The organism is Streptomyces sp. NPDC058371 (assembly GCF_042723265.1).
GTDB lineage: Bacteria > Actinomycetota > Actinomycetes > Streptomycetales > Streptomycetaceae > Streptomyces.
This window is the reverse complement of sequence record NZ_JBHXJC010000017.1, coordinates 57672-170312: the sequence shown is the minus strand read 5'-3', so window position 1 is coordinate 170312 and position 112641 is coordinate 57672. Positions and strand designations below refer to the sequence as shown.

Genomic DNA, 112641 nt, shown 5'->3' with positions numbered 1-112641 from the left:
TAACAGCGGCTGCCGGCCCGGTCTCACTTCAGCTGCCGGCCGAGGAACCGGTCCCCGTCCTCCCGCTCGAACCACGGGGTGCCGAGGTGACCGCCCAGATTGGCGTGCAGCGTCTTCTCCTTGCTGCCGAAGGCGTCGAACAGGTCCAGGGCCCGTTACCTGGGGTTCCCTTCGTCGTCCCACTGCAGCAGAAGCAGCAGGGGAATGGTGACCTGCCGGGCCTCATCACGCTGGGCGCGGGGCACGTAACCCCCGGCGAAGAAGCCGGCTGCCGCGATGCGCGGCTCGGCCACCGCCAGCCGAATGCCGAGGGCGGTCCACCCCGAGTACCCGACCGGCCCGCCGATCTCGGGCAGCGCAAGAAGGGCGTCCAGAGTGGTCCGCCATTCCGGGACCGCATTATCGACTAGCGGGCCGATGAAGGACTCGAAGATCTCATCGACCGGCTCGCCGGCCTGCATTGCCCGGCGGAGGTCCGCGCGAGCCTGCTCGTCGACGGCGGAACGGGGCCGGTCACCGCACCCGGCGGCGTCGATGGAGGCCACCGCGTAGCCGTACGCCGCGGACAGCCGGGCCCGGGCCACCAGCCGGGATTCTCCCTTGGGCAGGCCGTTGTTGTGGGCCATCAGGATCAGCGGAGCCAACGGGCTTTTTGCGGGGCTGAGGTCTCGCAGGCCGGTTCGGTCCTCCTGGTCGAAACTCTCCGCAAGGCCGGCCTTTACCAGGCCATATCCGCAGCCCTGATCCCGTGGTGGAACCTGACCCGGTGGCGGAAGCCTCCGGCCGTCCACGACCCCGGCAAGATACTCGTGGACCTCGCACTGGCGGTCGCGCTGGTGGGGCATGCCTCGCCGATGTCGCCCTGCTGCGGTCCGAGTCGGCTGCGTTCGGGGCGGCTGTGTTCGGGGCTGTCGCCTCCGACCCTGCGTTCTCCCGGCTGATCGACACCCGTGCCGCCTCCGGCGAGAAGGCGCGCTGACCGCCATCCGCCGCCGCACGTTCCGAAGTGCGCCGACGACTCTCGGAGTTGGCCGGCAACCGGGCTCCGGACGCCGGCGGACGGGTGACCGTGGACCTGGACGGGGTTTTGGTTCGCCGCGCACTCGGACAAACAGGACGCGGCCCCGACCTGGAAGAAGTCCTGCGGAAATACCGGGGCTAGATAGGCGCATTGGCAGCGGGTGTGCTCCCGCCGTAAGCACGGCCTGCAAATGTAAAACGTTTCGATCCTCGTCGAAATGATTGACGCTTCCGGGCGCCTCAGCAAACGCTTTCTCTTCAGGTGGACCCGAAGCGCGCAAGAGTGCTGAACGGCGCGCTACGGATCGGCTGCAAACTCACACCGGACCGGCGCCACGGGACGGGTTGTCACATCAACGTGGGGAGAAACTTGTGACCGAGTGGATTTTGGCATTCGACGCCGACTGTCGATTCTGCGCAGAAGTGGTGGATCGGGTTCGCGTCTCCGTCGACGGCAAGTTGACGACAGCGGGCCTCACGGAACCTCGTATTCGCGGTCTACGCGTGCGCGCCCTGGGAGAAGGGGCCGAGTGGGCCCCGACCTTGTTGGCGGTCAACGGGGACCAGGTGCGGGCCTGGACCGGAACCGCGCTGTCCCTCCGCCTGGCGCGGCTGTTGGGGCCGGCGGACTCGCTGCGGGTGGTGCGTGCGCTGCGCGACGTCGATGTGCTGCGGTCCCCGAGCCGTCGCGGAATCCTCAAAGCCGTGCCGGGACTGGCCCTGGGAACGTTTCTGGTCACCGGCGGCCTGGCAGCCTCACCCGCGCAGGCTGTGACCCGCGCCAAGGGCAGCAAGGCGTCGCGATGGGTGAAGGCCAACGCCGACCGGCTGCCCTCCGGCTACTCCGAGTTCGTCTCCTACCCCGCGGACTATCGGCGCGCCATTTACGGCGCGCTGTCCGCTTCGGCTCGCAGTGATCTGTGGGTGGCGCACTTCGCGAACTACCGCAAGACACACCCCGGTCTGACGGCCGAGCAGTCCGCCGTCCTGGACGACGCGACGCGCCTGGCACCGCAGATCATCACGGGGCGCCATCAGGAAGCAGCCGCCGAAGGGCTGCAGACGGCGGCTGTGGAGGCGTTCGGCGAGAGCGAGGCGCGGGCGATTCTCATGGTGCTGGGCCCTGCCGACACGCAGGGCGCGGCGCCTCAAAGCGATCAGGGCACCCAGGTCATGGACTGCAACTCCCAGTGCGCGGGGAGCGGAAGCTGCGACATGATGTGCTACGCCTCACCGTGGTGGTGCAACTGGACCGACTACGGCTGCGGTCCACTGTGGCTGGGACCGTGCAGCGGGGTCTGCGCCCCCTGAAGCCACCCCTGCTCGGCGCACGCGAGCCGACCGCACCGCCCCCCGGATGAACGAGGCCGCGTGGCGCGCCCTCGACCTGACGCGCGCCCACGTCGCACGCGACCGCACCGCGATCGTCGAGCACCTCGCGGACCTGGAGGAGGACCAGCTGACGTTCACCGGAGGCGTGCTCATCACGATGTGCAACGACACCCGCGAGGTCCTGCGGAACACCGAGCGCCCGCACAATCCGGCGACCGTGTTGCGCGAGGTGGACGCGGTGGCCCGGTTCGCGCCGACCGAACACGATTTCGCAGTCACCACGGCCGCCCGGCGCAATGTCTTCGGCCTCGCGACCGCAGGCGTCCGTCTCGCTTGACCTCTTGCGCGTCAGTCCGGCAGCCAGTGCAGCTCGTGCGCCAGGGTTTTGGCGACGGCACGGATGCGGCGGTGTAGCGGCGACTGCTCGCGTGGGAGGACCAGGTGGATCGTCAGGCTGGGCGCGCCCCGCAGCGGTCGCCAGGTGAGACCGGCCGGTGCTGCCGTGATCGCGGCTTCTCCGGCCGGGGCGAGGGTGACCCCGTCGCGCAGGTCGCGCTGAGACATGTCGAAAGAGACTGCGGGCGTGTGGAATCGGGGGTGTGGTCGGGTGTCTCGGAACAGTGCGGACAGCTGATCGTGGATCACGGGGTTGGCCGCACGGTCCGGGAGCCGCAGCGGATACGCGGCCGCGTCGGCGATCTCGATCTCCGGGTGTTCGGCCAGCGGATGGTACTGCGCCAATTGGACGCCGATCCGCGCACGCCGCAGCAGGTACCGCCGCACGCCACGGCCCGGCTGTTCACCGCGGGTGATCCCGGCATCGATGCGGCCGTCGGCGACCGCGGGGGAGATCTCCGGTGTCGCCATCGGGACCGCGCCGACCTCGAGTCCGGGACTGCTGCGAATCAGCTTGTCCACCAGGGCCGGTGCCGTCTCGGCCCCGGCGCTGAGGCTGTATCCGATGCGCAGCGTGCCCAGTTCACCGGCCGCCGCGCTCCGGGCGGTGTCCCATGCCCGGTCCAGCGCCGCCAGCGCGGGCGGCGCGGACTCCGCCAAAGCCGCACCGGCCGTGGTCAATACGACGCTACGCGTGTCGCGGACCAGCAGGGCCGTACCGAGTTCCGCCTCCAATCGGCGCATCCGGGCGCTGAGTGCGGGCTGTGCGATACCGATCCGTGCGGCCGCGCGGGTGAAGTTCAACTCCTGCGCCAGCACCAGGAAGTACCGCAGGCTCACCGTATCCGGCGCCACGTGCCCTCCCTGCCGATTGATAACGAACCGTTCTGAGCCTATCCCGTACCGGTCTTTCCCCCGACCCCACACCAAGCCCTAACCTGCGCATATGACGATTCAACTCACCGCGGTTCTGGACATCGCACTCACGCAGCCCGCCGACCCTGATCTGGACGGAGGCCGTCATGCATAAGTTGGTGGTCCTGTATTCCAAGCCCGCCAACCCTGACCACTTCCGCGACTACTACGTGACCAACCACCTTCCACTGGTCATGAATTGGCCCGGCCTGCTCGCGTGGCGCTACAGCTTCGACGTGGCGGCGACCAAGGGAGAAGCGCCGTATTTCGCGGTCTTCGAAGGCGACTTCGCTGACGCCGCCGCCATGGCCGCGGCGCGGGCGTCGCCGCAAGGCCAGCGGCTGGCCGCCGATGTCCCCAACTACGCCACCGGCGGTGCAGTCGTCATCCACTATCCGGTGCAGGACGGCACCGGCTGAGGCAGGACGGTACGCTCCGGGACGCGGTCGGTCGGCCGTTGCGGCCAGGTCCGGCTGTCGGCGGACGCCGTTCGCGGTTGCCGGTTCGTTGAGCGCCAAAGGTGGGCCGATGTCCTGGCCGGATGTCACGGTGGTTGATGCGTGCGTGCGGCGCGACGGCCGGGGCGGCAGCCCCACGTCCGTCACCGACGACGACCCGGCGGCGACGGACGCGGACCGGCGTGCGGTCGCTGCTGCGGCCGGCACCTCGCACGCGGCGTTCCTCGGCCCGGGGCGGACGCCGGACGGTGGCTGGCCGGTCCGGTTCTTCACCGCCACCGCCGAACTGCCCGGCTGCGGCCACGGCACCGTTGCCGCGCAGGCCGTCCGGTTGACCCGCACCGCGCTGGGCGAGCTGAACGACCGCCAACACACTGGCGGGCGCACGTTCGACACCGTCGCGATCCGCCGCCCCGCCGGCATCGAGGTGTGGTTCGACCAGGGCCTCGTCGCGCTGCGTCACCCGGCACCGGACGAGCGCGCCACGATCGTCGCCGCGCTCGGGCTCACCGCGGCCGACCCGCACCCGACCGACGCGCCACGGATCGCAGCGCCCGGCGCACCACGCATGCTGGTACCGGTCCACGACCGGTCGGCGCTGCTCCGAGTCCGCCCACACCTCGGCAGGCTGACAGCGGCGTGCCGGCGGTACGGCCTCCTCGGCTGTTTCGTGTACGTACCGCCGGTGGGCGACCGACCGGGTGCGGCGCGGATGTTCGCGCCGGCGATCGGTGTCGACGAGGACGTCGCCAACGCCAACAGCACCGGCTGCCTGGCCGCCCACCTGCTCGACACGACAGGCGCGCAGACGGTCGCGATCGAGGTGGAGCAGGGCGACACCCTCGGTCGACCGGCCAGCGTGCTCGCTTCGGCCCGACGCGGGCCGGCGGGCATCACGACCCGGGTCGGCGGGTTAGCGGTGGTCCGCGACGGACTCTGAGGCGACGACTGGACCGTCCTCTTCTGCGATCCGCGCATGGGGCTGGGGCTGTCCGCTGCGGTCAAGCGTTGGCACCCGGTGGCGGGCGTCACCGACCACGACCGCCCTGCGCCTGCGTGACGAGGAGTTGAGCCTGCGCGACATCGCGGCCCGGCTCGTCAACTCCAAGGGCGCGAAGAAGGGTCAGCACCCCTCGCCCGCCACCGTCCTGCGCATGCTGCGCGAACATGATGAACAAGTCGCCACGGCCGAGAATGCCTGAGGCGCCAAAGCTACCGGCGGGTTACTTGTTCCCCGGTGTCTGAGCTAGGACTTCGGGGCCAAGTCCAAGGCACGTCAATCGTCGCTGTCCGCAGCCAGATTCGCGGACATGCGCTGTTCCTCGGCAGAGCGCCGCTGATCACGGTAGAGGCTCCGTGCATTCGTCCACGCCACACGCGCGCCGTCCCGGTCGCCGCGCTGGGCGCGGACGTCTCCGAGCTTGGACCACGTGTCGGCTTCCCGGTTGGCGTTGCCGATGGCCTGGAAGTGAGTGAGCGCCTGGTCGTAGGCGTGGAGGGCGCGTTGGGTTCGACCGGTTCGCCACGCGATGTGGGCCAGGGTGTCCCAGGTGGCGGCCTGGCCCTCCCCGTCCTGGTGTTGTTGGAGGAGAGGCAGCGCTTGGAGGCAGTGCTCCTCGCCGCTCGCGTAGCGTCCCAGGCGGGCCAGGGCCCACCCCGTCCCGTTCAGGGTGTTGGCCTCACCTACCTGGTCGCCGAGCCGCCGGTAGCCGTTGAGCGCTTCTTCGAAGTGGGGAAGGGCCCTCTCGAAGGCGTCGATCCGGACCTGAACTTCGGCGAGCGCATGGTGAGTTCGCGTGAGGCCGGCGGTGTCGCCGTGGTCACTGAAATGGGCACGAGCCCCCTCCAGGTGCGGCAGTGCATCCTCGTACCGGCCCGCTTGGGCCAGTGCTACCGCAAGGCGCAGACGGGTGTGCGCCGCGAGGGAGGCATCGTCCAGCGCGGCTGCCGCGTCCAGCGCTGCGAACCACGCCTCGATGCTCTCCGTGAAGAGCCCGCGCCGCCAGCGGAACGTGTGCAGGGACCACGTCAGGTGGCACACCTCGGAGTGGAAACTCCGGCGCTGGGCAAGGGCGGTGATCTCCTGCAGGCAGAGGTGTTCTGCTTCGAACCAGCCCAGGGCGCTCTCGGCGTCGTCGAACGTCAGGGGCGCGGTCTTCGGCCGGTGCGCGGGCAGAGGATCCTCCGTGGCGCGGTGGGGATCGAGGGCCCGTTGCGCGGCGTGCGCGTTGCTGACGTAGAAGTCGACCAGACGGTGGATCAGTTGATCGCTCAGTTCGGCGGGCAGCGTGGCTGCCTGCTCCTCGGCATACAGCCGGACCAGGTCGTGCATGTGATACCGCCCAGGCCGGTGCCGTCGCACGAGGCAGGCTTCCTCCAGGAGCCGCAGGGCCCGGCGTGCCTGGGCCGGCGTGCGGTCGGCGAGATGAGCGAGCGCCGCGAGGTCGATGTCCAGATGCGGCGTCAGCCCCATCAGCCGGAAGAACCGTCCCGCCTCCGGATCCAGCGCGCGATGGGACGAGGAGAACAGGATGCGCAGATTGGTGGACACCTCGCCTGCGTCCAGCGCGTCGAGACGCGTGTGAGGGTCCCGCAGCTCCTGGGCAAGCTGGTCGAGTGAGTCCCCCGGCAGGCCGACCGCGTGTGCGGCCGCGATGTCCAGTGCGAGCGGTAGCCCGGCGCACGAGTGGACGATGTCGCGCAGCGCGGGTTCCGTCGCGGTGCGCACGCTGCCCACGCGCCGGGCGAAGAGCTGGGCCGATTCCAGGTCGGGCAGCACGGCCAGGTCCACCGAGTCGGCACCGCCGCGCACTTTGAGACTGCTCAGCCTGTTCCTGCTGGTGACCAGGGTCAGGCAGCCGGGAGTGGCGGGCAGTAGCGGCAGGACCTGGTCGCTGTCCCTGGCGTTGTCGAGGAACACGAGCATCCGGCGCTCGGCCATGAGGGTGCGGTAGAGCGCCGCACGTCCCTCGGTGTCCGGCGGCATTTCGCGGTCGACGGCGCCCAGGGCCACGAGGAACGCACGGAGAACGTCGCTGGGAAGCGTGGGCTCCGCTCCCGGACTGAACCCGTTCAACTGGGCATACAGCTGGCCGTCGGGAAACTCATCGAGATGCTCGTACGCCCAGTGAAGGGCCAGCCACGTCTTGCCCACCCCGCCCATGCCACCGACGACGGAGACTCCCGGCGCGTTCTGTCGGGTGCGCACAGTGCTCTGCCGGCCGAGCAGTGTCAGCGCGTCGTCGCGTCCCATGAACCCCGTGGGACGCGCCGGCAGTTGACGTGGGATACGTGCGGGCGGTTTCGCCTCCGTGGACAGTGCGTCGGCAGAACGTCGGGGAGAGTCGACCAGCAAGCCGTCGTCGGAGACCAGCATCCGCTGGTGGAGCGCTTGCAGTCGGGGGCTGGGATCGACTCCCATGCTCTCCGCGAGTTGACCGCGCAGCTGCTCGTACGCCGTGAGGGCCGCGGCGGCCTGCCCGCTGCGGTACAGGGCCAGGATGTGCTGATGCGCTACGCGTTCGTCCAGCGGGTGCTCGGCGGCGAGTGCGGTGAGCGAGGGGACGAGATCGGCGTGCCGGCCTTCAGCGAGCAGCAGTTCATGATGCTCGAGACGGACGCGCAGGTGCTCGGTGTCCAAGGTGAGCCGGTACGCGTCCAGCCAGTCGGATGTGAGACCGGCGAAGGGCCGGCCACGCCACAGGGTCAGCGCCTCCTCGTAGTACCGCTTCGCCTCCTCGGTTGTCGCGGTGCGCGCACGGTCGGCCAAGGACCGGAAGCGGGCGAGGTCCACAGCGGTCTCGTCGGCCCGCAGTGCGTACCCGGCGGGCGTGCGGACGATGTCCCATTCCCGCTGGTCGGAGGGGGTCACTCGCAGAGCCCGAAGCCGGGAGATGTAGCTGTACAGCGTGGCGGAGGCCCGAGGCGGAGGCGCGGTGCCCCAGACGCGGTCGACCAACGTGTCCAGTGACACAGGCCGATTGACGTCGATCATCAGGAGCGCCAGGACACATCTCTGGCGAGGGGATCCGGGAACGATTTCGGACTCGCCGGAGCGGATGACCACATCGCCCAGGAGCGCGAACCGGATACTCATGCAGCTCCTTCTTCCCGTGCTGCCTCGCCGAACGGTATCTGGTCGTCGGCTCATGCCGTGGGCTGCGGGTTTTCCCCTTGCAAGAAAGTATCAAGGTCGCTGCACGACGTGTGCGCGAGTGTGGTGACGCAGGACGTACTTCCGGGGGAAGGGAAGACTCATGAACCGTCATATCGTGCGTCGGGCGCTCGTAGGCCTGGTCGGCGCCGGAACGCTGCTGGCGACCGCCGGCAGCGTCGCAACAGCGCAGGAGGCCGGCCCGAGGGCGGCAATGCCACAGCGCGGGGTGATGGGGGCCGCGTACTCCGCGCAGTCCCAGGCCGGTCGCTACCTCACGGACGGCGCCCGGATCCACACACAGCCCAGCACGGGCTCGACCGTGGTCGGATACGGCTACCAGACCCATGTCGTGACCGTCCACTGCCGTCGCGTGGTCGCGGGCGCGGAGTGGTTCTACCACACCGACAACGCCACGAACGTGACCGGTTGGGGACGGTACGACGTCGTCGTTCCGTACGTCGCCGTCGGCAACTGCTGACTCGACTCCAAGGCGTGACCGGTTGGTCCGGCTGGGACGTCTTCCGCCCGTCCGCCGGCGTGCCGCACTGTCGGCCGCAGGGCACTGCCGGTGCTGTTTCCGGCTCCCCGCCCACGGGGGTGGCGGGGAGCCGGCCGGCGGCACGGTCCGTTGTCACACCGTCGCGCCCACGAGGGCCCGTCAAACGAAGAAACACACAGGGGGACACATGCGCGCGATCCATCGCAGTGCCGTCACGATCGCTGCCGCGATGCTGGCTGTCGTGACCATGAGCGGCGCGGCGCAGGCGAAGCCCGCCGACGGCGCCTGGCAGGGGTGTCCGTACGGTGCCGTCTGCATCTACGGCCAGAACGTCAATCCGTGGGCCAACCCGCATCCGACCAACGTGTACTGGAGCTATGGCGCTCACAACCTGAGCAACCAGTACGGTGACCACTTCATCATCAACAACCAGTCCGGCATCGCCAGTGTGAGCCTGTGCACGGGCTACAACGCCGTCAACTGCCACTTCTTCCTTGACGCGCAGTACGCCGAATCCGTGAACCTGACGCCGTACAACTCCATCACCTTGAACAACCGGTAGTTCCCACGCGGCACCGGTGCACGGCCTGGTCCGCAAGCCAGCGACCGGTGACCCGCTGTACCTGTCGCTCCCCCGATGCGGTGCATGCGTCGTCCGGACGGCCGCATTTGGAACCGCCTGCTGACCGGCGACGCCGCTGCGTCCTCGGTCAGCGGGCGGCGAGGAGTTCGAGGGTGTCGATCACGCGGTTCGAGAAGCCCCACTCGTTGTCGTACCAGGCGACCACCTTGATGTGGCGGCCGTCGACGCGGGTAAGGGCCGAGTCGAAGATCGCCGAGGCCGGATTGCCCGTGATGTCGGACGACACGAGCGCGTCGTCGGAGTACTCGAGGATGCCGGCAAGCGGCCCCTCCGCAGCGGTGCGGTACGCCGCAAGGACGTCGTCGCGCGTCACGTCGCGGGCGACCGTCGTGTTGAGCTCGACGATCGAGCCCACCGGAACCGGTACGCGGATCGAGTCGCCCGACAGCTTGCCGTCGAGGTTCGGCAGCACGTGGCCGATCGCCTTGGCGGCGCCCGTCGTGGTCGGCACGATGTTGACAGCGGCGGCGCGGGCGCGGCGGGCGTCGCGGTGCGGACCGTCCTGCAGGTTCTGCTCCTGCGTGTACGCGTGCACCGTCGTCATGAAGCCGTGCTCGATGCCGGCGAGCTCGTCCAGCACCGCGGCGAGCGGCGCGAGCGCGTTGGTCGTGCAGGAAGCGTTCGAGATGACCGTGTGCGTGGCCGGGTCGTAGGCGTCGGTGTTGACCCCGTACGCGAGCGTGACGTCGGCGCCGTCCGCCGGCGCACTGACGAGGACCTTCTTCGCGCCCGCGTCCAGGTGGGCGCGCGCAGCCGTGGCCGACGTGAAGCGGCCGGTCGCCTCGAGCACGAGGTCGACGCCGAGCTCGGCCCACGGCAGCTTCCCCGGCTCCCGCTCGGCGAGCACCGTGATGCGACGGCCGTCCACGACGAGGGTGTCCCCCTCCGCGGTCACCGGGCGACCGAGCCGGCCGGACGTCGTGTCGAAGGCGAGCAGCCGCGCGAGGGTGGCGGGCTCCGTGAGGTCGTTGACGGCAACGACCTCCAGAGCGCTGTCGCGTTCCAGCAGTGCGCGCAGCACATTGCGTCCGATGCGGCCGAATCCGTTGATGGCGATGCGAGTCATGAGAAGTGTCCCTTCGGTAGGTTCCAGGTTCGCGCGCAGGATCCGCTCGTGGCAGCGGCGTGAGTGCCATGATCCGAAAGGATCGCGCCACGGGTCTGCGGGCTACTCGCCCTGGGCGAAGGTGCGCCGGTATTCGCTCGGCGTGGTGTCGAGGATGCGCTGGAAATGCAGCCGCAGATTCACGCCGGTGCCCAGACCGACGTCGGCGGCGATCTGCTCGACGCTCCGCTGGGAGCGTTCGAGCAGCTCACGGGCCACGTCGATGCGGGCGCGCATGACCCACTGCATCGGGGTGTACCCGGTGTCTTCGACGAAGCGCCGCGAGAACGTGCGCGGCGACACCCCCGCCTGCCGCGCGAGCACCGCGAGAGTGAGGGGCTCGCCCAGCCGGTGCAGCGCCCACTCGCGGGTGGCGGCGAACCGCTCGCCGAGCGGCTCGGGCACGCTGCGGGGCACGTACTGCGCCTGACCTCCGCTGCGGTACGGGGCCGCGACCACCCGCCGCGCCGCGTGATTCGACGCGGCCACCCCGAGGTCGCCACGGAGGATGTGCAGACACAGGTCGATGCCCGAGGCGGCCCCGGCAGACGTCAACACACTGCCCTCGTCGACGAACAGCACGTTCTCGTCGACCTGAACGAGCGGACGCCTCGCTGCAAGAGCCCGCGTGTAGTGCCAGTGGGTCGTGGCGCGTTTGCCGTCGAGCAAGCCCGTGGCAGCGAGCGCGAAGGCGCCCGTCGAGATGGCGGCGAGCCGCGCGCCCCGGTCGTGGGCGGCGATCAGAGCGTCGACAACGGCCTGCGGCGGGTCGTCGTGGTCGGGGAACCGGTAGCCGGGGACGAAGACGATGTCAGCCCACGCCAGCGCGTCGAGGCCGTGGCCCACGTAGTACGACAGGCCGTCGCCGCCGGTCACGAGACCGGCGGCCGCGCCACACACCCGCACCTCGTACGGCATGCTCGCGCGCGTCGTGAACACCTGTGCAGGAATGCCGACATCGAGCGGCTTCGCACCCTCCAGGACAAGGACGGCGACACGTTGCAGGCGGGAGTCGGACACGGGAAAAGAGTACGTGGGGTGCGGGGCCGGCCCATTCGTCCGTCGCCTCTGGCGCCGGGCACCGTCGGGTCTCCGGGGACGGGGGTTAACCCGAGGAATGAAGGGGCGTCAGCAGGAGTGCGACAGGTGACACCCGGTTCCTAGATTTGTGGGCGGGGACGCAGTGCTTTCCGACCAAGGGGGAAACGTGAGGGGACACCGGCGGCGCGGGCTGCGACTCACCGTGGCAGGTACAGCGCTGCTATCGGTATTGGCCGTTACGGCACCGGGAGCTCCGGCCCGGACCGGAGCGAGGCCGGGAGACTGCGGCGCACATACGGCCGTGCAGCGGGCGCTTCGTCAGCTGACCGGCGCGGACGGCGTCGTCGGCGCGGCCATCGAGGTGGACACCCCGGGGTGCGGGAAGTGGGTCGGCACCAGCGGGCAAGCCGACGTCCGCACCGGAAAGCCCATGTCCAGTAGGGACCGCATCCGCATCGGCAGCAACACGAAGACCTTCACCGCGACCGTACTTCTCCAACTGGTGGCCGAACACCGGGTCGACCTGGAGGGGACGGTGGAGCACTACTTGCCCGGGCTCATCGACACCCACGGCTACGACGGTCGGAAGATCACCGTAGGCCAACTCCTTCAGCACACGAGCGGGTTGGCCGACCACGTGGACGGCCTGGACTGGGATCACCCGGAGAACTGGCAGTCGCACGACTTCACCCCGCGGGAACTGGTCGCGCTGGCGCTCTCACAGCCCCGTCCCCAGCAGGCCTGGTCGTACTCGACGACCAACTACATCGTCCTGGGGATGATCATCCAAAAGGTCACCGGCCACTCCCCCACCAGCGAGATCACACGTCGGATCATCCGGCCCCTGGGCCTGGACGACACCTACTGGCCCGGCACCGACGCGACGATCCAAGGCCCGCATCCGCAGGCCTACCAGCACATCGAGAAGGACGGCAGGACCCTGCTGGCGGACGTGACCGATTTCAACATGGCCTACGGCGGAGTCGGCGGCGCGCTGGTGTCCACACTCTCCGACGAGAACCGGTTCTTCACCGCGCTGCTCAGCGGCCGGCTGCTCCGCCCCGCTCAACTGGCACAGATGAAGAGCACCGTGGTCACCGACCCGGACAGGACCTGGCCGGGCGCCCGCTACGGGCTCGGGCTGATCTCCACCCCGCTCGACTGCGGCGGCCGCTACTGGGGCCACGGGGGCACCACGCCAGGGTTTGAGACCAACGGCGGAGTCGCCCCGGACGGCCGCCGAGTGCAATTGGTCCTCAACCAGACCCTCGACACCCAGCAGGGCATCGACGACAAACTCGCCACGATCCAGACCGCGCTGTGCGAGAACCGCTGAGCGCACCGTGGGCGCGGAATGGACGGGACCGGACACCTCCCGCTCCACCGGCCTGCCCGAACAGTCAGGAATGACATGACGAACATGAGGCGCGTGCCGGTAAGAGGCTTGGCTCCCTTGGCGACCGCCGCCGTATTCGCCGTCCTCGCGGCGACGCCCGCAGCACCCGCGGGCCGACAGTCCGCGGGGATGACCGCAACGACAGCACCCCTCGCCCGCTACGAAGACCAGAGGGTCACCTGGACAGGCTGCCGGCAGGGGCCGTCGGACACCGTCGGCGAGACACTGGACCAGGCCGGTGCCCAGTGCGCAACGCTCAAGGTGCCGCTCGACTACGGCCACCCCGCCGGCCGCGCCATCAGTGTTGCCATCTCCCGACTGAAGGCCACCGAAAGCGGCCACCGCCTCGGCGCGATGCTGCTCAACGGCGGTGGTCCGGGCGGCGGTTCCATCGACCTGCCGCCGGACATCAGCTCCCTGATGAACGGCGTCGGAGCGCGCTACGACCTGATCGGCATGGACCCCAGGTCCAGCGGCCGCAGCACCCCGGTGGACTGCAACTGGCCGATCAGCACCTGGATGCGCTCACCCGGCACGAACCGCAGGGACTTCGACGGCGTGGTCGCCCTGCAGCGCGACCTGGCCGGCCGCTGCGAGAAGACCAACGGCGACCTCCTGCCGTACGTCAGCACCCGGAACACCGCCCGCGACATGGACATCGTCCGGGCCGCGCTCGGCGAGCCGCGGCTCTCCTACTACGGTGCCTCGTACGGCACTTACCTCGGTGCCGTCTACGCCCAGATGTTCCCGGGCAGGGTGGGCCGCATGGTGCTGGACAGCGCGGTCGACCCTGGCAACTACGGCGCCGAGGACATGCTGGCCGATGCCGCGCCGGCCAACGAGACCGCACTGCACGACTGGGCCGACTGGACCGCCGGCCACAACAGCGAGTACCACCTGGGCGCCACCCGGGACTCCGTACTCACCACGGTCGACGGCATCATCGCCACCGCAGCCGAACAGCCGCTGAAAGTCGGCGACTACCGGGTGGATGACCAATCCCTGCCCTTCGTTCTCATGAACGGCCTCGACAGCGACCAGGACGAGTCAAGCGCGTCGCTGGCAGCCTCGGTCCAGGCACTCCACCAGGCAGCCGAAGGGCAGGCTGCCGAGCCCACCGCGGACCTCAAGGACACGCTTGACTTCCTCTTCACCGGCATGGAGTCCGCGGCGGGCAGCTCTCAGGTCGCCGTACTGTGCGGCGACAAGTCCGTCGACCGCGACCCGCAGGCGTACTGGCGGAGAATCCAGCAGGTGAAGGTCGGCCAGCCCGTCCTCGGACCGCTGCTGAGCAACATCAGCCCCTGCGCCTTCTGGCCCACCGCGCCCCGGGAAAGGCCCACCCGTATCGACAATGGCGTCCCCGCCCTGATCGTGAACTCCACCGGAGACACCCGGACCACCTACCAGAACGCTCGGGCCCTGCACGCCAAGCTGACCGGTTCCCGCTTGGTCACCCTGCAAGGAGCCCGCATCCACGCGGTCTTCCCTCGCTACGCGAACAGGTGCGTCAACGACACGATCAACGACTACTTCCGGACCGGCGTCCTGCCCACCACCGATCTGACCTGCACCTCCGCTGCTCCCGTCCCGTTGCTCTCGAAGACGCCCTGACGGCTTCCGCTACGTCCATTCCCTGCCGGAGCTGTTCGGAGCAGCCGGCCCGCTCTCCTGTGCCGGCGGCCTCGCCGTGACGTGCGCCGAGCCGGACCCCGTAGTTGAACATGTTCAAAACGGGGGACTACGCTGGTGCCGAGCGAAGCCGAGGGGGGCTCGATGAAGGTAGTGCTGCCCGGGGGAACCGGACAGGTGGGCACGATTCTCGACCGTGCGCTGACGGCGGCCGGCCATGAGGTCACGGTAGTGACCCGGCGCCCGGTGCGGGCGCATGACATCGGCTGGGACGGGGCGACGCTGGGCCGTTGGGCCGCGGCCATCGACGGCTGCGATGTCGTGATCAACCTGGCCGGGCGCAGCGTCTCCTGTCGCTACACCGCCGAGAACCTGCGGGCCATGATGGATTCGAGGGTGGATTCGGCGCGGGTGGTCGGCGAGGCGATCGCCGCCGCCGCGCGGCCACCGCGTGTCTGGCTGCAGATGAGTACGGCGACGGTCTACGCCCACCGCTTCGACGCGGCACACGACGAGGCGACCGGTGTGATCGGCGGCTCGGAGGCCGGGGTGCCGGACTACTGGGCGTACAGCGTCGAGATCGCGGAGAACTGGGAGCGGGCGCAGGCCGAGGCGCCGACTCCCGCGACCCGCAAGGTGGCACTGCGTTCGGCGATGGTCATGAGCCCGGATCGCGGCGGTGTGTTCGACGTACTGTCGCGGCTGGCGCGACTGGGGCTGGGCGGTCCGGTGGCCGGGGGCGCGCAGTACGTCTCCTGGATCCATGACGAGGACTTCGTACGCGCCGTGGAGTTCCTGATCGCCCGGGACGACCTCGAAGGACCGGTGAACCTCGCCTCGCCCGAACCCCTTCCGCAGCGCGATTTCATGCGGGCACTGCGCACGGCCTGGGGCGTCCCGGTGGGGTTGCCGGCGACGCGCTGGATGGCCGAGTTGGGGGCGTTCGCGCTGCGCTCGGACACGGAGCTGCTGCTCAAGAGCCGTCGGGTGGTGCCGGGCCGGCTGCGCGCGGCCGGGTTCACCTTCGCGCATCCCGAGTGGGAGGGGGCCGCCACGTCCCTCGTACAGCGGGCCAGGCTGCTTCGTGCGGCATCGGGTCGGGCCCGTCCGGCGAGCAGCCACGCCGCGTAGGCCGGCCACGCTGCGCAGACGACCACACGAAGTGCACCAGAGCCGTCACCGGCTGAGGCCGGACCACGCGCGCATGCCCATGGAATGCGTAGTTGCTCCTGTCTTCGGCTGACCAGGATCGGGCGGTCGGGTCGGGCGAAATGAGCGGGCATCGACGACGCGGATCATGTCAGGATGCTCGGCATGTCTGATCGCGCACGGAGTTTCGGAGCAATGGCGGAAGCGTACGAACGGTTCCGGCCGGGGTATCCCGCGGCGCTTTTCGACATGGTGACGGCGTACGCGGGTCAGCCGATTCGGACTGCTCTCGAGATTGGCGCCGGGACAGGCAAAGCGACCCGCCTGTTCGCCGAACGGGGAGTTGCGGTCACGGCGACCGAGCCGGACGGGGCCATGCTCGCCGAGCTGCGCAAGCACGTACCTGCAAGCGTCAGGACGGTGCAAGCCGCGTTCGAGGACTTGCGACCGGGCGAGAGGTACGGGCTGGTCTACGCGGCAGCGGCGCTGCACTGGACGAACCCGGAGAGCCGTTGGTCCCGTATGGCCGCGCTGGTCGAACCCGGTGGCGTGTTCGCCTCGTTCGGCGGCCCGCTCCGACTGGCCGACCCGGCTGTGCGGGAAGCTGTCCGCGCGGCCCGAGCGGCGTTCATGGAGAGTGACGAGATTCCGTCCCCGGACGGGACGCCTGAGGGGCATCACATGCAGTGGCCGGGAACGGAGCTCCAACGGTCCGAGTGGTTCACCGGCGTCCAACAGTCGGTGATCGAGCGGCGCTTGACGATGAGCGCTCGCGACTACGTCGGCCAGTTGTCGACCATCTCGGCCTATCTCGTCTTGCCGACCTCGGAGCAAGAGCAGGTGTTCGACCAGATCATGCGCGTTCTGCCCACGACGGTCGAGGTCGAGGCCGACCTCACCGTCCATCTCGCGCATCGGCGCTACGAGTAGGAGCACCTGGCGGGAGCAGCGGCTGTCAGCGAAGTTGCCCTGGCCCCCGGTGTCGGCCGACGCAGGTCAAGGGACGAGGTGCAGGAGTTCCATCAGGTTTCCGCCCAGCACTCGATCGCGGATCTCGCCCGGCGATGTGACCCGCTCCACCGTGGCACGGGCGAGGAGGGGGTCGCCGTACGGGGCGTCCGAGCCGAAGAGGGTGCGGGTGGGCAGTTCACGGATGGCGAGTCGTACGGCGAAGATGATGTTCGCCGTGGACAGTTCCAGGTAGAGATTCGGTGTGATGCGGGCCAGTTCGATCGCCTCCATCCAGTGGTCTCCGGCCAGTTGGCTGATCACCAGTGGGACCCTTGGATAGCGGGCCGCAAGGGCGGCCAGAGTACGCAGGTCCGCTGCCGTCGTGGGGGCGTACCCATGGACGACGACCGGAAGGTTGGCGTGGTCGCGCGCCGCTTGAAGCACCGGCTCGACCAGGGCCGCCTGGTTCGGGGGCGGAGTGAGTTCCCCGATGCCGTACAGTTCGCGGCCGGCCACCTCGTTCGCCACCCAGGCCGCGGTCTCGGCAGCCGGGCGTCCCAGCGGGACGGAGCCGAAACCCAGGAAACGACCGGGATGGGCAGCCAGGGCCTCGTCCAACTCCCGCCACGCGAGGGCGTATCCATCGTCCGCGGCTGGGTCCACCGGGCCATCGCTCCCGGCCGCCAGCGCACGGCCCAGCACACTCATCTCATGACGGAGAGAAGCCAGGTCCGTCGCCCGTTCCGGATGAGGGCGGGTGGGGAACAGGACCGTACGGTCCACCCCCGCGTCATCCAGCGCTGACAGATGGACGTCGACCGGGTCGTGGACGTGGCTGTGGGCATCAATGATCACGTGAGCCTCCAATGGCGCCGCCGCCGAAGGAATTCGGGCGGCGAGAAGCAGTGTTGAGCCCTGACACCGTTGGAAGGTCAAGTGAGAGGGGTACGCCCGTGTTGATCGGCGAGCTGGCCAAGCGGACCGGGACCAGTGAGCGGCTGCTGCGCTACTACGAGCGAACGGGACTGCTCCGGCCGGAACGGCTGTCCAACGGCTATCGCTCCTACGCCGACTCCGACGTCACCGCCGTGGGACGCGTCCGCGCCCTTCTCGCGGCCGGACTGCCCACCCGCGTCATCCGCCAGGTGCTCCCTTGTACCGTCGGCACGGCCGTCGTACGACCGTGCCCCGGCATACTCGACGCACTGCGCCACCAGCAACGCGCCCTCGACCAGCGGGCCGCCGATCTCGAGATGGCCCGTCAGGCGCTGCAGGAGACCATCGCCGAGGCGGAGGCGCGGCAGTCACTCGCAGGCGTGGAGAGCGGCGTACGCGCCGCATCACCTCCGAGAGGAGAGGCGGCGGGCACGACGGCCCGGTAACGGGCCTACGCCGGAGGACAGCGAGCCGAGAACGAAGGGGCCGGCCGGCCTGCGGCTGTCCGCGGCGGGACGGGCCCGCCGCGGACCTCAGGTCTCGGCGGGCGACCATCGCGCGCCGCGTCGCATCAGCAGGTGAGGTTCGCGCCGGGCGCGGTGTGCAGGATGCGGGTGAACGCGAGGTAAAGGTCCACCCGGTGCTGCATCTGGTCGGGGCGGCCGCCGTTGCACTCGGTGGAGCCGTTGAGGCTCCAGATCGTCTGTCCGAAGCCGTGCCTGCCGATGATCGCGTCGTGCCCGGTCATCGTCCCGGGACCGGTCTGGGTGTTCCAGTACCACAGCGCGGTCATCCAGGCCACGGCCGGATCGGTCTCCACCAGCCACGGGTTGTTGAGCAGGTCGAGGCCCAACGCGTCGCCGGCGGCCTTGTAGTTGAAGTTCCAGCTCAGCATGATGGCCCCGCGCCCGTAGTACGCGGAGGTCCCGGCCGGACAGCCGTAGGGCTGGGTGGCGTCGCAGAAGATCGGGTAGGTCTCCTCGTTCTGCGCGCGGACGTAGAACAGACCGCCGGTCTCGTGGCTTATGTTGGCGAGGAAGGCTGCGGCCTCCTGCTTGCGGACGGTCCGACTGCCGGTATGAGCGAAGGCGGGGTACGCCTCGGTGGCTTCGAGCAGCCCGTCGTACGTGTAGAAGGAGTTCCGGTCCGGGAACATGCGCTCGAACTGGGCTTCGCTCACAACGAATCGGGAACCGTGCCGGCCGGGGGTAGCAGCCTGAACGGGGGCGGCGGCCGTGAAGAGCAGTCCGCACAACGCCGCCAAGGCGGCCAGCATAGTCCTGCTTCTGGACCTGACCATGAGTCATCTCTCCTGAATGCCACGGGAGTTGGTGGCGATGGGGGGGTGATCGATCGACAGGGCTACCCCTTCCCAGCCCCGGACCGTCCTAGGCACGGTTCCCGGTGTACGTCCCGCTCGGCGGCGTCCGCCTTCAGCTACCGGAGGAGTCCGTCCTCGGCGCACTTGCGCTGGTCCGGCGCGGGAAGCCAGAGCGGGGGGGCCATGTCCTTCGGGAAGCGAGAGCACCGTCGCTCCAGGCAAGAACCGGGCGATCGACGGCACCTGGGAGCGTGTCTTCACCGCATTGCTTGCCCAGGCCGATGCCGAGGAGGACTTGGACTGGGTGGTCGCGGTGAAGGCCACACTCGTCCGCGCACACCGGCACGCCGCCAGGGCCCGCAGAAAGGGGGCAAGGCGCGTGAGCCGGACGATCACGGAATCAGACGCTCCCGCGGAGGACTGACCACCAAAGTCCATCTTGCTGCCGACAGTGAGTGTCGGCCGTTGGCCTTCGTCCTCACCCCGGGACAGTCCGGGGACGCACCCGCCTTCGAGACCGTGATGAGAGCACTGCGAGTGCCCCGGCCAGTGGGGCGCCCCCGCATCCGGCCGGTGACGGTCCTCGCAGGCGAGGCGTACTCCTCCCGCGCAATCCGCGCCCACTTGCGAAGGCGAGGGATCAGGGCAGTTATCCCGATCCCCGCCGACCAGAGAGCTCGCCGCAAACGGCGCGGCCGCCAAGGCGGCAGACCGCCCGCCTTCGACCGCGAGGCGTACAAGCAGCGCAATGCAGTCGAACGGTGCATCAACCGTCTGAAGCAATGGCGAGGCATCGCCACGCGCTACGAGGAGACCGCCACGGTCTACCTCGCCGGGCTTCACCTCGCAGGCATCTTCCTCTGGTCCGCACGCTGATCAGATCGGCGCGGCCTAGCATCACCTGCCATGAACACTGTGATCGTGACCGTCGGGCTGGCACTCGTTGGCTACTTGGCTACTTACCTCAATGGTGTGCGACTGGCCCAGCGACAGGCTCGTCTGGCGCGCGTCAACCTGCAGCTGAGCGACTTCTACGGGCCTTTGTTCGCGATCATGGAAGCCAACAGCAGGACCTACGACTCCTTCGCTGAGAGGTACGCCCGACCCGACGGCCGCGATCCCTTCGACCACGACGAACCCCCCACGGAGCATGAGCTCGCCGAGTGGCGCACATGGGCCACCACCGTCTTCATCCCCAACATTCAGGCGATGCGCGACGTGGTGGTCACCAAGGCCGATCTCCTCATAGAGCAAGAGATGCCTCCCGCCCTCCTCCAGCTCTGCGCACACGTGTCCGGCTACGAGATCACCGCTGCACGATGGGCACAGGGCCACTACGAAGAGCACCTGTCGGGCATACCCTTCCCCGGCCGAGAGTTGAGGGAATACACCCGCAAAGGATTCACGCACCTCAAGAACGAACAGGCGCTTCTGCTCGGCCACACCGCCAGCGCGGGGCACCTGCCCAGGCTGCTCGGCCGGCGGCGATGAAACCAGGCCAGCGGTCGCGAGCCGTCACTGCACTGGCCATCATCCATGCCAGGCGCCAGCTCGATGATCCTCAAGAAACGCCCTAGCCTCGGCCATTCTTCCGGGGTCATCTGCCTGTGGGTTCGGCGAGGCATCGCCATCCGCTGTTTGACGCCCGCACCAATCTACGTGGCTGAACTCCGCGTGGCCGGCAACCCCGAGGCAGGGCGATGACAAAGCCTTGGTGATCTTGTAGGTGTGCAGGTCAAGGATGTGCGGTAGGCGGGTCAGCTCAGTTGAGGAGTTTCGCGAGCCGGGCCATCTCGGTGAGCGGGTCGATCACCGGCTGGATGAGGAGTTCGTCGACGCCGGCCTGTTCCAGGGTGGTGATGCGGCCGAGGACGTCGTCGCGGGTGCCGACCAGGGCCAGGGAGTTCATCAGCGAGGGCAGAACCAGGTCCCGGTCCTGCGGTGCGATGCGTCCGAGGTAGTTGGGGTAGAGCTTGGTGTGCCGGTCCGGCGCGGTGGCGGTAGTGCCGCGCCGGTCGAGGAGCCGCCGCACCGCCTCGCGTTCCTCGGGGCCGAGTTGCTCGGCGAAGGCGGGTGTGTCGGCGGCTGTGTCGGCGGCGAAGGCCAGCAGCGACAGGACGAGGTGGCCTGTCGCGTCCCGAGCCGCGTCGCCGTGGGGGTCCTCGTCCTCGTCGAGTAGATGGAGCGAGGTGACCACGTAGGAGCCCGCGTAGGAGTCGGTGGCACGGGGTGCGCCCTGGGAGGCGTGGCGGCGGGTGTCGTGCAGCGCGTGCCAGGCGGTGGGGTCCAGCAGGCCGAAGGAGATGAGGCCGGTGCCGCGGCGGCCGGCGACGGCGGCCGCCTTCGGTCCGAGCAGCGCGGCCACGACGAACTCGATCGGGTCGGCGGTGTTCACGTGCGCCCCGGCGTGCAGGAACCGGATGTCCCGGACCCGGTCACCTTCGCGGTGCTCGGTCGAACGTCCGGCGCACAGGTCCTGCAGTGCGACGATGAAGTTCTCCAGCCTGGCCGCCGCGGTCGGCCGCATGCCCAGGGCGCGCCGGGCGGTGTTTCCTGTGCCGACTCCGCAGATGATCCGGCCCGGTGCCAGGGCGTTGAGGCTGGCGAGCCCGCTCGCGGCGGCTGGGGCCGAGCGCAGCGCCGGTGAGGTCACGCCGATGCCGAGCCTGATGCGGCTGGTGGCCTTCGCACACAGGCTCAAAGCGACGAAGGGGTCGCCGTGGACCATTGGGGTGTCGTTGACCCAGAAACTGTGCAAGCCCAACTCTTCGGCCCGCACGGCGAGGTCCTCCACACCGGGCTGCGCGGCGACAACGACGCCTGCACGCATCGAGACCTCCAAGGTGTGAGGATCGAATCGAACCTGCTCAGCATGGCAGGTCCCGGCGCAGGGGCGGAGGAGTCGTGTGATCTTGTAGCGCCGCAGGGCGGGGTGTCCGTGCTTGACGCAATGAAACCCCGTTCATGCAGGTGACCTTCCCAATTCGTCTGCCTGCAACGGAGCTTGGATGAGCCGCAAGCCTGCCATGCCGTGACTCGTCAAGGCCCTGCCGCCGCACCGGGTGGCGGCATGACCCTGACGGAACAGCTGGCGAGGTTGCCAGACCCACGCCGTAGGCGGGGAGCACGTTCTCCGTTCGTGAGTGTGGTGCTGATTGCGGCGTCCGGGGTAGTGGCCGTCGCCCGCTCATACACGGCGATCGGGCAATGGGCCGCTGCGGCCCCTCAGACCACCCTGACCCGGCTGGATACTCGGGTCGTCGAGTCTATGAAAAACGATCTGGCCGTCGACAACCGCATGGAGAAAATCAAGATTACAAGCCTTTGCCGATAGACCCTCAAGCCATTCATCTCCGGAGGTCCAATTGATCGGAAGTCGCGACTTGGGCCACTTCCCCAGTAGTTCCTGTGCGAGCTGGAGGCCCTCCACGGCAATATCAACTGAGCCACTTGCCGCAGGGATGAGGACGCTATCCTCAACTTCATTTACCGCAGGCGGGCCACCTTGGAGCTGCTGAGAGACCGCAAAGCCACGGTCGGGAAGTATGCATCGCCCGAGGTGGATCGGTCGAGCGTGACCCCTTGAAGCACAGGGCCAGTACGCCTAAGCAGTCTCAGAGGCCGCCAGACATCGAAACCCGGGTACAGAGCCGCCCAGTCGTTAGTAACCCGCTTAACGGTCGCTGTATCCACCTTGCTCACGGGTTTCACCTCCACTGCCAGATTCACGCCTGGGAAGTTTAGGACATTCTTGTCCGCCTGCCGCTTCCCGACCCCTTGACCGGGATTCTTGTACGGCGGCGAGGGTGTGCGGGTGTCGCACGTCCATAGCGGGCAGGCGGAGTTGGGTGTCGACGCGTGCGGCCGGGGCACCGACCAGGTAGCCCCAGGCACCGCCGACGGAAGCGGATCCGGTGCCGACGGGGAGCGACAGACGCCCGGCCGCGACTGGAGCTGACCGCTCAGCTCAACCAGGGCATCTCCGATGGGCCAGACCCAAGCCGACACGAACGAGTCTCTCCGATCGGTCACATTTCTCCGTCGCGGTCCGTCAGAGCAGTGACGGCACAGCAACATGAAAGCCCTGAGGAGATGGCGATGGAGACACGTTCGATCACGGCCGAGGTCAGTATGGTTCCCCGGATGGCCGAGGACCCTGCGGAGCTCGTACCCGAACTGGCGGCCGTGTCGGCGGCGCTGTTCAAGGTCACCGGCAACGGTTCGGTACCGCGTTCCACGATCAGCCTGGTACAGCTGCGTGCCGGTCAGATCGTCGCCAGTACCTACCTGACCGTTCTGCACACGGGCTTCTTGCGCAAGGCCGGGGAGTCTGAGGAGCGCATCACGTCGGTGGCTTCCTGGCAGGACTCGCCGTACTTCACCGGTGCGGAGCGTGCCGCGCTGGCACTGGTGGAAGCCGTGCTTCAAACGCCTGCGAACGGCGAGCGGGTCTCTGACGAGCTGTACGCCCAGGCAGCAGAGCACTATGAGGCCAAGGCACTTGCCACCCTGATGTTCGCGATCGGCCAGGTCAACTTCTTCATCGCCGTGGCGCTCATCGCCAAGCCGGTGCCCGGCCGGTCGTTCACCGACCCGTGGAAGTGAGACCGCTCGGGTAGGGATCGACGTTCGGATCCCGGGCGGGATCCGAACGGGCCGGCCCGCGGCCCCATCGGCCGAGCCAGGGATACGCCGCTGCGCCTGACACCGTTGGCGTCAGGCGCAGCGAGCACCAACTCGGCCTGCTTCAGAGGCGTAACCGGGCCTACTTCAGTGGCGGCCCGAGCCGGACGATGGTGTCGCAGTCCAGGCCCTGTTGGTACTGCGTCGAGCCTTTTGCCGGGACGAGTAGCGAAACAGCCGGAGAGGCTGTCGTGTATCGGGCCGGTGACCTTGACCCGGGCCACGTAGTACACGTGGGAACCGGTCTTCGCCTTGATGGTCACCGGGTGGCCGGCGTAGGTCCGCACCTTGAACAGATCGCCCATACTGCTGTCGTCGTCGGTGCGGGCGAAGACGACGTTGCCCTCGGTCTCGTCGCCGTCGAAGGCCCGGTACTCCATTACCTTCAGCCCCTTGGGAATGTGGGTGAACTCCGCCCGGGTGAGCTGGATGTCCTCACTGGACCTGTTCCACGGCAGCGGCAGTCCCGCCCAGTACTCGTCACCGACCTGGGCATGTTCGTAGCCGACGTTCCCGGCGGACTGCATGCCTCCGTCCGGGGCATGGCCCTCACGGGCTCCGCCCATGGGCCCGTCAGCTGTGGCCGGCCAGGAGGTAGGCGGTTCCCAGGGCCAGCAGGACCGCGGCGATCAGAGCGGCGTTCCTGCGCCTAGTTGGAGTAGAAGACGCCAGGATGTTCATCAAGTGCCCCCGTTCTTGCCCCGGATCAGATGTGTGGCGTTCCGCCGGGGCCCAGCCGCTACTTGTACTCGCGGCGCTCAATCCCGTATCTCGTATCTCGTATCCCGTATGAGCGAGACGCTCCCCCGCCCGTCGGTCACCGGCTGTGGCGGCGGACTGCATCGAGGAGCTGGTCGATGTCGTCCGCACTGTGGGAGAACGCGGTGACGAACCGGACGATCCCCGGTTCCCAGCGGTCGTGGTAGAAGGCGTAGCCCTCGGCGAGGAGTCCCTCGGTGACCTGCTGGGGCAGGCGACAGAAGAGGATGTTGGCCTGCGGCGTGGCCAGCAGACCGGTGCCGGGGATGGCCTTGAGGCCGTCGCCGAGCCGGGTGGCCATCGCGTTGGCCTGGCGGGCGTTGTGCAGCCAGAGGCCGTCGGTGAGGTACGCGTCGATCTGGGCGGTGTTGAAGCGCATCTTGGAGGCGAACTGGCCTGCGCGCTTGGCGCGGAAGGCGAGTTCGGTGGCGAGTGCGGGGTCGAAGGAGACGATGGCGTCGGCGGTCATCGCGCCGTTCTTGGTGGCACCGAAGGACAGGACGTCGATGCCGGCCCGCCAGGTCATCTCGGCCGGAGTGGCGCCGAGATGGTCCAGGGCGTTGGCAAAGCGAGCGCCGTCCATGTGGACGCGCAGTCCCGCGTCCTTCGCGATGGCGGACAGCCGGCGGATCTCCTCCAGGGTGTAGACGCTGCCGCTCTCGGTGGCCTGGCTGATGCTCACCACGGACGGCTGCACGCTGTGCACGTCACCGGCCCGGCGGCGCACCGCCGTCTGCAGCGCTTCGGGGTCGATCTTGCTGTCGGGGCCGGGCACACCGACGAGCTTGGCGCCGTTGGTGAAGAACTCCGGAGCGCCGCATTCGTCGGTGTTGATGTGGCTGTCGGGGTGCGAGAGCACGCTGCCCCAGGGCGGGGTGAGGGCGGCCAGGCTCAGGCCGTTGGCGGCAGACCCGGTGGAGACCGGGAAGACATCGACGTCCCGCTCGAAGATCTCGCCGAGCCTGCGGCGGGCGCTGTCGGTGAAGGGGTCGTTGCCGTACGGCAGGACCTGCCCGGCGGCCGCGTCGGCGACGGCCTGGGCTAGCTGCGGGGATGCTCCGGCCATGTTGTCGCTGATGAAGGCACGGCTGGAGGGGGTGGTGGCGATGGTGGTGGTGCTCATGCGGGGTCTTCCTTGGTCTCAGGTGCCGGCTCTCAGGTGCTGGGGCTCAGATGCCGGATCTCAGCGCCGGGTCCCAGGCGCCGGACCTCAGGCGCCGGATGTCAGACGCGGGGGCCCAGATGCCGGATGTCAGGCGCCTGGCCCTCGGTGCTGGGTCCCAGGTGCTGGATCTCAGGTGCCGGATCTGACGCGCCGGATCTCAAGTGCTGATCGGGGAAGCGAACACGACGGTGATGTCCACTTCCTCGGCACCGGTGCGGTAGAAGTGAGGGGCGTCCCCGGCGAAGGCGAGCATGTCGCCGGGGCCGAGATCCTGCGGGGCTTCCACAGGGCCCGCGGTGACGTGCCCGGTGGCGATGAGCAGGTGCTCGATCGTGCCGGTGGCGTGCGGAACGCCGGGCAGCTCCGTCTCGGGCGGAATGCGCAGCCGCCAGATCTCCAGACTGTTCCCGCTGCTGATGCGGCGCAGCAGTTCCCGCGAGACCTCGCCGGGCTCGATGTCCGTGCCGGGCCGGAAGACCGGCCCGGTGTCGGCCTCGCGCGCCAGCAGGTCGGCGATCGGGATGCGCAGTGCGATCGCGATCGCGTCCAGTGTGTCGATCGTCGGGTTGCCGTTGCCGGCTTCCAGCTGCGACAGCGTGGCCTTGCTCAGCCCGGCCCGCCGGGCCATCTCCGCGGCACTCATGCCGCGTTGCTGGCGGCGCAGGCGGATCTTCGCGCCGACCGCGGCTGCGGTACTGCTCACCGGCTGGCGGCCGGACGGTGGGGGCGTCATCAACGGCTCCTGTGCGTTGCAGTGTAGGACACGCGAATACGGCCCTTCTTGACCTTCAGAGTCGGCAGCACCACTTCGGCCAGGTCGCCGAGGTCGATCCGGGCTCGCACCCTCTGTCCCTCGACGAGAGGCGCATGACTTCCGCCCTGGGGTGCCGTCGCCACGACCAGCCCCGATTCGCGGTACCGAACCGGGGTGATCTCCGTGTCCTCCAGCCACCCTCGGTCGGCGGGCTGGCCCCCGCCCTGCGGATGGAACAGGCAGTGCTCGACGGCCGCCCATGGCCTCCCGTCCCGTTCGCCGACAGCGATCACCCGCGTATCGACCTGCTCCAGGTAGGTGTCATCGAGGTAGGTGCCGACCTGCGCGCCTATCCGAAGGGCCTCAATCGCAGAATAGTGAACCTCCCGTTCGTTTTACTGAACGCACCCAACATGCGGGGAGGCGATTGCCCACGCTGTGAGGCCCTGCGCGCGGACCGCACCCAGGATCGGTACACGCGCCCAGCCACGCAGGGGCCTTGATGACGTCCACGCCGTCCATGCCCGGCAAGCCATGGTCGAGTACGACGATATCGGGCCGGCCGGACGCACGTACGTAGCGGACCCTGCGCCCGACGGAGCCTCCACCACCAGTACCCGTGTCATCGGTGAGCGCCTTTCCTGCACCGGGGGCCGGGAGCCGGGGACTGAACCTGCTTCATGGCAGCGGGAATTGGCGAGGCAAGGTGTCTCCCCGTCCGCCAACTCCCGCTTGATGCACGTAACGCCATCAGCTGTTCGCCACGAGTGTCTTTAGCGCGCTGTTGAGTTCAAGGACGTTGACGGTGGGCTCACCGATGAAGCCGAGGGTACGGCCGTCGGTGTGCTCGTCGACCAGCTTCTGCACCTGGGCGACGGACAGGCCGTTCTTCTCCGCGATCCGGTGGACCTGGGTGTCCGCGTACTGCGGGGAGATGTCCGGGTCCAGGCCGGAGCCGGAGGACGTCACCGCGTCGGCAGGCACCTGGGACGGCTTGACCGTGTAGCCGTTCACCGAGTTGTCCTTGATGACCGCGGCCTTGGCGTTTTTGACCCACTTGATAAGGTCGGCGTTGTCACCGGCACGGTTGGTCGCGCCGGACAGGATCAGCTTGTACTGGGTGTTGACGCTGTTGGTGCCCAGCCCGTTCTGCGGACGACCCTGGAACCACATCAGGTCGGGCCCCGGGGTCTCCTGGCCCTTCTTCAGCGGCAGGTTGTACGCCTGGCCGATGAGCGAGGAGCCGACTACCTTGCCGTTGGACTTGATCTCCGACCCGTTCGCCTTGTCCGAGAACAGGCCCTGGGCGACACCGGTGATGGCGAGCGGATAGATGACTCCGCACACCAGGGTGAGTACCAGAAGTGCTCGCAGGCCTGCCCAGAGCAACCGGGCGGTGTTCGTAACCGAGTTGTTCATGGCGATCAGCACGCTTTCAGGGAATTACAGCCCGGGGATGAGGGAGATGAGCAGGTCGATGATCTTGATGCCGATGAACGGGGCGATCAACCCGCCCAGGCCGTAAATGCCGAGGTTGCGCCGCAGCAGGCGGTCCGCGCTCACCGGCCGGTAGCGCACGCCCCGCAGCGCGAGCGGCACCAGCGCGATGATGATCAGCGCGTTGAAGATGACCGCGGAGAGAATCGCGGAGTCGGGCGAGGACAGGTGCATGATGTTGAGCTTGTCCAGGCCCGGATAGACCGCCGCGAACAGCGCCGGGATGATCGCGAAGTACTTGGCGACGTCGTTGGCGATGGAGAACGTCGTCAACGCGCCCCGGGTGATGAGGAGTTGCTTGCCGATCTCCACGATCTCGATCAATTTGGTGGGGTTGGAGTCGAGGTCGACCATGTTGCCGGCTTCCTTGGCTGCCGACGTACCGGTGTTCATGGCCACACCCACGTCCGCCTGGGCCAGCGCGGGCGCGTCGTTCGTGCCGTCACCGGTCATCGCAACGAGCTTGCCGCCGGCCTGCTCGCGCTTGATGAGCGCCATCTTGTCCTCGGGGGTCGCCTCGGCGAGGAAGTCGTCGACACCCGCCTCGTCGGCGATCGCCTTGGCCGTCAGCGGGTTGTCGCCCGTGATCATGACGGTCTTGATGCCCATCCGGCGCAGCTCGTCGAACCGCTCGCGCATTCCGTCCTTGACCACGTCCTTGAGGTGGATGACACCGAGGATCCGTGCGCCGTCGGTGTCCTCGACGGCGACGAGCAACGGCGTACCGCCCGCCTCGGAGATCCGGTTGGCCAGCATGTCGGCATCCTCGGACACCTCCCCGCCCTGCGCCCGCACCCACGCGATGACCGAACCTGCCGCGCCCTTGCGGATCCTGCGTCCGTCGACGTCCACACCCGACATCCGGGTCTGGGCGGTGAAGGCGATCCATTCGGCGCCCTCGAGCTCGCCCTGGTGACGCTCGCGCAGTCCGCACTTCTCCTTCGCCAGTACGACGATGGAGCGGCCCTCGGGCGTCTCGTCGGCCAGCGAGGAGAGCTGTGCCGCGTCCGCCAGTTCGGGCTCGGGGGTGTCGGTCACGGGCACGAACTCGGAGGCTTGGCGGTTGCCGAGGGTGATGGTGCCGGTCTTGTCGAGGAGCAGGGTCGACACGTCGCCGGCGGCCTCGACCGCCCTGCCGGACATGGCCAGTACGTTGCGCTGGACCAGGCGGTCCATGCCCGCGATGCCGATCGCGGAGAGCAGCGCGCCGATGGTGGTCGGGATCAGACAGACCAGGAGGGCCACCAGGACGACCATGGTGAGGTGCGTACCCGCGTAGTCGGCGAACGGCGGCAGCGTGGCGACCGCGAGCAGGAAGACGATGGTGAGCGACGCGAGCAGGATGTTCAGCGCGGTCTCATTGGGGGTCTTCTGGCGCGCGGCGCCTTCGACCAGAGCGATCATCCGGTCGATGAAGGTCTCGCCCGGCTTCGTCGTGATCTTTATGACGATGCGGTCGGAGAGCACCTTCGTACCGCCGGTGACGGCCGAGCGGTCCCCGCCGGACTCGCGGATGACCGGGGCCGATTCACCGGTGATCGCCGACTCGTCGACCGAGGCGACACCCTCGACGACGTCACCGTCGCCGGGGATGATGTCGCCCGCTTCGCAGACCACCAGGTCACCGACGCGCAGTTCGGTCCCGGGCACCTCCTCTTCCACCGAGCCGTTGAGACGGCGGGCGACTGTGTCGGTCTTGGCCTTGCGCAGGGTGTCGGCCTGCGCCTTACCGCGACCCTCGGCGACCGCCTCCGCCAGGTTGGCGAAGAGCACGGTCAGCCACAGCCAGGCGCTGATCGCCCAGCCGAACCAGTCGCCCGGGTCCTTGAAGGAGAACACGGTCGTCAGCACCGAGCCGACGAGGACGACGAACTTCACGGGTGACTTGACCATCACCCGCGGGTCGAGCTTGCGGCAGGCGTCCGGCAGCGACTTCAGCAGCTGCTTCGAGTCGAACAGACCCGCGCCGACCCGCCCTTCGCCCTTGTGCCCCGCGGGCACGTCGCTGTGCGGCGCCCGAGTGGAGGTGGTCGTGGACACGGCGTCCTCTTGCTTCTCTATCCGAGTGGTCATGACGCCAGCCCCTCGGCCAACGGACCAAGCGCCAGCGCCGGGAAGTAGGTCAGACCGGTGATGATCAGGATGGCGCCGACCAACAAGCCGGTGAACAGCGGCTTTTCGGTGCGCAGGGTGCCCGCGGTCGCCGGCACCGGCCTCTGTTCGGCGAGCGAACCGGCCAGCGCCAGCACAAACACCATCGGCAGGAAGCGCCCGAGCAGCATCGCCAGCCCGATGGTCGTGTTGAACCACTGCGTGTCCGCGTTCAGACCGGCGAACGCCGAGCCGTTGTTGTTCGCGCCGGACGTGTAGGCGTACAGGATCTCCGAGAAGCCGTGTGCGCCCGAGTTGGTCATCGAATGGCCCGGGGTCGGCAGCGCCATCGCGGCCGCGGTGAACACGAGCGCCAGCGCCGGTGTGATGAGGATGTAGCACGCCGCGAACTTGATCTCGCGGGTGCCGATCTTCTTGCCCAGGTACTCGGGCGTACGGCCGACCATCAGACCGGCGATGAACACCGCGATGATCGCCATGATCAGCATGCCGTAGAGACCCGAACCGGTACCACCCGGCGCGATCTCACCCAGCTGCATGCTCAGCAGGGTGATTCCGCCGCCAAGGCCGGTGAACGAGGAGTGGAAGGAGTCCACCGCACCGGTCGACGTCAGCGTGGTCGCCACCGCGAAGATCGACGAGCCGCCGACGCCGAAGCGGGTCTCCTTGCCTTCCATCGCACCGCCGGCGATCTGGAACGCCGGGCCGTGGTGGGCGAACTCCGTCCACATCATCAGCGCCGTGAAGCCGACCCAGATCGTCACCATCGCGGCGAGGATCGCGTAACCCTGCTTGAGCGAGCCGACCATCCGGCCGAAGGTCCGCGTCAGCGCGAACGGGATCAGCAGTATCAGGAAGATCTCGAAGAGGTTGGAGAACGGGGTGGGGTTCTCGAAGGGGTGGGCGGAGTTGGCGTTGAAGTAACCACCGCCGTTGGTGCCCAGCTCCTTGATCGCCTCCTGCGAGGCGACCGCGCCACCGTTCCACTGCTGCGAGCCGCCCATGAACTGGCCGACCTCGTGGATCCCGGAGAAGTTCTGGATCGCACCGCATGCGACGAGCACGATCGCGCCGATCACCGAGATCGGGATCAGGATGCGGACGGTGCCGCGCACCAGGTCCGACCAGAAGTTGCCGATCTCACCCGTGCGGGAGCGGGCGAAGCCGCGCACCAACGCGACGGCCACCGCGATGCCCACCGAGGCGGAGACGAAGTTCTGCACCGCCAGGCCGCCGGTCTGCACGACGTGCCCCATGGCCTGCTCGCCGTAGTACGACTGCCAGTTGGTGTTCGACACGAAGGACGCGGCGGTGTTGAACGCCTGGTCCGGGTCGATGGACTTGAAGCCGAGCGAGCCGGGCAGGTGGCCCTGGAGCCGCTGAAGGAGATAGAGGAAGAGAACGCTGACTGCGGAGAAGCCGAGGACACTGCGCAGATACGCGGGCCAGCGCATCTGGGTGTTCGGGTTGGCGCCGATGCCCCTGTAGATCCACTTCTCGACGCGCAGGTGCTTGTCGGACGAGTAGACCTTGGCCATGTAGTCGCCGAGGGGACGACAGGCGAGCCCCAGGGCCACGATCAAAGCGAGCATCTGGAGCACACCCGCAAGGACGGGACTCATATCGCTTCTCAGAACCTCTCCGGGAAGATCAGGGCGAGGACGAGATAGCCCAGCAGGGCGACGGCCACGATCAGGCCGACGAGGTTCTCGGCGGTCACAGCTTCGTCACCCCCTTGGCGACGAGGGCCACCAGCGCGAACACAGCGATCGTGGTGACGACGAAGGCCAGATCGGCCACCGTGAGCTCCTAGAAGAGGTTTCTAAATGGAACGGACGGTTAGAGGAAACCGCCTCTCCGGCCGGATTCCGCCGCCGTTGACGCCTCCCATACGCAGGCCCCTGTGCCCTTGACGGAACTCATACGGCGGGCTCATCCATCTGCCCGAACCTCCCCCCATCCGCCTGAACACGCCGATGACCTGCACCGACGAGGTGCAGGTCACCGGGGATACGGCATCAGACACGGCGATCACCTGCCGGTACGACGCGATGGGCACCGCGAGCAGCCCGGCGAGGGCGAGCGTGACGGGCAGGGTGAACCCGAGGCCGTCGGCACCGGTGACGGTCGGCGCGAGGACCATCACCGCGGGCCGTAACGCCTCCGAGGCCATCACGTCGACTTTCGCCAGAACAGGTGGTGCGTCACGCCGCTCGGGCTGGGTACGACCTCAAGGTGGAACCGGTCGAGCAGCTCATCGGGTGACTCCCAGAGTCGCACTCCGGACCCGAGCTTCACCGGCGAGACCGCCACATGCATGGTGTCGACGAGGTCGGCGTCGAGGAACTGCCGGATGGTGGTAGCCCCGCCGCCGAGTCGGACGTCCTTGCCCTGCGCCGCCTCCCGGGCCTGCTCGAGGACCGTGGCCGGGTCGCCCTCGACGAAGTGGAACGTGGTGTCGGAAAGCGTGAACGAAGGCCGCTTGTGGTGGGTCATGACGAACACCGGGGTGTGGAACGGGGGCTCGTCACCCCACCAGCCGAGCCAGGCATGGTCCTGCCAGGGCCCGCGCTGGGGTCCGAACTTGTTGCGGCCCATGATCTCGGCGCCGACGTTGCGGGCGTAGTCGCGCGTGAGGTAATCATCCAGGCCCCGGCTCCCCCCGGGGTCGGTACGCCCGGGCCAGCTCGCTGTGGCACCGGCCCAGGCGAACAGTCTTTCGGGCTCGACGACTTGACCGAATGGCCTCGTGAGGGTCTGGCCCTCACCGGCACCGATCCCGTCGCTCGAGACGTTGAAGTTCTGGACTCTCAGTAGCTGAGCCACGTGTTCCTCCTGTGTTGTCGACAGCGGTGGTGAGACTTGCCGGGCCGGGGGAAACTCATCGCTGTGTCCGTGACCGATCAGCAACTGGGCTATCCACTGTTCCGACCTGAGAGTCTTGCGCGGTTTGGACAGTCTCCTGTGATGAGGGACCGTCCGCGACGACCAGGCCGAGCGACGGGCCTGGCGCCACCGCGCAGCCGGTCTGACGTCATCGCTGAGGCCGCTCCGCGACGTCTTGGGATGGCTGTCTCGGTTGCGTAGGCTCGGTGCGGTGACGGACCCCATCGACATACTGCTGGCCGCGTACGACGCGCAGATGCGATCAGTACCCTCGACGCTCTCTGCCGGAGTCAGATGTGAACGGGACGGACCGCTCCTGCGAGTGGTGGGATATTTCTGCGGTTTCGTCATAGGTCCGCGCGACATCGGGCTGAGCGGCGCCGACCTCGACCGGCTGATCGTTCGTCAGCGCGACTACTTCGCCGAGCGCGGTGAGCCGGTCGAGTGGAAGACCCGCGGGCATGACACACCGGCAGACCTCACCGACCGCCTCCGAGCGGCGGGCTTCAGCCCTGGGGAAACACAGACGGTCCTCATCGGCCGCGCGGCCGACACAGCCACTGAGCCCGTACTGCCCGACGGCGTCGCGCTGCGCCGTGTCGCTGAAGATGCCGACATTCGCCGGATCGCGACCATGGAGTCCACCGTGTGGGGAATGGACTGGCGTCAGCTCCACGGCTTCCTGACCGGGCAGATCGCGGCGGCACCGGGCAACATCGCCGTCCTGGCGGCAGAGGCTGACGGCCAGGTCGTCTCCGCTGCGTGGCTGGTCATGAGCCCCGGAAGCGGCTTCGCCGGGCTCCGGGGCGGTACGACGCTTCCGGCGTGGCGGGGCCGCGGAATCTATCGAGCTCTGGTGGCCGCCCGAGCCCAACTCGCCGTGGCGCGGGGCGTCGAATACCTGCACGTCGACGCATCCCAGGACAGTGCCTCGGCCCTGCAGCGACTGGGGTTCCGCGCTGCGACCACGACCACGCCGCACGTCTGGACGCCGCCCGGCCTCTAGCGGTGGAGCACCGGAACGCACCGATGCCCCCCGACGGACGTCTGCGGTTGTGCATGTGGATCAACGCGGGCCGGCAGATCGCAGAGGCTCGGGCGACCCACGACCGAACCACACCAGCTCGTCCAGCCGACACCTCCGCAGCGTCGCCGCGGCGGCCTGCGCCCAGCCACGCGACAGGTCACGCCCTCGCATTGCAGGCCATCCCGTCACAGGCAGAGACTGAGGGTGAACGGCGGCACTCCAGAAGGGCTCGGAATCATGGGCGGCTATGTGGAGCTCCCCGGCGTCAAGACGTGGTACGAGGTCGACGGTACTGGTGACCCCTTGCTCCTCCTCCACGGCGGCTTCTGCACGAACGAGACATGGGGCGCACAGCGAGCCGACTTCGCGGCGGCCCATCGCCTCTTCCTCCCTGAGCGTCGCGGGCATGGACACACCCCCGACGTCGCAGGCCCGCTCACCTATCAGGACATGGCCGACGACACCGTCGACTTCATCGAGTCGGCTGTCGGCGGTCCCGCGCATCTCGTCGGATGGAGCGACGGCGGGATCGTCGCCCTGCTGGTGGCCATCGCTCGCCCTGATCTGGTCCGGAAGGTTGTGGCCATGGGTGCCAACTTCCGCCCCTGCTCGGAGTCCATGGCGGAGCCGACGATGTTCGACCACATGACCCCCGACGAGCCGGGGCTGGCGGTGTTTCGTGAGATGTACGAGGCCGTGTCACCTGATGGCCCTGCTCACTGGCCGGTGGCCGTGGGCAAGGTGATGGACATGTTCCGTACTCAACCGACCCTCGAGACGGAGGACTTGGCACGCATCAACGCACCCACGCTCATACTCGTCGGAGACGACGACCTGATCGCGTTCGAGCACACGATCGCTCTGTATCGTGCGATTCCCCACTCCGAACTGGCCATTGTCCCCGGGACGCCCCACGCACTGCTGATGGAAAAGCCCGAGCAAGTCAACGCGCTCATCCTGGACTTCCTCGCGAACGACCCGATCCCGACGATGCTTCCCGTGCGGCGCGCCGGGACCACAGCCGCAAGCGGAAGCCCGGCCTGAGTTTCACTGTTCCTGACCGCCGAGCCCATTTCCTCGACCAACTGCACGCGTTCCATGATCTGAACACCGAACCCCTTGAGCCCATGACGACGACCCGATGGCTCAGGCCCGATGCAGCGGAGAGAACCCCCATGAAGATCCACCTGTCCAGCGTCTTCGTCGATGACCAGGACAAGGCCCTGCGCTTCTATACGGACGTGTTGGGCTTCGTGAAGAAGACCGAGGTCCCGCTGGGTGCGGACCGATGGCTGACCGTCGTCTCGCCGGAGGATCCCGACGGGACCGAACTGCTGCTGGAGCCCGACGGCCATCCCGCGGTGAAGCCGTACAAGTCGGCGCTGGTCGCGGACGGTATCCCGGCCGCCTCCTTCGCCGTGGACGACGTGCACGCGGAGTTCAACCGACTGCGCGAGCTCGGGGTGCGCTTCGCCCAGGAGCCGCTGGAGATGGGCCCGGTCACCACTGCGGTGCTGGACGACACGTGCGGCAACCTGATCCAGATCGTTCACAGTAAGTAGGTGCTCGGTGCGGGCGCCGGACGCGCAACGGGGTGGCGGTGCCCAGGCAGGTGTCTCCCGGTGGTCATCACTGCTCACCGGAGACCAGGCAGGCGGCCCGACGCACATCAACAAGACGATCGACTGATCCGGAGACGGCCAGTCCAGGTCGACATGTGCAGTGGACTGGATGGGCGTAGCGTGGCCAAAGGTGTAGCGGCCCGCCGTCCGGTACAGCGGAATGGCCCGCTTCGACATGCTGCATCCCACCTGCATCACGTCCGTCCTTCCTTGTCGCGGTGCGTACTCTCCCGCGAACTTCGGCTGATCAAGCGGAGGTTTCAGCCATGGCCACCATCACCACCGACGACGGTACGGTCATCTTCTACAAGGACTGGGGCCCGCGCGACGGCCAGCCCATCGTCTTCCACCACGGTTGGCCACTGAGTGCCGACGACTGGGACAACCAGATGCTGTTCTTCCTGGCACACGGTTACCGGGTGATCGCTCACGATCGCCGCGGCCACGGCCGGTCCACCCAGACGGCGACCGGCCACGAGATGGACACCTACGCCGCCGACGTGGCCGCCCTGACCGACGCGCTCGATCTGCAAGGCGCCTTCCATGTCGGGCACTCGACCGGCGGCGGCGAGGTCGCACGCTACGTCGCACGCGCCAAGCCGGGTCGCGTTGCGAAGGCCGTGCTGGTCAGCGCGGTGCCACCGATCATGGTCAAGTCGGACTCCAACCCCGGCGGCCTGCCGATCGAGGCCTTCGACGAGCTGCGCGCGGCCCTCGCCGCCAATCGCTCGCAGTTCTTCATCGACCTCCCCTCGGGCCCGTTCTACGGCTTCAACCGGCCCGGCGCCGACGTGTCCCAAGGGCTGATCGACAACTGGTGGCGACAGGGAATGGCGGGTGCCGCCAACGCCCACTACGACTGCATCAGGGCGTTCTCCGAGACCGACTTCAACGAGGACCTCAAGCAGATCGACGTCCCCGTGCTCGTCGCCCACGGCACCGACGACCAGATCGTTCCCTACGCGGACGCGGGACCGATGTCGGCCAAGCTCCTCAAGAACGGAACCCTCAAGAGCTACGAGGGGCTCCCCCACGGGATGCTGTCGACCCACCCCGAGATCCTCAACCCCGACATTCTCGAGTTCTTGCAGTCGTAGCGCAGGATGGGCGACTGGAGCGTGCGGCTTGAACGCCGTGTTGGTCGATTGCCCATACCCCGGGACATCCAGGTCCTCACCGGCCGCACTACGCGCCGCACCGCCGGCCGAGACGGCAGGTACCCAGACCGGTACCTGATCAGGTACCGTGTCAGCATGCCAGCACTCAATATCGAATTCAGCGCAGATGAAATGGCGCGGTTGCGAGAGCGGGCCGCGCTCGCCGGAAAGAGCCTCAAGGAGCACGTCCACGACGTCACCGTGGACGAGGCCGACCGGATCAAGTTCGTCGAGGGCGCCACCGCCGAGGCCGAGCGCATTCTGCCCGCCGTCATGGAGCACTTCCCCGCAGGGCAGCGGTGAGCCCGGTCATCCGCGTCGACGTCGGTTGGGTCCTGCAGGTCCAGTCCGCGATCTCGCCGCTCAACGTGCCCATCTCGGACTGGGGCGCACTCGGTGTCATGGCCGACCGGCACAAGTTCGAGCGGGAACGCGGGACCCTCTATTACGAAGAGATCCCCGCCCGGGCCGCCACGTTCCTGCACACGGCACTGCTCCTGCGCCCCTTCACCGACTACAACCTCGTCATCGGCTGGGGCTGTACCCACCAGTACATGAGTGTCTCCGGGCAGCCCGTCCAGGCGAAGGACGAGGAGCTCTACGAACTGGCCCGCGCCGTGCGCGCCCAGGAAGCCGATCTGCGCACCGTCGCCCACCACCTCGAATCCTGGCGAGCCGTCTGACCGGGCCGACCAGTGCCGGGCCCCAACCTCCGATGCCGTCGCGAGCCGGCAGCGCCGCTTGGTCCGTCACGGCCTCGATTACGCTGAGGCATGCCCAGAGTCAGCCCGGAGTACCGCGAGAGCCGTCGGCGTCAGATCCTCGACGCCGCGTCCCTCTGCTTTGCCCGCAACGGTTTCCATGCCACGTCGATGCCCGACATCTTCGCCGAGTCGGGTCTCTCGTCGGGAGCCGTGTACCGGTACTTCCCCGGCAAGCAGGCCATCATCGAGGCGCTGATGGACTCGACCATGCAGCCTGTACTGAGCGCTCTGCGCGATGCCGAGCAGGCCGAGCCGCCCCTGAAGGTGCCTGAGATCATCGACCTGATCCACCGCGAGATGATCACGGTGCTCAACCTCGACGACGCCACGTCGCTGATCGTCCAGGTCTGGGCCGAGACGATGCGCATGCCGCAACTGCGCGAGACACAGCAGCGTGACGCAACCGCCCTGCACGACGCGCTCCTTCCCCTGCTCGCCCGCCTGCGCCCCGACGGCAAGGCCAACTCCGACAGCACATGGGCCCTGCTCTCACTGTGCCTGGGCACGTTCATCTCCCAGCTGGTGCTCAAGACGAACACCCTCCCGACCGCCACGCTGGTCGACGAACTCCGCGTGCTGCTCTCCGAGTCCGCCTGAGAGGGCCTTGCCTTCTGGGCGTGGTTCTCAGCGTCGGTGGACGGGCGAGGGGCCACGTCCGCCGTGCCGGCTCCCCCTTCAGGTCCGGGAGCCGGCACGGACATCACACTCCCCTGGCCGGCCTCACCGACCCGGAGTGGTTGCTCAGGGTGCCGCCGTGGGCGTCGGGTTCGAGGGCGGCGGAGTCGCGGCGGGGTCGCGGCGGGGTCGCGGCGGGGTCGATGCCCAGCACCATGGATGCCCGCAGTCCGTGCCTGATCGAGCCGTTGCCCTTGAGCGGCGTGACGGTCATGGTGGTCACCTCTCCGTTGTTGTCCTGGGTGTAGAAGAAGTCCTCTTCGTTGGACAGACGGGGCGTGGTGTTGGACGCGTAGGGGGCTTCCGCGGCGACCTGGTCGTTCACCGACTGCGGGAAGTACAGCTGCGGCGGCAGGAGCATTGCCACCCACCGCGACCGCGCCGGCCGCGGCGACACCCAGCCCCGCACTGCCGAGCGTGGCAAGCAGGGACCGCCGGCTCTGCGGCTGGATCCGTTTGGTGTGGGGGTTTCGGTCATGACTCAACTCCCTGGCCATAAAGGCCTGTTGGTCGACAGGTACCGCCTCCGGCGGCCGACGTGCGGCGCCGCGGAGCGCGACAGAATCCCTACAGAGAAAGGTCATTCGCTTGAACTTTCTAGCTAATCCGACCTTCGACCGCCGTCAAGAAGGGGCGCCAAGACAGGAGTTGATGCTCGCGCCCCCACACCGGCACGCGCGGTGGCAGCGGCCCCTTGGGAACGCGCACTCCCCGCCCCGAGAGGCCGCCACTCGGTCAGGCTCGGGCGAGATCGACACGCCGATCGCTTCCTCGCGTTTCAAACCGCTCAGCGGGACGCGCGAAGGTCCGGCAGGGACCCTTCGCCGCACTTCACAAGGGTCGGCTCGATCACCCATCGGCAGATATCCGGCGGAACCCACCGGAGCCGTTCGCCCCGTTTGGCCACGGAAAAGCACAGCCTGAGCGTCAGAGCCTCAAGATGGTCGAGCTCACCCGCGTCCTGGGGGATCATGGAGGCATGACGACTGACAACGTGTTCTTCGACATCACGATCAACGGCGCGGACGCCGGACGCATCGTGTTCAAGCTGTACGACGAAGATGTGCCCAAGACGGCTCGCAACTTCCGGGAGCTGGCCACCGGCAAGAGCGGCTTCGGCTACGCGGGCTCGGGCTTCCACCGCATCATTCCCGACTTCATGCTGCAGGGAGGCGACTTCACCAGGGGTGACGGTACGGGCGGCAAGAGCATCTACGGCGAGAAGTTCGCCGACGAGAACTTCACGCACAAGCACACCAAGGAAGGCCTGCTGAGCATGGCCAACTCGGGCCCGCACAGCAACGGCTCGCAGTTCTTCATCACCACCGTGCAGACCCCTTGGCTGGACGGCAAGCACGTCGTGTTCGGCGAAGTGATCGAGGGCATCGACCTCGTCAAGAAGATCGAGAGCTACGGCACGCGGCAGGGCACGCCCAAGGCTGAGATCAAGATCGCCAACAGCGGAACGCTCTAAGCCTCTGCGGCCGGTCACCTTGAGCTGCGGCCAGTCACCGTACGGGGACTGGCCGCAGCCGCGTATACCGGGGCCGCGGCTCGGACGGCGGCCGCGCACTCCTTCTGGCGGCCGGATCCGGTCGGTCACGATCGGCCCCGCCTTGAAGGCGGTCCGCTCCCCCGGCTCACGGACGAGCGAGCGAGCAGGCGAGCAGGCTGTCGAGCTGTCATCGCAGCGCGCTCCCCGACCGAGGCCTGGCGCCGGATGGCGCATGCGCCTACAGCGTCTCCACCACACCCCCGGCCTACTTCGGCCAGTCCACGTACACACCCCGGGTGTCTCTACCTGCTCGAAATCTGGCTGGCCAGCTACGGCCGGATGCCCGAGGCGTTGGAAAACCTTGTCCTGGGTGTGGCACCGATCAATGCCGCTACTCCTGATCAGCTCTGACTGAGGCCGCGATCCCAGCCTCGCAGGACGGGGAGCCCGCGCGCGTACAGCGAGCCGGTCGACCATCCGCTGGACGTGGAGGAGCAGGAGCTGATGCCCGGGCAGGCGACAGCCACAGTGGCCGCGTATCGCGCCGGAGGGCACGAGGTTCCAGGACAGGGGGCCGTCGGCGTGAGAGCCGGCCAGACCAACCGGCCTCCGTCCGGACAGAGAGCCCCCCACACACACGCACCACACACAGGCTCCCCGCCGCCCCGCGGTCACGCTCAGAGAACGGGCGAGGTGCCACGCCGTTCAGACGTAGACCAGTTCCAGCGCCTTCTTCAGGTTGTGCTCGGCGATGCCCGTCATGAACGCCCGGTCGGGGAAGTGCCCGTCGAGCAGCCTCAGTGGGCCCGCCGTCAATGACAGACGCTGCGCGAGCAGGTAGAGCGCGAGCCGGTTCTCGTCCAGTCCGTCCACTCGCAGCGACCGGTAGGCGTCGTGCAGCCGGATCCGCAGAGAGACGTGCTCCCACTCGACGTCGAAGTACATCAAGCCCTCGATGTCGATCACCACGGGGTTCCCGCTCGCGTCCACCAGTACGTGATCGGGCCCCAGTTCACCGTGCACGACCGCGTACTCGGTGCGAGGCCGAACCGCCGCTGCCAGTCCCGGCAGCATTGGCTTGTTCCGCACCCGGCGTCCTGTCGGCCCAGGTCAGCGCCAGGCCCCCGGCACGAGCACACGCGACGTGTCCTCGCGGGAGGCCGCTCGCACCCCGGCCGGCCTGTGCACCCCGTATCGCCGCGGCGGCCGCCCCTCGCAGCCGGACGGGGCGCCCCCGGTGTGCCGGAAGGCGCCCCCTTGTATGGACCGGCTCATCTGGCCGGTTCGGCCTCCTCCAGTGTGGCGAAGGCCGGCTCAGGGGTGCGTCGTCCGCGGAGGCTCAGGCCGGGGAGGGCGACGAGGAAGGCGACGGCCGCGAGGGCGGCCGCGCCGAGGAGGCCAGCGCGGGCGGCGGCGGGGAAGTCGTTCGGCGTGGCGAGGAGGGCGCTGAAGTAGAGGGAGCTGGCCAGCGCCGTACCGAGGGAGGTGCCGATCTTCATGCCTGTCTGGTAGACGCCCGCCGCGGTGCTTCCTTCCCGGCGTGGCACCAGTTGGAGGGCGAGGGTCTGGTTGGACGCGATGACGAAGCCCGCGCCGCATCCGGCGACCAGGAGGGGCAGGGCCATGAGCAGGAACATGTTGTCGCCCATGCTGGATCCGCCCACCAGAAGGGCGGTGACGGCCAGTCCGACCGCAGTGAGGGCGGTGCCGGTGATCACCAGGGGCCGCCCGATCCGGTGCGCGAGGCGTCCGCTGATGATCCCGCACACGGCCGAGCCCGCGGTGAACAGGACGGTGCACAGGGAGGCTTGGAACGGGGTGTAGTGCATACCTCGTTGGAGGAACTGGGAGAGGACGATGAAGATGCCGGTGAATCCGCCGTACAGGGCGGCGGCGACGATGATGCCGACCCAGTAGGTCCGCTCGCGGAACAGGTTCAGGTCGACCAGGGGCTGGCGTGCGCGCCGGGTGATGTTCCGTTCCCACAGGGTGAAGGCGGCCAGCAGGGCGAGTCCGGTGCCGGCGAGCCACCAGGGTCGCTCGGACCAGGCTCCGCTCTGCAGCAGCGGGAGCATCACGGCGGTCACTCCGAGGCCGAGGAGAAGGGTGCCGACCAGATCGAGGCTGCGTCGTTCCGTGCGCCGGCTCTCCGGAAGCAGGCGGGCGGCAAGGAGCAGAGCGGCCAGATCGAGCGGGATGAAGAGGGCGAAGATCCAGCGCCAGCCGTCGGCGGTGCCGAAGCCCTGGAGGATCGCGCCGCCCAGGAGCGGGCCGATCGCCGTGGACAGGCTGACGCTCGCACCGTAGTAGCCGAAGGCGCGGCCGCGTTCACGCGGCGGGTACATCTGGTGCAGGAGGCCGACGACTTGGGGAGCGACCAGGCCGGCGGAGACTCCGCGGGCAAGTCGGCCGGCCATGAGCCAGGTCGCGTCGGGGGCGGCTGCGCACAGCACGCCGGTGAGGGTGAACAGCACCATCCCGATGAGGAAGACCTTCCTGCGGCCGAACTCGTCGCCGAGGCGGCCGCTCGGCACGAGGGCCAGGCCGAAGGTCAGGGTGTACCCGGCGATGGACCAGGTCTGGGTGCTGGCGGACAGATGGAGGCTGTGCTCCATGGAGGGCAGCGCCACCGTCACGATGCTCACGTCGAGCAGGGTGAGGAAGGCGGCGGCGACGCAGACGGCGAAGGCCTGGGTTCGTCGTCGGCCGGTCAGTTCGCGGTGTACGGGTATTGCAATGAGGTCTTCCGGCGTCGTTGCCATGTTGTACCTCTGTTTCCCATCGGCTATCTGCACGGGGAGTTCGATGCCGTGGGGGGCGCAGTCACGCGCTGTGTGCGCCCCACCGGGGAATGCGGCTCGGGTGTTGGAGCTACATCCGTCTCCGTTGCGGCCGGGATCGTCCCCGTCCCGGCCGTCGGGTGGGCGTGTCGGGTCAGCCCACGTCGGCCACCAGGCCGGCCTTCTCCACGCCGAACACGGCTACGGCCTGGTCGTTGTCGGGGCGTTCGCCGCTGACACCGACGGCGCCGAGCAGTGCGCCCTCGGCGTCGCGGATCAGGGCGCCACCGACCGAGGAGGCGATGCGGCCTTCGGAGATGGTGGCGAGGGCCGCGAAGAACGCGGGGTCGCGGGTGGCATGCCGGGCTCCGGCGGCGCCGCCCTGGCCCATCCCGAGGCAGCCCCAGGCCTTGGCGTGGGCGATCTGCGGGCGCAGGATGCCCGCGGTCTCCTCACGCTTGACGACCAGGGGATTGCCGCCGGGGTCCAGGACGGTGACCGCCAGGGGGCGCAGGCCCTCTTCGCGTGCGTGGGCGAGTGCTCCGTCGACGATCTCGGAGGCTTGCGCCAGGGTCAGCTGACTCATGGTTGTGGCTCCTTTTCCTTGTGTGGGACGGGGTGGACGGGAGGGGGGATGGTGACCGCCGCTTCTGTGTCGCTGACGCGGCTTGCCGCGTACAGGCCGAGCAAGTTGAAGGCGGCGAGAGTGAGGAAAGTGACGTGGTAGCCGGCGATGGCGGGCTCGGCGCCGGGGTGAGAGGTGCCGACGGCGACGAGGACCGTGGTGGCGACGGCGACACCGACGGCTCCGCCGAGCCTGCGGCCGACGTTGAAGAGGGTTGAGGCGCGCCCGGAGGAACCCGCGGAGACCGTGGCGAAGGACGCGGACTGGGTGCCCACGAACACCTGGCCGACGGAGAGTCCGAGGGCGACGAGCAGGAGCACGACCAGCCACAGTCCGGTGTTCCGGTGCAGCAGCAGTCCCATCAGAGCGACCGCGACGCTGGTGCCGGCCGCGCCGAGCATGAGGTGACGGCGGGGCCGCAGCCGGCGGTAGAGCACGCGGCTGGCGAGCTGGGACCCGAGGACCACGCCCATGGCTTCGGGGAAGGTGCTCAGTCCGGCGGCCATGGGGGACATCCCGCGTTGGTCCTGGAAGTAGAGCGTGATCGTGAACAGGGTGCCGAGGAAGGTCGCCGACTGCACGGTCATGACGGTGCTGCCCGAGGCGAACAGGCGGATGCGCAACAGCCGTACGTCGATCATCGGTGACCGCTTGCGCAGTTCGACGAAGACCATCGCGGCGGTGAGTACTGCCCCGACGGCCAGGCAGGCGGCCTCGGTCGGTGTGGTCCAGCCGTGGGCAGGCCCCTCGGAAACGCCGTACATGAGCAACCCGAAGCCCAGGGCGGCGAGAGCGAAGCCGGCAAGGTCGAACTCCTCGGCGGGAGAGGACGGTTGGCCGTGCAGGTACACCAAGCCGAAGGCGGTGGCGAAGAGGCCGACCGGCACGTTGACGTAGAAGATGGCTCGCCAGGAGACCTGGCTGACCAGCAGACCGCCGAGGACCGGGCCCAGGGTGGGCGCCAGGCCGTTGGCGATGCTGAGGACGGCCGAGGCGCGCACCCGCTCCGCCGGGGCGAAGGTGCGCAGCAGCATCGCCATGCCGACGGAGGCGAGCATTCCGCCGCCGGCACCCTGAAGGACCCGGAAGACGACGAGTTGACCGAGGCTGCCGGCCGTTCCGCAGAGTGCGGAGCCCACGGTGAAGACAGTGATGGCGGTCAGCAGGGTGCGTTTGCCGCCGAAGCGGTCGCCGAGCCAGCCGGAGGCGGGCACGAAGACGGCGAGGCTGACGAGGTAGGAGATCGAGACAGTGTCGACGGATGTGGAGGGGACGTCGAAGTCGCGGCCGATGGTGGGCAGTGCAACGTTGACGATCGTCATGTCGAGGGTGCTCAGGAACAGTCCGGCCACGTAGACGACGCACACGGCGGTCTTCTGACTGATGCCGTGCCGCTCGGTCGCGGTTGCCTCGTGTGTACTCATCCGACGGGGGCGGGTGGCCGGCTCGGGGCGAGGACACGGGTCATGCGCAGCAGCTCGTCCAGGACACCGGAGGCGTTCTCGGCGAGCCCGGGGGCGGGTTCGAACCTGCCCTGGGAGGTGATCGACTGCCGTACGAACGGAATGTGCACATGTCCGGCGAGCGGCACCATGCCGAGCGCGGTCACCACGGGGATCAGGGCCTGCACGGCGCGGGCGCCGGCGGCGACCCCGCCGTAGCCGACGAACGCGACGGGCTTGGCCACCCATTCGCGGGCCAGGAAGTCCAGGGCGTTCTTGGTGGCCGCGTTGTAGCTGTGGTTGTACTCGGGGACCACGAACACGTAGGCATCGCCGGCGCGGATGATCTCGCTCCAGCGGCGGGTGTGGGAGTGCTCGTACTGTCCGCGCTGAGGGGGACGCGGCTCGTCCAGCAGCGGGAGCCCGATCTCGGCGAGGTCGACGGTCTCCGTGTCGAAGCCGGCGTGCTTGACGGCCAGTTCGTGCAGCCAGGAGGCGATCACGGGCCCGCGTCGTCCGGGGCGGGTGCTGCCGACGATGATCTGAAGTCGGGGTGCGGACATGGAGGACCTCCGGTCGCTCAGTCGTGGGCCGGGTCGTCGAGGACGACCTTGTTCTCGATGACTCCGAGACCGTCGATCTCGCCGCGGACCACGTCCCCGGGGCGCACGGCGCCGTGGCCGGGCGGGGTCCCCGTGGACAGCAGGTCGCCGGGCGCGAGGGTGAGCGCCTCGGTGAGCCAGGCCAGTTGCTCGGGGACGGTGTTGATCATCTCGGCGGTGCTGCCGTCCTGGCGCAGCTCGCCGTTGACCCAGGAGCGGATGCGCAGTGCGTGCGGGTCCGGGATCTCGTCGGCGGTGACGAACCAGGGACCGGTGATGCCGTAGGTGTCGAAGCCCTTGGCCCGGTCCATGCGGTTGTTGTCCCGGTCGGAGACGTCCCGGGAGCCGGTGTCGCAGAAGGCGACGTAGCCGGCCACGGCACGCATCGCGTTGTCGGGGGTGAGATGCCGGGAGCGGGGGCCGATGACGACGGCGAGCTCCACTTCCGGGTCGACCTTCTCGCTGATCATCGGGTGCAGCAGGTCGTCGGCGGGGCCGGCCAGCGCGTTCGGGGCCTTCAGACAGCCCTGCATGCCTCGACGCGGCGGCGCTTCCCGGCCGGCCACCGGGTGGCGCGGGTAGTTCGCGAGCATGCACCAGACCGTGCGGGGACGGCCGACGGGCGGGCCGAGCCGGGCCGGGTCGTCGGACCACAGGCAGTCCTCGTCGATGATGCCGCTGTGAGCCTGCTGCGCGGCCCAGTCGTGCAGCCGCCGTATCTCGTCGAGGCGGGGATCCTGCCGAAGCAGTGAGGGCAGGTCCCCACCGGTCACTACGCGGGAGCGGGTCAGGGCGTCGTCGCGGTGGACGCCGTCGGTTTCAAGGCGGCGGACGAAGGCGGCCTGGATGTCGACGAGTTGATGCGGGACGACGCCGGCGAAACAGAGGCGATCACCGAACGGGGTCCGGCGGGAGGCGATTTTCACGGGGTGAGGGCTTTCCGTGGGTGGGGCGCGGCTCGTGCGAGGGCGGAGCGCGCCGGGGAAGGGCGGCGGACACATGCCGGGTACGGGCGGCGGGCACACGGGGTGTCCGCCGCCGGCTCGGCCTCGCGTGAACGGCATCGCGGGCGTGGGGGCTGGCCGGTGCTGCCGGCAGTGCCGTCGGCGGGTCGGAACTCGGAGAGGGGACCAGGCCGGGACGGCTGCCGTCGGCAGCGCCGGGGTCAGCCGTTGGCGGCGTCCTTGGGGTTCTCGAAGCGGATGCCGCCGTCGGTCTCCACGGTGATGAACTTGTCGTCGTCCGGCTCGACAGGGCGCTCGATCGGCGGCAGGCCGACGGTGAACAGGACCAGCTCATCGGTCGCGGTGTAGCGGGCCTTCTCACCGGGATCGGCCTCGACAGCGCCGAGCTCGCCGATGTCGGTGCCCTCCACGGTTCCCGTTCCGGACAGGACCACGGTCAGCCGCTTGGCGTTGTCGCTCTCGCTGATCCACTCGGCGCCGGCCCGGATCCTGATGAACTCGATCCAGAACTGCCGCTCGGTGTACGTACCGATGGGCTTGCGGGCCACGCCGGGCCAGCCTGCGACGGTCTGCCAGTTGAAGTGGTCCGGGTTGCTGATGACCACCCCGTTGTAGCGGGGCTTGGGGAAGCGCTGCTCGCGGATCGGGCGGCGCTCGGCCTGGGCCTCCTTGTTGGCCGGGCCGCGGCCACGGCCCGCTGACATGCCGAGCGCGGAGGCGCCGCCGAACTGCAGCACCAGCTGGAGCTGCTTCGGGTCGGTCAGCGGGTCGTCCTGCGGACCGTAGGTCTGGCCCTCGGGGAAGTAGCCGACCTCGCCCTCGCGCAGGATGCCCTGCTCCCCCAGGTTCATGTCGCCCACCAGCGGCAGCCGGATCTGCTCGAAGGTGTGGCAGTGCCGGGGCATCAGGAAGTCGGCCTCCTGGCGGCCCAGGATGTAGCGGTAGTTCTCCAGCGGCTTCTCGCGGTCCCCCATGAGCAGGTAGTTGAACGAGACCGTGCCTCGGGGGTGGTCCATCTTGAACGCGTTCTCGTCGAACGGAGCGATCTTCATCGCTGTCCTCCATTGGCTGTGGTGTCCGTGTCGCGGCCACTGGGCTCGAGCGGTCTTCGCGGTACGGGACGGATTGACGTACTGGCCGCGGACGACGGGTCCGGCGGCAGCGTGCGCCGCGGCGCATCGGCACTTGGTGACTCTCAGTCGCGGCTGCCCTAACCACGAAACCTTCTTAGTAGGTTGATGTCAAGGTAGGTGGCGATCTTTTTCCTCGCCCCGCCTGCGCAGGACGGCCGACCGCGGAGCAACCGAGCCGGCCCCTGCCACCCTTGCCGCGCCCGCATGAGGCCCGGCACAAGCGGCGACCGGCACGCCCCGGCGCCCATCGCGAGCGGGGACCACCACATGCGACGGCCGACGCACCCGAGGCCGCACGACCATCCAAGTACTCTTGAAGCCAACCTACCAAGTAGGTTAGATTCGTAGGCAAGGGACCTGCACGGTCCATCAACCCTTGGGAGCGACATGTCCGTCCCTCACACCCCCGCGAAGATCTACCGCGGCAGAGTGGCCGACCAGATCGTCGAAGACCTCCGTGAGCAGATCCTCAGCGGCGCCCTGCCCGACGGTTCGCGACTGCCGGCCGAACGCGAGCTGGCCGCCCGATACGACGTCTCCGGACCCACCATCCGCGAGGCCATCCGGGTCCTGACCGCGATGGGCCTGGTCAACACCCGCAACGGCAGCCGGGCCACCGTCCACGCCCAGGGCGACACACTGCTGGCGATGTCCATCGCCTCGGTCGTCCAGGTCGAGAAGGTCGGTGCGCGCGAGGTACTGGGGCTGCTCGGCACACTCAACGCGTACGCCGCCGAACTCGCCGCCGAGCACGCCACCGATGCGGAGATCGTCCGGCTGCGCCAGGCCGCCGAAGCGATTCCGGCCGCCGAAGGCGTCGAACGGTCCGCCGCGGCGCTGCACCACTTCTTCGCCACGCTGTCCGAGATCTCCCGCAACCCCCTGCTCTCAGCGCTGTGCCGGTTCATCAGCGACATGCAGATCGGCCTCGCCGTGAAGCTCTCCGGGGGCGAGAACGGGACCTGGGGGACGGTCGCCGGCTCACTGCAGCCGGGCCGGCTGCGCATCGTGGACGCCGTCGCCACCCGCGACCCCCGCCAGGCCGCCGCAGCGGTCCGCGAGTACCACCGGGAGGCACTGGAGCGGATCACGGCGACGCGCAGCGCCAAAGGCAAGAAGGGACAGCGCTCCGACACCGACCTCACCGACGTGCTCGCCGCCTGGCTGAAGGCCAACGTCGGCCTCGGCGGTCAGCTCGCCAACCCCCGGAGCACCCTGTCGTGACAGTCGCCTCGAACGCCCGCACGGTTCGTGACGCCGCCTTCGACGTCCTGCGCCTGCATGGGCTGACCACCGTCTTCGCCAACCCCGGCTCGACCGAGGTGTCCCTCCTCACCGACCTCCCCGAGGACCTGAGGTTCGTCCTGGCCCTGCACGAGGGCTCGGTCGTCGGTGCCGCGACCGGCTGGGCACTGGCCCGCGAGGAACCCGCCCTCGTCCTGGTGCACACGACCGCCGGGCTCGGCAACGCGGTGGGCGCGCTGGCCACGGCCCGGGTCAACCGGGCGCCCCTGGTGGTGCTGGTCGGCCAGCAGGACCGCCGCCACCTGGCCCAGGAACCGTTCCTGGCGGGCCGGCTCGAAGGACTGGCCGGCGACTACCCGGTCCGGGTCGAATTTCCGGTACGGCCGCAGGACGTGCCCGGCGCGATCGGACGAGCCGTACACGCCGCTCGCGCGGGCCGTGGCCCCGCGCTCGTGCTGGTCCCGATGGACGACTGGGCGCAGCCTGCCGACGATCTGCCGGTGCCGGCGGCAGTGGTCGTACGGGCGACCGTGTCAGCGGATCCGACGTCGGTGGCGGAGGTCGCCGAGCTGTTGTCCGAGGCGGCACACCCCGTCCTCGTCACGGGCTCCGGCGCCGACAGCACGGAGAGCTGGCGGGCTCTGACCGCGCTGGCCGAGCGGCTGGACTGCCCCGTATGGCAGGAGCCCTTCGGGGCGCGTGCCGGATTCCCGCAGGATCACCGGCTGTTCGCCGGGCACCTGCCCGCCGACCGGCAGCGGGTGCGCCAGGCACTGGCCGGACACGACATGGTGCTGTGCGTCGGGGCTCCGTTTCTGCGCCAATACCCTTACGCCCAGGGAACATTGACAGATGCTCAGGTAGTGGTGATCACCGACGACCCGGCCGAGGCGCACCGAGCCCCCGCCGCTCTCGCGGTCGTCACCGACCTGCCGGACTTCTGCGACCGGCTCGCCCGGCTCACCCCGCCGCGGCCGTCGACCCGTCCTCCGGCTGCGCGTTCGGCAGCCCCCGCTCCCCCCGCCCCCGGGGAGCGGTTGACACCCCGCCATGTTCTGGCGGCACTGGCCGAGCGCCTGCCCGTCGACACGGTGATCGTGGAGGAGACTCCGTCCTCCCGCCCCGACCTGCACGCCCTGCTCCCCGCCCGCACTCCACTGGGATTCCTCAGCGCGGCCATGGGCGGGCTCGGTTTTGCGTTGCCGGCCGCCGTCGGGGTCCGCATGGCCCAGCCACGCCGCCCGGTGGTCGCCGTGGTCGGCGACGGCTCCTCGCTCTACCAGATCCAGGCCCTCTGGACGGCCGTGCACTACGACGTGGGCGCGGTCTTCGTCGTCCTCGCCAATGGCCGCTACGCGATCATGGACAAGCTCGCGGAACAGCACGGCGGCAAGCCCCCGTGGCCCGCGTTCGAGGAGATCGACGTGGCCGGACTGGCCGAGGCACTGGGCTGCCCGGTCCGCCGGATCGACGATTTCACCGACCTGTGCGCCGCCCTCGACGAGATCTGCCCCACCCTTGCCGACCGCGCCCAACCGCTGGTTCTTGAGGTGACCGTGGGCGTCGGCGACGAGTTCCGGCCCTGATCCCTCTGCTTCCCGACTCTCTCCTCTCCTGCCCTGCGTCCCTCGTCCCTCACACCCTCGCCTGGAGACCGTCATGCCCCTCCTCGACCCCGCCCTGTGGTCCGGAAAGGCCGGTATCGGCGGCTGGACCGCCACCACGGGCGGCACCTCGCCCGTGGTCGAACCCGCCACCGGCGACGTACTGGACCATGTCGGCGCCGCCTCCGCCGAGGACGTTGCCACCGCTGCCGAGCGCGCCGCCGCCGCAGGGACCGCCTGGGCCCGCACCCCGTACACCGAGCGCGCGGCCGTACTGCGCCGGGCCGGCGACCTGTTCACCACGTACGCCGAAGAGATACAGCAGTGGCTGATCCGCGAGGCGGGCAGCATCCCCGGCAAGGCCGCCTTCGAGACCATCACCGCGGCCCAGGAGTGCTACGAGGCCGCTGCCCTGGCATCGCGCCCCCTCGGCGAGTTGCTGCCCTCCGCGGAACCCCGGCTCAGCATGGCCCGCCGGATACCGGCCGGTGTGGTCGGCGTGATTGCGCCCTTCAATGTCCCGCTGATCCTCGCCATCCGCTCGGTCGCCCCGGCCCTGGCCCTGGGCAACACCGTCCTGCTCAAGCCCGACCTGCGCACCGCCGTGTCCGGCGGAGTGGCGATCATGCGGGTGTTCGAGGAGGCGGGGCTGCCCGCGGACGTGCTGCAGCTGCTGCCCGGCGGCGCGGACACCGGATCCGCCCTCGTCGTCGCACCCCAGGTCCGCGTGATCTCGTTCACCGGCTCGACCGCCGCCGGACGCAAGGTCGGCGCGGCCGCCGCCGAGCACCTCAAGCGCGCCCACCTCGAACTCGGCGGCAACTCCGCACTGATCGTGCTGCCCGACGCCGACCTGGAGCGTGCCGCCTCCACCGCCGCCTGGGGCTCCTTCTTCCACCAGGGCCAGGTCTGCATGACGACCGGGCGGCACCTGGTGCACGCCTCCGTCGCCGACGAATACATCGAGCGCCTCGTAGAAAAGGCGGACCAACTCCCGGTGGGCAACCCCGCGAAGGAACAGGTGGCGCTCGGTCCCGTCATCGACGCGGGCCAGCGCGACAAGATCCACGCGCTGGTGCGGACGAGCGTCGAACGCGGCGCCCGGCTCGCCGCCGGAGGCACCTGTCAGGACCTCTTCTACCGGCCCACCGTGCTCACTCATGTCGACGACCGCTCCCCCGCGTACACGGAAGAGGTCTTCGGGCCGGTCGCCCCCGTCCGCGTCTACTCCGACCTGGACGAGGCGGTTGCCCTCGCCACCGCGACACCGTACGGACTCTCGCTCGGCATCCTCACCTCCGACGTCATGCGCGGCCTCGAACTCGCGGAACGCATCCCCACCGGACTCGTCCACATCAACGACCAGACCGTCAACGACGAAGCGGTCGCCCCGTTCGGCGGCGTCGCCGGCTCCGGCACCGGAGCACGGTTCGGCGGCGCCGCCAACATCGAGGCGTTCACAGAGACCCGCTGGATCACGGTCCGCGGAACGCAGGCCGACTACCCCTTCTAGACCGAACCGTTCGGATCATTGGCCGGACCAGGGGCTGCGCACGGGCTCAGTAGCCGATGGTGAAACGGCGTTGCACGAAGCGGGGCAGCTCCGCCTCGTCGACGAGCGCGACGGCCGCGTCCTCCATGGAGATGCGACTGCGGCCGTCCCCGTCGAGGACGGGCTGATCGGTGCCGATCCGGAACCGGGCCGTGCGCTCGCCCGGGGCGATGTCCTCCGCGGGACTGAGGTAGGTCCACAGCCGGTTGGACGTGCGCAGGACGTCCAGGGCGTCACGGTGACCGCGCACCGCGGCGGCGTACTCCCTCGGCAGGCCGATCGCGTCGAGGGTCTCGTGCAGGAGGTCGTCGCTGTCCGCCCGTACGAGTCCCGGCTCGACCTCCAGGCTGCCGGCGCCGCCTATGACGATCAGCCGGGTCCGGGAGTGGCTCTCCAACGCCTTGAGCAGAGTTCGCGCCGCGGTGGCATACACCGTGGGGTCGGCGATCGAGCGGGCCACCGTGTCGGCGATGTCCTTGGCGGCGTTGCCGGGCTGGAACCCACTGATCAGCACGTCTAGGCCGGGGAGCGCGGCGGCGACGCTGTCCGGGTCGAGGACGTCGACGCTTTTCCAGGTCACGTTCTCCCGGCTCTCCTCGATCTTCGAGGCGTCGCGGCTGAAGGCCGTGACGTGGTGCCCCCGGTCGAGGGCTTCGGTGACAACTCGGCTGCCGATACCGCCCGTTGCTCCGACGACTCCGATGCGCATGGCTCTCCCCTTGAGTTGCGACGTACGCGATCTCTTCACGGCACCCAGAAACTATACGCCGTGAAGTAAACATACGGCATGCAGCATGGTGACGCTGTAGAGTCGGTGTCGTGGGAACGATCAGAGGACGCCGCGAGCGGCTACGGGCCGAGACGACCGCCGAAATCAAGAAGGTCGCACTCGAGTTGATGGCTTCGGGCGGCCCCGACGCGATCACACTGCGGGCCATCGCCCGCGAGATGGGCATGACCGCCAACGCCATCTACGGATACTTCGCCACGCGCGACGACCTCGTCACCACGCTGATCAACGACGTGTACACCGCGCTGGCCGACACCGTGGACTCCGCCTGGGAAGCCGCGCCCGCTCACGACCCGGCCGCCCGGATCGAGGCGTGGGCTCGCGCGTTCCGCGGCTGGGCCCTGGCCAATCCCGAGGGCTTCCGGCTCGTCTACGGCGATCCCGTACCCGGCTACCGACCGCCCGACGGCGGAGCAGCGCCGGACGCCGCCCACCGCGTGTGCACCGGCATCACCGCGCTGGCTGCCGCCGCCTGGCCACACGCCGAACACCGCTACGCCGACAGTGATTTCACCTGGTCCGACTTCGACGCCGGCCTTCTCGACAAGGTCCGCCCGGCGTTCCCCGACCTGCCCCCGGCCGCCGTCGCCCTCGCCCTGCGCATCTGGAGTCATCTGCACGGCCTGGTCTCACTCGAGATCTACGGCCACCTGCAGACCCAGACACTCAACCCGGACAAACTCTTCGTCGAAGAACTGGCCCAGCTGATCAGGACCTTGGGCATCACGCCGCAGCGGTAGAAGACGCCCGGGTCGTCGAGGGCGACGTGGGCGTCGGCGATCCGACGCAACAGGGCGCACAGGCCGGGGCCAGGGGCGCATGGCGGCTTGACTGTGCGTGCGGCCGGCCTCCGCGCGTGGGCGGAGGCCCGGCCGACTCGGGCTAGGCCGGCAGCGACTCGACTTGTCGCAGCGCAGGGATGCGGATGGGGGTGATGAACGCGCCGCGTTCGGGGCCTGAGCCGACGACGGAGAAACAGGCCCGGTCGCCGTAGGCGAGGCTGCCGTTCGTCTGGTCGGCGTGCAGGAGCGCCAACGTGGACGGTGAGACGGTGTTGCCCAACTGCCGTACGTTGCTGGGGGCTTGTTCGACTGTCAGGCCGGTCTGCTCGACGAACTCCTCGACCAGGCGCGGGTTGGCCTGGTGCGTGTAGACCCGGTGGACGTCGTTGAGGTAGCCGGGGCGGGCGGCTTCCAGTGCCTGGTGGTTGAGCATCATGCCGCCGCTGTAGTAGCGGGCGATCTCGGGCGCGTTCATGCCGAAGCACGCCAGTTCCGCGGAGCCCGGTGCGCCGGCCGGGTGCTCGGTGCCGCCGCCCAGGAAGTGGATCAGTGGGTCGTCGACCCCGGGCTCGTCACCGAAGGACTGGCTGTCGCGGGAGTACAGCACCAGGCCGTCGATGTTCTCGTCGCGCTCGAGGACCATGGCTGCCGCCGCGTCGGAGAACAGCGCCGGTGACGCCCACAGGTTCTTCCCGTAGGGGTGGACGGCGTTGCCCCGGTAGGCGGGCAGCATCACGCCGTCCTCGTCGAAGCTGATCCGGCTGGGAACGCTGTAGGCGATGACCAGGGCCCGCTCGGTCGCCAACTGGGCCACGAGAGCGGCGGCCCGCGCCAGGCCCGCGCAGCCCGCACCGAGTTGCAGGGGCGGCACATGATCACCGATGCCCAGCATGCGCATCAGGGTGAAGGCGTCCTGGTCGAGAAGGGTCTGGTACGGGTTGCAGGTGACCACGACGACGGCGGTGACGTCGCGGGCGTCGAGGCACGCGCCGGAGAGGGCTGCCCGGGCCGTCTCGGCGACGGTGTCGGGTGTAGCGAACTGGTCCGGGCCCCAGCTCTTGCCCTCGATGCCGAGGAGGCGCGTGATGAAGGAGCCGTCGAGAGTGCTGCTGGGTTCGCGGCGATCAGGGATCTGCGCGAGTTTGGCCCACGCGTCCATGGTGATCACCGGCCCCAGGGTGGTGTGGGCACCGGTGACGGCGTAGGGGAACGGGCTGGGAGCTGTGAGCATCAGAGCGGTACTTTCCGTGCGCGGCAGGGCTGCTGCCGGAAGGGACGACGCTGCGTGCGGCAGGGTGCCGCCGTAGGGGACGACGCTGCGTGCGGTGGCGTGTTGCCGGAAGCGGTGGCACCGCTTGATGGGGTGCTGCGCGGTCAGGAGGGAGCCTGAGCGAGTGCCTTCTGGAAGCTGTGGAAGTGCCGAGTACGCTCACCGGCGGCAAGGAGCGGGGCGAAGAGGTCGTGCTCGAGGTCGAGACCCTCTTCGAGCGGGCCCTCCATGGACGCGTCGATCGCTCGTTTCGCCGCAGCCACTGCCGCGGCGGGATGCGCGGTGCAGCGCGCCAGCCACTGCATGACCGCCGTGTGCAGATCGCCCGCGGGAACGACCTCGTCGACCAGTCCGATGCGAGCGGCTTCCTCCGCATCGACCTGCCGTCCCGAGAAGACGATGTCCTTGGCGCGGGAGCTCCCGATCAGCCGCGGCAGCCGCTGGGTGCCTCCCGCACCGGGGATCAGCCCGAGCGGAGTCTCCGGCAGCCCGAACCGGGCGGTCGGCGTACAGATCCGGAAGTCGGCGGCCAGCGCCAGCTCACACCCGCCGCCCAGCGCGTAGCCCTGCACCGCGGCGACCACCGGCAGCGGCAACGCGGCAACCTCGCGGGTCAGACGGCTGATCCGGGCCGCGTACTCGGCCACCGCCTCACCGGACAGTGTGGCCATCTCCCTGACGTCCCCGCCTGCGGAGAAGTGACCGTGCAGACCGGTGAACACCACGGCACGGATCCCGGTACGGGCGCGCACCTCCTGGAGCGCCTGCTCGGCGGCGAGTTGGAGGCCGGTGTCGAAGAGATTGAGCGGCGGCCGGTCCAGGCGCAGCCACGCCACAGCCTGGTCGATCTCCAGCCGCACTGTCACAGCAGCCCTCCGTTGACCTCGAGCACATGCCCGTTGACATAGGAGGCGGCCGGGCTGACCAGGAACACGGCGGCGTCCACCGCCTCCCTCGGGGTGCCCGCGCGCCCGGCGAGCATCCGCGGCCAGTACAACTGGCGCAGTCGCTCGTCGGCGGACACGATCTCGCCCATGCCCACGCTCAGGATCCCGGGCGACAGGCAGTTGACCCGGATCCCGCGGGCCGCCAACTCGACCGCGCAGCAACGGGTGAACGCCTCGATGGCGGCCTTGGACGTGGCATACGCGCTCGCCCCGGGCACCGCCCGCGACGCCATCGCCGAGGAGACCGTCAGAATGCTGCCACCGGCCTCCAGGTGCGGCAGCGCCGCCTGCACCGTGTGGAAGACACCGTCGACATTGGTGCTCATCACCTCACGCCAGTCATCGGCACTGAGCCTGGAGACACCGCCGTTGCGGGTGATCCCGGCGTTGGCCACCACAATGTCGATCCGCCCGAACCGCTCGGAGGTCTCGGCCATCAGCCTCCGCAACGAATCGGGATCGCGTACGTCGGCGGGGACGTACGCGGCACGGTCCTCATGGCCGGCCACCAGATCCGCGACCTCGCCCGCGCCGCGCGCACCGCACACAACCCGTGCCCCGGCGGCGAGAAAACCTTCCGCCAAGTGCCGCCCCAACCCCGCGGTGCCACCCGTGACGACGGCGGTCATCCCCCGCAGAACCTGAGGCCGACCGACCGTCAGTTCCGTCTCCAGGTCGGGCCATACGGCCTGCTGATCACTCACTGTCACTGCCTGAGCTCCTGTCGCGAAGGCCGCGAATGCATATCGGCCTCCGGAACATAGCCCGCTCAAGATCCGCTTCACGGAGCCGGAATCAGCACATCACCGATGATCAAAGGGGGTGCCGGACGATCACTGTCACTCGTCCCAGTGACCCGGTAAGCCACGTCAAGTTGACGTCCCCGCTTCTGACCATGGCCGCGAGTCCTATGCGCCGATATTCACGCCGCCTCTCGCGCCCAGGTCACCTCGCGGAACGCCTGCTGGCATGTCACCCGTGACGTGGGCCCGATGTGACCGGCGCCCGCGTTCAACTCGCCCGGTAGGGACGGAAGAACGCTCGCAGTTCCTCCGCATAGAGCTCGGGCTCCTCGAAGGGCGCGAAGTGGCCGCCGCGTGGGGGCTCGGTCACGCGTACGACGTTCGCCGTGCGCTCGAGCCACGCGCGCGGCGGGCGGACGACGTCACCGCGGAAGAGCGAGAAGCCGGAGGGCACCTCGACCCGGCGGGCGAGTTGCGCGGGCGGGATCGCGGCGTTCGCGTGATACATGCGCATGGACGAGCCGATCGTCCCCGTGAGCCAGTAGAGCGTGACGTTCGTGAGGATCTCGTCCTTGGTGAAGCACCGCTCGACGTCCCCGTCGCAGTCGCTCCACGCCTGGAGCTTCTCGACGATCCACGCGGCGAGCCCGGCCGGCGAGTCGGTGAGACCGACGGCGGCTGTCTGGGGCTTCGTACGATGCATGGCTCCGTACGCGCCCTCGGTCGCGCCCCAGGCAGCGGCGACCGCGAACCACGCGCGCTCCTCGGGTGTGAGGTCCGCCGGGTCGCCGGTGAAGGCGGGCAAGCCGCCGTCGGTGCGGTGGACGGCCACGACCCGGTCGGGGTGGTCGAGCGCGAGGTATCGGCTCACGTGGCTTCCGACGTCCCCGCCCGCCGCGCCGAACCGCGCGTAGCCGAGAACGCCCATGAGCTCCGCCCACAGACCGGCGACGGCGATGGAGTCGAGCGGCGGACCGGTGGGGCGGTCGGAGTACCCGTAGCCCGGCATGTCGGGCACCACCACGTCGAACGCGTCGGCGGGGTCTGCGCCATGCGCTCCGGGGTCGGTGAGGAGCGGGATGACCTTCGCGTAGCGCCAGAACGAGTCCGGCCAGCCGTGACTGAGGACCAGCGGCAGGACGGGCCCGGTCGGCGCGGCGGCCCGAACGTGCACGAAGTGGATCCCGAGGCCGCCGAGCGGGACGCGGAAGTGAGGGAACCGGGCGAGCGCCGCCTCCTGCGCCGACCAGTCGAACCCGTCCGCCCAGTACGCGACGAGCTCCCGGAGGTAGGAGACGTCCGTCCCGAGCGACCACCCGGCGTCCTCAGGCGAGTCCGGCCAACGCGTCGCGCGCAGCCGCGTCCTGAGATCCTCGATCACCGCGGGGGTGGTCTGCGGGCTGAACGGCTCGGGGCGGGGCAGGGCGTCCGGCATGACGCGCATGCTAGCCCGGCGGAGTCAGCGCAGGACCGGAATCCGTGCCGAACGACCGGACCGCGTCGAAGGGCGTCTGCGGCGCCGGCCGACCCGGACGTACGCGGGCCCGGCCCGGATCGAGGGACCCGGACCGGGCCGGACCCGGTCGCCGTTCAGTGCACAGCGGCGGCGAACATGCCGGCCTCGTACGACCCTCCCCGCTGGTGCACGATCACGGCGAGCCGGTTGGCCGCGTTGATCAGGGCGACCAAGCAGACCAGTGCGGCGACCTGGTCGTCGTCGTAGTGCTTGCGCACCTGGGCCCAGGTCTCGTCGGACACACCTTGGTGGGCGTCGGCGAGCCGTGTGCCCTCTTCGGCGAGCGCCAGCGCGGCCTGCTCGGCCTCGGTGAACACGGTGGACTCGCGCCAGGCGGCGACCAGGTGGAGCCGGGTCGCGGTTTCACCGGCGGCCGTGGCCTCCTTGGTGTGCACGTCGATGCACCAACCGCAGCCGTTGATCTGGCTGGCGCGCAGCGACACCAACTCCTGCGTCGACTTGGGCAGAGCGGACTGACTGATCAACAGGCCGGCGCCGGCGAACCGCTTGGTGAACTTGGCGGCGAACTCGTTGTCGAACAGATCGAATCGGGCGTCCATGACTTCGTCCTCACTCGTGTTGTTGCCTGAACGAACACGAGATGCCGGCGACGAGCTCCTTGTGACGGCTCGGTCGTGTGACGTACACCATCGATCACGGGTGTCACAAAGCCGCGGTGACCGGCGTCTTGTGCGCGTGGCACCGTGGAGCGCGATCAGACAGGAGCAGCGGGTGGACAGCGAGCACAGCGAGCGCGCGGAGGACACGGCCGGGCGACTCTCCGACGGCGGACGCGCGGACCCCGCCACCGAGACGTTCGTCGCCCACCGCAACCTGCTGTTCACCGTCGCCTACGAGATGCTCGGCTCTGCCGCCGACGCGGAGGACGTCCTGCAGGAGACCTGGCTGCGGTGGGCGGGTGTGGATCTCGGCACGGTGCGGGATCAGCGTGCGTACCTGGTCCGGATCACCACACGCCAGGCGCTGACCCGACTGCGTACGCTCGGCCGGCGCAGGGAGTCCTACGTCGGCTCCTGGCTGCCCGAGCCGCTGCTCACCTCGCCGGACGTGGCCGAGGACGTCGAGCTGGCCGACAGCGTCTCGATGGCGATGCTGCTGGTGATGGAGACACTCGCGCCGACCGAGCGGGCGGTGTTCGTGCTGCGCGAGGTGTTCGACCTCGGGTACGACGAGATCGCCGAAGCCGTCGACAAGAGCCCGGCCGCGGTCCGTCAGATCGCGCACCGGGCACGTGCACACGTCGCGGCGCGCCGGCCGCGCGGGGTCGTCTCCCCGGCCGAGACCCGGGGCGCGCTCGATGCGTTCCGGCGGGCGACCGAGACGGGCGATCTGCAGGGCCTGCTGCACATCCTGGCGCCGGATGTCGTCCTCGTGGGTGACGGTGGTGGAGTCAAGAAGGCCGTACTGCGGCCCATCGTGGGGGCCGACAAGGTGGCCCGTCTGCTGACCGCCGGGCTCGGCAGGGTCGCCGACGCCGCGTCGCTGCGGCCGGCTCAGGTCAATGGCTACCCGGCGCTGATTCTCCGGCTCGACGGTGTACTCGACACCGTCCTGGCGGTGCGCATCGACGACGGCCTCATCACCGGGCTCTACGCCGTGCGCAATCCCGAGAAGCTGTCGCACATGGAGCGGGAGACCGCCCTGCGCCGCTGACGCCGGGGCCCCTCGCAGCCGATCACCTGACTGCTTGCGCTCGCCGCACCGCGGGATGCGCCCGGTCAGGTGTGGGAGAACTGCGCCAGGCCCTTCCTCGCGATGTCACGACACACAAGTGCAACCTTTGGGTTGCACCTCCGCTATCGACGTGCAACTCTGGGGTTGCAAGTAAATGGCGGCGATGAACGGAGCACCTCATGAGCAAGGACCGGATCGAGCGCGAAACCCTGATCGCGGCACCACTGGAGCGCGTCTGGTCACTGGTGGCCCAACCCGGATTCTGGGTGGCCGACAAGACGAGCCTGCCGGGCACCGTGGCGAAAGAGGGCGAGTCGATGGTGGCGAAGAACGCAGAGCACGGCGACTTCCCGGTCCGCGTGGAGAAGGTCGAGCCGCCGACGTACCTGGCGTACCGGTGGACCAGCGCGTTCCCCGGAGAAGAGCTCCGCGACGACAACAGCACCCTCGTGGAGTTCACCTTGACCTCGGAAGGCGAGCAGACCCGACTGCGCGTCGTCGAGAGCGGGTTCACGGCGCTGGCCGGGTCCGAGGAACTGCGCAGTCAGAACCACAAGGACCACAGCCAAGGCTGGCCCCTGGAACTCGACGCGCTCAAGTCGCGCGCCGAACGGCCCTCCACGTGACGGAAGAACACCCCGGCGCCACCGATGTCGTCGACAGCGTCCTCGGCGCGCTGGCCGACCCGACGCGACGTCAGCTGCTCGATCTCCTCGCCGCGCGGGGTGAGGCCAGCGCGACGACGCTCGCCGAACGGCTTCCCGTGTCGCGGCAGGCGGTGGTCAAGCACCTCGCCGTCCTGGATGCCGCCGGGCTGGTCTCCGGCAGCCGGGTGGGACGCGAAGTGCGGTACGCGGTACGGCCCGCGGCGCTCAACGCGACAGCACGATGGATGTCCGCGCTCGCGGCCGACTGGGACCAGCGGCTTGCGAACATCAAACGCGTCGCTGAGGCAGCGGAGCGGGATTCACGCTCGACACGACCCGACTGAAAGGAAGCCGCCATGGATACGACAGCACTTCGCAGCGCCTATGACGGGTTGTTCGATGTCGCCGCGCTCCCCGACCTCGGCGACGCCCGTGACGGGGGATGGAACGCCGACCAGGTATTGGCTCATCTCCTGAGCGTGGACGCGGCAGTTGCGTCAGTTGCTCTGGGCGTCGTCGCGGGCTCGCGTCCCACCTTCGACAACCGAATCGCCCTCGACACCTGGAACCTCGACCGGATCATCGCGGACCACGCAGGCCGGGCGGACCTGACCGCTCACCTCCGGCGCCAGGCCACCGTCCTGTGTGACATCGCCGATCAGCTCAACGAAGCCGCCGCCTCGGTTCTGGTGCCGGCGTTCCTGCTGTCCAACGACAAGGTCGTACTGGACCAGCCGGTTCCGCTGGCAGGCATCATCGACGGCCTCGCCGGGGACCACATCCCCGGACACACGCAGCAGCTCCTCGATCTTCGCGCCGCGTGAGCCCGGGGAGTCCACGATCACCCGGACCGGCCAGGGGCGACGAGGCGAGCGCGGCACGGTGGGTTGAGGATCAGCAACGGGGATGGGAGACGGGAGACCGCTTCGGATTCGCCATCGTGGAGACTGAGACCCAAGCTCCTGGCAATGAGGGACAGTTGGCGGGTCACGTGGTCCTCAAGAACGTCACCCCGGGCACTCTGTCCGCCGAGGTCGGCTACTGGACCGCAGCGCATGCGCGTGGCCGGGGTGTGGCGCCCCGAGCACTGCAGGCGCTCACGGGCGCCTTCCCCGGTGACGGACTGGCGCGTCTCGAACTCCTGCACCAAGTGGACAACACAGCGTCATGCCGCGTCGCGCAGAAGAGCCGTTACGAACTGACCAGACGCCTGCCCGCGGCACCGCCCGCTTACCCCGTCGCCGGTCATCTGCACGTACGGACGCGCGACCTCTGACCTCTACGGCGGGTGCCGGGCGCATCCATCGAGAGCGAGCTCGATAGGCCCATGGCCGGCACCGAAGTACCACTCAACTTGCCGTGCGAGGCTCAGACACAGCTTTTTATCTGGGACCCGGACGTGTGCCACCGAACTCTGAACGCGCAGCCTCACTGAGAATGATGGTGGAATCCACACTCACCGGCCAGTCGACCAGCCCCGCCGCATCGGCCCTGCCCGCAACGCAGTCAGGATGCACGTCCAGACTCCGTCGCGCTGCCAGGAAAATGCGCCCTAGTCACGCTTGGGCCAGATGAGACCCTGCTCGGTCCAGATGACACCCTTGTTGCGGCAGAGGCAGAAGGGGTGGCCGATGGGGTCGGCGTAGACACGGAAGCCGTAGCCGTCGGGGCCGGTGCAGTCCCGCTGCAGGGCCGCGCCGAGGGCCAGGACGCGGCGCTGTTCGGCCTCGATGTCGTCGACTTCGAAGTCGAGGTGGAACTGCTTGGGGTGCTCGATGTCGGGCCACTGCGGGGCGCGGTAGTCCTCCACCTGGTTGAAGGCCAGTTCGATCTCGCCGAACTGGATACCGGCCCAGGTCTCGTTACTGCCCTCCTTGACCGGGAGCCCAATCACCTCGGAGTAGAAGGCTGCCAGCTTCATCGTGTCCGGGCAATCGATGATGAAGTCGGTTAGTCGTAGCATCCCGCGATCTTGCCACAAGATCAAATGAGCCGGACTTTGAGACAGGCCCTGGTCCCACTCGCCGAGAGACTCGAAGGCCTGCCCGCTGGAACCGACCTTGAACGGAAGAATACCCAGCGGGTGCATCTTGGGCGGAAGAGCCATCGACGGCGCCGCGATCGGTGCACGATCAGGACGGTCAGAGGGCCGATGATGAGTCCGATGATGAGTCCGATGATGACGCCTACCACAACGATGCTCAGAGCCCTCATCTCTGCACCTTCACTTCTCGTTGGGTCTACTTGAGTGTCTGATTCAACGCGGAAGTGACGAGGTCGCCGGCCCACCCGCTGTACCCGGCGCCGACTGCGCCCATGGCGCACCCGCCCAGCACCCCCACGGTCGTCCCTGCGGGGCCCACTGCAGATCCGACCAGTCCGGCTGTGATCGCTCCGCCGACAAACCAGAGACTGCACCAGTGACGGCCCCTATCGCTGCATCGATTCGGAAGGCCCGCGAGACGAAGCCGATGGCCACGCAGCCGGAGGGTGAGCCGTCCAGGGTTGCCGGCGGTGATGATTGCCTGCACGCGCACCTGAGTCCCGAACGGTCGCGCGGCCTCCCCAGTGGACCCGCGAGAGGTTGCCGTCAGGCGACTCTGCGGCAGCCGTAGGGCTGAGGTGATGACGCCCTCGCGGTGTGGAACTCCCGGGTGGCTTACGGCGCTTGCGGCGTATCGGTCGGGGTGTCCTCGTCCGTCGCGCGGCCGAGAGTGCGGTCGAAGACGGTCAGAAGGAGGTAGAGCACGCCTGCGCCGAGCATGATCCAGGCGAGGTGGTGCATGCCGCCGGTGTCCGCGCGCTGCCCGAAGGAGGCGGCCGCGGTGGAGGAGGCGACCATCGAGCCGACGTACGCGAAGGTGCGCAGCAGGCCGGCCGAGGAGGCGGTGCGTTCGGGATCGGCCTGGAAGTAGACGGAGTTCTGGAGGGCCAGGTTGTTCAGTCCCTGCGGGACGCCGAAGATCAGGGCGACGAGAATCAGCGTCCACACGGGGCTGTCCCCGGTGAGCGTCAGCATCACCAGACAGGCAACGATCTGCCCGAGCGCGCCGACGAGCAGCTTGCCACGGACACCCTTGCGCCGCCCGGAGACCATGGAGACACCGATGGCCACCAGGAACATGGGTATCTGCACCAGCCCGGCGTGGAACGGCGAGAGCCCGACGCCTTCCTCCGTCCACTGGGTGAACCCGTAGAGGAACGAGTAGGCCACGACGTACGCGACCAGCGCGCGCCCGTAGGTGACCAGCAGTGGCGTGTTGCCGCCCAGCACCCGCATGTCGATGAACGGGGTGGGAGCCCGTAGCTCCCGCGCCACGAACGCGGCGCTCGCGGCGGCGGCGATCACCAGCAGGTACCAGTCGCGCAGGTGCAGGTTCATCAGGAACAGCAGCAGCGAGACGAGCATGGCGGCGAACAGTGCCATGCCGAGCACGTCGAGCCGGCCGGTGATGCGCCCGCGTTCCGGGGGCTCCCCCGTGCCGGCCTCCTTGGGCAGCCGGAGCAGCCCCAACAGGACGGCCACGACGGCCAGCGGCACGTTCAGCGCGAAGGTGGCGCGCCAGCCACCCAGCCCGATCAACAAGCCGCCCAGCAGTGGGCCGATCACGGCAATGGTCTGGTTGGCAACGGCCAGGGCGGTCAGCACCCCGCCGGGGCTGTCCTGCCCCGTGCGCTTGGCCTCGCTGCGCACCAGCGCCATCGCGGCGGGATACCCGGCGCAGGTACCGAACCCGAGGAGGACCCGCGAGGCGATCAGCACCCCCAGGTTCGGTGCCAGGGTGCCGACGACACCGGCGACCCCGACGAGGCTCGTGCTGACGAGGAAGAGCCTGCGCGGCCCGAAGATGTCGATGAGTCGACCCACGACGGGCTGCCCGAGAGCGGTGGCCAGATAGAGGGCCGAGACCAGCCACGCGGTCTGAGAGGGAGGCGCGCCCAACGCGTCACCGATGGGTACGAGCGTGACGGCGATGATCGTCGAGTTGATCGGGTTCAGGACCGAGCCCAGCAGCATCGGCGGCAACAGCCGCCGGTCGAAGCCCGCCGTCGCCGTGCCTCGCCCCTCTGTCTTCTGCTCAGTCATGGGTGAGGCGCTCCAGTACTGCCATGGCGGCGATCACCGCCCGGCGTTCCCCTTCCGTGCACTTCTCCTGCAGCTCTCCCGCAAGCCACTCCTGCCGGGCCTGCTGCCCCTCCTCCACCCGCCGGTGCCCCTCCGGGGTCAGCGCGATCAGCAGACGGCGCCCGTCGTCGGGGTCGGGCCGCCGTGCCACCAGGTCCAAGGCGGCCAGCGACGCGACCGTCGCCGTCATCGACTGGTGACGCACCCCCTCTGCGGCGGCGAGCTCACTGGCCGTGACGCCTTGCCTGCCGGACAGGCGAGCCAGAACGGACGCCTGCCCAAGAGTGATGTCCTCGGCTTCGGCCGCGTTCAGAATGCGGCGCCGCAGGCGGCTGATGACCGTACGGACCTCTCGCGAAGCCTGAACCGCGGAGGGCGACAGGCGCGGGCTCTCACTCATGCGCTCCACACTAGAACACGCAACTCAAACTGTACAGCCTTACCTGTACACCTGACCCCGGCGCCATCCGAACACACGTCTCCTTGCCAGCCTGCACGGGACACGTGTTCACTGGAGCGGTGTCGACCTCTTCGGCCTCCGCAGCTGCGCTGACGGGCTTCTGGCCCTCGCGCCGCGTCTACTTGTTCAACGTGTTCTGTCGCTAGGCCGCTTGCGGGCCCGTACATACAGGCACGCACGCGGCCTGCGTGTGCGGTTTTCCTCCCCTCCCCACGCAAGCGCGAACACACACAAGAACAGAGGCTCGCCATGTCCGTGACCGATGAATTGCTGGCCAACAACGCCCGCTACGCGGAGACCTTCACCGGCCCCCTCCCGCTCCCGCCCGCCAAGCAGCTCGCCGTCGTGGCCTGCATGGACGCCCGGCTGAACGTGTACGCGGTCCTCGGCCTCAACGAAGGTGAGGCGCACGTCATCCGCAACGCCGGTGGCGTGGTGACCCAGGACGAGATCCGCTCCCTCGCCATCAGCCAACGGCTCCTCGGCACCGAGGAGATCATTCTCATCCATCACACCGACTGCGGGATGCTGACCTTCACCGACGACGGTTTCAAGGACGCCGTACAGCAGGACACCGGCATCCGGCCACCGTGGGCCGCCGAAGCGTTCAGCAATCTGGAGACCGACATCCAGCAGTCCATCGCCCGGATCAAGGCCGACCCCTTCGTCGTCCACAAGGACCGCATCCGCGGCTTTGTCTTCGACGTCGCCACCGGCAAGCTCAACGAAGTCCTCTGAGGAAAACGCCCCCAACCCCCATGCAGAACAGGCGAGTTCGGCCATGCGCGTTCCCGCGCATGGCCGGCTCCTCCCCTGTCGAGGCACTGAAGAGTGGCAGCGCGGGGCCCCTCGGATACCGCATATCGATCAGTCATCCGGCCGCAGTCACCGCTCCGTCGGTCCGCACTTGCCGGGTGACGGTGCGGGCCTGCTTCGCCACGTCCACGTCGAGGGCGTGCCCGAGAGCTGCCCGCAGTGAGTCGGCGATGACTTCGCCGAACGGGTGGGCGCTACCGATGCCGAGCTCGTCGACACGGCCGGCCAAGTAGAACTGGTCGAAAGTCTGCGGGACGACCACCTGCGGTGCCCCGGAAGCCGCCGCTGTGGTCGTGGTTCCCGCTCCGCCGTGGTGCACCACCGCGTCCGCCGGCTTCTCTCCGAGCATCCGGAAGACAGGTGGCGCGTGGGGAGCGGACGGCAGCGTGACGGGGGCGAAGGCGGCGTAGACGTAGCCAATGCCGTGGTGCTGGGACACCTAGTGGGCGGCGACGGCGAGGGCGCCGCCTGCCACGATGGCGTCGCAGCCGTCCGCGGCGGCTCGGACCGCCGCGAACTGGTCAGCTCTGCGCGTGCTCTCCGGAGCATCGACTGTGGCGAGCGCGGCCTCCCGCCGTCCCGGGGCGCGAGGATCACCTGCTGAACCAGCACAGCGGGGCTAACTCTTTACGGGACCGCTGAACGAGATCCATACGTCCGCCGGCGCTTCCGGACGGTGGGGCACCGGCCGGCGTTCCTCGGTCCACGCGTCGCCGGCGACTTCCGTGGCGACGCAACGCCAGAACCGAACCGCGGCCAAGTTGCCATCCTGGAAGGGGATTTCCCACCGGCCCGGGTGCTCGGCCAGGACCTCTTGAACGGCCCGCAGCCCAAACCCTCTCCTTCGCGCGCCGCGTACGACGAAGAAGCTGTTCAGCACGCGCGTCGGACCGGTCAAACCACGCACGAACGCCAGACCGGCAGGACGTTCGTCGCTCGTCAGGAGGTAGGGCGCCCAGTCGGCGTCAGCAAAGGCCGAACGGAGCCGATCGCTGCGGAAGGTTCCGTCCGGGTTCGGCAGCGGGTCATGGAACTCCGACATGTCGTGCCGGAACATCAGCCACAACCGCTCCACAACGGGGCGGTCGGAAACACTCGCGAGGCGCACAACGGCCGGCATGGGACTCCTTCGCACAGGCGGGTCAGACGGGTCAACTGCGAGCGCCACCAAGACAATCAGTCCGTCGCCGTAGCGCTCCAGGGCATGAAAAAGCCTCCCCGCCGGATACTTGTCCGGGCCAGGGAGGCCTCACTACTGCTGGTGAATTTATCAGACGAGCGGCGTGCGCCTCAGCGACCGGACCATGTTCGGTCAGGTCCGCGCGCGGGTCACGCCAAGCAGGGCGCGACCGGGGTTGATCTTGACGACCCCGAGTGCGCCGCACTCGACTCCGGTGGTGGATTGGACGCAGGCGCCCCGTCTTCCTCAGGAAGCCGTCTGAAGTGCTCCCGAGGCGCCGGCCAGGTTGTGGAAGATCTGCGCGGGCGACGAGCTTGTGCTCATCACGTCGCAGGCCGCACGGGCGTGATCGCTCCTGGGGCTCTCGCGGAACTCTCACGGATGTTCATCTCCGAGAGACCGGCATCAAGGCTGCGACGAGCTACCGCGACCTCGCCCCTGGAGACACACACTCACACGTCTCGGCGCCTCACGACGAGGACGGCGAGTGCGACCGTGATCAGCGGCCAGAGCGCGTACACGATCCAGGAACCGGGGACCGTGGCGGTGTAGCCCAGGGACCCGGGATCCGGCTCCCAGGTTTGGACCAGGCGATTCCAGGCGGCCGCCACCAACGCATGTTTGATGTCCGCCGACCAGCGGTTGCTGTCCGAGAACATGGTGGGCAGCAGCAACAGGGTGAAGACGCTGGTGACCATGGTCCCGGCGGCATGCCGGAGCAGAACGCCGAGGCCCAGACCGACCAGAGCACAGACCGGAGCCAGCAACGCGGATGCCACCAGCGCCCGGAACACCCCGGGGTGCGTGATCGGAACGCCGGCATGGTGCCTGTCCAGGATGGCCTGGGAGACCAGGAAGGAACCGGTGGAGGCGGCCGTGCCGACCGCCGTCCAAAGCGTGGCGGTCACGGCTGCCTTGGCCAGCACCACCGAGCCGCGGGCCGGGACGGCCACGGTCGTGGTGCGGATCAGCCCGGTGTTGTACTCGCTCACGACGGTGAGGGCGCCCATGCTGCCGGCGACGAGCATGAGCGTCCAGTAGCCGGCCGCCGGGTAGGCGTCGAAGGGCAGGAAATCAGCGGGGCCGGAGCCCGCGGCCCTGTCCGCCAGCGTGGCCACGGCGGCGGACCCGACGACGAACAGGAGGGTCAGGCCGATCGTCCACGGGGTGGACCGCAGCGACCGCGTCTTGATCCACTCGGAGGCGAGCAGGTCGCGGAAGCGAGCGGGCGGCCCGGCGACATGGGTGGCCGGGGAGACGGAGGCGAGTGTGGTCATCAAGGCCGTCCTGCCAGGTATTCGACGCTGTCGGCGGTCAGTTCCATGAAGGCCGCCTCCAGCGAGGCGGTACGCGTGGTCAACTCGTCCAGCCGGATACGGTTCTCGAAGGCGAGCGCCCCGATCCGGTCCGCCGGGAGTCCTGTCACGGCGAGCTTCTCGGCGCCCGCCGAGCCCTCCGGTTCGACCGAGGCGCCCGCCGCCGTCAGCACCGCTGCCAGTTCGGCGCGCTGCGGTGTCCCCACCACAACACTGCTACGGGTGCTGCGGGCCGCGAAGTCCCGTAGCGGCTCGGCTGCGATGAGGCGGCCCCGGCCGATGACGACCAGTTGGTCGGCGGTGTTCTCCATCTCCGACATCAGATGGCTGGAGAGGAAGACCGTGCGCCCCTCGGCGGCCAGGCGCCGGAAGAGCCGACGTACCCAGAGCACGCCCTCCGGGTCCATGCCGTTGATCGGTTCGTCGAACATGAGCACGGGCGGGTCGCCGAGCAGGGCGGTGGCGATGCCCAGCCGCTGCTTCATGCCGAGGGAGAATCCACCGATGCGGCGGTTCGCCACCTCGGCCAGGCCCACCTCCTGAAGCATCTCGTCCACTCGGCGCCGCGGAATGCCGTTGCTGCGGGCCAGAGCGGACAGGTGGGCGGCGGCGCTGCGTCCGCCGTGGACCTGTCCGGCGTCGAGGAGGGCGCCGACGTGCCGCAGTCCCCGCGAGTGGCGGTGGAAGGGAACGCCGCTGACGGTGGCGGCGCCGGCGGTCGGCACGTCCAGGCCGAGGATCATCCGCAGGGTGGTGGACTTGCCGGCGCCGTTGGGGCCGAGGAATCCGGTGACCTGGCCCGGCCGCACGGTGAAGGACAGATGGTCGACGGCCGTCTTGCTGCCGTAGCGCTTGGTGAGTTCACTGACTTCGATCACGGCACCCACACTGCCGAGCGGACCGCCGTCCGGACATGGGGCCGTGGGCGGCAATCGTGCGGTCGCATTGGCCCGTGGGCGTACGTCCCCGGGCTGATGCCACGCCGGCGGTGGCCGGTTAGTCTCGCGGCGTGAACCATATGACGATCACTCCGTTGCCTGCGCGCGTCGCGCACCGCGGTGTCGTTCCCGGGAGGGAATGCCGCCGATGACGAGAAACAAAGCCGTGGCCTGGGCGGGGGGTGTCTCCTACCTCCTCGTGGTGGTTCTGCTGGTGGGGGGCGCGCCGCGGGCGTCGGGCACGGTCCACGGCGTCGGGGCACTACTGGCTGTGAGCCTGCTCGCAGGCGTGGTGCGACGGATGCCGCTGCTGGCTCTGGCCATGGCACTCTTCGGATCCACTGCTGTGGTGGTGGGCCCTCCGAGCTCCGTCGACGAGAGCCTGGCGTCGTCGTACCAGGGCCAGTTCCTGTCGTATCTGGCGGTGGATCTCGTGCTGGGTTTCATCGTCGCCACCCGTCCACGGCGTGCTTCGGTTGTTGCCGTGGCCGTGTCCGTCGTCGTGCAACTCCTGGTGATCGGCGCCTTCGCGCACGGGGACAGCCTGACCGTCAACGCGGTGATCGCCCTGCTGGCATTGGCCGCGTCCTGCATGGCCGGTCTGCTGAGCCGCGAGCGCCGCGAGCATGCGGTGGCGCTGCGTGCACAGGAGGTGGCCGAGGCCGTGACCGCCGAACGGCTGCGGATCGCCCGAGAGTTGCACGACATGGTCGCGCACAGCATCGGCATCATCGCCATCCAGGCCGGTGTGGGCAGCCGGGTCATCCAGACCCAGCCGGCTGAGGCGCGCGAGGCCCTGCGCGCCATCGAGGCAACCAGCAGAGAGACCCTGTCAGGTCTTCGGCGCACGCTGGTGTCGCTCCGTCAGGCCGACCGGAGCTCGACCCCCTCCGAGCGGTCACCGCTCGCACCCGCGCCCGGACTGGCGGACGTCGAACGGCTCGCGGCAGCGACCGCGGGCGCCGGGGTACGCGTCGACGTGCGCCGCAGTGGGGAGCAGCGTCCGGTGCCGGCCGACATCGACCTGTCCGCCTACCGCATCGTGCAGGAGGCGCTGACCAACGTGGTCCGCCACGCAGGCACCGGGCATTGCCGGGTGGCCATCGACCACGGAGCCGAGGAGCTGTCCGTGGAGGTCGTCGACGACGGGCGCGGCGCCACCGGGAACGGCTCGGCCCACGGTTTCGGCATCGTCGGGATGCGGGAGCGAGTCGGTCTGCTGGGCGGCCACCTCAGCGCCGGACCGCGCCCCGAGGGCGGCTTCCGGGTGGCGGCCCGGCTGCCGTTGCCCGCACCCGTCGGAGTTCCGGTGGAGGGTCGATGACCGTCCGGGTGCTGCTCGCCGACGACCAGCCACTGGTTCGGTCCGGTCTACGGGTGATCATGGCCGATTGCCCCGACCTGGAGGTCGTCGGTGAGGCCGCCACTGGCGCCGAGGCCGTTCAATTGGTCAGGGATACCGGGCCGGACGTCGTGGTCATGGACATCCGGATGCCCGGCATGGACGGGATCGAGGCCACCCGCCTGATCACGGCCGGCCCGGCAACCTCACGCGTCCTCGTCCTGACGACCTTCGACGAGGACGACCACGTCTACGGCGCGCTCCGGGCCGGCGCGAGCGGCTTCCTGGTCAAGGACATGGCGCTGGACGACATCCTCGCGGCAATCCGCGTGGTCGCCGCCGGCGACGCACTGATCGCGCCGGGTGTGACGCGCCGTCTGATCGCCGATTTCATCGGGCGTCCCGCGGCTGTCCCGAAGGGCTCCCCACGGTCGATCGAGGGCATCACCGAGCGGGAACGGGAAGTACTGACCCTGGTCGGACGCGGCCGGTCGAACACCGAGATCGCCGAGGACCTCTTCATCACGGTGGCCACCACCAAGTCGCACGTGTCACGGCTGCTCACCAAACTGGGCGCCAGGGACCGGGTCCAACTCGTCATCACCGCCTATGAGTCGGGGCTCGTCAGCCTGCCGCGATGATGGCGTCCCCGGCCCCCGTGGTGAAGCCGCACATTCCCTGTCGCTCACGTCTCGGACACGAGCCGCCAATACCACGCCGGCCACTGCGACTGTAAACAGGACTGTCCGGTCCCGGGCCGGCTCAGTCCTGTCCGTCGTCGTCTTCGTCGTCCTCATCATCTTCGTCGCCTTCGTCGCCTTCGTCGTTATCGTCGTCGTCTTCGTCGAGGTCGACGGCATCCGTGTTCCCGATCCGGCGCCGCCGCCGGGCCGGCGGCTTCGACTCGCCCCGCGCGCCGGACTTGGACACGTTCAGCTTCGCCCGGCTGCCCGGTGGGACCTCGATGAAGACCTTCGAGTCCTGCCCGGTGGGATCTCGACGGAGACCTTCGAGCCCTGGCCCGCCATCTCCGGCCGCTCCCCCGCCGAAGCGGCGGCAGACCTCAGCCCAACGCGAGCTGTAACGCGTCGTGTGCATGCCATTGACAAACGGTAGGGGAGCCAGAAACCTGTGCGTGGAGAGCAAAGTTCTGATCGAATCACGCAAATTAGCGACTACCGAGCGGCAATCTCCAGCAGCCGGACGGCGGACCGCCCCAGGGACCTCGCGTACGTTCGCGCTCCATTCCCGACCTCGCGGTCCACAGCCTGCTCCTGCTCATCTCTCGCACCACCGCTCAACCCGTCGTCCCCTGCCATGGAACGAGGACGCCATGAGACGGAAGCGATTCGGCCTACGGACGTTTGTCGGCCTGCTCCTAGCCGGCCTGGTCACCGTCGGTCTCCAACCCAGCGCCGCCACCGCGGCACCAGCTGCCGTCCGCGGCCCCAACCTGGCACTGGGCAAGAGCGCCACAGCCGGCGGGTCCCACAGCGGCTATCCCGCCACGAACGTCACCGACGGCAGCCAACTGAGCTACTGGGAAGGCTCGGCCGGGTCGTTCCCGCAGTGGGTACGCGTCGATCTCGGCGGCACTGTCGAGGCCGACCAGGTCGTTCTGAAGCTGCCCACCGCCTGGGAGGCCAGGAGCCAGACCCTCTCCGTCGAGGGCAGCACCGACGGCTCCAGCTTCACCTCCCTGTCCGGCTCGGCCGCCCGGCGCTTCGACCCGGCCGACGCCAACACGGTCGCCGTGGACTTCACCGCCCGCTCCGTGCGTTACGTCCGGGTGCAGGTGAGCGCCAACACCGGCTGGAACGCGGCCCAGTTGTCCGAAGTCGAGGTCTACGGCACCGACGGAGGCGGCGACCCCGAGGAGCCGCCCGTCAACGGCACGAACCTCTCCCTCAACAAGCCGATCGAGGCCTCGTCGTCGGTCCAGTCGTTCACGGCGACCAACGCCAACGACGGGCAGGTGGGCACCTACTGGGAGTCCAACGGCCACCCCGCGACGCTGACGGTCAAACTGGGCGCCAACGCGGACCTCAGCGGGATCACCCTGAAGCTCAACCCCGACGCGGGCTGGGCGACCAGGACACAGAGCATCGAGGTCTTCGGACGTGAGCAGGGCGCGAGCGGATTCACCTCGATCAAGGCTCGCGCCGACTACACCTTCAACCCCGCCTCGAACGCCAACACGGTCACCATCGCCGTCAGCGGCCGGTACGCCGACGTGCAGTTGAAGTTCTCGAGCAATTCGAGCGGATACGGCGCGCAGGTCGCCGAGTTCCAGGTCATCGGCGCCGCGGCTCCGAACCCCGACTTCGTCGTCAACGACCTGACCTGGACGCCGGCATCACCCACCGAGTCGGACACCATCACGGTGAAGGCGACCGTGCGCAATTCCGGCACGGCCGCCGCGCCCGCCTCCACGGTGAACGTCAGCCTGGACGGCACCGTCGCCGGCAGCGCCCCGGTCGGCGCGCTCGCAGCGGGCGCCGCCGAGACCGTCTCCGTGAGCGCGGGCAAGCGGGCCACGGGGAGTTACACCGTCTCCGCCGTGGTCGATCCGACGGACACCGTGCCCGAGCTGGACAACAGCAACAACAGCCGTACCGCAGCGGACAAGTTGACGGTCACTCAGAGCCCCGGCCCCGACCTGGAGGTCAGCGGCATCACGACCAACCCGGCCAGCCCTGCCGCCGGCGCCTCCGTGTCCTTCACCGTCGCGGTGCACAACCGCGGCATCTCGGCCGCGCCCGCGGGTTCCGTGACACGCGTCCAGGTGGGCGGCACCACACTCAACGGCACGGCGGGCAGCATCGCCGCCGGCGCCACCGCCAACGTCGCCATCAGCGGGACGTGGACCGCCACGAGCGGTGCGAGCGTGCTCACCGCGACCGCGGACGCCACGAACACCGTCACCGAGACGAACGAGACCAACAACGTACTCTCCCGCTCGATCGTGGTCGGTCGCGGCGCCGCGGTGCCGTACACCGAGTACGAGGCGGAGGACGGGACGTACCAGGGAACACTTCTGACGACCGATCAGAAGCGGACCTTCGGCCACACCAACTTCGCCACCGAGTCCTCGGGCCGTAAGTCGGTGCGCCTCAACTCCACCGGACAGTACGTCCAGTTCACCTCCACCAACTCGACCAACTCGATCGTCGTACGCAACTCGATCCCCGACGCAGCGGCCGGCGGAGGCGCCGACGCCACCCTGAGTCTCTACGCGAACGGCACGTTCGTGCAGAAGCTCAGCCTGACCTCCAAGTACAGCTGGCTGTACGGCACCACTGACGATCCCGAGGGCCTCACCAACAAGCCGGGGACCGACGCACGCCGGCTGTTCGACGAAGCGCACGCACTGCTCACGCAGACCTATCCGGCGGGCACCACCTTCCGGCTGCAGCGCGACGCCGGCGACACCGCGTCGTTCTACATCGTCGACCTGATCGACCTGGAGCAGGTCGCCCCGCCCTCGTCCCAGCCGGCCGGCTGCGTCTCCATCACGCAGTACGGGGCGGTGCCCAACGACGGCCTCGACGACACGGACGCCATCCAGCGCGCCGTGACCGCCGACCAGAACGGTCAGATCGACTGCGTGTGGATCCCCTCGGGGCAGTGGCGCCAGGAGCAGAAGATCCTCACGGACGACCCGCTCAACCGCGGCGACTACAACCAGGTCGGCATCCACGACGTCACCATCCGCGGCGCAGGCATGTGGCATTCGCAGCTCTACACGCTCACCCCGCCCCAGGAGGCGGGCGGCATCAACCATCCGCACGAGGGCAACTTCGGGTTCGACATCGACGGCAACACCAAGATCTCGGACATCGCCATCTTCGGCTCGGGCACCATCCGGGGCGGCGACGGCAACGCCGAGGGCGGGGTCGGTCTCAACGGCCGGTTCGGCCAGGACACGAAGATCAGCAACGTGTGGATCGAGCACGCCAACGTCGGGGTGTGGGTGGGCCGCGACTACAGCAACATCCCCGAACTGTGGGGTCCCGGTGACCGGCTCGGCTTCAGCGGCATGCGCGTCCGCGACACCTACGCCGACGGCATCAACTTCACCAACGGAACCCGCAATTCGACGGTGGAGAACTCGTCGTTCCGCACCACCGGCGACGACGCCCTCGCCGTCTGGGCCAACAAGTACGTCAAGGAGCAGTCGGTCGACATCGGCCATGACAACCACTTCCGCAACAACACGGTCCAACTGCCCTGGCGGGCCAACGGCATCGCGGTCTACGGCGGCTACGACAACACCATCGAGAACAACCTGATCTACGACACCATGAACTACCCGGGCATCATGCTCGCCACCGACCACGACCCGCTGCCCTTCTCCGGGCAGACGCTCATCTCCAACAACGGGCTGTACCGCACCGGCGGTGCGTTCTGGAACGAGGACCAGGAGTTCGGAGCGATCACGCTGTTCGCCCAGGGGCAGAACATCCCCGGCGTCGTGATCCGCGCCACCGACATCCACGACTCCACCTACGACGGCATCCAGTTCAAGACCGGCGGCGGTTCGATACCGAACGTCCAGATCACCGACGTCACCATCGACAAGTCCAACAACGGCTCCGGCATCCTCGCCATGAGCGGGGCCCGCGGCAACGCCACCCTGAACAACGTCACCATCACCAACTCGGCCGAGGGCAACATCCTGGTCGAACCCGGCTCACAGTTCGTGATCAACCAGAGCGTCATGAGCGGTCGGCAGGGGCCACAGCCGTAAGGCATCCCGCACCGACGAACCACAAGTGAAGGGCCCGCTCCCCGAATGGGGAGCGGGCCCTTCAGCCGCAGGAATCAACAAGCATGAGGCCTGGTGGTTCATGGCGATGCCCTTGGCGTGCCGGCCGAGTCACCTCGACGACAATGCATGGCCCGCATCCGCGAGGTGGCGTCGGAACCAGCTGGTGAGGCCGGCCTCCACCTCACGGCCCGATGGCGACTGTTGCGCAGGTTCGATGCCCGGCTCTTCGGCGAGCGAATGCGCCAGCCGGAGGAATCGACAGCAGTTCGGACCGCTCCCCCACTGCGTCGATCGGACCGTCATCGACCGGCAGTTGCGCACTGGCAGCCTCGCCCGGTCGCCGAGTCCTACCGAACAGCCGCCATCCGCGCATCAGCTGGCGGCTAGAGATGCTGCTGGTAGGAGGCCAGTGACGGAGCGGTCTTGGTGGCGAGGAACTCGGTGATCCGGTGGTCCGCCACCTTCTCGACGGCGAACGGGTCGGTCGCCACGAGGGCCTCGACGGCAGCGCGATCCTCGCCGACGGCGACGATCACTCCCCCGTCGCGCGGGACCTTGCGCCCTGAGGCGATGAAGACCCCGGCCTCGTACTGCCTGTTCAGCCACTCGACGTGAGCATCCAGGACGGCGTCGACCTGCTCGACGGAAGCCGTGTAAGTGAGATCAATGATGAACATGATCGCAAGCCTACGAGGTGTCCGGCAGACATCGGCCAGAATTCCACGCGCAGGGGTGCTTACGGACTCGCGCCCGGCGGTCTCCTTGGCGAGGCCGCCCACTCCGGGCGTACTCGGTGACCCGGGTCGAGCGAGTTCCGAGGACACGCCAGGAGAAGCGGCCTCTTGGTTCAGCTGTGTGTCACTTTGGCCCCGTTCAAGGCGACTTCGCCGGAAGTAGTCCTTGCCCGCCGGCAGCACCTACCGGGAGCTGAAGCCAGCCGCACGATCGAATGACCGCTTTATCTTCTTCTGCCCGCTCTCTTGACCGAGTGGTACGCCGCCGCAACCATTCACATGTCCGAACAGCAGTCACATGCGAGATGCGAATGTCCCGTGCAACGGGTCTTTCATGCTGCACGGTTCATCCATGTAGTCACTCTTGGTGCAGTGAAAGGGCAATGTCTTGAGCGGAAACCTTCCTAGACGTCCTGTGCTGGCGGCGCTCGGCGGCTCGCTCCTCGCGGCAACGACCCCCGCGAGCGTCTCCGCCGCTGCCGGACCGGGGCGTTCAGATCGCCATGGCAGTCGCCTCGCCGTTCCCGAGACCCCTGTGATCGACGGGCGGCGTCTGAGCGCGCTCCGCCGGCGTTCGCTGCAGGGCGATCCGGCGCTGCGGGCCACGGTCGCCGCCCTGGTGGTCCAGGCGGACGCCTGGCTCACGCAGGGCCCGTGGACGGTGACCGACAAACCCCGGCCCGCGGCCAGCGGCGACCTCCACGACTACCTCAGTCGCGCCCCCTACTTCTGGGCCTCTCAGCCCAAGACGCCGGAGAATCCCCAGGGTTGCCCCTACGTGGAACGCGACGGCGAGCGCAATCCGGAAGCCGAGATCGGCACCGACCGCGTCGACGCCGGCAACGTGCTCAAGTCGGTCCCCTTACTGACGCTGGCCTGGTACTACACGAACAAGCGGGAGTACGGGACACACGCTGCCCGCATCCTGCGGACCTGGTTCGTCGATCCCGAGACCCGGATGAACCCGAACCTCGACTACGCCCAGGGCATCCCCTGCAAGAACGACGGCCGGTCCATCGGCATCATCGACTTCGCCCAGTACTACACGGCGAACCTGGACGCCATGGCCATCCTCGACACCGGCGCACCCGGCTGGACCCGCGGCGACCGGGCCGGGATGCGGGCCTGGAACACGGCATACCTGGACTGGCTGGTCAACTCCGCTTTCGGGAAGCAGGAATCCGCGGCCACGAACAACCACGGCACGTACGCGGCCATGCAGATCGCCGGACTCGCCCTGGCCGTCGGTGACCGCGACCTCGCCCGCCGCACCGCACGGGACCAGGGGCGCAAGCTCATCGACTCGCAGATCGCGCCGGACGGCAGCCAGCCGCGGGAACTCGCCCGCACCCGCAGCTGGCACTACTCCCACTACAACCTGGCCGCCTTCTGCCGTCTCGCATCCGTCGGCCGGCAGATCGGCGTCGACCTGTGGAGCCATCAAGGACCCGCGGGCCAGAGCCTGTTCAAGGCCGTCGAGTTTGTCCTGCCCGCGGCGACCGGGCAGACGGAATGGACCCACCCGGAGTTGGACTTCCTGCGCTACGCGGCGAGCGACATCGTTCACGCCGCCGCCGATGCGGGGCATGGCCCCTCCAAGTCGGCACTGCCCCTGCTCCAGGCCCCTCCCGGCGGGGATCTGTACCCGATCCGCCCTGCCGCCCAGCACTCAACCTGAACGTTCCGGCAGCGACCCGCGTGCTCAAGCAGCCAGGGCCGTGTCCTCGCCCGCTGTCTCGGAGGACATCTCACGCTGTCCCTGCGCGTGCCGCTCCAGGATCCCGTCCGCGGCAGCGATCGCGTCGGCGATCGAACGCGCCCCGGTCAGCACACACAGCGTGTAGGTCACGTCGTCCAGCTCTTGTTGCCATGCCAGTGTGCTCTTCTCGGCAAGAGCGATGCGTGCGCTGGCGTACCGGGCGAGGAGCACCCTCACACGGCGCGGGTCCGGCATCAACACGGTGACAACCCTTCGGTGATCTGCCTGAGTTGCTGTCCGTCTGCCCACGCCGATCAATGCCATGCCTCCCCCGGTGCCCTCGATTGCCCCGGCGGGAACGTCGCCTCCCGGCGACCGGGCTCACGGCAAACTGCAGTTCAGGCGTTCGCGTGACGGGGAGTACCCGCTCCCCGCGACGCGGCATGATGCGCGGCCTTGCCTGCACCAGCCGCCTCAAGTCGCCGAAGCCATACAGATGCCATGGACAGCAGTCCCGTAAAGACCACCAGGAAGAGCACGCACGCCCACATCTGACGGCTCCCCGGATGTTCCCATCCCACCCAGCCGGCCGATACCGACCACAGCACAGTGCCTGCCGCGTAGAAGGCACGGATCCGCCTCAGCTGCCGTACGGCCCGCAAGGACGTGGGGTGATCGCTCTTCGTCGCCATGCGGCTCCGAGTACCCTGATCCGCGCCGTCCACCGACGACATCGACAGACTCTCTCAGCGGTTCCACCAGATCCGCTGGTCTCCCGTCACGCCCTTCCAGGCCATGAACGTGCCATCGGCGCTGCGGCGCCATCGTTGCCGGCAGCCCTGCGGTAGCCATGAGGCCGCCGCGCTTGCGAGACAGAGCCGTAGCGGCCAACCGGCGCGTTCAGACGCCCCTGAACTCCTCCCTGGAGCGGCGGAGTTGCCTTGGAGTGCACTCCAAGGTGTTGGCTGGTGACAGGCCCTGGTCGGAGGAGGAGCACGATGGTCGGCCTGCTCACGATCGAGCTCATCGAGTGCGCCGGTCCCTCGTGCGCGCGATGAGGCCGCCCGGCCTCCGCTCGACGACACAGAAGCCTCCCATCGCGGGGGCGCGGCCCTGAAGTGCGGCGAGACCACGTCGCAGCCTGAATTTCATGAGGAGCACGCCATGACAGGGAAGATCTGGTTCATCACCGGTGCCTCACGGGGCTTCGGGCGGGAGTGGGCGGCCGCGGCGCTGGAGCGCGGCGACTCGGTGGCCGCCACGGCGCGTGATCTGTCCACGTTGTCGGATCTCGCCGCGACCTATGGAGACCGGCTCCTGCCCCTGCAACTCGACGTCACCGACCGCGAGGCCGACTTCGCCGCCGTGCGGCAGGCGCACGAACGGTTCGGGCGCCTGGACGTGGTGGTCAACAACGCGGGCTACGGCCACTTCGGGATGGTCGAGGAGCTTTCCGAGGCGGAGGCCCGCGCCCAGCTGGAGACCAACCTGTTCGGAGCACTGTGGGTCACCCAGGCCGCACTGCCCTTCCTGCGCGAGCAGGGCAGCGGTCACATTCTGCAGGTGTCCTCGATCGGCGGGATCAGTGCGTTCCCGCTGGTCGGTATCTACCACGCGTCGAAGTGGGCGCTCGAAGGGATCAGCCAGGCGCTGTCCCAGGAGGTCGCGCCGTTCGGTATCAACGTCACACTGATCGAGCCGGGCGGCTTCGCCACCGACTGGGCGGGCTCTTCGTCGAGCAGGTCCGAGCAGTTGCCGGCGTACGCCGAGTACCACGAGCAGGTGCAGGAGCAGCGCCGCAAGCGCGTCGGCACCCCGGGTGACCCGAGCGCGTCCGCCGCAGCCGTGATGGAGATCGTGGACGCCGACGAGCCGCCGCTGCGCTGCTTCTTCGGCACGGCACCTTTGGACATCGCCAAGGCGGACTACGAGCAGCGTCTGGCGACGTGGGAGAAGTGGCAGCCGGTGGCCGAGCTGGCCCAGGGCTGAGTGCACAGTCTCCGCCGCCAGACGTCGTGACGTCGGCCGGACGTGTGCCGACTGTCCAGGCCCGTTGAACCGAGAGCCCGTCCGCCTGCCGGGCGGGCCCTCGTCGTTCAAAGATCCTGCGGTCCTGCGGGCAGCCGACGGACGTGACCGAAGCACGCAGATGCGCGCGGCCGGGGCTGGTACCGGATGACGCCGGAGCCGGTCACGGGTGCGCCGGCCGGACCCCGTTCTCCGCTACGAAGCCACTCGCGCTCAACCGGCCAGTTCCCCGAGGAGTGCCCACGTACGGCGCCGGTCGGCGTCCCCGGCGATTTCCGTCCCCGAGAAGACCACTTCCGTCGCCCCCGCATCCCGGTAACGCCGTACCTCGGCGGCGACCGTGTCCTCGTCTCCGATCACAGCCACATCGCCGGCCCGCCGCGCGCCGGAGAGTTCGACGACGCGCGCATAGGACGGGATCTGCTCGTAGAACGCGAGCTGTTCGGTGGCCTTCTTCCGTACGGACTCGACATCGTCCGTGACCACCCCGTGCACCAGCGCGACGATGCGAGGCGCGGGCCGGCCGGCGGCTTCCGCCGCTGCGGTGACGGCCGGGACGATGTGCTCCTCCAAGGCGCGCGGGCCGGCCAGATAGGGCAGGATCCCGTCCGCCAGCTCGCCACTGACTCGTAGCGCCTGGGGACCCATCGCGGCGACGAGCAAGGGCACGCCGTTCTCGGCCCCCGGCACGCGCGCGGGGATCGGTGTTGTCGCGGTGAGCAGCTCGCCGTGGAAGTCGGCGGTACCGGTCTCGGTCAACTGCCGTACAGCGGTGAGGAATTCACGCAGGCGGGCGATGGGCCGTTCGAAGGGGATGCCGAAGCCCGTCTCGGTCAGCAGCTTGGTGCCGAGCGCGAGTCCGAGGTGGTAGCGGCCGTGCGTGGCGGCTTGGGCGGTCAGGGCCTGGCCGGCGACCGGGACCGGGTGACGGCCGAAAACGGGAATCGCCGACGTGCCCACCTGCAGAGCGGGCACTTCTCGCCCCACGATCGCCGCGAGCTGGGGTGAGTCCGCACCGAAGGTCTGCCCGAACCAGGCCGACCGCAGCCCGGCGGCCGCGGCCTCCTGTGCCAGCCGCACCGTGGCGTCGATCTGGTTGTCTGCGTCGGTCGCGTTGAGCGCTACTCCTAGAACCATGCCAACGCCAACCAGCGGCGACCGGCCCCGCATTCCGGCTCTCTTGTGACAACTCCTTGTCCGGCGGGTGTACGCGACGTCAGCCGGGTGCACGCGACCGCTTTCACCGTCGACGCCCCTTTCGACCCGGCCTCCTGCACCTGCTCGCCGCCCCCGGGGCAGCCGCGTCTCCGGCTGCGAACGAGGGGGCGAGACGGCCTCGTGAAGTGCCCCGCATATCGCTTGTGCATCAGGTCTTCCCAAGTGCACCAGAGGGCGTGCGAAGATGCCCTGCCCCCGGCAGGCGTCCGGGTTAGAGGGGAAGCTCAGTGAAGTCAAGGAAATTGAGCCGCAAGCGGCGTCGCGCAACCATACTGATGGCGGCGGCCAGCTCGGTCGTCGCCGGTGCAGCCATGCTGCCCAACTGGAGCGCCGGCGCGTCGAGCGTCGACGCCGGCGATACTGCGGTGGATCCGGCCACCAAGGCCACCTTCCAGCGGCTGGCGGACGCGGTCTTCACGGACCGTACGGACGCCCTCGTGGACCGCAAGCAGAATCCGGGGCGCACGCCGCTGACGTCCCGCTTCTCCGGCGACGTACAGCTGTCCTCCTCGCTCGAGGACAAGGAGGACTCCGCGCTGGCGTCGCTGCGGAGCCGCAAGTCCCGCCTAGCCGGCCTGGGCGAACGGTACAGCGAGGCCAAGACCAGCGTGTCGATGGACAAGACGCGGGTGCAGGGCCGCCACGCGACGGTCCAGGTGACCGAGACCACCACGCTGTCGTACGAGAAGGTCCACGGCGACGAGCCGAAGACGACCGGGTTCCAGGCGCACCACGAACTCACCTTCACCGCCGACAAGCAGGGCGACTGGCAGCTGACGGGTATCCGGGACACCGACGAGGGCTACCTCGCGGTGAACCAGCCCGCTGCGCCGCTCGCCGCGGCGACCGTCGCCGACGACGACACTCCTGAAGCGGTCAGGTCGGCCACCACCCAGCCCGCGCCGTCGAAGCCGAAGAACCTCTCGTCGACGACGTACGACTACAAGGCGATGGCTGCCTACGCGGAGAAGTACTGGAGCCGCTACAACACGGCCTACCCCAATTACAATTCGGGCGGCGGTGACTGCACCAACTTCGTCAGCCAGTCCCTCAAGGCCGGCGGGTGGAAGGACGTCGCGGGGTCGTCCTCCGACTTCCACAAGTGGTTCACCAACTCCACGAGTCAGTCGGACTCCTGGGTCGGCGTCAACGAGTTCTCCTGGTTCGCGCTGTCCTCCAAGCGCGTCACCAGCCTCGCCAACGTCTACCAGATGGACGTCGGTGACGTGCTCCAGATGGACTTCGACAAGGACGGGTCCAAGGACCACACCATGATCGTCTCGTACCGCAGCTCGCAGGGCGTGCCGTATCTGACGTACCACTCCACGAACACCTTCCGCAGGTCGGTGGCGAGCATCATCGCCTCCTACCCGAACTCGGCCTACTACGCGTACCGCACCTGACGCGAGGGACGACGACGCCCCGCCCGGCGGCCGCACACGCGACACCGCGATGTGCCGGCCGCCGGGCGGTCGGCTGTCGGGCGTCCCTGACTCGGGGGCTACCCCTGTGCTCGTCGCAGACCCCGGTGGCTGAGCAGGAAATGCGCCGGGACGAGCGTGAGCCAGAACCACATGGCGGCGGCCGTGTTGATGAAGGCCAGGGGAACGGAGAGCACGAAGATCAGCACCTTGGCGCCGAGCTGGGTGGCGAAGCGGCGGCGGGAGGCGGCGGCGGACGACGCGGGCGAGGGGTGCACCTGGCGTTGGGTGACCATCAACAGGGTGGCGTGCACTGCCTGGATCGCGGCCGTGGTGCCCGCGTAGAGGGCGACGGCTTCGGGCTGTGAGGCGTACTCGGCCAGAAGCGTCGTGGGGAAGGGCAGCAGCGCGACCAGACCGAGACCGAGCAGGGTCAGCCGGGTCACCACGTTCGTCTCGGTGGGCGTGGCGGTGAGGATACGGCGGTGGTCGCGCCAGAAGCCGGCGATGAGGGAGAAGCTGAGCGCGAAGGCGCCGAGGTTGGGCAGCGCGTCGCCCAGCGCCTTGCGGAACGCGGCGGCGTCCAGATGCGCGGGTACCGCCACGTTGATGACCAGCAGTGTCATCGCGATGGCATAGATGCCGTCGGACAGGGCGATCAGGCGTGGCACCCCCATGTCGCCCTCGTGCGGGTGAGGTGCTGCCAGTGGCTGGGTCATGTCGATGACAGTAGGCGCAGCCCTCGGCCGGAGCGTGCCGGTCGAGCCCGGGACGCCTCTCGGCGTGGATCGGACGGACGCCGTCGATGACGGCGGCTGACGACCGCGGCCCCGGGACGGGGTGGCCGGGTCTGCCGACTCACGTGCGCGACCGGCGCGTAGGGTTTCGGATCGGGTGGAGAGCGGGCCGACGGGGGATCATGACGCTGTATCTGGGGCCGCTGGAACTGGTCGGGGACCGCTGGATCATCGGGGACCCCAAGTCCAGGAGCGGCTCGTGCGTGGTGCTCACCGCCGAGGGCGTCGAGCAGCACGAGCGCGGCTCGGTGGAAGCACTGACCGCCGTACCGTGGTCACGGTTCATGAGTCTGGGGGTGCGAGCCACGCCTCGCGCCTGGCAGGCCACTCGCACCGGGGGCATCGTCGACGGGCTCGGCGGCGGTTACATGAACGGCGGCCGCAGCGGCTGTTCGCTGCAGGGGCTCGTTCACCATCCGTACCACGACTGGTCGGTGAACTACGCCCACCACGAACGCCCATACAGCGGCGCCCACGTCTTCTTGGTGCAAGCCCTCTTCCAGAAGGTCTCCGACGCGAAAGCGCTGCACCGCCTGGGTGACCCGGGGTGGCTGGCCGACGCGGTCGCCCGCACGGCGCCGTTGCCCGCGTGGTACGCCCCCTCGGCGAGACGCCGGGTGAACGAGATCGTCGAGGAGCTCGGCACCTGACGAGGGCCCTGCTCCGACCGGGCCTCCCACCCCAGGTCGAGTAGACGTGGCTCCATGTCGTGGCGCATCACGGGAGCGGGTCTCGTCGGCGAGCGTCGTCAACTCGCCCGCGATGAACCGTCGTGAAAAGCCCTTAGGGTGACCGGATGAGCGAGAGCCAGGCGAAGCAGGCGCTGCCCGCTGCCTACGAGATCGAGGTCGGGGCCGAGCCGCTGGAAGGCCCGGCGCGGAACTCCATGGGCGGCCGGCCCTTCCTCGACGGCTCCCAGAAATGGCCCGAGTGTTTCTGCGGCAGGCGGATGGCTCTGTTCTTCCAGTTCGACGTCCCCGCGGACGTCGAGTTCTTCGGCGGAGACCACCTGTTGGTCTTCCACTGCCGTACGCACAACGACGCAACCAACCCCGAGTTGGTCGACGGGCGGCTCGTTCCCCGGTACTGGGACGCGCCGCAGCCTTCCTACCCCGCTCCGTTCTGGCGCGTCCTGCTCCTGCGCGACGCGAGACTGCCGGCCGCGGAAGCCGAACCGACCCTGCGTGCGCTCCCTCTGAAGCTGCGGCCCTTCGTGGACACCCCCGACGAACTGGGCCTCGGAGCCGCGACCTTCAAAGTCGGCGGTGCGCCGTCCTGGGCGCAGGAGGCCGAGCACTACGCCTGCGCGTGCGGCACGGACCTGGTGTTCGTGTGCCAGGTACCGGAGGGCATGGAGATCGCCGTCCGTTACGAACGGCCAGGGCGGCCCGACGACTTCAGCACGGAGTTCGACGCCCTGTTTCTCGGCAACGAGAACTACCTGCTCGCGTGCCCGTCCCACTGCGACCCGGCGGCCGTCTGGCCGGTGAACCAGAACTGATCCCTCCGTGCCGCTCCCCTCTCGGATGCAGCCGTCGCGAAAGGGGCTCCTGACCCACAAGCACGGGCGTCAGATCAGGAGTTGGGCGTCGCCGCGCAAGCCGACACGGGAACATGTGGATGACGGCCGTACAGGAGCCGTATGCGGTCCTGGCATATGCGCCACCGGGTGGCCGAATGCCGACTTGCCCCCGCTGGTGGGCTCGGCCACTGTCGGGGGCATCGCCATACACCGATGAGCGACCACTGTCGGAGACCCCATGCTGCGGGTGCACTTCACCGCCGAGGACATCGCGCGCGTCCGCGTCGCGGCCGCTCCCGACCACCTCTGGGAAATCGCCAACAGCTTCCAGACCCTGCTACGGGAGCACGACACCCTGGCGTTCGGCGACTGGCGGCGTCTCGTCCGGCCGCGGCTGAGCCCGGCGGACGGACTGCTCGCCGCGCTCCTGCCGCCACGCGGCTACTCGCCGGACTTCCTCACGCCCGACCTGGCCGGCACCGTCGGCCTGGACAGCGCGGTCGACACCGTACTGAGCACGCCCAGAACCGCACTGCGCGGCGATCTCGCGGTGCTCGCCGCCTCTCCGCTCCGGCGCCGGCAACTTCCCGCCGACGTCCGCGCCCTGGCCGACGGCCAATCGGAGACCCTGCGCCGGCTGGGCGCCAGCCTGCACTCCTACCACCGCCGCGCGCTCGCCCCGTTCTCCGCGCACATCCGGGCGCACGTGCACGCCGACCGTGCCGTGCGGGCCCGGGCCGCCCTCGAAGGCGGCACCGACGGACTCCTCGCCAGCTTCCGGCCGGTGCTGCGCTGGGAGCCGCCCGTGCTGGAGGCCCACTACCCGGTCGAGCGCGAACTGCGGCTCGACGGCCGGGGGTTGTTGCTCCAGCCCTCCTTCTTCTGCTCCCGAAGCCCCGTCATGCTCGCCGCCCCGTCCCCCGATCTGACCCCGGTCCTGGTCTATCCCATCCAGCACACCATCGGCTGGGCCGGACCGCGAAGCGCCACGGAACGGGAATCGGGGCTGGGGGTCCTGCTCGGGCGCACTCGGGCGGCCATCCTGGAGGACGTCGTGACAGGCCGTACGACCGGTGAGCTCGCGCGGCGTTTCGCCATCTCCGGGGCGGCCGTGAGCCAGCACACCGCCGTGCTGCGCCGGGCCGGCCTGCTGCTGAGCGTGCGCCACAGCAGGCACGTGCTGCACAGCATCACCCCGACGGGGCTCGCGCTCCTGGGCCGCCCGCTGAACGCGCCGTTCGACGTTTAAGCCACAGCTTCAAGGTGTGGCGGCGGTACGGCGACGGCCACCAGTGTGGAACACGAAAACGGGGCCGCACTCGACCCGTGCGTCCCCTATGTCGCCATCCTTACAGGGGGTTCCACAGAATGCGCGACAGGCGCTCCATCCTTGGCATCATCGGCGCCGTGGCCTGCCTTTCGGCCATGTTCGCCACCACCGCGACGGCTCAGGCCGCCGCTCCCGCACACTCCGGCCCGGCCGGTCAGGTCCTCACTGTGCCGGCGACCGTGCCGGGACTGTCGGCCAAGTCCGCGGCCGCAGAGCCTCCGACGGCCTGGCCGAAGCCCAACAAGATCGTGCACGTGCCGGCAGGCGGCTCCGTCACCTGCGACAGCGGAAACCTGTGCACTGCCGTCTATGACCCCACGAAGGCGGACTACGTCGTCTTCTACCTCTACTACTGCGACACGTACACGCTGTCCAACTGGTCGGGCTCCGGCTCCTACCGCAACTCCCAGACCGGCGGTGCCACCGCGCAGTTCTTCGGCCAGAGCGGCAACCTTCTCAAGTCGGTTCCGGCCGGCGGGAGCAGCTCGTCGTACAACTGGTCGCCCGTGTATTCCATCCGCAACTGCTGATTCCGTTCCCGCGGGGATACGCCGGCCGGGCATCGTGCCCGGCCGGCTTCGGCGTGCTGGTGGAGACTGGCCGGCCCGGCACGACAGCGAAGGCTGCCCACCCCCGCCGCGCCCACGGGGACAGCCGTCAGCCCGTGCGCCGCAGTCGTGCCGACAGATGGTGCTGCATCTGCTGGCCGACCGCCTCGAGGTCGTGCTCGAAGGTGAGCGTGTCGCCGTCCAGCGTGTAGCGGCGGCGGGTGGCGTTGACCTTCTTGGCGGTGGGGGCGAGCGCCACCTCGTGCGTGGAAAGGTCGACCGCGTCACCGGCCGCGCGTCCGACCATGATCTCCGCGACGCCCGTGGGCTGGGTGATCAGAGCCTCCACCCGGCCGTCGGGCTGAAGTCGCCACCAACCGCTCTCCCGGGCCGACGGGCGCAGCGGCGCGTCATCGGTGTCGAGCAGCCAGGCCCGGGCCTCGTAGCGCAGGAAGGGACGGCCGTCATGGCTGAACGTCACTTCCTGCGCGTACGCGAAGTCCGCGGAGAGCGTCGGGTACTCGCCCTGACCCCGGCCGCGCCAGGAACCCAGTAGGCCGAGCACGGGTTCCAGCAGGGCGTGCGGTGCGGGTGCCTCGTCCGGTCGGTGACCGTCGGGGTACGGGTGCTCCGGTGCGGGGTCGAACACAGCGTGCGCTCCTGAGGTCGGTGCCAGTGCCGGGTGGCAGCCTAGGCTGTCGATCGCCCCGGCGACGCTCGCGGCAGCCTGCTGTGACCCGTCACCCTCACGCGCGGCACGAGAGTCCGACCGCTACTCCCCCGCTCGGCGCTGTCGGCAAGACCCCGGAACCGGGCTCTCGGTCAAAGCCCCGGGGATGGCCTCTGCGGGCGCGGCGGTGGGACACGCGGCGCCGCCGCGGGGGGTCCCGTCCGGGGAGACTGCGCGGGCGTCACGGCTGCCGCGTGGTGACGGCCGACGTTCTCGAATCCGCGCTGCGCCGGGGACAGTTCACTGCGGCGCTGGACCTCAGCCCTGACCTCTGCGGTCTGGGCGCCGGGCTGCGCGGCCGGTGAACGAGCCCCGGCCGCCCGGCTGATGGCGAACTGGCCGCCCTGCTGTGGCGCCCTGGGCCCCTGCTCGGCCTCCGGCCCGTTGACGCCGCGCTCGGCCGAGCGCGCAGGCCGCCCGTCAACGCCTCGCGGGACGCCGGGTGCAGAACCCTGCTGCACCGCCTCGCCGCCACGCCGCAACTGTTGTTGAAGGTCTTGGTCGCTGAGCTTCGCCAGCGGCGCCAGATTCGGCTGGGCGAGGCGGTCGATGCGCGCGAGCGGTGCCGCCCAGTCCGGGCTCATCTCGGTGTGCAACTTGCCCTGCACCTGCAGGAAGTCACCGCTCTCCACCGCGCTCCACCTGCGGCCGCGCTCCGCCTCGATGGCCGGTGCGAGGGCCGGCGTCTGCTCCCACTGGCCGTCGGTCCCGAGCCGGTTGGCATATCGCGGCTCGCCCTCGCCGCGCCGGAAGACGGTGACTTCGTCGGCCAGGCGGTGCGCGTCGACCAGCCGGGCCAGGTCCACGATCCCCTCGTAGGACTGATCGGCGTTGGCCTGCACCGTCAGACGCCCGCTGCCACGCTCCTTCACCTGCTCGTGGTAGCGGTGCACGATGCCCTGATTGCTCAGGGCTTCGGAGACGCCCATGGCGACGACCTCGACGCGGAAACCGCTCTCACGGTAGGCGCGCATGGTCGCGGCGACCGCCTCGCCGTCCTGCGAGGTCTCCTGGATGACGGCGTTGAGTTTCGTGTCGCGCACGTATTCGTGCGCTTGAGCCATCCACCTGCGGCCGTCGGCGCGGGTGTAGGCGGCCATCAGCTTGTCGTCCTGCTGCATCAGCCGGTCGTACTCGGGATGGAAGGGCTTGTAGAGGTCACTGTCGACATCGATGAACCCGCCGCGCTTGTTCAGCACCCCGGCCAGCATGTGCCCCACCCGCGTCTTGCCCGCACCGGGCTGGCCGACCAGGAACACCACGGTCGGCGTCTCCTGCGGCACCCGGCCCGCGAACTGCTGAGGGACGATCCGGTCGAGAAATATCCGACGGTTCTCGGCCTCGGGCAGCAGATGACGCTCGGCGTCCGGGCCGCTCACGCCTGCCCCTCCCGCACCTCGCGGGCCAGATCAGCAAAATGCCGGCGGGCTTCCGCGATCTGCGCGTGGTCCGTGGGATCGAGTCCCTCGCGGGCGCGGGCGCACTCGAACTGCCGCTCCTGCCAGGCCGCGACGGCCGACTGATCCGGCGTCGGCTTCGCCTCCTCGGCCGCGATCCTCGCGCTGTAGGCGCCGACCGCGCCGTTGATCGCCTCAATCGCGGCCTCGTAGGCCACCGACTCCTCACTCGACCACGTGAAGCCACTGAGCGAGGAAGTCACCGAATCCGAAGGGGGCTGAGGATCCATCACACACGTCCCTTTCCAAACCAAGCCTGATCGTTATGCCACCAGTAGGTGACGCCAATCGCCCCGGATCGGTTCGACGTTCGGCGGATCTGTCCGCCTCACTCGTGGGGGTGGCCGAATCCCGAGGGCTCCGTCAGGTCAGTCGGTCGCGGCGGCGCCGGGTCCGAGGGATTCGCGCGCGGGAGCCGCCCCGTACTCGCGAACCCCTCGGATTCCGCGTCAGAAGGCGGCAGTACGGTCTTCGCTGCGCGGGTCGGTCACCTGGTGCCCGGCATAGACTCCCGCGCGCGCCTCACGACGCCAGGGGCGGGCGTAGGTCACGGATGCGGCGGCGGCCTCGGAACCGTCGTCGAGGTCCACGACCGCCACCGACGGCGAACCGTCCGCGGGGCACCGCTCGAGCCAGTCGCCGTTGGGGGCGATGACTCCGGACGGCGCGGTGGCGCCGTGCTGTGTCGGCACCGAGAAGCTGACCCAGTAGCTGTTGGCCGCGGCATGGCCCTGGGCCTGGACGGCGGCGGCGCCCGGGGAGACACCGGTCGTGGAGAACAGGACGCAGTCGACGTCCAGCTTCTCGTACTCGGCGAACAGCTCCGGGTAGTGGATCTCGATGCCGAGCAGGCAGCCGAAGCGGGCACCGTCGACCTCGAAGGTCACCGGCGAGATGCCCGGCGAGTACATGTACGAGACCTTCGTCTTCGACAGCAGTCGCTCGTCGTACCGCGTCACGACCTCGCCGCGGTCGGAGATGACGTAGAGGCTGTTGTGCGGGCGGTTCGGCTCGGTCAGACGGTGCACCGAGGCGATGACCGTCCACACCCGTAGTTCTCGTGCCGACTCGGCGATCGCTGCCAACTCGGCTTGCAGAACCGGCCACTGGCACCTGCTCCAGTCCGCCGGGCCGACCGCCTCCGGGCCGTCGACGGACATGACGAGCTTGTGCGGAAAGCAGATCGCGCCTTCCGGGAAGTGCACGATCCTCGCGCCCTGCGCGCTGGCCTCGCGCATCAGAGCACGGACCTGACGGCCGCTTTCGCGTAGCGCGTCGACATCTCGGGGGTCATCACGCATGGGTGTCTGCGCTACGGCGAGCCGCACGCTCTGGGGGTTCCTTGCTTCCGGCATGACGTCTCCTGACGGAGTCGAGCGGAAGTGCCGGAGGGCGGACGTGTAGGACTCGCCGGTCTTGGCGGCGCGGGCACGCACCTGGCGCTTGAAGTTTCTACGGGCTGTCATCGCGGCCTTCCACGCCTTGAGCGACGGCTCCCCAGCAACCTCGCCCGAGGCGATCCGGCTGCGACAACGACCTGAGACGCTGGTCCCTTTGCCTCCGACGGGAGACCGCGCTGGGGACGGTCGCAGGAGGTTCGGCGTAGGCCACGCAGTCGGCCATGATGCCGTCGCCGATGGGGTCCGTCAACCTCCTTCAGCGTGTCCCGTGAGCTGACGACTCTCCAGTCTGTCGGCGCTGGTGGTCGTGCGGCCACCAGCCACACCCACCCGGTTCCTCGCGGATCGCCAGCCCGCCGCGCAACGGCAACAACGCCCGCCCGGGGGCCACTTCGTCAAGTCCCTGTCCGGTGCCACGCAGCGAGTAGGAGCAGGCTCGTCGCGTGAGGTGAATCGTTCACGGGGCGCAGGCCGGTCGGTCGGTGCGCGGCCGAAGACGTTCAGATCAGGAGTCGGCGGCGCGTGTGCGAGAGGCGGCGTGCCGCCGACAGGAGGGCGTGGATCTGAGGGCCGACGTGATCGATGTGGTTCACAGGCGTCTTGAACGGCAGCCGGGCGTCGCGATGGGTTCGCGGGTATTCGAGGCGCAGGGTCACGCCGTAGCGGTCGATCCTCAGCGGGAGTACGCGCAGTACGCCCCTGCGCGGGAGCGGACGGACCAGACGGAGGAGCAGCGCGACGAGTTCGCCGTGGTCGTCGACGAGATGGGTCAGCATGCCCGCCTCGCAGGTCGCCATCGGGTCGTCTTCGGCCGCCTCCAGCTCCTGGAGGCTGACGAACGCGCGCCCCTCGGCGTCCTCCAGCACCGCCTGCCCGAACTCCATGCAGGTGCTTTCCTCGGACGCGGGATCATACGGCGCGGTCAGCAGGCCGGTCAGAGTGACCCGGGCACGCAGCCGGTCGCGTACGGGCGTGGGAGCGATGTCGGTGAGTTCCAACCGGACCGGGACGTGCCGGGCCGACCGGACGGAGGCACCGTCTGACGGGGCGTGCAGGTGGAAGTGGCCCATGGCTCCGCTGCCGTCGAGACGGCGGACCTCGGCTTGCTGTCCGTCGCACACCACTGTCATCGAATGGGCGGCGGCCAGGACCGAGCGGACGCGCTCAGCGACGGTCGGTGCGGTGACGCGGGCAGGGGAACGACGCATCCGGGCCTCCAGGACCTTGAACAACTTAGGTTTGCCTAACCTAACTTACGTCACGCCCTCGCCCCCTGTTCAGCGAGTACGGAAACCTCGTGGTGCCCATGAGCGAAAACCTGGATGCCGGGGCAGAGTGTCAGGCGTGACCGCGGCTGTCCGTGGCCGGGTGCAGGAACGGGTGCCGACTGGCAGGAGGAACTTGAACATGGTGGACATGGACGCCTTCGTCGACCGGCTGAACCCCGACATGTGCGTCGTGACGGCTACGGCGGACGGCGATCGGGCCGGCTGCCTGGTCGGGTTCGCCTCGCAGTGCTCCATGGAGCCGGTGCGGTTCGTGGTGTGGCTGTCGAAGGTCAACCGAACCTACGAGGTGGCTCGTCGTGCCGACTTCCTCGCCGTGCATCTGCTGACGCCGGAACAGTTCGAACTGGCGGCCCTGTTCGGGGGCGAGACCGGTGACGAGGTGGACAAGTTCGCCCGCACCCGCTGGACGGAGAGGCACGGCGGGGCCGTCGTACTGCAGGACTCATTGGTGTGGTTCGTCGGCAGCGTCGCGCAGCGGATCGACGCGGGCGATCACGTCGGCTTCGTCCTCGAACCGGTCGAGTCCGGCCGGCAGGAGAAGACCGAAGGGCGTTCACTGCTGCGGCTCGCGGACGCGCTCACGATCGACCCCGGGCACCCGGTACCGGACTGAGGACGCGCGCCGCCCCGTACGACGTGTGCGCACGGAGCGCAGGCGTACGGGGCCTGATGGCTGCCGAAGGCGGTAACCGCGGTTCCGGATGTTCTCCGGGACGCGTTCGTGTGAGGCCGGCGCCCGCGGGTAACCGGGCTCCACGCACTCGCCGGCCCCAGTGGCGAGCCGACCGTGAAAGAGGTGCCGTGTGTCCGCATCACTGGTGGAGACCGTCGACATCGAAGCCCCCGTAGCCGTCACGTGGGCACTCTGGAGCGATGTGACGCGGTGGCCGTCGTTCCTGAGCCACGTACGCCTGGTACAGCCCCTGGACGACCGGCGTTTCGCGTGGCAACTCTCGTTGCCGGGGGCCGACAAGAACTTCGTCGCCGAGCTGACCGAGGTGATCCCCGAGGACCGCATCGCCTGGCAGACCACGGAAGGCGTTCACCACGCGGGCGTCGTCACCTTCCACCGGCTCAGCGACACGTCGAGCCGCGTCACCCTGCAGATCGAGTACGACCCGAAGGGCTTCGTCGAGCACATCGGGGCGCTCACCAATCTGGACTCCACGCTCGCGAACTACGACCTCGGTGAGTTCCAGAAGCTCGCCGAGACGACAGCCGCCGGCTGACCGGGCGCCGACGGTTCGAGCGGGGCCCGGCACCCGGCGCCGGACGGGGGCCCGCGGGCCGCCTTAGTACGCACCGGCCCGTGGATCAAGGCCACCCCGGAGAGGGCAAGGTCACAGCCGTGTCCCCTGCTGCTCACCTGCGGGTCTGGCCTAACATCCGAGCATGACGGTCCTGCCTGACGACGAACTCTCGTTGGCCGCCGAGTTCCCTGAAGCGACCCATGAGCAGTGGCAACGCCTGGTGGAGGGCGTCCTGCGAAAGTCGGGCAAGGAAGTCTCGGGCGCGGCAGCGGAGGACGCTCTGTCCACCACCCTGGAGGACGGGCTGCGCGCCCGCCCTCTGTACACCGCGGACGACTCCGCGCCCGATCCCGGCCTTCCCGGTTTCGCCCCGTTCGTGCGGGGTGGTCGGCCCGAGGGCAACACCCTCGGCGGCTGGGACGTACGGCAACGGCACACGGCCGCCGCCGGCGACGCGGTCCTCGCGGACCTGGAGAACGGCGTCACCTCGCTCTGGCTGGTCGTCGGCGAGCACGGGATCCCGGTGTCGGCACTCGGCCGCGTACTCGACGGCGTGTATCTGGACCTGGCGCCCATCGCCCTCGACGCGGGCCGTGAAGTCGAGCCCGCCGCGGCCGAGTTGCTGCGGGTGTACGAGGAGCGGGGCGTCGCGCGCGACGCCGCCCGGGGCAACCTCGGCGCCGACCCCCTGGGCCATCAGGCCCGGACGGGAGACGACGGCTTCGACTTCGCCCCCGTCGCCGCACTCGCGCGGCGGTGCGCCGAGGAGTACCCGGGGCTGCGGACGCTGACCGTGGACGCGCTGCCGTACCACGAGGCCGGTGGCTCGGCCGCGCAGGAACTGGGCAGTTCGCTGGCGACCGGTGTCGCCTATCTGCGGCAGCTCACCGAGGCGGGGCTGAGCGTCGAACAGGCCGCCGCCCAGCTGGAGTTCCGGTACTCGGCCACCGCCGACCAGTTTCTGACGATCGCCAAGTTGCGGGCTGCGCGCAGGCTCTGGGCACGCGTGGCCGAGGTCTGCGGGCCCCCGGGCGGACAGATCCAGCATGCGGTGACCTCGCCGGTGATGATGTCCCGCCGTGACCCGTGGGTGAACATGCTGCGGACGACGGTCGCGACGCTCGCGGCCGGTGTGGGCGGCGCCGACGCCGTCACCGTGCTGCCCTTCGACCACGGGCTCGGTCTGCCGGACGCGTTCGCCCGCCGGATCGCCCGCAACACCTCGACGATCCTGGTCGAGGAGTCGCATCTGTCCCGGGTGATCGATCCCGCGGGCGGCTCCTGGTACGTGGAGCGGCTCACCGACGAACTCGCCCACGCGGGTTGGGCGTTCTTCCGGCACATCGAGCAACTCGGCGGTCAGGGAGCCGCGTTGCGCTCGGGCCGACTTCGCGAGGACCTCGCCACGACCTGGGCGGCACGCAGCGCCAAGCTCGCCGAGCGCCGCGAACCGATCACCGGCGTCAGCGAGTTCCCGAACCTCGCCGAACGCCTCCCGGAGCGCACGCCCGCCCCCATGGAACCCTCCGGCGGGCTGCCACGGGTGCGGCGCGACGAGGCGTACGAGGCACTGCGCGCCCGCTCCGACGCCCACCTCGCGGCGACCGGATCACGGCCGCGGATCTTCCTGGCCGCCCTCGGCCCCGCCGCCGCCCACACCGCCCGGCTCACCTTCGCCTCGAACCTCTTCCAGGCGGGCGGCATCGAGCCCGTCACCGAGGGCACGTTCGAGGAGAGCGGTGCCACCGAGGTCTGTCTGTGCTCCAGCGACGCCCTGTACGAGGAGCGGGCGGCGGAGATCGCCGCGACGCTGAAGTCGGCAGGTGCCGCACACGTGTTCCTCGCGGGCCGTCCCGGGCAGTACCCAGGTGTCGACGCCCATGTCTTCGCGGGCTGCGACGCCGTCGCCGTGCTCTCCGCCACCCTCGACCGTATGGGAGTGTCCTGATGGGAACGACGGGAATCCCCGACTTCTCCGAGATCGAACTGGGCGCCCCGAAGGCCGACGGCGGCACCGACGAGTGGCGCGGCGCCGTCAAGAAGGCCACCGGCGGTGACGACCTCCTCTGGGAGACGCCCGAGGGCATCGCCGTCAAGCCGCTCTACACCGGGCAGGACCTGGAGGGCCTGGACTTCCTCGGCACCTACCCGGGCATCGCCCCCTATCTGCGCGGCCCGTACCCGACGATGTACGTCAACCAGCCCTGGACCATCCGCCAGTACGCGGGCTTCTCCACCGCCGAGGAGTCCAACGCCTTCTACCGGCGCAACCTCGCGGCCGGCCAGAAGGGCCTGTCCGTCGCCTTCGACCTGCCCACGCACCGGGGTTACGACAGTGACCACCCGCGGGTGACCGGGGACGTCGGCATGGCGGGCGTCGCGATCGACTCGATCTACGACATGCGCCAGCTCTTCGACGGCATCCCGCTCGACAAGATGACCGTGTCGATGACGATGAACGGCGCCGTGCTGCCCGTCCTCGCGCTGTACATCGTGGCGGCCGAGGAACAGGGCGTACCGCCCGAGAAGTTGGCCGGGACCATCCAGAACGACATCCTCAAGGAGTTCATGGTCCGCAACACCTACATCTATCCGCCGAAGCCGTCGATGCGGATCATCTCCGACATCTTCGCGTACACCTCGCAGCGGATGCCGCGCTACAACTCCATCTCCATCTCCGGCTACCACATCCAAGAGGCGGGCGCGACGGCCGACTTGGAGCTGGCCTACACGCTCGCCGACGGGGTGGAGTACATCCGGGCGGGGCGGGACGCGGGGATGGACGTGGACGCGTTCGCGCCCCGGCTGTCCTTCTTCTGGGCGATCGGCATGAACTTCTTCATGGAGATCGCGAAGATGCGGGCGGCGCGGCTGCTCTGGGCCAAGCTGGTCAAGCAGTTCGACCCGCAGAACGCCAAGTCCCTTTCCCTGCGGACCCATTCGCAGACGTCCGGCTGGTCGCTGACGGCGCAGGACGTGTTCAACAACGTGACGCGTACGTGCGTGGAGGCGATGGCGGCTACGCAGGGACACACCCAGTCCCTCCACACCAACGCCCTCGACGAAGCCCTCGCCCTGCCCACCGACTTCTCGGCGCGCATCGCCCGCAACACGCAGTTGCTGATCCAGCAGGAGTCCGGCACGACCCGGGTGATCGACCCGTGGGGCGGCAGCGCGTACGTCGAGAAGCTGACGTACGACCTCGCCCGCCGGGCCTGGCAGCACATCGAGGAGGTCGAGGCCGCGGGTGGTATGGCCAAGGCCATCGACGCGGGCATCCCCAAGCTGCGCATCGAGGAGGCCGCGGCCCGCACCCAGGCCCGGATCGACTCCGGACGCCAGCCGGTCATCGGCGTGAACAAGTACCGCGTGGAGACCGACGAGGAGATCGACGTCCTCAAGGTCGACAACTCCTCCGTACGCACCCAGCAGATCGAGAAGCTGCGACGGCTGCGGGCGGAACGCGACGAGCGGGCCTGTCAGGACTCGCTGGACGCGCTGACCCGGGCGGCGGGCGGTGAGGGGAACCTGCTGGAGCTCGCCGTGAACGCGGCCCGCGCGAAGGCCACCGTCGGGGAGATCTCGGACGCCCTGGAGAAGGTGTACGGGCGGCACGCGAGCCAGATCCGTACGATCTCCGGTGTGTACCGCACCGAAGCCGGCGAGTCGCCCTCCGTCGAACGCACCCGCACCCTGGTGTCCTCCTTCGAGGAGGCCGAGGGCCGCCGCCCCCGCATCCTGGTCGCCAAGATGGGCCAGGACGGCCACGACCGCGGCCAGAAGGTGATCGCCACCGCCTTCGCCGACCTCGGCTTCGACGTGGACGTCGGCCCGCTGTTCCAGACCCCCGGCGAGGTCGCCCGCCAGGCCGTCGAGGCGGACGTGCACATCGTCGGCGTGTCCTCGCTGGCCGCCGGCCACCTGACCCTCGTACCGGCGTTGCGGGAGCAGCTCGCCGAGGAGGGCCGCGAGGACATCATGATCGTGGTCGGCGGAGTGATCCCGCCGCAGGACGTGCCCACGCTCCTGGAGATGGGCGCGGCGGCCGTCTTCCCGCCCGGGACCGTCATCCCGGACGCGGCCCACGACCTGGTCGAGCGCCTGGCCACCGACCTCGGCCACGATCTCTGACCCCCATGGCGATCGACCTCGACACCTATGTGAAGGGCGTACTCGACGGGAAGCGGGCGCTGGTGGCGCGCGCCATCACGCTCGTCGAGTCCACCCGGCCCGATCACCGGTCCCTGGCACAGGAGTTGCTGACCGCGCTGCTGCCGCACAGCGGGCGGGCACGGCGGATCGGCATCAGCGGGGTGCCGGGCGTGGGCAAGTCGACGTTCATCGACGCGTTCGGGACCCTGCTCACGTCACTCGGGCACCGGGTCGCGGTGCTCGCCGTCGACCCGTCCTCCAGCCGGACCGGCGGGTCGATCCTGGGCGACAAGACGCGTATGGAACGCCTGGCCGTCGACCCGGCGGCCTTCGTACGCCCCTCCCCCACCGCCGGCACGCTCGGCGGGGTCGCCAAGGCGACCCGCGAGTCGATCGTGGTGATGGAGGCCGCGGGCTACGACGTGGTCCTCGTGGAGACGGTCGGCGTCGGCCAGTCCGAGACCGCGGTCGCGAACATGGTCGACTCCTTCCTGCTCCTGACCCTCGCCCGCACCGGGGACCAACTCCAGGGCATCAAGAAGGGCGTCCTGGAACTCGCGGACGTCATCGCCGTCAACAAGGCGGACGGACCGCACGAACGGGACGCCCGCGCGGCGGCGCGGGAGCTGGCGGGCGCGCTGCGGTTGATGCACCCCGCCGACGCCGCCTGGACGCCTCCGGTGCTGAGTTGCAGCGCCCGTGAGGCGACCGGCCTGGACGCGGTCTGGGACCGCCTCGAACAGCACCGTAAGCTGCTGGACTCCTCCGGCCGCCTCGCCGCCAAACGCCGGGACCAGCAGGTTGACTGGACGTGGACGATGGTCCGCGACGAACTCCTCGGCCGGCTGCACGCCGATCCGGCCGTACGCGCCCTCGCCCCTGGTCTTGAACAGCAGGTGCGGGACGGAGAGTTGACCGCCACGCTCGCCGCGGAACGGATTCTCGGGGTGTTCGGCGCCGAGCGTCGCTGAAGCGCACCCCGACAGCGGTCGCCTGTCGCGGCTGCGGTACGCGCGGTCGCGCCTGCGGTAGGCGCGGTCGCGGCTGTCAGCGGAAGTCGCTCGTCCGCGCGTGCCGCGGGGTCGTGGTGCGGGCAAGGTCCCCAGCGCCCGCGCGGCCCGAGTGCGAGGGGCGCACTCGGTGCTGGAGTGAGCCCTGTACGCGCCCCCGCGTGCCCGAGGAAAATGCGCCACGTCCAGGGTCATGGGGCCGAGGTGTGCAGGCATGCCCCGCCGCGAGTTTTCCGGAAAGCAGGTCGGCTGCTGTGCTGTTGCGTCTACCCACGTCCGTTTCCGAGGCACAGGAATGTATGGCCGAGGGTGCGGTGCCGATAGGAGGAGCGACGCTGATCTGGGCCACCTGGCAGCGGGACGGCTTCCCTGAGCACGCCATGTCGCTGCGTGATCTGCCGGACGCCAATGTGATCGAGCGCGAGGCGCTCGGCTCCGCCGTGGTGCTCCACCGGATCGACGACCGCGTGCCGGAGGTTCTGCGCCGGGCGGCTGCCACCGTGGGGACCGGAGCCGTGCGCCGCACGGCCACGGTCGGCGGCAACATCGTCGGGAGCACGCTGCGCTGCCTGTTGCCCGCGGCGCTCGTACTCGGTGCCCGCGCAAGGGTCCTGGCACCGGACAGCGTCTACGAGACCGACCTGGCCGAGGTCCTGGCCAAGAGCCACCTGCTGCTCAGCCTCCGCTGGCGCGACCCGATCGCGAGCGGCTACCGCAAGCTGGCGGGCGAGGCGGGTGGTCCGCCGCCGCTCGTCGTCGCCGCCGCGGTGCACGCCGCCGACGACGGTGGAACCCTCCTTAGTGTCGCCGTCCGCGACGGCTACGAGGTGCTCACCGAGAGCGCGGGGTGCGACGCCGGCCCCGAACAGGTCCTCGACTGCCTGCGTACGACTGCCATCGGCGCACTTCACTCCACGGCCTGGGACGCCGTCCGCCAACAGGTCACCGACGTCGTGCCCCGCTAGCGGCTTTGATACGTGCGAGGTCCGGTTCCGGTCAGGTTGAGGTCTGGCCGTCGAGGGTCTCGCGGAGGATGTCCGCGTGGCCGGCGTGCTGGGCTGTCTCGGCGATGACGTGGGTGATTACCCGGCGCACGCTGCGTACGGCTCCGGGCTCGTGCCAGGGTGCCTCCGGCAGGGGGTGCGTCGTCGACAGGTCGGGTACGGAGGCGATGACCTTCTCGCTTCGGGCGGCAACCTGTTCGCAGTGCGCGACGATCCCGGCCGGCGTCTCGCCGGGCAGCACCCGGAAGTTGTTCCGGTGGTCGATGGCCCACTGCGGGGTCACGCGGGCGGTGCCGTCAAGGACGCCTTCGCACACCTGGCCCGCCGGTGCGCGCATGCAGCGGCCGCCGCGGTGACCGACGCACCGGCGCGTCCTTCAGCTCGCGGCTGAGCGGCCGGTCGACCCGCCCTGGGGAAGCGAGCGGGCCGCCAGAGTGATGCCGACGGCGACCGTGGCGGCGCAGGCGATCCCTGCCAGCGGGGTGGCCCAGTGTCCGGCGAGCGTGGTGATCATGACGGTGACGGCGCCGACGGGCAGGACGAGGTTTTCGACCCTGTCCCGTTTGAAGTGCCGGGCGTGCACCGCCCACACGGAGACCATGAACAGCGCGGTGGGCAGGGTGACGGCGAGTGCCGCCGCGCGTGCCGAGAGGTGGGCATGGTGGGTGGCCTGTTCCACGGCGATCTCCAGACCGGCTCCGATGGCGGCCGCCGAGCCCAGGATCACGTAGTGGGCGTACCCCCACAGAAACGCCTGCCGACTGGAGACCAGGTACTCGTGGATGGGCACGGCGAAGTAGATCCAGTACACGGCGAAGACGATGACCAGGCCGCCGGCGGCGATCGGGAGGAGTTCCCCCAGGGCTTCATCGTCGTCGAGAGCCGACTGCACGGCCACGGTCGCGGCGGCGATGGTCTCGCCGAGCATGATGATGGTGAACAGCCCGTAGCGTTCGGCGATGTGATGGGGATGCCAGCTGGTGGGGTGCCGGCGCTCCGCGAACGCGGGAACGGCCAGTTCGCCGACGAGCAGCGGGAAGAATCCCCACAGCCACGCGTCGTCCGGCAGCAGAATCATGACGATCCAGCCCGCCTGAACGACGACGAGTCCGGCCGCGTAGCGGAGGGCTGTGGACCTGGCCGGCCCGGACTCCCCGTGCGCGGCGCGCAGCCACTGGGCGGTCAGGGCGACGCGCATGATCAGGTAGCCGATGACGGCGACCGTGTAGTTGGCGTCGTCGAACGCGGCGGGGATTCCCGCGGCCATCACCAGTACGCCGGCCATCTGGACCAATGTCGCCAGACGGTAGGGGACGTCGTCGCAGTCGTAGGCGGATGCGAACCAGGTGAAGTTCACCCAGGCCCACCACAGCGCGAAGAAGACGAACAGATAGCCGGCCAGGCCGTGACCGGGATCGCCCTCGGCCACGGCATGCACCAGCCGGCCGCCGGCTCGCGCCACGGCCACCACGAAGCAGAGGTCGAACAGCAGCTCCAGGGGCGTGGACGCGCGGTGCGCCTCATCGGGCTGCCGGGCCGTCATCCGTACGAGGGGCCGGATCGCGCGACCGTGACCCACCCCGTACGTGCGGCCGTCCTCGCTCATCACAAGCGCGCCTTTCGTTCGCCGGTCCCTCGCTCGCTCCACAATGCCGCAGGCGGGGCCGTCCGGCGTGCGGGCAGGCGCTGTCGAGGCCGCTCGGTGTTCGCGCGGGGGCCTTCGGTTTGCGGGCGGGACCACTCGGGGCGCGGGCCGAGGCCGGCTCCTCGCACGCCGGCCGTGGAGCCCGGTCGGATGCCCGCTGCGTCACCTGCGGTCGGTCGCTACTGGCCCCGCCAGATGTTGTCGAAGGCCGCCCCTTCGATGGAGCGACGCTGCCGTTCGGCCTCCAGGTTCCTCACCGCGTCATTGACGGTGCCGAGCACCGTCTCCACCGAGGAATCGAACAGACCTGTCGAGTCCCCGGTCGGCTCGTCGGCGAACCCGGCGGCGGCCGCCAATGTGGTGAGCACGGGTTCCTCCGCCGCCAAGCGATTCGACGCTTCACGTCGGGCAGGCGTATCCACCAGGACCGCACGACCCGGCTGGAAGAACATCCAGCGGCGGCGTTCCTGAGCGAGCTGGCCGTCCGCTTCAAGGGCGGACTCATAGACCGCGGACAGGTCGCGGCCTCTGCGCCACAGCCAGTCGTCCACTGTCTCGTACGGCGCTTGTCGCACCAGCGACGCGGCAGCCTCGTCCAACACCCGGTCGCCTACGGCTCGCCCCTCGCTCGGCACGATGCGATCGCCGTCCAAGGCGATGGCTCCGGCGTCCAGGAGGTCGATGAGCTCGGCCCCCGCGAGAGCGAGCGACAGGTCGCCTCGGTCGAGAGTGCGACCGGCTTCCTGGTCCATGGCGGTGATCAACAGGTCCCGTGGCGTGCTCATGAACGGCTCCACCTCACCTCAAGGCGCTGGTGGCGAGCGGCCTCGTGCGCCTTGTCCAGCGGCGGTATCCGTGACCGAGCTTACGGAGCGGGGACTCCGGTTGCATCCCAAACTCCCGGTTCGTGCGCACGGCCCCTGTCCCGCGTCCCGTATCCCGGCGGCCTTCCGTCCCCTCAGTGGGGTGATCCGGGGGGCCTTCGGGAGTCCCGCCGCCGAGTACGCGGAGGTCTTGGAGGGCGGCGAAGTCCCACTTGGCTCTGCCTCGCGGGCACAGCCGGCGGTCTCCTGTCAGCGGCAGGGTTCGGCGGGCGTGCCTACGGCAGGCCTGCACGATGGCTACGACCCGTCCGCCGCCCGAAGGCCCGACCTCAGCCGCGAGCCTCTGCGTCAGGTGCGAACCGCTGCGGCGACGTGGGGTCAGGTGTCCGGCACGATGAAGGCTCCCGTGGCGGTCTCCAGCCGGAACGTCCCGGGCTCGCGGTCGCGCGCGCTGTCCAGCTGGTTCAGGTACTCGGCCAGGTCGTCGGGTGCGCTGCAGCGCAGCACCGACATGAGCTCTTCGTTGTAGGCGGCGATACCGGGGCGCCAGGCGTTGAAGCGGAAGGAGAAGAAGAACTCCTCCCAGCTCATGTCGCCGTCGATGATCGCCGGCAGGAAGCGCGACTGGAGGGTGAACCGGTAGTCGTGCGCGTCCTCCTGGGAGGCGCTGCCCTCGCGCACCCGCAGGGAACGGAAGTCGACCAGCCAGAAGCCGCCGCCGGGTCCGACGATGTCGAAGGCGACCGTCGCGTCCACGGCTCGGCACAACTTCTCGCCCGCCTCGAACAGTGCGGTGAAGTGCGCCTCGAAGTCCGGGTAGAGGCTGCGGTGCGGTTGCGGGTGGCGGGCCAGCACGTCGGCGATCGCGGGAGCGCGGCGGCGGGCGTACTTCTCGACGTATTCCGGCAGGTCCGCCCAGTCGAAGTCCGCGTGGATCCGCGGATCCTCCTGCAACTCGCCTGTGACCACATCGAGTTCGTCGCGGGCAGGGGGGCCACCGTCCGCTCCGCGAGCTGCTCGTGTTCGTCCCGCAGCCATGCCTGCAGCTGCGGCGGTGTGGTGAAGACGGAGGAGGGAGCGAAGAAGTGCGGGGCCAGGTCGGGGTCGAGGAGCGCGGGCGGACCGGCGAACGCCACCGCGGTGCGCGGGTCGAGCGCCTGCATCTACCTGGTCCAGCGGCGCATGGAATTGACCTTCTTCCGCTCGGCCGCCGGGACTTGCTCGTGCTCGGGGAAGGAGTAGGCGAAGGGAAACCAGGTCGCGCCGGAGAACTGCGCCATCACCACGTCGATACGGGGATGCAGTCGCCGGAGCATCCGGAGCTGATCGCGGTCCACCTGGCAGTCGTTGAGGTTGACGACGACCTGGCCGGTGGAGGTGTCCCGTGGGTGGCTATCTGATGGTCGACACCCTGTCCGTGCCGCCGGACTTGGCGCAGGCCGCGCTGGAGCGCTTTCCGGCGGCGGTCCTTGACGGGTGATTTTCCGCTAGGAGTGGTGATCCACCGGGGGCCGTGGCCCCGCTGTTCACTCGGGGCGACAGGCCCACCCTGCTCAGCGTGCGCCTTGGGGCCACCGGCCCACCCTGCTCAGCGGACTCGGTGGGACCACAGGCCCAGCGCGTTCAGCGGGCTCGGTGGGGCCGAAGTCGGCCCATCCCGTTCAGCAGCCGCGGCTCAGCTCACCGCCTGCTTCACCAGCGCGCCGATCCGTGCCTCCACCTCGGCCGTCACCTCGGTCAGGGCGAGCCCGGCCACCCACATCGTGCCCTCGTCGACCGACCCATCACGATCAGCTCGACGAACGCCCGACACGGGCGATCTCCCGGCACAGCCGCTCTTCGTCCCCCGAGGTGTCGTACCAGAACTCGAAGAGGTGCTCGACGCCGGCAAGACCGGCATCACTGGGCTCGGTGACGGGGACAAAGTCCGGCACGCGCCCGGCGAACGGTATGCCCAGCCGTCGCGACTCGGCCGCGATCGCGTGGACACCGCGCGACTCAACCGGGCGTACGTCTCCACCCACCGGCAACTCAGTTCATTGCGGCAGCCACTGCTCAGCCTGTGCATGACTTCTCTTGCCCGTGCGGGGTGAGTGAGCGGAACGCGTTCTTGGACGGTTCAGGGTGCGGCGAGCATCCCAAGGAGTTCGGGGACGGTCAGTGTGGTAATGGCCGGGTAGTCGGTGAGCAGGGTGTTGAGCTGTTCCGCGCGTCGCCGGGGGTAGACCGCGTGCAGGTTGGCGGTGAACTTCTCTTTCAGCAGGGGAATGCCTTCGGAGCGGCGGGCCGGGTGGCCGAGCGGGTACTGCACTTCGACGCGTTCGGTGGATGTGTCGTCGGTGAAGAACACCTGGACCGCGTTGGCGATCGAGCGGTGCTCGGGGTCCAGGTAGTCGGCGCTGTAACCGGGATCCTCGCGGACGACGGTTTTCGCCCGCAGCATGTCGATGCGAGGGTCGGCTGCCGCGTCGTCCTCGTAGTCGTCGGCGGTCAGCCCTCCGCGCAGGAGGGCGATGGCGGCGATGTACTGCAGGCAGTGGTCGCGGTCTGCGGGGTTGTGCAGGGGACCGGCCTTGCTGATGATGCGGATCGCGGACTCGTGGGTGGTGATCTCGATCCGGTCGATCTCCTCGATACGGTGCGCCACCTGAGGGTGAAGCCGGACGGCGGCCTCGGCGGCGGTCTGTGCGTGGAACTCCGCGGGGTAGGAGATCTTGAACAGGACGTTTTCCATGACGTAGGAGCCGAGCGGCTTCTCCAACGTGAGCGCCCGGCCGTCGAACAGGACGTCGTGGAAACCCCAGACCGGTGCGGAGAGCGCAGAGGGATAGCCCGGTTCACCGGCCAGCACGATCAGCGCGAGGCGCAGTGCGCGGGAGGTGGCGTCGCCGGCAGCCCAGGACTTGCGCGGGCCTGTGTTGGGAGCGTGCCGGTAGGTGCGCAGCGCGCCCCCGTCGAGCCAGGCGTGGGAGACGGCGTCGCGGACCTGGTCGCGGTCGCCGCCGAGGAGGGCGGTGGCCACAGCGGCCGAGGCCACGCGGACCAGCAGCACATGGTCCAGGCCGACCCGGTTGAACGAGTTCGCCAGGGCGAGGACGCCCTGGATTTCGTGTGCCTTCACCATGGCGGTCAGAACGTCGCCCACGGTGAGCGGCGGCCGTCCCGTCGCCTCACGGCGGGTGGTGGCGTGAGCGGCTGCGGCGAGGATCGCGCCGACGTTGTCGGAAGGGTGGCCCCATTCCGCGGCGAGCCAGGTGTCGTTGTAGTCGAGCCAGCGCACCATCGTGCCGATGTCGAAGGCGGCTTTGACCGGGTCGAGGACGTGCGCCGTGCCGGGAACGGGGACACCGCCGGGTACGACGGTGCCCGGCACGATCGGCCCCAGCAGCTTGACGCACTCGGGGTGGCGCAGCGCGAGCATGCCGCAGCCGAGCGCGTCAATGAGGCTGAGGTGCGCGGTGCGCAGGGCGGCCTCATGGTCGATGACGGCGCCGTGGGCATAGTCGGCGATCTCGGTGAGCAGGTGGTCGTAGTCGGGTCGGGCATTCGCCTCGGCAGACATGGCATGTCCTTTGTGCTCGGGGGGCGGAGATGGGGGCGGGGGCGTGGGGCGGCCCCGGTTTCCGTCGACAGGCGTGCTTCGGTGCACTGTTCGTGCGGGCGGCGCGGCTCAGGCGGCGCTGGGGGACGGGCGGAAGCTCAGGAAGCCGGGGCCTCGGCACTCCCGGCTGAGTAGTGGCTTTCGAGGGCGTCGTAGGCCGGTTTGCGGACGATGCGCTGTCGTTCGGTCCAAGGAGCGATGTCGTCGGAGGCTGCGGCCAGGGTTCCCGTCTGCCGCAGCGCGCCCAGCGCCCGCTGCATCCCCTTGATCGATGCCTGGAGTGCCACATTGGCGAAGAGCGCGATGCGGAACCGGGCCAGTTCCTCCAGCGGCAACTGGGGTGTTCTGCCGCCCTCGACCAGGTTGACGACCTGCGGGACGGTCAGCAGTTCCGGTACCGCCAGCACTTCCTGCCTGGTCTGAGGGGCTTCGAGGAACGTGACGTCGGCGCCGGCCTCGGCGTAGAGGCGCGCCCGGTCGACGGCCGCCTCGAACCCCTCGACCGCACGTGCGTCGGTGCGGGCGATGATCACCAAGTCCTTGTTGGTACGCGCGTCCGTGGCCGCGTGGATCTTCTGGACCATCTCCGCCGCGGGGATGATCTGCTTCCCCTCGAAGTGACCGCACTTCTTGGGCGAGACCTGGTCCTCCAGTTGTACGGCGTCGGCACCGGCCCGCTCCAGCACCGTGATCGTGCGCCGGACGTTCAGCGCGTTGCCGAACCCGGTGTCGGCGTCCACGATCAGCGGCAGCGCCACGGCGTCACGGATCGCCTCGACGTGGGCGGCCAGTTCGGTCAGGGTGACCATGCCGATATCGGGTACGCCGAGGAAGCTGTTGGCGATCCCGGCGCCGGTGACGTACACGGCCTCGAAGCCGGTGTCCTCGATGACCCGGGCGGCCAGTGCGTTGGCGGCCCCGGGGACCACCAGCAGGGGTCCTTCGGCGAGCCGCGTGCGCAGCGCCCGGGTCGTGGTGGTCACGACGTGGTCGGGGACGCTCACAGGAACTCCGCTTCTGTTCGTCCCGGCGGTCGTGCCGCCGGGGCTGTCGAATGTGCCGATCACAGGTTCGAGGGACGGCCGGGAGGGATGGAGGCGCCCATGAGGGCGGAGCCCGCGACCTCGGAGACCAGTGCGGTCAGGATGTTGTCCAGGCTGTTGTGGATGTGCACCGCCACGGCCTGGGCCGCCAGGGTCTCGTCGCGGTCCCGGATCGCCGCGCAGATCGCCAGGTGTTCGCCGGCGGCCTGCAGCATCCGTGCGGGACTGCGCCGTGCCAGCCGGCGGAGCCGCACCAGGTGGCCGCGCACGTCGTGCAGTGCGTCCCGCATATAGGTGTTGCCCGTGGCCTGCTCGACCGCGGCGTCGAACTCCTGGATGAGCAGGTAGTACGCCGCGAAGTCGTCACCGGGCCGGGACCGGGCTTCCATGTCTGCCCGCGCCTCTCGGAGCCGGGTCAGGAGGTCACCGAACACCACCGGATCGCCGTTGCGAGCGGCCAGTCGGGCGGCGTAGGTCTCCAGCGCCTCGCGCATCTGGAACAGCTGCGCCACACCGTCGACGCTGACCTCGGTGACCATGACACCGCGGCCCGGCAGCGTCCGTACGAGACCCTCACGGACCAGCCGGGCCAGCGCCTCACGACTGGGCGTGCGCGACGCACCCACGCGCTCGGCGACGTCGGTCTCCGTCAGCACCGTGCCCGGGGCGAGCCGCCAGTCGAGGATCTCCTCCCGCACCAGTTCGTACACCCGTGTGCTCTGCCGCATGGTCCGAATCACGCCCCTGTCCTGTCGCTGACTGCTGGAGAACCGCAGTGGCTCCACTTCATCGTATACACAGAGATCCCGTCTGGGTATACAGAGCCGTCGACATCTCACTGCACAGTGAAACGGGGAGCGACGCCGGAGCCGACCAGGCCTAGGTGCGAGAAGACCCGTCCACCTTCATGCCGTTACGTAACAGAGAAACTACGCTCCGCCTCTTGCAAAAGGGTCATCGAGCGACTGTATGGTGCGCGACACATCCACAAATGTATCCACGGCTGTATGCAGTGACGGATACACGCACCCCTTTCCGGGGGGTGTGAAGGACAGGAGACCAACGATGCTCTTCGCCCTTGGGCTACTCATGATCGCGGCGTTCATGTTCCTGATCATGAGCAAGCGACTCACCCCTGTACCGGCGCTGATCCTGGTGCCCACGATCTTCGGTCTGCTCGCCGGCGCCGGCATGGGACTCGGCGACATGATCATGAAAGCCATCGGGACCCTGGCACCCACGGCCGCGCTGCTGATGTTCGCCATCATCTACTTCGGCATCATGATCGACGTCGGCCTTTTCGATCCCCTGATCAGGTGGATCCTGCGCAGGGTCGGGAACGATCCCGCCAGAGTGGTCCTGGGAACGGCCGTCCTGGCCGGTGCCGTGTCCCTCGACGGCGACGGATCAACCACCTTCATCGTCACCACCGCGGCACTGCTCCCCGTCTACCTCCGGCTGGGCCTGAGTCCCGTGATCCTCACCTGCGTCGCGGCCCTGGCCAACGGCGCGCTCAACATCGTTCCCTGGGGCGGCCCCACGGTCCGCGCCGCCAGCGCCCTCAACCTGGATCCGACCGACATCTTCGTGCCGATGATCCCCTCGATGATCGCCGGCCTGGCAGCCGTCCTCACTCTCGCCTGGATGCTCGGCCTGCGCGAACGCCGACGGCTGCACACCCTGACCCTCACCCCGGTCGCCGCCGTCCCGGTCACCGTCCCCCGAGGAGACGGATCCGGCACGGGCAAGGTCTCCCAGGAGGACGGATCCGGCACGGCTCAAACCCCCGAAGCCGGACCCGGACCCGAAGTCGAACTCATACCCGACCTCGCCCACACCGCACTCGACCCCGACCGCGCCACCCTGCGTCCCCGCCTGGTCTGGTTCAACCTCGCCCTCACCGCAACCATCATGGGTCTGCTCACCGCCGACGTCGTCCCGGCCGCAGCGCTGTTCATCGTCGGCTGCGCCATCGCCCTCGTGGTGAACTTCCGCAAGACCGAGGACCAGGTGAGGCAGATCGGCGCGCACGCCTCCAGCGTCGTCGCGGTGACCGCCATGGTGATGGCGGCCGGAGTCCTCACCGGCGTCCTCGACGGGACCGGAATGGTCGACGCCATATCGAAGGGCCTTGTGCAGATCATCCCCGCCGGCATGGGCCCGCACCTGCCCGTGATCACCGGGCTGCTCAGCATGCCCATGACCTTCTTCATGAGCAACGACGCCTTCTACTTCGGCGTCCTGCCCGTACTCACGGAGACCGCGGGAACCTACGGTGTCCCCTCCGTGGACATGGCGCGCGCCGCAGTCATCGGGCAGCCCGTCCACCTGCAGAGCCCCCTGGTTCCGGCGCTGCTCCTGCTCGTTTCACTCAGCAAGGTCAACCTGGGCGACCACCACAGAATTGCCCTGTCGCGCGCCGCCGTCGTCTCCCTGGTCATGCTCACCGTGGCCATCCTGACCACTGCTGTCCCCCTCGGCTGACACGACCACCCGCCGCACGCCACAGCCGTACCAGGCAGCCGATGCCAGGACGGGTGCGGCCACCACTGGTCATCACCGAACCCAGAAGGCCCTCACCTGTTCAGGCACCCGGCACGCGTGTCACCAACGTGCCGGGACAGCACACCTAGTCCTCGACCACGGACGTGTTCAGCCCCTTGTCGTAGTGGTTGCGGGCGATCCGGATGTCGGAGCTGCCGTGGAAGACGAACAGCGGCGAGGTGTACGGCGGCTGGTCCGCCCCGTCCAGCCGTCGGACGGTGTTGCCGGTGAAGCCGAATCCGCCGACGCTCTTGGCGTTCACGACCGTGACGTCACCGATGTCGAACTTGTTGCCGTCGACCGCGATGTTGTGATGCACCGGGTCCGCCGGGTCGATGACCTGGTTGGTCGGCTCGACGAAGATGACCGGACCGCTGGGCCTGGTGAAGGAGTTGCCGCGGATCGTGAGGTCGTCGACCGGACCCGACTCGTACCACTGGTAGGCGTCGGCGGAGATGTAGATGCTGGCCATCGACATGCCGTCGAACCGGTTGCCGGTGATCAGGACGGGCTTGCGGGTGGTGACCAGCACACCGCGGGTCGGGACGTTGCGGAACACGTTGTGGGAGATGACGACCGAGGGCGTGGCCGTGATGTTCTCGGCGACCGTGCCGCCGATCTCGACCCCGGCGGGCAGGGGCCGGTCGAGGGTGACGGTCATGGTGGTCAGCGGCTTCTTGTGGTCCATCCCGCTCGGCCCGTCGACCGCGGTGACCACCGCGTGCGCGTCCTTGAGCGGCGTCATCGTGCGCTTGGTGGCGAACTCGACCTTGTCGCCCGGGGCGAACTGCGGGAATCCGGCGGTCTGCGGGTGTTCGTAGGCGAGGGTGACGGTGGACGGGCCGGGCTTCCCGACGACCTCCAGGTAGGTGCCGTGGATGTTGATCGGGTCGTCGTGCGGCCCGTCGAAGACGTTCCGGGTGATCGACACCTTGCCCTTGACGCCGGACATCTGCACGAAGTCCGCGAACGAGGCCGTCGACCGGCCGGACTTCGGATCGGGCGCGAAGTTCACCTTGTCGATCGATATGTTCTCGCTGAACTGGCCCACCACGCCGAAGGACTGCAGGTAGTAGGCGTTCATCGAGCGCATCGTGACGTTCTTCGACTCCCAGATGAAGGCGCCGGGCTCCGTCCGCTCGATGAGGCGCATCTGGTAGACGAGCCCGGCGTCCTTCGGCTGTGACGCGGTGGTGTAGTCGATCCGGATCCGGCGGCCGCCGAGGTCGGTGACCGATGCGACGTCGTTGAACAGCGGGTTGTCCCCGCGCCAGGTGCGCTCCGCCTGGGGGTCGTGGATCTGCGTGTACTGGAGCCCGTCGACGCCGGACCAGTACGGCTCTCCGGTGGCCGGACTGGTCTCGCCGAGCCAGTTGATGTGCGTACCGCTGACCCGGTACGGACTGCCGGCCGGGATCGACAGGACGCGGTAGGCGTGCCCGTCGGCGACACCGGTGGTGGCGACGGTCGCGTCGATGACCTCGGGGGCGGCGTAGTCGAACGAGAAGTTCTGGAACGTCACGTTGGTCGAGCGGATCGACGCGAACGCCGTCTGCAGGCCGTGGTAGACGAGCTTGGCCCCGCCGCCGTCCACGGTGACGTCGTGCATGTCCTCGACGAGCAGCCCGATCTTCTTGTCCCGGTAGCGCTGGTCGGCGCCGACGGTGTTGGACACGTACAGCTCACGCGTCTCGGCCCGCTCGGGGTACAGCTGGTAGGTGCCCTTCGCGAAGGAGATCCTGACCGGCCGGTCGAGACGCTTGGCGTGCCGGAGGGCGGCGGCGACAGCGGGCGTGGAGTCCTTCCGCCCCGTGGGGTCGGCCCCGTAGGCGGTCACGTCGACCACCACCGGTTTCGCCTTGGGCGCCGCGACGGCGGGGCTGAAACCACCGCCCAGCATCGCGACTGCCACCCCAAGAACCACGAACCGAGACATAGATCCTCCGGCGCATCTGTGAGCCATGAAACATCCAATGAATTAGCGGAATTGCCGCCAGTTTTCGGCCATTACCTAATGCAGAGTCTCTATAGATCCGACCTATTGGTCAATGGAATGGACGAGACCTTGCAGCCGATCCTCAGACCGGACGGTTCTTCAACTTCGCTTTCGACGTGGGCAATTCAGGGCGTGCGAGTAAAACGCCCGTCCGTGACGACCACGGACCGCGGACGCACGGCGCGAGTCGGGAGGATTCCCTTCGCGTCACCGCATGGGGTAAGCACCGTCCTGGAGGGGCGGCAGGCTCAGGTGGGCGAGGTCTCCCGGCGCCGGAGTGGTCAGCGGCCACAGCGGAGCCGCCTCTCCGTCGGCGGTCGCCGCGGGCGCGTCCGTGAGCCTCATACGGTCGCGCAGCCGCCCGTAGAAGTCGGTGGGGCCGAGCCGCACCGCTCGCAGGGGGCGTGGCGCGGCGTAGACGCCGATCCAGTCCCCCGGTTCGAGCACACCGCGCAGCTGGCCGTCGATGCTGACGGCCGCTCTCCCCGAGCGTTCGAGAACGCGCAGCGCGATGGGCTCGTCGGGGGCCGCGACGACGGAGCGGTTGAAGGTCATGTGCGGAGCGACCGGCGTGAAGATCAGCGCCTCGGCCCGGGGCGAGATGACCGGCCCGCCCGCGGCGAAGCTGTAGGCGGTCGAGCCGGTCGGTGTCGCGACCAGCAGGGCGTCCGCGGAGTAGGAGGCGAGCAGCCGGCCGGCGATGTACACGCCGACGGACACCTGGCGATCGCGGGCCAGCTTCTCGATCACGACGTCGTTGAGCGCGGTCGCATGCAGGGCGATGCCCCAGCCGCCGCCGGCCTCGCACTCGGGGCACACCCGCGGTGGCGGCAGGAGGGGGCCCCGGCCGTAACTCAGCAGGGCCTCCATCCCCTCGGGCAGTTCCAGCGGGCGCGAGGCACGCAGGGTCAGGAGCATGCGGCTCTCGACGTTGATGCGTTCCTCGTGCACGGCGTCCAGGGCCAGTTCCAGATCCTGGACCGGCACCTCGGTCAGGAAGCCCACGCGTCCGAGGTCGATGCCGAGCACCAGCGCGTCGTTCTCGGCGGCCAGCCGGGCCCCGCGCAGGAACGTGCCGTCGCCGCCCAGCGTGACGATGAGGTCAGGATCACCGGCGGCATCGAGTTCCTCGCGAGAGCCGTGCCGCAGCTCGCCCTCGTGCCATACGTCGATGTCCGCGCACCCGATGCCGCTGCCGTCGCACCAGGCGCGAACCGCCCGTGCCGCCTGGACAGCCTCGGGGCGGCCTTCGTGGACGACGAGACCGACTCGTGCCACCGTCATGATCTGACTCCTGGTCATCGGGGTTCGTTCGGCCGCTCGGTTCGGGACGTGGTGCTCGCCTCCGGACGGCCCGGGCTTGCGTCAGATCACCTGTACCTCAGCTCCGTGCCGAGGTCGAAGGCCCCCGCCGTCTCCCCGGCGAGCCTCACCCTGACCCCGCTTCCGTTCGCGGCGCCGCCGTGCTCGCGCGGATCACCAGCTCGGGGTCGAAGAGGAGTTCGCCGACCGGAACGTCGCGGTTGCCCACCAGGGCCAGGATGCTGCGGGCCACCTCGGAGGCGAGGCGGTCGGCCGGCTGCCGGACCGTGGTGAGCGGGGGGTCGACGAAGTCCATGATCATGGCGCCGTCGTAGCCGACGACCGACACGTCGCCCGGGACGGCGTACCCCTGCCGGCGCGCGCCGCGGATCGCGCCCAGAGCCATGTAGTCGCTGGCGGCGACGATCGCCGTGGCGCCCTGTCCGAGCAGCGAGACCGCGGCGGACTGGCCGCCCTCGACGGTGTAGGACTGCCGGACCACCCACTGCTCCGGGTCCTCGACACCGCGTTTGGCGAGCGAGGACACGAAACCGCTGACCCTGCGGTCGGCCGGGCGGTTGCCGACCGGGCCCGAGGCCATGCCGATCCGGCGGTGGCCGAGCCGGTACAGATGGTCGACGGCGAGTTCGGCGGCCAGCAGGTCGTCCGTGGAGAAGACCGGTGCCTCGCCCACGCCCTCGAACTGACCGTTGACGCCGACGAACGGGATCCGGCGGGAGCGCAGCAGTTCGTACGCCTCCGGGTCCGCGCCCTCGATCGTGTTGCTGGCCGAGAGGAAGACGACGGCCGCGACGCCCCGGTCGGCGAGGGAGGTCACGAAGTCCAGCTCCTGCACTCCGCCGGGGAAGCACGGGCACAGGATCGTCTTCAGGCCGTGCGGGGCGAGCGTGGACTCGATCCGTTCGCAGACGTCGGCGAAGAACGGGTTGGAGACGAACTCGGTGATGACCGCGATGAGCTGACCCCGCGTCTGCCGCTCGTACCCCAGGTCGGCCATCGCCTGCTCGACCGCCTCGCGGGTCTTGCGCGACACGCCCTGGCGCCGGTTGATGACCCGGCTGACCGTGGCCTCGCTCACCCGCGCCCGGTCCGCGACCTCGGTGATGCCTACCTTCATACGGTTCCCTCCGCCACCCGTAGTGCCACCAGCCCGGAACGAGGTACGGGCACGATGTGCAGCCCCGGTGCCGGCGACCGTTCGCAGTCGTCGATGATACGGCCACGCTCGTCACGGACGGTCATG

General features: G+C 69.2%; 108 protein-coding genes and 7 pseudogenes (1 of these 115 cut by a window edge). 52 read left to right on the top strand and 63 right to left on the bottom strand.

Annotated features, from left to right (window positions below; genetic code table 11):
- Positions 1-23 precede the first annotated feature (23 nt).
- Positions 24-641 (bottom strand): annotated as a pseudogene (locus tag ACFWM2_RS35270) (alpha/beta hydrolase); the annotation flags it as partial.
- Here ACFWM2_RS35270 and ACFWM2_RS35265 point away from each other — a divergent pair.
- The 3 genes and pseudogenes from ACFWM2_RS35265 to ACFWM2_RS35255 all read left to right on the top strand — a co-directional run.
- Positions 618-1151, top strand: a pseudogene (locus tag ACFWM2_RS35265) (transposase); the annotation flags it as partial. The pseudogenes ACFWM2_RS35270 and ACFWM2_RS35265 sit on opposite strands and share 24 nt — an antisense overlap.
- 373 nt (positions 1152-1524) lie before the next feature.
- On the top strand, positions 1525-2331 hold the full coding sequence (locus ACFWM2_RS35260; RefSeq protein WP_383288597.1) for a bacteriocin fulvocin C-related protein: 807 nt from the start codon (positions 1525-1527) through the stop codon (positions 2329-2331).
- A gap of 46 nt (positions 2332-2377) precedes the next feature.
- Positions 2378-2689, top strand: coding sequence for a hypothetical protein (locus tag ACFWM2_RS35255; RefSeq protein WP_383288594.1), 312 nt, complete (start codon positions 2378-2380; stop codon positions 2687-2689).
- 11 nt (positions 2690-2700) lie between these two features.
- Here ACFWM2_RS35255 and ACFWM2_RS35250 read toward each other — a convergent pair whose 3' ends face one another.
- Positions 2701-3603, bottom strand: a complete 903-nt coding sequence (locus tag ACFWM2_RS35250) for a LysR substrate-binding domain-containing protein (RefSeq protein WP_383288591.1) — start codon at positions 3601-3603, stop codon at positions 2701-2703.
- 167 nt (positions 3604-3770) lie between these two features.
- Here ACFWM2_RS35250 and ACFWM2_RS35245 point away from each other — a divergent pair, with 167 nt between their 5' ends.
- The 3 genes from ACFWM2_RS35245 (at position 3771) to ACFWM2_RS35235 (ending at position 5323) form a co-directional block, all read left to right on the top strand.
- Positions 3771-4082 (top strand): EthD family reductase, encoded by a 312-nt coding sequence (locus tag ACFWM2_RS35245; RefSeq protein ID WP_383288588.1) that lies wholly within the window; start codon positions 3771-3773, stop codon positions 4080-4082.
- 109 nt (positions 4083-4191) lie between these two features.
- Entirely contained in the window at positions 4192-5061 is an 870-nt protein-coding gene (locus ACFWM2_RS35240) for a PhzF family phenazine biosynthesis protein (RefSeq protein ID WP_383288585.1), read from the top strand.
- Positions 5062-5188: 127 nt separating this feature from the next.
- A complete protein-coding gene (locus ACFWM2_RS35235) occupies positions 5189-5323 on the top strand; it encodes a hypothetical protein (RefSeq protein ID WP_383288582.1) in 135 nt (44 codons plus the stop codon).
- Positions 5324-5397: 74 nt separating this feature from the next.
- On the opposite strand, the gene ACFWM2_RS35230 is transcribed toward ACFWM2_RS35235, so the two are convergent.
- Entirely contained in the window at positions 5398-8217 is a 2820-nt protein-coding gene (locus tag ACFWM2_RS35230; protein ID WP_383288579.1) for a BTAD domain-containing putative transcriptional regulator, read from the bottom strand.
- A gap of 160 nt (positions 8218-8377) precedes the next feature.
- On the opposite strand from ACFWM2_RS35230, the gene ACFWM2_RS35225 reads away from it, so the two are divergent.
- Together ACFWM2_RS35225 and ACFWM2_RS35220 are read left to right on the top strand one after the other, a co-directional pair.
- Positions 8378-8755, top strand: a complete 378-nt coding sequence (locus ACFWM2_RS35225; RefSeq protein ID WP_383288576.1) for an SH3 domain-containing protein — start codon at positions 8378-8380, stop codon at positions 8753-8755.
- A 208-nt stretch (positions 8756-8963) separates the two neighbouring features.
- Entirely contained in the window at positions 8964-9338 is a 375-nt protein-coding gene (locus tag ACFWM2_RS35220) for a hypothetical protein (RefSeq protein WP_383288573.1), read from the top strand.
- A 148-nt stretch (positions 9339-9486) separates the two neighbouring features.
- Here ACFWM2_RS35220 and gap read toward each other — a convergent pair whose 3' ends face one another.
- Positions 9487-10485 carry a type I glyceraldehyde-3-phosphate dehydrogenase gene (gap, locus tag ACFWM2_RS35215; protein ID WP_383288570.1) on the bottom strand — a complete coding sequence of 333 codons (999 nt, stop codon included), beginning with the start codon at positions 10483-10485 and terminating at the stop codon, positions 9487-9489.
- Between the two features lie 102 nt (positions 10486-10587).
- Complete coding sequence (locus ACFWM2_RS35210; RefSeq protein ID WP_383288567.1) at positions 10588-11544, bottom strand: GlxA family transcriptional regulator; 957 nt, start codon at positions 11542-11544, stop codon at positions 10588-10590.
- A gap of 322 nt (positions 11545-11866) precedes the next feature.
- Here ACFWM2_RS35210 and ACFWM2_RS35205 point away from each other — a divergent pair, with 322 nt between their 5' ends.
- The 4 genes from ACFWM2_RS35205 to ACFWM2_RS35190 all read left to right on the top strand — a co-directional run bounded on the left by ACFWM2_RS35205 (position 11867) and on the right by ACFWM2_RS35190 (position 16672).
- A complete protein-coding gene (locus ACFWM2_RS35205; RefSeq protein WP_383288564.1) occupies positions 11867-12901 on the top strand; it encodes a serine hydrolase domain-containing protein in 1035 nt (344 codons plus the stop codon).
- 189 nt (positions 12902-13090) lie between these two features.
- A complete protein-coding gene (locus ACFWM2_RS35200; RefSeq protein ID WP_383288561.1) occupies positions 13091-14575 on the top strand; it encodes an alpha/beta hydrolase in 1485 nt (494 codons plus the stop codon).
- A 162-nt stretch (positions 14576-14737) separates the two neighbouring features.
- A complete protein-coding gene (locus tag ACFWM2_RS35195; protein ID WP_383288558.1) occupies positions 14738-15724 on the top strand; it encodes a TIGR01777 family oxidoreductase in 987 nt (328 codons plus the stop codon).
- Positions 15725-15937: 213 nt separating this feature from the next.
- The gene (locus ACFWM2_RS35190; protein WP_383288555.1) at positions 15938-16672 is read left to right on the top strand and encodes a class I SAM-dependent methyltransferase; all 735 of its coding nucleotides are present in this window, start codon (positions 15938-15940) and stop codon (positions 16670-16672) included.
- A gap of 66 nt (positions 16673-16738) precedes the next feature.
- On the opposite strand, the gene ACFWM2_RS35185 is transcribed toward ACFWM2_RS35190, so the two are convergent.
- Complete coding sequence (locus ACFWM2_RS35185; protein WP_383288552.1) at positions 16739-17548, bottom strand: amidohydrolase family protein; 810 nt, start codon at positions 17546-17548, stop codon at positions 16739-16741.
- A 98-nt stretch (positions 17549-17646) separates the two neighbouring features.
- Between ACFWM2_RS35185 and ACFWM2_RS35180 the strand changes: the two genes are divergently transcribed.
- Positions 17647-18075 (top strand): MerR family transcriptional regulator, encoded by a 429-nt coding sequence (locus ACFWM2_RS35180; protein WP_383288549.1) that lies wholly within the window; start codon positions 17647-17649, stop codon positions 18073-18075.
- A gap of 125 nt (positions 18076-18200) precedes the next feature.
- Here ACFWM2_RS35180 and ACFWM2_RS35175 read toward each other — a convergent pair whose 3' ends face one another.
- Positions 18201-18905: a chitinase gene (locus ACFWM2_RS35175; RefSeq protein ID WP_383288546.1), complete on the bottom strand. Its 705-nt coding sequence runs from the start codon at positions 18903-18905 to the stop codon at positions 18201-18203.
- Positions 18906-19033: 128 nt separating this feature from the next.
- On the opposite strand from ACFWM2_RS35175, the pseudogene ACFWM2_RS35170 reads away from it, so the two are divergent.
- Together ACFWM2_RS35170 and ACFWM2_RS35165 are read left to right on the top strand one after the other, a co-directional pair.
- Positions 19034-19826 (top strand): annotated as a pseudogene (locus tag ACFWM2_RS35170) (IS5 family transposase).
- Between the two features lie 30 nt (positions 19827-19856).
- Positions 19857-20441, top strand: coding sequence for a hypothetical protein (locus ACFWM2_RS35165; RefSeq protein ID WP_382547255.1), 585 nt, complete (start codon positions 19857-19859; stop codon positions 20439-20441).
- A gap of 271 nt (positions 20442-20712) precedes the next feature.
- On the opposite strand, the gene ACFWM2_RS35160 is transcribed toward ACFWM2_RS35165, so the two are convergent.
- Positions 20713-21780, bottom strand: coding sequence for an LLM class flavin-dependent oxidoreductase (locus ACFWM2_RS35160; protein WP_383288543.1), 1068 nt, complete (start codon positions 21778-21780; stop codon positions 20713-20715).
- A gap of 240 nt (positions 21781-22020) precedes the next feature.
- On the opposite strand from ACFWM2_RS35160, the gene ACFWM2_RS35155 reads away from it, so the two are divergent.
- Together ACFWM2_RS35155 and ACFWM2_RS35150 are read left to right on the top strand one after the other, a co-directional pair.
- The gene (locus ACFWM2_RS35155) at positions 22021-22284 is read left to right on the top strand and encodes a transposase family protein (RefSeq protein ID WP_383288540.1); all 264 of its coding nucleotides are present in this window, start codon (positions 22021-22023) and stop codon (positions 22282-22284) included.
- Positions 22285-23048: 764 nt separating this feature from the next.
- Complete coding sequence (locus ACFWM2_RS35150) at positions 23049-23555, top strand: carboxymuconolactone decarboxylase family protein (RefSeq protein ID WP_383288664.1); 507 nt, start codon at positions 23049-23051, stop codon at positions 23553-23555.
- Positions 23556-24450: 895 nt separating this feature from the next.
- On the opposite strand, the gene ACFWM2_RS35145 is transcribed toward ACFWM2_RS35150, so the two are convergent.
- The 10 genes and pseudogenes from ACFWM2_RS35145 to ACFWM2_RS35100 form a co-directional block, all read right to left on the bottom strand.
- Positions 24451-25515 carry a threonine aldolase family protein gene (locus tag ACFWM2_RS35145; RefSeq protein ID WP_383288537.1) on the bottom strand — a complete coding sequence of 355 codons (1065 nt, stop codon included), beginning with the start codon at positions 25513-25515 and terminating at the stop codon, positions 24451-24453.
- Positions 25516-25714: 199 nt separating this feature from the next.
- A complete protein-coding gene (locus ACFWM2_RS35140) occupies positions 25715-26290 on the bottom strand; it encodes a helix-turn-helix domain-containing protein (RefSeq protein WP_383288534.1) in 576 nt (191 codons plus the stop codon).
- Positions 26290-26604 carry a hypothetical protein gene (locus ACFWM2_RS35135; protein WP_383288531.1) on the bottom strand — a complete coding sequence of 105 codons (315 nt, stop codon included), beginning with the start codon at positions 26602-26604 and terminating at the stop codon, positions 26290-26292. The genes ACFWM2_RS35140 and ACFWM2_RS35135 overlap by 1 nt, the downstream gene beginning before the upstream one ends.
- 171 nt (positions 26605-26775) lie before the next feature.
- Positions 26776-26881, bottom strand: a pseudogene (locus ACFWM2_RS35130) (DNA-binding response regulator); the annotation flags it as partial.
- A gap of 180 nt (positions 26882-27061) precedes the next feature.
- Positions 27062-27730, bottom strand: coding sequence for a potassium-transporting ATPase subunit C (locus ACFWM2_RS35125; RefSeq protein WP_383288528.1), 669 nt, complete (start codon positions 27728-27730; stop codon positions 27062-27064).
- 24 nt (positions 27731-27754) lie between these two features.
- Positions 27755-29881: a potassium-transporting ATPase subunit KdpB gene (kdpB, locus tag ACFWM2_RS35120; RefSeq protein ID WP_383288525.1), complete on the bottom strand. Its 2127-nt coding sequence runs from the start codon at positions 29879-29881 to the stop codon at positions 27755-27757.
- Positions 29878-31542, bottom strand: a complete 1665-nt coding sequence (kdpA, locus tag ACFWM2_RS35115; RefSeq protein WP_383288522.1) for a potassium-transporting ATPase subunit KdpA — start codon at positions 31540-31542, stop codon at positions 29878-29880. Before kdpA ends, kdpB begins: the two co-directional genes overlap by 4 nt.
- 8 nt (positions 31543-31550) lie before the next feature.
- Positions 31551-31640 carry a K(+)-transporting ATPase subunit F gene (gene kdpF / locus ACFWM2_RS35110; RefSeq protein WP_365250598.1) on the bottom strand — a complete coding sequence of 30 codons (90 nt, stop codon included), beginning with the start codon at positions 31638-31640 and terminating at the stop codon, positions 31551-31553.
- 102 nt (positions 31641-31742) lie between these two features.
- Complete coding sequence (locus tag ACFWM2_RS35105) at positions 31743-32093, bottom strand: hypothetical protein (protein WP_383288519.1); 351 nt, start codon at positions 32091-32093, stop codon at positions 31743-31745.
- Complete coding sequence (locus ACFWM2_RS35100; RefSeq protein ID WP_383288517.1) at positions 32093-32746, bottom strand: dihydrofolate reductase family protein; 654 nt, start codon at positions 32744-32746, stop codon at positions 32093-32095. Before ACFWM2_RS35100 ends, ACFWM2_RS35105 begins: the two co-directional genes overlap by 1 nt.
- 316 nt (positions 32747-33062) lie before the next feature.
- On the opposite strand from ACFWM2_RS35100, the gene ACFWM2_RS35095 reads away from it, so the two are divergent.
- The 7 genes from ACFWM2_RS35095 to ACFWM2_RS35065 all read left to right on the top strand — a co-directional run bounded on the left by ACFWM2_RS35095 (position 33063) and on the right by ACFWM2_RS35065 (position 37973).
- Positions 33063-33812 (top strand): GNAT family N-acetyltransferase, encoded by a 750-nt coding sequence (locus ACFWM2_RS35095; RefSeq protein WP_383288661.1) that lies wholly within the window; start codon positions 33063-33065, stop codon positions 33810-33812.
- Positions 33813-34070: 258 nt separating this feature from the next.
- On the top strand, positions 34071-34877 hold the full coding sequence (locus tag ACFWM2_RS35090; protein WP_383288514.1) for an alpha/beta fold hydrolase: 807 nt from the start codon (positions 34071-34073) through the stop codon (positions 34875-34877).
- 131 nt (positions 34878-35008) lie between these two features.
- A complete protein-coding gene (locus ACFWM2_RS35085; RefSeq protein WP_383288511.1) occupies positions 35009-35395 on the top strand; it encodes a VOC family protein in 387 nt (128 codons plus the stop codon).
- Between the two features lie 326 nt (positions 35396-35721).
- A complete protein-coding gene (locus ACFWM2_RS35080) occupies positions 35722-36552 on the top strand; it encodes an alpha/beta fold hydrolase (protein ID WP_383288508.1) in 831 nt (276 codons plus the stop codon).
- Positions 36553-36708: 156 nt separating this feature from the next.
- Entirely contained in the window at positions 36709-36915 is a 207-nt protein-coding gene (locus ACFWM2_RS35075; protein ID WP_383288506.1) for a hypothetical protein, read from the top strand.
- The gene (locus tag ACFWM2_RS35070; protein ID WP_383288503.1) at positions 36912-37295 is read left to right on the top strand and encodes a hypothetical protein; all 384 of its coding nucleotides are present in this window, start codon (positions 36912-36914) and stop codon (positions 37293-37295) included. The genes ACFWM2_RS35075 and ACFWM2_RS35070 overlap by 4 nt, the downstream gene beginning before the upstream one ends.
- 90 nt (positions 37296-37385) lie before the next feature.
- Positions 37386-37973: a TetR/AcrR family transcriptional regulator gene (locus ACFWM2_RS35065; protein ID WP_383288500.1), complete on the top strand. Its 588-nt coding sequence runs from the start codon at positions 37386-37388 to the stop codon at positions 37971-37973.
- A gap of 103 nt (positions 37974-38076) precedes the next feature.
- Here the strand turns inward: ACFWM2_RS35065 and ACFWM2_RS35060 are convergent, their stop codons facing one another.
- Positions 38077-38412, bottom strand: a complete 336-nt coding sequence (locus tag ACFWM2_RS35060; protein WP_383288497.1) for a hypothetical protein — start codon at positions 38410-38412, stop codon at positions 38077-38079.
- Positions 38413-39030: 618 nt separating this feature from the next.
- Here ACFWM2_RS35060 and ACFWM2_RS35055 point away from each other — a divergent pair.
- Positions 39031-39525 carry a peptidylprolyl isomerase gene (locus ACFWM2_RS35055; protein ID WP_383288494.1) on the top strand — a complete coding sequence of 165 codons (495 nt, stop codon included), beginning with the start codon at positions 39031-39033 and terminating at the stop codon, positions 39523-39525.
- 726 nt (positions 39526-40251) lie between these two features.
- On the opposite strand, the pseudogene ACFWM2_RS35050 reads toward ACFWM2_RS35055, so the two are convergent.
- The 7 genes and pseudogenes from ACFWM2_RS35050 to ACFWM2_RS35020 form a co-directional block, all read right to left on the bottom strand.
- A pseudogene (locus tag ACFWM2_RS35050) lies at positions 40252-40617 on the bottom strand (aminoglycoside phosphotransferase family protein); the annotation flags it as partial.
- A gap of 200 nt (positions 40618-40817) precedes the next feature.
- On the bottom strand, positions 40818-42308 hold the full coding sequence (locus ACFWM2_RS35045) for an MFS transporter (protein WP_383288491.1): 1491 nt from the start codon (positions 42306-42308) through the stop codon (positions 40818-40820).
- A gap of 172 nt (positions 42309-42480) precedes the next feature.
- Complete coding sequence (locus ACFWM2_RS35040) at positions 42481-42912, bottom strand: heme-binding protein (RefSeq protein WP_383288488.1); 432 nt, start codon at positions 42910-42912, stop codon at positions 42481-42483.
- Positions 42909-44375, bottom strand: a complete 1467-nt coding sequence (locus ACFWM2_RS35035; RefSeq protein ID WP_383288484.1) for a DHA2 family efflux MFS transporter permease subunit — start codon at positions 44373-44375, stop codon at positions 42909-42911. Before ACFWM2_RS35035 ends, ACFWM2_RS35040 begins: the two co-directional genes overlap by 4 nt.
- The gene (locus ACFWM2_RS35030) at positions 44372-44956 is read right to left on the bottom strand and encodes an NADPH-dependent FMN reductase (protein ID WP_383288480.1); all 585 of its coding nucleotides are present in this window, start codon (positions 44954-44956) and stop codon (positions 44372-44374) included. Before ACFWM2_RS35030 ends, ACFWM2_RS35035 begins: the two co-directional genes overlap by 4 nt.
- 17 nt (positions 44957-44973) lie before the next feature.
- Positions 44974-45921: a fumarylacetoacetate hydrolase family protein gene (locus ACFWM2_RS35025; RefSeq protein ID WP_383288477.1), complete on the bottom strand. Its 948-nt coding sequence runs from the start codon at positions 45919-45921 to the stop codon at positions 44974-44976.
- A gap of 239 nt (positions 45922-46160) precedes the next feature.
- Positions 46161-47012, bottom strand: coding sequence for a hypothetical protein (locus tag ACFWM2_RS35020; RefSeq protein ID WP_383288474.1), 852 nt, complete (start codon positions 47010-47012; stop codon positions 46161-46163).
- Between the two features lie 468 nt (positions 47013-47480).
- On the opposite strand from ACFWM2_RS35020, the gene ACFWM2_RS35015 reads away from it, so the two are divergent.
- The 3 genes from ACFWM2_RS35015 to ACFWM2_RS35005 all read left to right on the top strand — a co-directional run bounded on the left by ACFWM2_RS35015 (position 47481) and on the right by ACFWM2_RS35005 (position 51455).
- Positions 47481-48317 (top strand): FadR/GntR family transcriptional regulator, encoded by an 837-nt coding sequence (locus ACFWM2_RS35015; protein ID WP_383288471.1) that lies wholly within the window; start codon positions 47481-47483, stop codon positions 48315-48317.
- On the top strand, positions 48314-49924 hold the full coding sequence (locus ACFWM2_RS35010; protein WP_383288468.1) for a thiamine pyrophosphate-dependent enzyme: 1611 nt from the start codon (positions 48314-48316) through the stop codon (positions 49922-49924). Before ACFWM2_RS35015 ends, ACFWM2_RS35010 begins: the two co-directional genes overlap by 4 nt.
- A gap of 73 nt (positions 49925-49997) precedes the next feature.
- A complete protein-coding gene (locus tag ACFWM2_RS35005) occupies positions 49998-51455 on the top strand; it encodes a benzaldehyde dehydrogenase (protein ID WP_383288465.1) in 1458 nt (485 codons plus the stop codon).
- Between the two features lie 46 nt (positions 51456-51501).
- Here ACFWM2_RS35005 and ACFWM2_RS35000 read toward each other — a convergent pair whose 3' ends face one another.
- A complete protein-coding gene (locus ACFWM2_RS35000; protein ID WP_383288462.1) occupies positions 51502-52203 on the bottom strand; it encodes an NAD(P)-dependent oxidoreductase in 702 nt (233 codons plus the stop codon).
- Positions 52204-52313: 110 nt separating this feature from the next.
- Between ACFWM2_RS35000 and ACFWM2_RS34995 the strand changes: the two genes are divergently transcribed.
- Entirely contained in the window at positions 52314-53024 is a 711-nt protein-coding gene (locus ACFWM2_RS34995; RefSeq protein ID WP_383288459.1) for a TetR/AcrR family transcriptional regulator, read from the top strand.
- A 142-nt stretch (positions 53025-53166) separates the two neighbouring features.
- Here ACFWM2_RS34995 and ACFWM2_RS34990 read toward each other — a convergent pair whose 3' ends face one another.
- From ACFWM2_RS34990 to ACFWM2_RS34970, 5 genes are all read right to left on the bottom strand, one after another.
- Positions 53167-54297, bottom strand: coding sequence for a 3-oxoacyl-[acyl-carrier-protein] synthase III C-terminal domain-containing protein (locus ACFWM2_RS34990; RefSeq protein ID WP_383288456.1), 1131 nt, complete (start codon positions 54295-54297; stop codon positions 53167-53169).
- A 143-nt stretch (positions 54298-54440) separates the two neighbouring features.
- Complete coding sequence (locus ACFWM2_RS34985; RefSeq protein WP_383288453.1) at positions 54441-55202, bottom strand: enoyl-CoA hydratase/isomerase family protein; 762 nt, start codon at positions 55200-55202, stop codon at positions 54441-54443.
- Positions 55199-55993 carry an SDR family NAD(P)-dependent oxidoreductase gene (locus ACFWM2_RS34980; RefSeq protein ID WP_383288450.1) on the bottom strand — a complete coding sequence of 265 codons (795 nt, stop codon included), beginning with the start codon at positions 55991-55993 and terminating at the stop codon, positions 55199-55201. The genes ACFWM2_RS34985 and ACFWM2_RS34980 overlap by 4 nt, the downstream gene beginning before the upstream one ends.
- 301 nt (positions 55994-56294) lie before the next feature.
- Positions 56295-57461 carry an epoxide hydrolase family protein gene (locus ACFWM2_RS34975; protein ID WP_383288447.1) on the bottom strand — a complete coding sequence of 389 codons (1167 nt, stop codon included), beginning with the start codon at positions 57459-57461 and terminating at the stop codon, positions 56295-56297.
- Between the two features lie 155 nt (positions 57462-57616).
- Complete coding sequence (locus ACFWM2_RS34970; protein WP_383288444.1) at positions 57617-58102, bottom strand: carboxymuconolactone decarboxylase family protein; 486 nt, start codon at positions 58100-58102, stop codon at positions 57617-57619.
- 172 nt (positions 58103-58274) lie between these two features.
- On the opposite strand from ACFWM2_RS34970, the gene ACFWM2_RS34965 reads away from it, so the two are divergent.
- The 5 genes and pseudogenes from ACFWM2_RS34965 to ACFWM2_RS34945 form a co-directional block, all read left to right on the top strand.
- Complete coding sequence (locus tag ACFWM2_RS34965; RefSeq protein WP_383288441.1) at positions 58275-59216, top strand: RNA polymerase sigma-70 factor; 942 nt, start codon at positions 58275-58277, stop codon at positions 59214-59216.
- 200 nt (positions 59217-59416) lie between these two features.
- Positions 59417-59863, top strand: coding sequence for an SRPBCC domain-containing protein (locus ACFWM2_RS34960; RefSeq protein ID WP_383288438.1), 447 nt, complete (start codon positions 59417-59419; stop codon positions 59861-59863).
- Positions 59860-60228: an ArsR/SmtB family transcription factor gene (locus ACFWM2_RS34955; protein WP_383288435.1), complete on the top strand. Its 369-nt coding sequence runs from the start codon at positions 59860-59862 to the stop codon at positions 60226-60228. The genes ACFWM2_RS34960 and ACFWM2_RS34955 overlap by 4 nt, the downstream gene beginning before the upstream one ends.
- A gap of 12 nt (positions 60229-60240) precedes the next feature.
- Positions 60241-60708, top strand: coding sequence for a hypothetical protein (locus tag ACFWM2_RS34950; protein WP_383288432.1), 468 nt, complete (start codon positions 60241-60243; stop codon positions 60706-60708).
- A 38-nt stretch (positions 60709-60746) separates the two neighbouring features.
- Positions 60747-61160: pseudogene (locus ACFWM2_RS34945) on the top strand (GNAT family N-acetyltransferase); the annotation flags it as partial.
- A 276-nt stretch (positions 61161-61436) separates the two neighbouring features.
- On the opposite strand, the gene ACFWM2_RS34940 reads toward ACFWM2_RS34945, so the two are convergent.
- The 3 genes from ACFWM2_RS34940 to ACFWM2_RS34930 all read right to left on the bottom strand — a co-directional run bounded on the left by ACFWM2_RS34940 (position 61437) and on the right by ACFWM2_RS34930 (position 64410).
- A complete protein-coding gene (locus ACFWM2_RS34940) occupies positions 61437-61847 on the bottom strand; it encodes a VOC family protein (RefSeq protein ID WP_383288429.1) in 411 nt (136 codons plus the stop codon).
- Between the two features lie 696 nt (positions 61848-62543).
- Entirely contained in the window at positions 62544-63971 is a 1428-nt protein-coding gene (locus ACFWM2_RS34935) for an MFS transporter (RefSeq protein WP_383288426.1), read from the bottom strand.
- A complete protein-coding gene (locus ACFWM2_RS34930; protein WP_383288423.1) occupies positions 63964-64410 on the bottom strand; it encodes a MarR family winged helix-turn-helix transcriptional regulator in 447 nt (148 codons plus the stop codon). Before ACFWM2_RS34930 ends, ACFWM2_RS34935 begins: the two co-directional genes overlap by 8 nt.
- Before the next feature lie 309 nt (positions 64411-64719).
- On the opposite strand from ACFWM2_RS34930, the gene ACFWM2_RS34925 reads away from it, so the two are divergent.
- Positions 64720-65208, top strand: coding sequence for a beta-class carbonic anhydrase (locus ACFWM2_RS34925; protein ID WP_383288420.1), 489 nt, complete (start codon positions 64720-64722; stop codon positions 65206-65208).
- Between the two features lie 133 nt (positions 65209-65341).
- On the opposite strand, the gene ACFWM2_RS34920 is transcribed toward ACFWM2_RS34925, so the two are convergent.
- The 4 genes from ACFWM2_RS34920 to ACFWM2_RS34905 form a co-directional block, all read right to left on the bottom strand.
- Positions 65342-65725, bottom strand: a complete 384-nt coding sequence (locus ACFWM2_RS34920; protein WP_383288417.1) for a nucleotide disphospho-sugar-binding domain-containing protein — start codon at positions 65723-65725, stop codon at positions 65342-65344.
- 180 nt (positions 65726-65905) lie between these two features.
- The gene (locus ACFWM2_RS34915) at positions 65906-66406 is read right to left on the bottom strand and encodes a GNAT family N-acetyltransferase (RefSeq protein WP_383288414.1); all 501 of its coding nucleotides are present in this window, start codon (positions 66404-66406) and stop codon (positions 65906-65908) included.
- A 512-nt stretch (positions 66407-66918) separates the two neighbouring features.
- Entirely contained in the window at positions 66919-67743 is an 825-nt protein-coding gene (locus tag ACFWM2_RS34910) for an ABC transporter permease (RefSeq protein ID WP_383288411.1), read from the bottom strand.
- Positions 67743-68660 (bottom strand): ATP-binding cassette domain-containing protein, encoded by a 918-nt coding sequence (locus tag ACFWM2_RS34905; protein ID WP_383288408.1) that lies wholly within the window; start codon positions 68658-68660, stop codon positions 67743-67745. The genes ACFWM2_RS34910 and ACFWM2_RS34905 overlap by 1 nt, the downstream gene beginning before the upstream one ends.
- 208 nt (positions 68661-68868) lie before the next feature.
- On the opposite strand from ACFWM2_RS34905, the gene ACFWM2_RS34900 reads away from it, so the two are divergent.
- Both ACFWM2_RS34900 and ACFWM2_RS34895 read left to right on the top strand, forming a co-directional pair.
- The gene (locus ACFWM2_RS34900) at positions 68869-70044 is read left to right on the top strand and encodes a sensor histidine kinase (protein WP_383288405.1); all 1176 of its coding nucleotides are present in this window, start codon (positions 68869-68871) and stop codon (positions 70042-70044) included.
- Positions 70041-70703 (top strand): response regulator, encoded by a 663-nt coding sequence (locus ACFWM2_RS34895; protein ID WP_383288402.1) that lies wholly within the window; start codon positions 70041-70043, stop codon positions 70701-70703. Before ACFWM2_RS34900 ends, ACFWM2_RS34895 begins: the two co-directional genes overlap by 4 nt.
- Positions 70704-70824: 121 nt before the next feature.
- Here the strand turns inward: ACFWM2_RS34895 and ACFWM2_RS34890 are convergent, their stop codons facing one another.
- Positions 70825-71160, bottom strand: a complete 336-nt coding sequence (locus tag ACFWM2_RS34890) for a hypothetical protein (RefSeq protein ID WP_383288399.1) — start codon at positions 71158-71160, stop codon at positions 70825-70827.
- Between the two features lie 235 nt (positions 71161-71395).
- Between ACFWM2_RS34890 and ACFWM2_RS34885 the strand changes: the two genes are divergently transcribed.
- A complete protein-coding gene (locus ACFWM2_RS34885; protein ID WP_383288396.1) occupies positions 71396-74812 on the top strand; it encodes a CARDB domain-containing protein in 3417 nt (1138 codons plus the stop codon).
- Between the two features lie 404 nt (positions 74813-75216).
- On the opposite strand, the gene ACFWM2_RS34880 is transcribed toward ACFWM2_RS34885, so the two are convergent.
- Entirely contained in the window at positions 75217-75510 is a 294-nt protein-coding gene (locus ACFWM2_RS34880) for a YciI family protein (protein WP_383288393.1), read from the bottom strand.
- Positions 75511-75955: 445 nt separating this feature from the next.
- On the opposite strand from ACFWM2_RS34880, the gene ACFWM2_RS34875 reads away from it, so the two are divergent.
- Positions 75956-77245: an alginate lyase family protein gene (locus ACFWM2_RS34875; RefSeq protein ID WP_383288390.1), complete on the top strand. Its 1290-nt coding sequence runs from the start codon at positions 75956-75958 to the stop codon at positions 77243-77245.
- Between the two features lie 24 nt (positions 77246-77269).
- Here ACFWM2_RS34875 and ACFWM2_RS34870 read toward each other — a convergent pair whose 3' ends face one another.
- The gene (locus ACFWM2_RS34870; protein ID WP_383288658.1) at positions 77270-77521 is read right to left on the bottom strand and encodes a DUF5133 domain-containing protein; all 252 of its coding nucleotides are present in this window, start codon (positions 77519-77521) and stop codon (positions 77270-77272) included.
- Between the two features lie 909 nt (positions 77522-78430).
- Here ACFWM2_RS34870 and ACFWM2_RS34865 point away from each other — a divergent pair.
- A complete protein-coding gene (locus tag ACFWM2_RS34865; protein ID WP_383288387.1) occupies positions 78431-79255 on the top strand; it encodes an SDR family oxidoreductase in 825 nt (274 codons plus the stop codon).
- Between the two features lie 252 nt (positions 79256-79507).
- Here ACFWM2_RS34865 and ACFWM2_RS34860 read toward each other — a convergent pair whose 3' ends face one another.
- Positions 79508-80431 (bottom strand): LLM class F420-dependent oxidoreductase, encoded by a 924-nt coding sequence (locus tag ACFWM2_RS34860; protein ID WP_383288384.1) that lies wholly within the window; start codon positions 80429-80431, stop codon positions 79508-79510.
- Between the two features lie 356 nt (positions 80432-80787).
- Between ACFWM2_RS34860 and ACFWM2_RS34855 the strand changes: the two genes are divergently transcribed.
- Entirely contained in the window at positions 80788-81915 is a 1128-nt protein-coding gene (locus tag ACFWM2_RS34855) for an amidase domain-containing protein (RefSeq protein WP_383288381.1), read from the top strand.
- A gap of 98 nt (positions 81916-82013) precedes the next feature.
- Here ACFWM2_RS34855 and ACFWM2_RS34850 read toward each other — a convergent pair whose 3' ends face one another.
- A complete protein-coding gene (locus ACFWM2_RS34850; protein WP_383288378.1) occupies positions 82014-82652 on the bottom strand; it encodes a TMEM175 family protein in 639 nt (212 codons plus the stop codon).
- 200 nt (positions 82653-82852) lie between these two features.
- Between ACFWM2_RS34850 and ACFWM2_RS34845 the strand changes: the two genes are divergently transcribed.
- The 4 genes from ACFWM2_RS34845 (at position 82853) to ACFWM2_RS34830 (ending at position 86112) form a co-directional block, all read left to right on the top strand.
- Positions 82853-83380, top strand: a complete 528-nt coding sequence (locus ACFWM2_RS34845; RefSeq protein WP_383288375.1) for a hypothetical protein — start codon at positions 82853-82855, stop codon at positions 83378-83380.
- Positions 83381-83526: 146 nt separating this feature from the next.
- Complete coding sequence (locus ACFWM2_RS34840; RefSeq protein WP_383288372.1) at positions 83527-84231, top strand: hypothetical protein; 705 nt, start codon at positions 83527-83529, stop codon at positions 84229-84231.
- A gap of 259 nt (positions 84232-84490) precedes the next feature.
- Entirely contained in the window at positions 84491-85501 is a 1011-nt protein-coding gene (locus tag ACFWM2_RS34835; protein ID WP_383288369.1) for an ArsR/SmtB family transcription factor, read from the top strand.
- A gap of 119 nt (positions 85502-85620) precedes the next feature.
- Positions 85621-86112, top strand: a complete 492-nt coding sequence (locus ACFWM2_RS34830) for a hypothetical protein (protein ID WP_383288366.1) — start codon at positions 85621-85623, stop codon at positions 86110-86112.
- Positions 86113-86239: 127 nt separating this feature from the next.
- Here the strand turns inward: ACFWM2_RS34830 and ACFWM2_RS34825 are convergent, their stop codons facing one another.
- The 5 genes from ACFWM2_RS34825 to ACFWM2_RS34805 form a co-directional block, all read right to left on the bottom strand.
- Complete coding sequence (locus tag ACFWM2_RS34825) at positions 86240-86779, bottom strand: FABP family protein (protein WP_383288364.1); 540 nt, start codon at positions 86777-86779, stop codon at positions 86240-86242.
- A 173-nt stretch (positions 86780-86952) separates the two neighbouring features.
- Positions 86953-88239 (bottom strand): zeta toxin family protein, encoded by a 1287-nt coding sequence (locus tag ACFWM2_RS34820; protein WP_383288360.1) that lies wholly within the window; start codon positions 88237-88239, stop codon positions 86953-86955.
- Positions 88236-88475, bottom strand: a complete 240-nt coding sequence (locus ACFWM2_RS34815; RefSeq protein ID WP_383288357.1) for a hypothetical protein — start codon at positions 88473-88475, stop codon at positions 88236-88238. Before ACFWM2_RS34815 ends, ACFWM2_RS34820 begins: the two co-directional genes overlap by 4 nt.
- Positions 88476-88766: 291 nt before the next feature.
- The gene (locus ACFWM2_RS34810; protein ID WP_383288354.1) at positions 88767-89783 is read right to left on the bottom strand and encodes a carbon-nitrogen hydrolase family protein; all 1017 of its coding nucleotides are present in this window, start codon (positions 89781-89783) and stop codon (positions 88767-88769) included.
- Between the two features lie 434 nt (positions 89784-90217).
- On the bottom strand, positions 90218-90925 hold the full coding sequence (locus ACFWM2_RS34805; protein ID WP_383288352.1) for a DUF2470 domain-containing protein: 708 nt from the start codon (positions 90923-90925) through the stop codon (positions 90218-90220).
- Between the two features lie 199 nt (positions 90926-91124).
- Between ACFWM2_RS34805 and ACFWM2_RS34800 the strand changes: the two genes are divergently transcribed.
- The 6 genes from ACFWM2_RS34800 (at position 91125) to ACFWM2_RS34775 (ending at position 98383) form a co-directional block, all read left to right on the top strand.
- A complete protein-coding gene (locus ACFWM2_RS34800; protein WP_383288349.1) occupies positions 91125-91619 on the top strand; it encodes a flavin reductase family protein in 495 nt (164 codons plus the stop codon).
- Between the two features lie 190 nt (positions 91620-91809).
- Positions 91810-92235: an SRPBCC family protein gene (locus tag ACFWM2_RS34795; RefSeq protein ID WP_383288346.1), complete on the top strand. Its 426-nt coding sequence runs from the start codon at positions 91810-91812 to the stop codon at positions 92233-92235.
- A gap of 163 nt (positions 92236-92398) precedes the next feature.
- Positions 92399-94204, top strand: coding sequence for a methylmalonyl-CoA mutase family protein (locus ACFWM2_RS34790; protein WP_383288343.1), 1806 nt, complete (start codon positions 92399-92401; stop codon positions 94202-94204).
- Positions 94204-96387, top strand: a complete 2184-nt coding sequence (gene scpA / locus ACFWM2_RS34785) for a methylmalonyl-CoA mutase (protein WP_383288340.1) — start codon at positions 94204-94206, stop codon at positions 96385-96387. Before ACFWM2_RS34790 ends, scpA begins: the two co-directional genes overlap by 1 nt.
- Before the next feature lie 5 nt (positions 96388-96392).
- Positions 96393-97379, top strand: coding sequence for a methylmalonyl Co-A mutase-associated GTPase MeaB (meaB, locus tag ACFWM2_RS34780; RefSeq protein WP_383288337.1), 987 nt, complete (start codon positions 96393-96395; stop codon positions 97377-97379).
- A gap of 293 nt (positions 97380-97672) precedes the next feature.
- On the top strand, positions 97673-98383 hold the full coding sequence (locus tag ACFWM2_RS34775; protein ID WP_383288334.1) for an FAD binding domain-containing protein: 711 nt from the start codon (positions 97673-97675) through the stop codon (positions 98381-98383).
- Between the two features lie 31 nt (positions 98384-98414).
- Here ACFWM2_RS34775 and ACFWM2_RS34770 read toward each other — a convergent pair.
- From ACFWM2_RS34770 to ACFWM2_RS34725, 10 genes and pseudogenes are all read right to left on the bottom strand, one after another.
- A pseudogene (locus tag ACFWM2_RS34770) lies at positions 98415-98750 on the bottom strand (DUF664 domain-containing protein); the annotation flags it as partial.
- A gap of 48 nt (positions 98751-98798) precedes the next feature.
- The gene (locus ACFWM2_RS34765; RefSeq protein WP_383288331.1) at positions 98799-100028 is read right to left on the bottom strand and encodes a low temperature requirement protein A; all 1230 of its coding nucleotides are present in this window, start codon (positions 100026-100028) and stop codon (positions 98799-98801) included.
- A gap of 218 nt (positions 100029-100246) precedes the next feature.
- On the bottom strand, positions 100247-100852 hold the full coding sequence (locus ACFWM2_RS34760) for a GPP34 family phosphoprotein (RefSeq protein ID WP_383288328.1): 606 nt from the start codon (positions 100850-100852) through the stop codon (positions 100247-100249).
- A gap of 417 nt (positions 100853-101269) precedes the next feature.
- Entirely contained in the window at positions 101270-101860 is a 591-nt protein-coding gene (locus ACFWM2_RS34755; RefSeq protein ID WP_383288325.1) for a hypothetical protein, read from the bottom strand.
- Positions 101861-102054: 194 nt separating this feature from the next.
- The gene (locus ACFWM2_RS34750) at positions 102055-102228 is read right to left on the bottom strand and encodes a hypothetical protein (RefSeq protein ID WP_383288323.1); all 174 of its coding nucleotides are present in this window, start codon (positions 102226-102228) and stop codon (positions 102055-102057) included.
- Positions 102229-102566: 338 nt separating this feature from the next.
- Positions 102567-102704 (bottom strand): hypothetical protein, encoded by a 138-nt coding sequence (locus tag ACFWM2_RS34745; protein ID WP_383288320.1) that lies wholly within the window; start codon positions 102702-102704, stop codon positions 102567-102569.
- The gene (locus tag ACFWM2_RS34740) at positions 102682-102825 is read right to left on the bottom strand and encodes a hypothetical protein (protein ID WP_383288317.1); all 144 of its coding nucleotides are present in this window, start codon (positions 102823-102825) and stop codon (positions 102682-102684) included. The genes ACFWM2_RS34745 and ACFWM2_RS34740 overlap by 23 nt, the downstream gene beginning before the upstream one ends.
- Before the next feature lie 185 nt (positions 102826-103010).
- Positions 103011-104453 carry a bifunctional 2-methylcitrate dehydratase/aconitate hydratase gene (locus ACFWM2_RS34735; RefSeq protein WP_383288314.1) on the bottom strand — a complete coding sequence of 481 codons (1443 nt, stop codon included), beginning with the start codon at positions 104451-104453 and terminating at the stop codon, positions 103011-103013.
- Positions 104454-104590: 137 nt separating this feature from the next.
- Positions 104591-105496 carry an oxaloacetate decarboxylase gene (locus ACFWM2_RS34730; protein WP_383288311.1) on the bottom strand — a complete coding sequence of 302 codons (906 nt, stop codon included), beginning with the start codon at positions 105494-105496 and terminating at the stop codon, positions 104591-104593.
- A 59-nt stretch (positions 105497-105555) separates the two neighbouring features.
- Entirely contained in the window at positions 105556-106263 is a 708-nt protein-coding gene (locus tag ACFWM2_RS34725; RefSeq protein WP_383288308.1) for a GntR family transcriptional regulator, read from the bottom strand.
- Between the two features lie 337 nt (positions 106264-106600).
- Here ACFWM2_RS34725 and ACFWM2_RS34720 point away from each other — a divergent pair, with 337 nt between their 5' ends.
- Positions 106601-108019, top strand: a complete 1419-nt coding sequence (locus tag ACFWM2_RS34720; protein WP_383288305.1) for a CitMHS family transporter — start codon at positions 106601-106603, stop codon at positions 108017-108019.
- A 145-nt stretch (positions 108020-108164) separates the two neighbouring features.
- Here the strand turns inward: ACFWM2_RS34720 and ACFWM2_RS34715 are convergent, their stop codons facing one another.
- The 4 genes from ACFWM2_RS34715 to ACFWM2_RS34700 all read right to left on the bottom strand — a co-directional run.
- Positions 108165-109991, bottom strand: coding sequence for a right-handed parallel beta-helix repeat-containing protein (locus tag ACFWM2_RS34715; RefSeq protein WP_383288302.1), 1827 nt, complete (start codon positions 109989-109991; stop codon positions 108165-108167).
- A 291-nt stretch (positions 109992-110282) separates the two neighbouring features.
- A complete protein-coding gene (locus ACFWM2_RS34710) occupies positions 110283-111359 on the bottom strand; it encodes an NAD(+)/NADH kinase (RefSeq protein WP_383288299.1) in 1077 nt (358 codons plus the stop codon).
- 145 nt (positions 111360-111504) lie between these two features.
- Complete coding sequence (locus ACFWM2_RS34705; protein WP_383288296.1) at positions 111505-112515, bottom strand: LacI family DNA-binding transcriptional regulator; 1011 nt, start codon at positions 112513-112515, stop codon at positions 111505-111507.
- Positions 112512-112641 carry the end of a glycoside hydrolase family 36 protein gene (locus ACFWM2_RS34700; RefSeq protein WP_383288293.1) on the bottom strand. 1718 nt of this gene lie beyond the right edge of the window, so only the last 130 of its 1848 coding nucleotides appear in the window; its start codon lies off the right edge, out of view; the stop codon is at positions 112512-112514. The genes ACFWM2_RS34705 and ACFWM2_RS34700 overlap by 4 nt, the downstream gene beginning before the upstream one ends.

Coding starts and splice junctions, on each gene's coding strand:
- ACFWM2_RS35255 (WP_383288594.1), top strand. CDS start 2,378: ATGAACGAGGCCGCGTGGCGCGCCCTCGACCTGACGCGCGCCCACGTC.
- ACFWM2_RS35245 (WP_383288588.1), top strand. CDS start 3,771: ATGCATAAGTTGGTGGTCCTGTATTCCAAGCCCGCCAACCCTGACCAC.
- ACFWM2_RS35240 (WP_383288585.1), top strand. CDS start 4,192: ATGTCCTGGCCGGATGTCACGGTGGTTGATGCGTGCGTGCGGCGCGAC.
- ACFWM2_RS35230 (WP_383288579.1), bottom strand. CDS start 8,217: ATGAGTATCCGGTTCGCGCTCCTGGGCGATGTGGTCATCCGCTCCGGC.
- ACFWM2_RS35225 (WP_383288576.1), top strand. CDS start 8,378: ATGAACCGTCATATCGTGCGTCGGGCGCTCGTAGGCCTGGTCGGCGCC.
- ACFWM2_RS35220 (WP_383288573.1), top strand. CDS start 8,964: ATGCGCGCGATCCATCGCAGTGCCGTCACGATCGCTGCCGCGATGCTG.
- gap (WP_383288570.1), bottom strand. CDS start 10,485: ATGACTCGCATCGCCATCAACGGATTCGGCCGCATCGGACGCAATGTG.
- ACFWM2_RS35200 (WP_383288561.1), top strand. CDS start 13,091: ATGACCGCAACGACAGCACCCCTCGCCCGCTACGAAGACCAGAGGGTC.
- ACFWM2_RS35195 (WP_383288558.1), top strand. CDS start 14,738: ATGAAGGTAGTGCTGCCCGGGGGAACCGGACAGGTGGGCACGATTCTC.
- ACFWM2_RS35190 (WP_383288555.1), top strand. CDS start 15,938: ATGGCGGAAGCGTACGAACGGTTCCGGCCGGGGTATCCCGCGGCGCTT.
- ACFWM2_RS35175 (WP_383288546.1), bottom strand. CDS start 18,905: ATGCTGGCCGCCTTGGCGGCGTTGTGCGGACTGCTCTTCACGGCCGCC.
- ACFWM2_RS35165 (WP_382547255.1), top strand. CDS start 19,857: ATGAACACTGTGATCGTGACCGTCGGGCTGGCACTCGTTGGCTACTTG.
- ACFWM2_RS35160 (WP_383288543.1), bottom strand. CDS start 21,780: ATGCGTGCAGGCGTCGTTGTCGCCGCGCAGCCCGGTGTGGAGGACCTC.
- ACFWM2_RS35155 (WP_383288540.1), top strand. CDS start 22,021: ATGACCCTGACGGAACAGCTGGCGAGGTTGCCAGACCCACGCCGTAGG.
- ACFWM2_RS35150 (WP_383288664.1), top strand. CDS start 23,049: ATGGAGACACGTTCGATCACGGCCGAGGTCAGTATGGTTCCCCGGATG.
- ACFWM2_RS35145 (WP_383288537.1), bottom strand. CDS start 25,515: ATGAGCACCACCACCATCGCCACCACCCCCTCCAGCCGTGCCTTCATC.
- ACFWM2_RS35140 (WP_383288534.1), bottom strand. CDS start 26,290: ATGACGCCCCCACCGTCCGGCCGCCAGCCGGTGAGCAGTACCGCAGCC.
- ACFWM2_RS35125 (WP_383288528.1), bottom strand. CDS start 27,730: ATGAACAACTCGGTTACGAACACCGCCCGGTTGCTCTGGGCAGGCCTG.
- kdpB (WP_383288525.1), bottom strand. CDS start 29,881: ATGACCACTCGGATAGAGAAGCAAGAGGACGCCGTGTCCACGACCACC.
- kdpA (WP_383288522.1), bottom strand. CDS start 31,542: ATGAGTCCCGTCCTTGCGGGTGTGCTCCAGATGCTCGCTTTGATCGTG.
- ACFWM2_RS35105 (WP_383288519.1), bottom strand. CDS start 32,093: ATGGCCTCGGAGGCGTTACGGCCCGCGGTGATGGTCCTCGCGCCGACC.
- ACFWM2_RS35095 (WP_383288661.1), top strand. CDS start 33,063: ATGCGATCAGTACCCTCGACGCTCTCTGCCGGAGTCAGATGTGAACGG.
- ACFWM2_RS35090 (WP_383288514.1), top strand. CDS start 34,071: ATGGGCGGCTATGTGGAGCTCCCCGGCGTCAAGACGTGGTACGAGGTC.
- ACFWM2_RS35085 (WP_383288511.1), top strand. CDS start 35,009: ATGAAGATCCACCTGTCCAGCGTCTTCGTCGATGACCAGGACAAGGCC.
- ACFWM2_RS35080 (WP_383288508.1), top strand. CDS start 35,722: ATGGCCACCATCACCACCGACGACGGTACGGTCATCTTCTACAAGGAC.
- ACFWM2_RS35075 (WP_383288506.1), top strand. CDS start 36,709: ATGCCAGCACTCAATATCGAATTCAGCGCAGATGAAATGGCGCGGTTG.
- ACFWM2_RS35065 (WP_383288500.1), top strand. CDS start 37,386: ATGCCCAGAGTCAGCCCGGAGTACCGCGAGAGCCGTCGGCGTCAGATC.
- ACFWM2_RS35060 (WP_383288497.1), bottom strand. CDS start 38,412: ATGCTCCTGCCGCCGCAGCTGTACTTCCCGCAGTCGGTGAACGACCAG.
- ACFWM2_RS35055 (WP_383288494.1), top strand. CDS start 39,031: ATGACGACTGACAACGTGTTCTTCGACATCACGATCAACGGCGCGGAC.
- ACFWM2_RS35045 (WP_383288491.1), bottom strand. CDS start 42,308: ATGGCAACGACGCCGGAAGACCTCATTGCAATACCCGTACACCGCGAA.
- ACFWM2_RS35040 (WP_383288488.1), bottom strand. CDS start 42,912: ATGAGTCAGCTGACCCTGGCGCAAGCCTCCGAGATCGTCGACGGAGCA.
- ACFWM2_RS35035 (WP_383288484.1), bottom strand. CDS start 44,375: ATGAGTACACACGAGGCAACCGCGACCGAGCGGCACGGCATCAGTCAG.
- ACFWM2_RS35030 (WP_383288480.1), bottom strand. CDS start 44,956: ATGTCCGCACCCCGACTTCAGATCATCGTCGGCAGCACCCGCCCCGGA.
- ACFWM2_RS35020 (WP_383288474.1), bottom strand. CDS start 47,012: ATGAAGATCGCTCCGTTCGACGAGAACGCGTTCAAGATGGACCACCCC.
- ACFWM2_RS35015 (WP_383288471.1), top strand. CDS start 47,481: ATGTCCGTCCCTCACACCCCCGCGAAGATCTACCGCGGCAGAGTGGCC.
- ACFWM2_RS35005 (WP_383288465.1), top strand. CDS start 49,998: ATGCCCCTCCTCGACCCCGCCCTGTGGTCCGGAAAGGCCGGTATCGGC.
- ACFWM2_RS35000 (WP_383288462.1), bottom strand. CDS start 52,203: ATGCGCATCGGAGTCGTCGGAGCAACGGGCGGTATCGGCAGCCGAGTT.
- ACFWM2_RS34990 (WP_383288456.1), bottom strand. CDS start 54,297: ATGCTCACAGCTCCCAGCCCGTTCCCCTACGCCGTCACCGGTGCCCAC.
- ACFWM2_RS34975 (WP_383288447.1), bottom strand. CDS start 57,461: ATGCCGGACGCCCTGCCCCGCCCCGAGCCGTTCAGCCCGCAGACCACC.
- ACFWM2_RS34970 (WP_383288444.1), bottom strand. CDS start 58,102: ATGGACGCCCGATTCGATCTGTTCGACAACGAGTTCGCCGCCAAGTTC.
- ACFWM2_RS34960 (WP_383288438.1), top strand. CDS start 59,417: ATGAGCAAGGACCGGATCGAGCGCGAAACCCTGATCGCGGCACCACTG.
- ACFWM2_RS34950 (WP_383288432.1), top strand. CDS start 60,241: ATGGATACGACAGCACTTCGCAGCGCCTATGACGGGTTGTTCGATGTC.
- ACFWM2_RS34940 (WP_383288429.1), bottom strand. CDS start 61,847: ATGCTACGACTAACCGACTTCATCATCGATTGCCCGGACACGATGAAG.
- ACFWM2_RS34935 (WP_383288426.1), bottom strand. CDS start 63,971: ATGACTGAGCAGAAGACAGAGGGGCGAGGCACGGCGACGGCGGGCTTC.
- ACFWM2_RS34930 (WP_383288423.1), bottom strand. CDS start 64,410: ATGAGTGAGAGCCCGCGCCTGTCGCCCTCCGCGGTTCAGGCTTCGCGA.
- ACFWM2_RS34925 (WP_383288420.1), top strand. CDS start 64,720: ATGTCCGTGACCGATGAATTGCTGGCCAACAACGCCCGCTACGCGGAG.
- ACFWM2_RS34915 (WP_383288414.1), bottom strand. CDS start 66,406: ATGCCGGCCGTTGTGCGCCTCGCGAGTGTTTCCGACCGCCCCGTTGTG.
- ACFWM2_RS34910 (WP_383288411.1), bottom strand. CDS start 67,743: ATGACCACACTCGCCTCCGTCTCCCCGGCCACCCATGTCGCCGGGCCG.
- ACFWM2_RS34900 (WP_383288405.1), top strand. CDS start 68,869: ATGACGAGAAACAAAGCCGTGGCCTGGGCGGGGGGTGTCTCCTACCTC.
- ACFWM2_RS34895 (WP_383288402.1), top strand. CDS start 70,041: ATGACCGTCCGGGTGCTGCTCGCCGACGACCAGCCACTGGTTCGGTCC.
- ACFWM2_RS34890 (WP_383288399.1), bottom strand. CDS start 71,160: ATGCACACGACGCGTTACAGCTCGCGTTGGGCTGAGGTCTGCCGCCGC.
- ACFWM2_RS34885 (WP_383288396.1), top strand. CDS start 71,396: ATGAGACGGAAGCGATTCGGCCTACGGACGTTTGTCGGCCTGCTCCTA.
- ACFWM2_RS34880 (WP_383288393.1), bottom strand. CDS start 75,510: ATGTTCATCATTGATCTCACTTACACGGCTTCCGTCGAGCAGGTCGAC.
- ACFWM2_RS34870 (WP_383288658.1), bottom strand. CDS start 77,521: ATGCCGGACCCGCGCCGTGTGAGGGTGCTCCTCGCCCGGTACGCCAGC.
- ACFWM2_RS34865 (WP_383288387.1), top strand. CDS start 78,431: ATGACAGGGAAGATCTGGTTCATCACCGGTGCCTCACGGGGCTTCGGG.
- ACFWM2_RS34860 (WP_383288384.1), bottom strand. CDS start 80,431: ATGGTTCTAGGAGTAGCGCTCAACGCGACCGACGCAGACAACCAGATC.
- ACFWM2_RS34855 (WP_383288381.1), top strand. CDS start 80,788: ATGGCGGCGGCCAGCTCGGTCGTCGCCGGTGCAGCCATGCTGCCCAAC.
- ACFWM2_RS34850 (WP_383288378.1), bottom strand. CDS start 82,652: ATGACCCAGCCACTGGCAGCACCTCACCCGCACGAGGGCGACATGGGG.
- ACFWM2_RS34845 (WP_383288375.1), top strand. CDS start 82,853: ATGACGCTGTATCTGGGGCCGCTGGAACTGGTCGGGGACCGCTGGATC.
- ACFWM2_RS34840 (WP_383288372.1), top strand. CDS start 83,527: ATGAGCGAGAGCCAGGCGAAGCAGGCGCTGCCCGCTGCCTACGAGATC.
- ACFWM2_RS34835 (WP_383288369.1), top strand. CDS start 84,491: ATGCTGCGGGTGCACTTCACCGCCGAGGACATCGCGCGCGTCCGCGTC.
- ACFWM2_RS34830 (WP_383288366.1), top strand. CDS start 85,621: ATGCGCGACAGGCGCTCCATCCTTGGCATCATCGGCGCCGTGGCCTGC.
- ACFWM2_RS34810 (WP_383288354.1), bottom strand. CDS start 89,783: ATGACAGCCCGTAGAAACTTCAAGCGCCAGGTGCGTGCCCGCGCCGCC.
- ACFWM2_RS34805 (WP_383288352.1), bottom strand. CDS start 90,925: ATGCGTCGTTCCCCTGCCCGCGTCACCGCACCGACCGTCGCTGAGCGC.
- ACFWM2_RS34800 (WP_383288349.1), top strand. CDS start 91,125: ATGGTGGACATGGACGCCTTCGTCGACCGGCTGAACCCCGACATGTGC.
- ACFWM2_RS34790 (WP_383288343.1), top strand. CDS start 92,399: ATGACGGTCCTGCCTGACGACGAACTCTCGTTGGCCGCCGAGTTCCCT.
- scpA (WP_383288340.1), top strand. CDS start 94,204: ATGGGAACGACGGGAATCCCCGACTTCTCCGAGATCGAACTGGGCGCC.
- meaB (WP_383288337.1), top strand. CDS start 96,393: ATGGCGATCGACCTCGACACCTATGTGAAGGGCGTACTCGACGGGAAG.
- ACFWM2_RS34765 (WP_383288331.1), bottom strand. CDS start 100,028: ATGAGCGAGGACGGCCGCACGTACGGGGTGGGTCACGGTCGCGCGATC.
- ACFWM2_RS34760 (WP_383288328.1), bottom strand. CDS start 100,852: ATGAGCACGCCACGGGACCTGTTGATCACCGCCATGGACCAGGAAGCC.
- ACFWM2_RS34735 (WP_383288314.1), bottom strand. CDS start 104,453: ATGTCTGCCGAGGCGAATGCCCGACCCGACTACGACCACCTGCTCACC.
- ACFWM2_RS34725 (WP_383288308.1), bottom strand. CDS start 106,263: ATGCGGCAGAGCACACGGGTGTACGAACTGGTGCGGGAGGAGATCCTC.
- ACFWM2_RS34720 (WP_383288305.1), top strand. CDS start 106,601: ATGCTCTTCGCCCTTGGGCTACTCATGATCGCGGCGTTCATGTTCCTG.
- ACFWM2_RS34710 (WP_383288299.1), bottom strand. CDS start 111,359: ATGACGGTGGCACGAGTCGGTCTCGTCGTCCACGAAGGCCGCCCCGAG.
- ACFWM2_RS34705 (WP_383288296.1), bottom strand. CDS start 112,515: ATGAAGGTAGGCATCACCGAGGTCGCGGACCGGGCGCGGGTGAGCGAG.